Origin of the sequence: Providencia sp. PROV209, from assembly GCF_028479485.1 — a bacterium.
Lineage (GTDB): Bacteria > Pseudomonadota > Gammaproteobacteria > Enterobacterales > Enterobacteriaceae > Providencia > Providencia alcalifaciens.
In genome coordinates this window covers 115,344-230,686 of record NZ_JAMPNR010000012.1, presented here as the reverse complement: position 1 = coordinate 230,686, position 115,343 = coordinate 115,344, and the positions used below count along the sequence as shown (strand labels likewise).

The window sequence follows — 115,343 nt, the reverse complement described above, 5'->3', positions numbered from 1 at the left end:
CGCTTAAGCTCTTTTTATCTCACCGATTTTTTCGTCCACCTAAAATGAAAATTGCCGTGAACACATCCATGTCCACGGCAATACCTGCTTTATTTATACATTTAGTTATATATGTTTGTATTTACTTAAATACTTATTGCGTGTTAACCGCCAATTGTTGGAAAAACGGGTAACCACAAGTAGAACTTGATGACTAACGCATTCACAATATCGATAAAGAATGCACCAACCATTGGTACGACTAAGAATGCTAAGTGAGATGGACCAAATTTATCCGTCACGGCTTGCATGTTAGCGATAGCCGTTGGTGTTGCCCCTAAACCGAAGCCACAATGACCTGCTGCCAAAATCGCAGCATCATAGTTTTTGCCCATGACTCGGAAGGTAACAAAAATCGCATAACACGCCATCACACAAGCTTGAACGCCGAGAATAACTAACATTGGGATCGCCAAAGATGCCAGTTCCCACAGTTTTAAACTCATGAGAGCCATCGCTAAGAATAAGGATAGGCTAACGTTACCCATGACAGACACTGCGCGGTCAAATACTCGATAAAAACCAAGTAAAGACAAACTGTTACTTAAAATAACCCCGACAAACAAGACACATACAAATTTCGGCAGTGCAAATGCCGTACCTGCTAGTAACCCTGCAATCCAACTTCCTGCCAATAAACAGATAGCAATCAACGCAATAGTTTCAATCAGCACCATTGAGTTAATCATACGGTTGGATTGTGGTTTTTCAAATGCGGTAGGAACATCTTTGTCCTCATCCGCAGTACCCGGTGTTGGGATATTACGAATTAAGAAACGTGCAACAGGACCACCAATGAGTCCACCGAGTACTAAACCAAAAGTTGCACAGGCCATCGCAACTTCAGTTGCACTCTTGAAGCCGTAATCTTCCGTAAAGATTTTACCCCATGCAGCACCAGTACCATGACCACCCGATAAAGTGATTGAACCAGCTAATAGTCCCATCAGAGGGTCTAGACCTAATAATTTCGCGAGTGCGATACCGACTGTATTTTGAACCAGTAATAAACCGACGACGACAAAAATGAAGATTAACAATGCCTTACCACCAGCTTTTAAGCTAGCTAAGTTGGCATTCAAACCAATGGTTGCAAAGAATGCAAGCATCATCGGTTCTTGCAGTGATAAGTCGAAAGAAAGGCTCCAGTCAAAAACTTGCTTAACCACTAACAGGCTAAAAGCAACTAATAATCCCCCAGCTACGGGTTCAGGGATGGTGTACTTTTCTAGAAATGAAACCGATTTTACCAGTTTACGTCCGAGTAATAGCACTAGCGTGGCTGCGACCAGTGTGCCGTAGACATCGAGATGATACATTTACGTACCTCGTCTGTTGTTAATATTATTTAAAACTAATTAGACGTTATTTTTTTCCTTAAAACGCCAAAAGCAGGTGCAGGGATTAGAAAAAAAAATCGCGATAAATACAAGTTAAAACATATAAAAATGTGACGCTCTTAATTTAAAACCCAACTTAATTTTTTTGCGCAAACGATTGCTTTTTGTATTATTCTCTTTAAAATGCGCTTTTTGCTAGTGGAACTGGAACAATGAACGCAACGGCATCTGAAGAACAAAATGTTGAAAAAACAGTACAAAATCAAAGTGAACTGATCTACCGCCTTGAAGATAGACCTCCGCTTCCTCAGGCTCTATTTGCTGCAGGGCAACATCTATTAGCGATGTTTGTCGCCGTTATCACCCCTGCAATGCTGATTTGCCAAGCACTTGGGCTACCCGCTCACGATACCCAGCGCATTATTAGCATGTCATTGTTTGCTTCAGGAATTGCTTCATTAATTCAAATCCGTGCTTGGGGTCCTATAGGCTCTGGGTTACTGTCAATTCAAGGCACCAGTTTCAACTTTGTTGCACCATTGATTATGGGTGGTGTTGCACTTAAGCAAGGCGGAGCCGATATTCCGTCAATGATGGCAGCATTATTCGGCACTTTAATGGTCGCAGCGCTGACTGAAGTCATCTTATCTCGCTTTTTACACTTGGCTCGCCGAGTTATCACGCCGCTAGTTTCAGGTGTTGTCGTGATGATCATTGGTTTATCGTTAATTCAAGTCGGTTTAACCTCTATCGGTGGTGGTTACAGCGCACTGAGTAATAATACTTTCGGCTCCCCTGATAACCTGATTCTAGCCGGTATTGTTTTAGCCGTGATTATTTTGCTAACTCGTCAGAAAAATCCGTACCTACGTGTTGCTTCTTTAGTGATTGCGATGGCGGTAGGCTATCTTGCTGCATGGTGGATGGATATGCTGCCAACAGCACAAGCCAGTGATGCCAAGCAATCCCTGATAACGATTCCTGAACCTTTCTATTATGGTCTCTCTTTTGATTGGAACTTGCTGATCCCATTGATCTTGATTTTTATGGTGACTTCTTTAGAAACCATTGGTGATATCACGGCGACCTCTGATGTCTCAGAACAACCAGTGCGTGGTCCGCTGTATATGAAACGCATTAAAGGTGGAGTTTTGGCAAATGGTCTAAACTCCATGGTTTCTGCGGTGTTTAATACCTTTCCTAACTCCTGCTTTGGGCAAAATAATGGTGTGATCCAATTAACTGGGGTGGCTAGCCGTTATGTTGGTTACTTAGTCGCGCTAATGTTAGTGCTGCTGGGTCTATTTCCAGCAGTGGCAGGTTTTGTGCAACAAATTCCTGAGCCTGTTCTAGGTGGGGCTACAATTGTTATGTTCGGTACCATTGCGGCATCGGGTGTACGCATTGTTTCACGTGAGCCGCTTAATCGTCGCGCCATTATGATCATTGCGTTGTCGCTTGCCGTCGGCATGGGTGTTTCCCAGCAACCTTTAATTCTACAATTCGCACCTGATTGGCTGAAAACCCTGTTCTCATCCGGTATTGCTGCCGGTGGCTTAACTGCGATTGTACTGAACCTGATTTTCCCTCACGAAAAATAATCTCCCATACCGCCGCAAATGTTGAACACGTCGGCGGTTCTTCTGTATGCTATCCTTCAGTTGCCGATATATTAAACATATCGGCGATTTCTATTTCTATCTGATTGATAAGGGAGCAGACAAACGTGAAAGGGTTATTGAAGTTTATCGGTTATATTTTTCTGCTTCTTTTCATTGTGTTGCTCGCTGGCTATATTGCCTTACAAACCCGCTGGGGTGCCAGTTATGCAAGCCAGTTCCTGAGTAAATTTACACCTTATGATATTAAGGTCGGCATCATGGGGCACCAATTCTCTGAGCCGGGTAAATTTATTTTCCAAGACATTACCATTGCATCTCACAATAAAGACCTTGATCTTGATGCTCGGCAGATTGTTGTAGATATTAATTGGCGTCATCTTTTTAGTGGTGAAGCCATCCAACGTTTAACGATGACTCAAGGCAACTTATCTGTAAATTTTACCGATAAAACAACGCCACTACCGCTTTCAGCAAAAGTCCTGCAATTTGAAAATAGCCAAATCCAATTAACCCAAGGGACCAATACATTACAAGTCGCGGGTTTTACAGGTGGAATCACGCCATGGAAACCAACCGTTAAAAACCCGTTTGGTTATGGTGATTTTCGTTTTACTACCAACCAAATGATGGTTAATTCACTCCCCTTTAGAAATGTGGCAATAACTGGGAAATTACAGGAAAAAGTGACAGACTTTAGCCAAGTCAGTGGCTATCTCAATAATGGCTCGATAGCGGGCAAAGGCAAATGGTTTTCCGACGGTTCAATCACGATAGATAACCTTTCGATGAATAAAGTTGGCTGGCAAAATGACCTCACATTTGATGCCTTATTTGATGCCATAAACAGTCATCGAACAGTACAAATTAACCAGCTACAGCTCACCAATGTGGATATTCAGGGACGTGACTGGGCGCTTTCTGGATTGAGCAGCGAAATTGATCAAATTAGCCTTGTCAGAGGCAGTTGGAGCAGCCCCAAAAGCCATATTAATTTCAATGTCGAGCAATTGGTTATTCAGGACCAACAGGTTGATACGCTCATCGGTGAGCTGAGCATTGACGGTGATAACCTCAATATTGATAAGCTCTCAGGCTACTACAATAAAGGCATTTTTAATCTAAGTGCGATTTGGCAACGTAATGATAAATCACTGACCATCACTGAGGGAACACTCGCTGGGGTTCTGTATACTTTGCCAGATAATTGGCTCTCGTTCTTTGCTCAACCCGCGCCAGCGTGGTTATCCACATTCGCCATTGATAACTTCACCATCACGCAATCTTTGCTAATGAATATTCAACCCGAGTTTCCTTTTGAGTTTACGGCGCTCAGTGGCAATATTCGTTATGTTGACCTCATCAAGCAAAAACAGTGGGGAATTTGGCGGGGGCAAGCGACATTCAATGCTGATGCAGGGACCATCAATCAAGTGATGATCCGCCGTCCTCTTTTAGAAATAGCAGGAAGTAATGGGCGTACCGCCGCCAGCCTCAGTGGAAGCGTTGACCGTGGTATCGCAAAAATCGGTTTACTGGCACAGCAAGAGCCGAATAAAGTACCTTTTGAATTACGTGCATCAGGCACCAACATTGATTTAGGTAATTTGAATCAATGGGGCTGGTCAGGCTTTTCACCGCAGATGTGGGGGGATTTTGAGGCCTCATTACAAGGGGATTTACTCGCATCGCCCCTTGCATCGAGCTTAAATGGAAAATTAACCGCGGTCCCCCTTCAGGGAAGCCGTATTGTCCGTACTGTCGTTGATGGGTATGTCACCTCTAGCATGGCTTCCCAAGAGCAATCCACAGAGTCTCAAGCTACCCCAGCGGCTAACACCTATCCTGTTGATGGACACGTGCCGACTATTGTGACTCAGTAATCTCAATGAATAGATAATAAAAAAGCAGGTATATCCTATCAGATATCCTGCTTTTTATTTTTACATGGTTAAGTTAGGCGTTTTTATCTGTCTTCGATTCAGGTAATACCATGTATACACCACTAAACACTGCACCCACTTGGTTTTCTGCATTAGTAACATGCACTTCCAATTTGACTCGTGCTTTGCTACCTCGAGCTAAACGGTCAAGGTCGCCACTGAGATGAGAAAGATCCGCGACTGCCGTTGGGCGTCCGCTAACCGGTTTTGCATAGCGAATATTGGCATCCACCAGCACGATTTCTCCGCCTAGCTTATTTTCTTGTAATAATAACCAAATCATTCCCCAACCAGTTAATGTGGCAAGAGAAAACTGGCTACCTGCAAAAATGGTGTTATGAGGGTTTTGATTTCCGGCTTCCGGCATGGTCGTTACAAATCGCTTACCCGTATATTGCTCAATGCGCACGCCCATCTTTTCACTCAAGGGAATGTATTTGTGCCAAGCTTGCTGAAGTTCACCACACCAATCAGGGCGATGAAGAATTTGATCTAAGGTCTCAATTGGCTTAATCATTAAATAATGGCGAACTGGCGTTTTGAGCTCACCCATCGCTTCTCCGCGACTTTCAAAACCCATTTTTGCAAAGAACGGTACCGCCTCTTCTCGCACACTGGAAACAATGCGTTTGACGCCTTCACGCCTTGCAATGGTTTCAAGTGCCATGATAATGAGCTTGCCAAGACCTTTACCTTGCATAACGGGATTCACAGCAAGAAATCGGATAGCACCTTCGTTATCTGCATTAATATACAAGCGACCAATCGCTAAGATACGATTCTTTTCATCGACCACCATTTGGTGGTGAGCGGTTAGGTCATAACCGTCTTTTTCCGAGCCAAGGGGTTGTTTGAACGGCTCTCGCAGCATTGACCAACGAAATTGATAATATGCAGCGAATTCAAGTTCATCTTTCGGTGTCCGTAAATGGTACATCTCTCCCCCTCCCTTAAACGATTTTTCTATACTTGTAACCAGAAGGTGACTGGACCATCATTGGTCAAGTTCACTTGCATATCCGCAGCAAATTCACCGGTTTCAGTCGTGATACCTTGCGTACGGCTTTGCTCAACAAAGTATTGATATAATTGGTCAGCTTTTGTGGGTTCCGCTCCACCAGAGAAACTCGGGCGCATTCCTTTCTTCGTATCTGCTGCTAATGTAAATTGTGAAACTACGAGTAGACTTCCACCAGCTTGCTGAACATTGAGATTCATTTTGCCTTGTTCGTCGCTAAAAATACGATATCCAAGAACTTTCTCGCAAAGGCGTTTTGCTTTCTGCTCGTCATCGTCTTTTTCAACACCCAGCAGAACTAAAAGACCGGGGCCAATTTGTCCCACTGTTTTTTCATCAACAACTACACTCGCGTGAGTGACTCTTTGAATTAATGCAATCATGGGTACTCGATAAAAAAGAAGGAGTAACGTTATCGCTACTCCTTATTAAGAACGGGATTATTCGACTTCTGCACTAAAATCGTAAGTACGGAAATATTCAGGCACCGTATCTTTATTCAGAACATGGACACCTTTGATACCAAGCGCTTCTGCGGCTTTGACGTTTTCTTCAACATCATCAAAGAAAACGGCATCGGCGGCGTCAAATTCCTCAGATTCCAGAACATATTTGAAAATTTCTGGGTCTGGTTTACGCATCCCTAAATCTTGGGATAAATACAGGAAGTCAGAGGAAGCTGCAATTTCTGGGTAGTGTTCTGGCCAATAATCCAAGTGTAGGCGGTTGGTGTTAGATAACACAACAACACGGTGACCTTGCTCACGCAGACGTTCCATAATATCAATGACTTCTGGTCTTAGTGAGATGAAAATTGAGTGCCAGCCTTCTGCAAAATCTTCAAAGCTTAGAGTGATACCCATCTCTTCACAAAGCAGTTCAGCAAATTCGATATCTGAAATTTTGCCACACTCATGGAGCTGGAAGATATTGCCAAAAGTGAATCGCTTTTTGATTTCTGAACTTGGGGTTCCGCTCAGTTCAGACCATTTATCAAATACACGATTGAAGTCGATATCAATAATCACATTACCCATATCGAAGATATACAGCATACATTGCCCTCTTAGTTATTCATTAAATTTACTTTAATCATTATTGGGGCAACTGAACAGCCCTAAATGGTGATTATTAGGGTTATTTTTCAATTTATCGATTAAGCAAATTGGATTACGTTGCTGCTTATCAACGAATTTTATTCCGCAATATTACTGAGGCGCTCTTCTGCACGATTTTTATGCATAAAAAAAGCGCTGTATTTCTACAGCGCCTTTCTATTTAACTCAAAGACTAATGATTAGTCATCTTTAGAACGGCTTGCACGACGGCGATCGTTCTCAGTCAAGTGACGCTTACGCAGACGAATTGACAGTGGAGTTACTTCAACTAATTCATCATCATCGATAAACTCAAGAGCTTGTTCCAGAGTCATTTTGATCGGTGGTGACAGTGTTGTTGCTTCATCGGTACCTGACGCACGCATGTTAGTCAGTTTTTTACCGGTTAAGCAGTTAACAGTCAGGTCATTAGAACGTGAGTGAATACCAATGATTTGGCCTTCATACACTTCAGCTCCGTGACCTAAGAATAACTTACCACGATCTTGCAAGCTGTACAGTGCGTATGCAACTGCTTTACCTTGACCGTTAGAGATCAGAACACCGTTTTGACGACCACCGATTTCGCCTGGGCGAACATCGTCATAATGGCTGAATGTAGAGTACAGTAAGCCAGTACCTGAAGTCATTGTCATAAATTCAGTACGGAAGCCAATCAGGCCACGGCTAGGAATGATGTAGTCTAAACGTACACGACCTTTACCGTCTGGCATCATGTCACGCAGGTCACCTTTACGCTCACCTAACGCTTTCATCACGTCGCCTTGGTTTTGTTCTTCAACATCCAAAGTCACTTGTTCGAATGGCTCTTGTTTACGACCATCAATTTCACGAATGATAACTTTTGGACGAGAAACGGCTAATTCGAAGCCTTCACGACGCATGTTTTCAATCAGAACAGATAAGTGCAGCTCACCACGACCAGAAACGCGGAATGCGTCTGGATCTTGAGTTTCTTCAACACGCAGTGCAACGTTATGAACCAGTTCTTTATTCAGACGGTCAAGAATTTGTCGTGAAGTCACGAACTTACCTTCTTTACCACAGAATGGAGAGGTGTTAACACAATAGAACATGCTAACAGTCGGCTCATCAACCGCCAACGCAGGCAGTGCTTCAACGTTGCCCACTTGGCAGATAGTATCAGAGATGTTCAGTTCACCTAAACCAGTCAGAGCAACAATGTCACCCGCTTCTGCTTGTTGTGAATCAATACGCTCTAAACCTAAGTGAGTCAGAACTTTACCAATTTTACCGTTGCGAGTTTTACCTTCGCTATCGATAACAGTCACTTGTTGGTTAGGTTTAACAATACCGCGTTTGATGCGACCGATACCGATAACACCTAAGTAGCTGTTGTAATCTAACTGAGAAACTTGCATCTGGAATGGACCTTCCAGATCAACTTTTGGTGGCTCAACGTGTTCCACGATAGCTTCGTACAGTGGAGTCATGTCTTCTGCCATATCTGTATGGTCAAGACCTGCGATACCGTTTAATGCAGATGCATAAACGATAGGGAAATCTAATTGCTCATCCGTTGCACCTAAGTTCACGAATAAGTCGAATACTTGGTCAACAACCCAATCAGGACGTGCGCCTGGGCGGTCAACTTTGTTGATAACAACAATTGGACGTAAACCGTGGTCGAACGCTTTTTGCGTTACGAAGCGAGTTTGCGGCATCGGACCGTCCATCGCATCAACAACCAGCAGAACGCAGTCAACCATAGACATAACACGTTCAACTTCACCACCAAAATCGGCGTGACCTGGGGTGTCTACGATATTGATGTGATAACCATTCCATTGGATAGCGGTGTTTTTAGCAAGGATTGTAATACCACGCTCTTTCTCCAAGTCATTGGAGTCCATAACACGCTCATCAACAGTTTCACGTTCACCGAAAGTACCGGACTGTTGCAGTAATTTACCAACCAGTGTTGTCTTGCCATGGTCAACGTGAGCGATGATGGCGATGTTTCTTAAGTTTTGAATTGACAAGGATTTTTACCGTTTCATTGACAGGAAAGGAATATGCTTATTGAGTCGTTATATAGCTCAAAGCATACTTTCTACTTTAATTTGCTGTTATTTTACACGTTTTTCCACACAAGTGGAATAAATGTGAAAGCCATCACTATTAAAAAAGTTTTTAGCTAAAAAACATTCAGTTGCGTCGTCGTGCAAAAATGCTTAAAAAAATAGCAATTATCAGCACTAGGAAATCACAAAGTGGCAGGATAATACGCTAAAAAGGAAATATTAGCAGCCGAAAAAAAGAATAAAAAATAAACTTTCTTCGCCTATCACTATTTTAAATGCATTTTTTATTATTCCGATATATCTAATTTGACAGTTTAGATATATCGGAATAAAGTGAACCTATCAAATAATTTAGATATATCGAAATAATAACAGAGGTTCCTATGAGAATACATCAATGCCGTCATGTTTATTCCTCACATCATGATGAACATCAACGAGGACACGGTGGCTGCTGCCACAATGAAGAGCGCCAAGAACATCATCATGGTCATGACCATAGTGAATGTTGCCATGGTGAAGGTCGTCGCGGTCATGAACGCGGTGAAGGCTGCCATGGTGAAGGTCGTCATGGTCGTGGACGCGGTGAAGGCTGCCATGGTGAAGGTCGTCATGGTCGTGGACGCGGTGAAGGCTGTCATGGTGAAGGTCGTCACAGTCATGGACGCGGTGAAGGCTGCCACGGCGAAGGTCGTCACGGTCGTGGACGCGGTAAAGGCTTACGTCGCCTGTTTGACCACGGGGATCTGCATATTATGGTGCTCTCTTTAGTGGCAAAAAAACCTAGCTATGGCTATGAAATCATTAAAGACATCCAAGAAGCATCCAATGGCTTATATGTACCAAGCCCGGGCGTCATTTATCCAACATTAACGCTATTAGAAGAACAAGGCTTTTTGGAATCACAGATTGTGGAACGTAATCGCAAAAGTTTCTCTATTACACCTGAAGGGGCTGAACATCTCGCTCAGAATAAGGAAACTGAAACGGTTATCGCCCGTAAATTAGCCAAAGCACGTGAACTACAGCAAGGCAGTAATTTATCGGAAGATATCGAAATGGCAGTTAGCCGCTTTAAAGCCTTATTGCGCCACAAAATGGTACTCAAGCAACTAAATGAAGAACAAACTCACCAAATTGCCACTATCATTAATGATGCCGTCAAACAGATTGAAGAAGTTAATGCGATCTTAACTGACAGTAATGACGAGTAGCTCTGAACTTTATATTGTTACCACAATCCGCCGCGTTGTGCCTATTAATGGCGCTGCGCGGTGCGTGTTTTAACACCCACTGCCAAAATGCACCTAATTGGTGCAAAAAATCTTTTACTTGCACCAATGCAGCGCAATGATAGACTATTTTTTAGCCTCAACGTTGCCATCCTTTCGTCATAATCCACTTTTACTATGATTTCAAAAGTTGGCACGCTTTTCGCTTATACCATCCATAGAGAGCTTGCGATGTTGTTAATGAAATAATCATTCATCTTGCGAAGCCAGATAAACCAACCCATGCACATCTTAAACGCTGCGTGGGTTGATTAGACCCGACCAGGAGAGCCGAGAATGTCCGCTAAACATGTTTTATCGTTAATCGAAGAGCACAATGTTAGATTTATTGATCTGCGTTTTACCGATACCAAAGGTAAAGAGCAACACGTCACTATCCCTGCTCATCAAGTTGACGAAGACTTCTTTGAAGAAGGTCAAATGTTTGATGGTTCATCCATCGGTGGCTGGAAAGGCATCAACGAATCTGACATGGTATTAATGCCAGACGCATCTACCGCAGTGTTAGACCCATTCTACGCAGATAACACCTTAATCATCCGTTGCGATATTTTAGAGCCGGGCACTATGCAAGGCTACGATCGCGACCCTCGCTCAATCTCTAAACGCGCTGAAGACTTCCTACGTTCTAGCGGGATTGCAGATGTAGTGTTATTTGGACCAGAACCTGAATTTTTCGTGTTCGATGACATTCGTTTCGGCAATAGCATGCACAGCAGCTACTATCATATCGATGATATCGAAGCGGCATGGAATACAGGTACTAAATACGAAGGCGGTAACAAAGGTCACCGTCCTGGCGTAAAAGGCGGCTACTTCCCAGTACCACCGGTTGATTCATCACAAGATTTACGTTCTGCTATGTGTACAACAATGGAAGATATGGGCTTAGTCGTTGAAGCTCACCACCATGAAGTAGCAACCGCAGGTCAAAACGAAGTTGCAACTCGCTTTAATACGATGACGAAAAAAGCGGATGAGACTCAAATTTACAAATACGTTGTACACAACGTTGCCCATGCATACGGCAAAACCGCTACCTTTATGCCAAAACCATTAGTCGGTGATAACGGCTCCGGTATGCACTGCCACATGTCTTTATCTAAAGATGGTGTGAACCTGTTTGCAGGCGACAAATACGGCGGATTATCTGAGATGGCGCTGTACTACATCGGCGGTATCATCAAACACGCTCGCGCACTGAACGCCTTTACCAACCCGACGACTAACTCCTACAAACGTTTAGTCCCAGGCTTTGAAGCGCCAGTTATGTTAGCTTACTCAGCACGTAACCGCTCCGCATCTATTCGTATTCCAGTCGTTGCTAGCACGAAAGCGCGTCGTATTGAAGTGCGTTTCCCAGACCCGGCGGCTAACCCATACTTAGCGTTTGCTGCACAGTTAATGGCTGGTCTTGATGGCATCATCAACAAGATCCACCCTGGCGATGCAATGGACAAAAACCTGTACGATTTACCGCCAGAAGAAGCGAAAGAAATCCCAACGGTTGCGGGCTCTTTAGAAGAAGCGCTGGCTGAACTGGATAAAAACCGTGAGTTCTTAACTCGTGGTGGTGTATTTACTGACGATGCTATCGACGCTTACATCGAATTACTGCGTGCCGATATCCAACGTGTTCGTATGGCACCACACCCACTCGAATTTGAAATGTACTACAGTGCGTAACACGCCGTTCCACTGATAGTCTTTGTTGCCGTGAAGCACTTGCCCCATCTTTTGATGGGGCCTTTTCTCTGCACTGAGTGATAAACTGCAAATATTGGCTTCGACGTATCGGTTAATCAGTAAATAACGTATAATGCACCAAAATAGTGCAGGAGCAATATTACATGAAAGCCGAGCATTTACCTGTCCCCGAACATCTCCTCGATTCCTTAATCAACAGCGTATTGGTGCTGGATTATGATTTAGTCATTCATTATGCCAATCACGCCGCTTTACAGATTTTGGCGCAAAGCCCACGTAAGTTGTATGGCACCCCACTCCCTTTACTCTTTAATTATTGTTCATTAAATGATGAACAGATGCTTAGCAGCTTAAAAACCGGTCACAGCTTTACAGAAAACGAAGTCACGTTAGTACTAAATAACCATTCTCATATGATGTCTCTGAGTGCCCAGCCGCTATCAGAACAATTTATCCTCGTTGAGCTTTCCCAATTAGATAGCCAGCGACGCCTTAGCCAAGAGTTAGCGCAAAATGCCCAACAACTTGCCGCTCGTGAGTTGATTCGAGGACTTGCCCATGAGATCAAAAACCCACTAGGGGGATTACGTGGTGCAGCACAATTATTGTCTAAGGCGCTGCCCGACCCGCAGCTAAACGAATATACCCAAGTGATCATTGAACAAGCTGACCGCTTACGCGCGTTGGTAGATAGGCTGCTAGGTCCACAATACCCCGGACCTAAAACTGAGCAGAGTATCCATCATAGTGTCGAAAATGTGGTGCGCCTAGTTGCGTTAGAAAAACCCAATAATGTCACCTTAATCCGTGATTATGATCCCAGCCTGCCTGATCTTGAATATTACCCTGACCAAATAGAACAAGTGCTACTCAATATCACCCGCAATGCTTTACAAGCCCTTGGTGAAACAGGTGGTAATATTACCCTGCGCACGCGTACGGCATTTCAGGTCATGCTACAAGGCGAGCGCTATAGACTCGCGGCTCGGATTGATATTGAAGATAATGGACAGGGCATTCCGCTTGCCATCCAAGATACCCTATTTTATCCAATGGTTAGCGGTCGCCCAGATGGCACCGGATTGGGGTTATCTATCGCCCGCAGTTTAGTGGACCAACATGCGGGGAAAATTGAGTTCACCAGTTGGCCGGGTCACACCGAGTTTTCTATTTATCTACCCATCAAAAAATAGGAGATAGCCATGCAAAAGGGAAAAATCTGGGTTGTTGATGATGACAGTTCAATCCGCTGGGTGCTTGAGCGAGCACTGAATAGCGCTGAGCTGGATTGCACCTGTTTTGATAGCGCAAATGCCGTGCTTGATGCCCTCAATAATGATCGCCCTGACGTGTTGCTCTCCGATATTCGTATGCCTGATATGGATGGGCTTGCCTTACTCACTCAGTTGAAGCAGTCACACCCTTTACTGCCCATTATCATTATGACGGCACATTCGGATTTAGATGCCGCGGTTAATGCTTACCAGTCTGGAGCATTCGACTATCTGCCTAAACCCTTTGATATCGATGAAACTGTCGCACTCGTCGAACGCGCACTTAACCATAGCCGTGAACAAAACAATACCGCTGGAGACAAACCACAAGCGGCTATCGTTTCGTCAACAATGATCGGCGAAGCTCCCGCTATGCAGGAAGTCTATCGAATTATTGGTCGTCTTTCGCGCTCGTCCATTAGCGTACTAATTAATGGTGAATCTGGTACAGGTAAAGAACTGGTTGCCCATGCACTTCATCAACATAGCCCACGTGCCAATGAGCCATTTATCGCGTTAAATATGGCTGCGATTCCAAAAGATTTAATCGAATCTGAGCTATTTGGACATGAAAAAGGGGCCTTTACTGGGGCATCCCAAGTTCGCCAAGGACGCTTTGAGCAAGCAAATCGAGGTTCATTATTTCTTGATGAAATCGGTGATATGCCACTTGATGTACAAACGCGCTTATTGCGGGTACTGGCTGAAGGGCAATTTTACCGAATTGGTGGCTATACCCCCGTCAAAGTCGATGTCCGTATTATTGCAGCCACTCACCAGAATTTGGAAAAACGCGTGGAAGAAGGATTATTCCGAGAAGACTTATTCCATCGATTGAATGTCATCCGAGTGCAATTACCGCCATTGCGCGAACGTGTTGAAGATATTCCTCGTCTCGCCCATTATTTTTTACAAAATACCGCCAAAGAATTGGGCGTTGAAAGCAAAGTTCTCCACCCTGACAGCATTAAGCTTTTACAGCGCTATCCTTGGTCCGGTAACGTGCGTCAATTGGAGAATGTCTGTCGGTGGTTAACCGTCATGGCAGCGAGCCAAGAAGTGCTGCCACAAGATTTACCAAGCGATCTGTTTGGTAAACAAGAATCCACCAAAGTGGCTAAAGATCCACATTCATTATCCACTAACGCAGTCGATCCTAATATCACATGGTGTGATCTCTTAGAGAAATGGACCGATCTCGCGTTACACGCTGGTCAGCAAGATCTGTTTAATGATGCCATGCCATTACTAGAAAAAACGATGCTCAATTGCGCCCTTAAATATACCGGTGGACATAAACAAGAAGCAGCGCGTTTATTAGGCTGGGGGAGAAATACCTTAACGAGAAAATTAAAAGAATTAGGTATAGAGAAATAACTTTACTTAATGAAAAAAATAGCAATGATCTAATAATGAACATCGGGTAATAAACAAATTACCCGATATAATAAATAAACTTCAGCATTAGATTGTCTAAATATAATTATCAATAACTCCAAAAGAAAAGAAAAACCAATTAATAAAGGATAATAAAAACAAAAGCAATCATATAAAGAAAAGAAATAGAGATAAATACACATTTATCTTTAAGAACAAAACAATAATAAAGGAAATATCTTAAAAATAATCTAAAATTATAATAGAGCATGAAAAGCTCATCGATTATTTTGGAGATCCCCTATGAATAGAAACACATTCAAATCACTATTTTCCATAATATTATTGTTTTCAAGCCAGTCCGCTGTATCTGTAGATGGTAATATTGAATTCATTGGTGAAATTATAGATCAAGCATGTGAAGTAAAAACCGACTCAAAGAATATACAAGTTCCTTTAGGAAGTATTCCAAAGGCAAATTTACCCAATGTGGGTAGCAAATCAACACCCGTATTGTTTACCATTACACTCATTAATTGTCCTGTTACGGTAACACGAGCATCCGTACTCTTTGATGCAATACCCTATCCTGGTGATAATACAGTTTTAGCACTAAAAGCAGATACTGGCGTTGCAACTGGAGTAGGCATTCAATTAACAGACAAGTCCAATGCTATTATTACATTATTAACGCCTTCGAACAGCTATACATTATTGCCAAATGTTGATAATCCATTGAATTTCATAGCAAATTATATTGCAAAAGCAAGCCCTGTCACCCCCGGCCCAGCAAATGGCGCGGCGACCTTCTTAATTGTTTATAACTAATTTACCTAATCAAAAAATAGCGATTATTATTACGAAAGGATAATAAAATGAGAACAATACTTTCCTGCTTTATATTGTTATTTTTAATCATCGATATAAGTCATGCGGGAGTCATTATCGGAGGTACTCGCGTTATTTACAATGAAGGAATAAAAGATGCCACCATTAACTTGAATAACCCTGATGACATTCCTTATTTAGTACAGTCTTGGGTAGATACTAGTGAAAGTAAGCCACAAGAAATTTTCTCAATAACACCACCTTTATTTAAACTTAATGGCGAGAGCAATAATACATTAAGAATATTTTTAACCGATAATACATTATCGAATAATAAAGAGTCTTTATTCTGGTTAAATATAAAAACAATTCCTGCTGTAAAGCATAAAGAAAACTCTTTACAACTTGCCTTCAGAACGAAAATGAAACTCATCTATCGTCCTACTAAGTTAAAAGAAGCTAATTTTAACGAGTTACAAAAAAAAATTATCTGGTCAAAATCAGGTAGCCAATTGACCGTTAAAAATCCAACTCCTTATTATATTAATTTTCAACAGGTCATATTTAATGACGAACAAGTGAATGATGTCAGCTATGTAGCACCTTTTTCATCCAACTCATTTACCGTCAATTCATCTCCAAACCACGGGATTGTTCAATGGGAATTAATTAATGACTTTGGAGCAACGACAGAACGTACTCAGAAAAAGATATAGCCTTTTATAATGCTGGAGATGCTTATGAAAAGTTATTGGTTTCCAGTGGTATGTCTATTCAATTTGACAAACGCCTATGCCAAAGGAAATGACCAAAGTGAAAAGCCAATGTACCCTTCTGATGAAATGTACTTCGAAACCAGCTTTTTAAATTTGCCCGAGGGTCAATCGATTGACCTTTCACAATTTGACAGCAATGAACAATTAGCAGGGACTTATTTTGTTTATATTTATCTAAATCAACAATTTATAACCGCAAAAAAAGTACAATTTATCCCTAATGCTCAAAATAAGCTAATCCCTTGCCTAACAACGCATGAACTGACAGAGTTCGGCGTTAAAACTGCACAATTTCCAGATTTACAACAGAGTAAAGAAACATGTTCCTATTTATCGGCGATACCCGATGCCCATAGTGAATTTGATTTTAATCATCAGCGCTTATATTTAAGTATTCCTCAAATTGCCTTGGTCGATCATCCTCGAGGCTCAATTGACCTTACAGACATCGATAACGGAATCAATTCTGCACTGCTTAATTACAGCTATAGCAGTTCAAAAAATAACAGCAGAACACACCGCAGTGGAAATACATCAACAAGTTATGCCAATTTACGTCCTGGTATCAATTTAGGTGCGTGGCGGCTACGCAATTATTCAACCTGGATAAATAATGATGATACTCATCAATGGGATACGGTCTACACCTATGCATCTCGAAATATTAACAGTCTCAAAAGTCAACTTATTCTTGGAGACGGTGTTTCTCCTTCCATGGTTTTTGACAGTGTGCCATTCCGTGGTATTCAGCTTTCCACCGATGATGATATGTATCCAGAAAGCTTACGAGGCTATGCGCCGACAGTTCGAGGTATAGCTCGTAGTCATGCGCAGATAACCATTCGCCAAAATGGCTATATTATTTATCAAACCAATGTGGCCGCAGGTCCATTTGAAATCAATGATCTCTACCCAACAGGCAGTAGCGGTGACCTTTATATTACGATTAAAGAATCTGATGGAAGTGAGCAGCATCAAATCGTTCCCTTCGCTTCACTCCCTATTTTACAACGAGAAGGCTACCTATTTTACAGTGTAACTGGCGGGCAATACCGTGCCTATGACTCTCATATTGATAAAACGAAATTTAACCAAATTTCAGCTAGTTATGGGCTGCCTTATGACATGACGCTCTATGGTGGCTTACAACATAGCGCTGACTATCAATCTCAAGCCCTTGGATTGGGTAAAAATTTAGGTGATTTGGGGGCAATTTCTGCAGATATTACGATAGCCAATTCAACACTCAGTGATCATTCTCATCATCAAGGTCAATCTTATCGATTTCGTTATAACAAAAACTTGAATATGACAGGCACCAATATTGCACTGGCAGGATATCGGTACTCAACCAGTCACTATTTCAGTTTATCTGAAGTTTTCGACAACTATCGTAATACCGATTTTATCCCTCAAATTGAACGTCGGCGTAACCGTGCAGAAACAACCATTAGCCAAAACTTATGGCAACACTATGGATCAATTTCAGTTGGTTACGTAAATGAAGATTATTGGAACAGCCAGCGTCGAACACAATCAGCCAATATAAGCTATAACAATAATTGGAATGCGATCAATTACAGCATGAATTACACATTCGATAAAAATACGTTTAAATATCATTCATCTAATGATAGCCAATCAGGTCAAACTAATCATTTATTTGCCTTGTCAGTCAGTATTCCATTTACGTTTTTCGACGATACGGCTTATATCAATATGAACACCACTTCAAATAATCACAATACAAGTTCAAGCACGATTGGTATCTCAGCTTCACAGCTTAATAATCGTTTAAGCTGGAGTGCCCAACAAGAGTTCATCAAACATGGGCGCCAAAATGCTGGAAACATCAATGCAACCTATAAAGGTCAATCCGGTGTCATCACAGGAGGGAGCGGATACAGTCGAGATAATTACACGGTTTATTATGGCATAAATGGCAGTGTCGTCGGGCATGCTGATGGGCTAGTCTTTGGACAACCATTAGGAGAAACGGCAGTGTTAGTCGAGATCCCTCAGGCTTCTAACATCGATATATTAAATAATTCAGGTATTAGCACTAACGCTCAAGGATATGCATTAGTGCCTTATGTTTCCCCCTATCGTAAAAATACGGTAGCCGTTGATGTATCTACGCTACCTGAAAATACAGAGGTCGATCTCACGAGCAAAACAGTCACGCCAAGCCGAGGAGCCTTAGTTAAAGCTGAGTTTCGTGCCAATCTAGGGTATCGCGCTTTCATAACGTTGACTCGACCCAATGGTGAACCCGTACCTTATGGCGCTCAAGTTATTTTTCAAAATGAAAAAATGGTGAACAGCATTGTTGATAACAATGGAAAGGTGTATGTCTCCGGGTTGAGTGAACAAGGCAGTTTTGATATTCAATGGAACAATCAACCACTCTGCCATGTGACCTACAATTTAGCTGGGTTACCAAACTATCTTGGTCTATATAAAACGACCGCTATATGCCAGTAGAGAGGAGCCATATGATCACTTGTACATTACAACAAAGTTTAAGCCGTATTTTACTCTTGTTCTGCTTCATTCCGACAATGCAAGCTGCCTGTCTACAAAATCCACGTTTCGTGAATTTAATATCCTATGTGCCATCGCGGACTTATAACGTGTCATATGATGATCTATCTACACGAGATCTTGAAACTATCACAATACCCTATGGCGGTGGAGGCGCATATTTAGATACGCCTGCCACAGGAGCAAATGATTGTGGAGCGACTTATATGTATGGCCGCTTTTTGAGCCCTTGGGCGCCAAATTCAAATCGCATAGCACCATCTAACCTACCGGGGATCAGCATCTCGGTCCGCACTGCGGCGCCAGTATCAGGCTCAGGTTGGTTTAATGAGACATACTTGCCGCCAGCGGGTGGCATTCCAGGATTTAGAATTTCTCATACCAATTGGGATATTATTATAAAGAAAACAGGTCAAGTGACACAATCCGGTTCGCTCACTGCCGGTAATGTCGCATACCTCTACCAAACGAACACCCGCCCTACCAATTCAACGTGGTATCTAACCACATTAAATATGCCTAGTAACTCCATAAAAATCAATGTACTAAGTTGTTCCTTAAAAAGCTCATCGTATAATATTGATATGGGCGATTGGGACACAACTCAGTTCGGTGGTGTAGGCAGCACTAGCCCTTCGGTGAGCATTCCTATCGTATTGACCTGTAAACCTGGCACTAATATAAAAGCAACAATAACGAGCAATGCAGGTTATCAGGATGAATCAACAGGAAAATTGAAACTGGAAGGTACTGGGCAAGCAACTGGCATTGCGATTCAACTATTAGATAAAAATAATAGCCCTATTCGACTCAATTTCCGCAATAGCCTGCAAAATAATGTCCCTGCTGGAGATTATATTTTTAATTGGAAAGCTCGCTATATTCAAACCGCGACCACCATCACTCCGGGTACAGCTAACTCCAGCGCGATGGTCAATATTCAGTATGAATAGGCAATATGATGAATAGTCTTCAAAAATTATTGATTGGTAGTGCATATGTAGTATGCCACTACGCATATAGCGCCAATAATATTGCGCTCTATTTTAATGGCTCAATTAAAGCGTCACCCTGCCAGATTGAACAAACTGACTATATTATCGATCTAAAAACCATCAATATTGCCAATATAAGAGATAACTTACGATCGCCATGGGTTAACTTTAATGTCAGTTTGAAAAATTGCCCAACCAGCTCCCGTCAATCAATCATGACGCTAACCGGTACGCCAGACCCGACAAATCCAACCTATTTTATTAACCGTGGTACAGCCACTCATGTGGCATTAGATCTCACCACTGGAAATAGCCACACTCAAGTGAAAAATGGAACCCAAATCACTACGCCAATCAACCAACAAACTCACAGCGTACAGATTCCTTTTTCAGCCCGTGTTGCTGGTTTAAACAATGGTATGACAGCCGGTACTTTTCGTAGTCATGTGGAGTTTACCTTCACTTATAACTAGTCCATTTTTTTACATACAGTGTATCCCATAAAAAACGATCACTGTCATTTACATTAATTGAGAGGTGCAAAATGCATGATAAATACCCAATATCCGAAATCATTGGACATAAAATAAAGTTTCTTAGAGAGCGAAAAATATTATCTTTGCAGGAAGTTGCAAATGCAATTGGTATTGATGAAATACAACAAGCTCATTATGAAAAGGGGCAATCTCGAATCCCGATTGATAAATTAAAGCAGTATGCCAACTATTTCGAGATTAACATGGTAACCTTTTTCATTTTTACTGAGAAAGAAAAGAAAACAATCAGGGCGTATGTACAAAAAAAATCAGGCTCATAATCTGATTATTTTTTAAAACAATAAATTCAGAGTTGCCCCGCATTAATAAAACATCTTATTCAGATTATTGAAATGAGATAAACAAACACATCAAGATTTTATTTAAATCATATCGAATAACAATCAAGTATAATTTAGATTATTATTTTACGACACTCCCAGCCACCATTAGAAAAAAAAATGAAACATTAATTCATCCATCCCCCTCATACGGTGTATCTCCTTAATTAACCATTAGCAATATGTAAATAATGAAATTAAATATTTATTTTAAATATTCATTTTAAGTATCATTTAAAAACACCCACATTTATAAATACAAACTATTATAAAATCCAACTCCTACCGTGATTTAAAAGATAAAAATAGAACAAAACAAATTAAACAATCAATTAAATCTAAAAAACCAAAAACTTGTTTAATGTTAAAATAAAAGTCAAAATACCCGTCAATTGGGTAATTCATTATTTTAATGAACCTCAATTCTTCAAATAAAATATCTCTCGGAGAAAATAAATGAAAAAAAATTTACTGGCATCGTTAATTGCTGCGTCTTCTATTTTTGCTGTAAATAGTGCATTAGCCGCAGATGGAACAATTGATTTCACGGGTGAAATCACTGATCAAGCTTGTGAATTAGCCGCTGGCTCTGACGCATTAAAAGTGAACTTAGGTAAAGTATCTAAGAAAGCATTACCAAGTGCTGGAAGCACAGCTGCTGCAACAAAATTTACTATTAAATTAATTAATTGCCCAACAACTGTGACATCAGCATCCGTAAAATTTGATGCAACCTCTTACCCAGGAGATGACTCTGTTATTGAACTTAAAGATGCGGGTCAATCTGGTGTTGCTAAAGGTGTTGGTATTCAAATTACCGATGATGTAAATACCGTTATTCCTCTATTTACTGCATCTAAAGCTTATCCTTTAAAAGATGGTGTTGAAAACAATTTAGATTTTAGAGCTCGTTATATTGCTCAAACCGACAGCGTTGATGTGGGTTTAGCGAATGCAAATGCAACATTTACAATTAACTATAATTAATTAGTGATTAAGGTTTAAATGGAATTAAGCCTTAATATTCTATTCAATGGTGGTAATATGAAATTTATTGTTTACGCTCTTATTTCTTTATTCACGCTTATTAATACCGCTTATGCTGGTGTAATTATTGGTGGGACTCGCGTTATCTATTCCGAAGGGAATAAAGATGTGAGTATTTCGGTTGAAAACCCAGATAAAATCCCCTATTTAATCCAATCTTGGATAGATGGTATTGATGAAAAAAAACAGTCTGATTTCACTATCACACCACCATTATTTAGATTAAATCCAGAAAAGACTAATGCATTACGCATTTTTTTAACTGAAAACAAACTTCCTCAGGATAAAGAATCTTTATTCTGGCTAAATATAAAAACTATTCCGGCAACTGAACGTACAGAAAACTCATTACAAATTGCGTTTAAAACTCAGATGAAGCTAATTTATCGACCTTCAATTTTTAAAAACGTTAACTTTGAAGAAGAGCAAAAAAAATTAACATGGTCTAAATCAGGAAAAATGCTTTCTGTTAATAATCCAACGCCTTATTACATGAATTTCCAGAGCATTACTTTTAATGGGAAAAAAGTTAATGATGTTTCCTATGCCGCACCGCTGACAACAACAACCTTTGAAATTAATGATATGGCAACTAGTGGAACAATTAAGTGGGAAGTTATTAATGACTATGGTGCTGCCGAAAAACCCGCTGAAATAAAAATATAGAAAATATAATAGTAGGTCACAACCCAATGAAAATAAATAAAATATGCTTTGGCCTATTTTTATATCTAGGCTATACGGTTTCACTGTATGCGGAAAATAATACAGATAATAATGTGTATTTCGATCCTGATTTTTTAGAGCTACCCAATAAAGATGCCGTTGATTTAAGTCAGTTTGAAAATAATGAACAATTAGCCGGAAGTTACTATGTCGATATTTACGTTAACACTAACTTAATCGGTGCAAAAAAACTTAATTTTGATAAAAACAGGGATAACCAATTAATCCCCTGTTTATCTCTCGCTGATTTAACAGATTTCGGTGTCAAAACGGCTGAATACCCTGAATTACAAAGTACAGGCACTGACTGTGTGAATTTAGCCGCAATACCTGACGCGAAAAGCCACTTTGAGTTTGACTCACAACGGCTATATTTGAGTATTCCGCAGATTGCCTTAGACAAAAATCCTCGTGGCTATGTCAATTTAGAGAATATTGATAATGGGATTAATGCGTTAATACTGAATTACAGTTATAGCGGCTCCAAAAATTATGACCGTAAAAAAGGCGGCTCTGATACGACTTCAAACTATGTGAATTTAAGACCTGGCTTAAATATCGGGGCTTGGCGTCTGCGTAACTATACCACATGGTCAAGTAGTGATGGTCAATCCAATAAATGGGACACCGTTTACACTTATGCTTCTCGCGGTATTAATCGCATTAAAAGCCAGCTAACACTTGGAGACAGCGTATCGCCATCAATGGTGTTTGATAGCGTACCATTTCGTGGTGCGCAGCTAGCCACCGATGATGATATGTACCCTGAGAGTTTACGCGGCTATGCACCCGTTGTTCGAGGAATCGCGCGTAGTAACGCCCAAATTACTATCCGCCAGAATGGCTACACCATTTACCAAACTGAAGTGGCTGCCGGCCCCTTTGAAATCAATGATCTGTACCCTACTGGTGGCAGTGGCGACCTCCACGTCACTATCAAAGAATCGAATGGTAGCGAGCAATATCAAATTGTGCCATTTGCATCCTTACCTGTATTACAGCGTGAGGGCTATTTCTCTTATAGTGCAACTGGTGGACAATATCGCTCCTATGATAGCCATGTGGATAAAACCCATTTTGGTCAATTTACTGCTATTTATGGTCTCCCTTATGGGATTACCGCCTATGGTGGGAGTCAATTCAGTGAAAAATATCAATCTTATTCCATTGGTGCGGGGCAAAACCTAGGGCAATTAGGCGCAGTGTCTATCGATGTCACCCATGCAAATGCCAAGTTTAGTGATGATAGCAAAGAGCAAGGGCAATCTTACCGCTTCCGTTATAATAAGAATATCAATGATATAGGAACAAACATTGCCTTGGCAGGCTATCGATATTCCACAAAAGGTTACTATAGCTTATCGGAAGTATTTGACACTTTTAGAGACACTCACTATACGCCAGAAATTGAACGACGCCGTAACCGCGGCGAAATTACTCTCAGCCAAAACCTAGGGGAAAATTACGGATCATTATCGATTGGTTACGTAAATGAAGATTATTGGAATAGTGATAAGAAAACCCAATCAGCCACACTAGGATACAGCAATAGCTGGCAAGGCATCAGTTACGGCATTAATTACACCTATAACCGGGATACCAGCACATATGCTTATCAAGGGAAGAGCCAAGGTCAAAGTGAAAACGATCACCAGCTCGCCTTAAACGTCAGTATTCCCATTAATCTATTTGATAGTACTTTTTACTACAACCTCAATACAAACAGCAGTAGCGGCGGTCCAAACTCAGGAAATATGGGACTCTCGGCTAGCCAATTGGATAACCGCCTCAACTGGAGTATTCAACAAGGTTATACCACCCAAGGGCAAGGCGCATCTGGGAATATGAATGCTTCATACAAGGGTCAATACGGTGAAGTCTCTGGGGGAAGTAGTTACAGCAAGGATAATTACAACCTCTATTACGGTGCGAATGGTAGCTTCGTCGCACACTCTACAGGCTTCGTACTTGGGCAACAACTCGGTGAAACCGCAGCGATAGTGGATATCCCAGAAGCTGGCGATGTACCAATCCTGAACCAAGCAGGCGTCGTCACGAATAATCAAGGCTATGCATTAGTGCCGTATATCACGGCATACCGTAAAAACGTGATTGATATTGATACCTCGGCATTACCGGATAATACCGAAATGGAATTAACCAGCCAAACGGTCGCACCAAGTCGCGGAGCACTCGTTAAAGCCAGTTTTGCCGCCAATGTGGGTTATCGAGCCATGATAGAACTTAAATTTACAGATGGAAAGCCCGTACCATTTGGCGCCCAAGCCATCTTTAAAGATAACAATCAATTAAATGGCATGGTGGGTAATGATGGTGAAATTTATTTATCCGGCTTAGCCGAAAGCGGCAGTTTTATTATCCAATATAACGAGAAACAACAATGCCAAGTTAATTATAATTTGGCCGATGCCTCGAATTATTTGGGTTTATATAAAGCAACTGCAATTTGCCAATAATAAGGAAATAGATCATGAGAAGATTAATATATAGACCTATATTAATAATTACATTTCTATATTCAGGATATGTTACAGCAGCATGCACTTTAAACCCTAATTTAAATAATAAAATCGCGAATATTCCTAATAAAGTATATAACATTCAGTATGATGATACCGGAACCCTAAATTTGGAAAGCTTTAATGTGAGTTTCTCTTCCTCTTCCCAGTGGGTTACTAGTGATTCAAGCTCCTGTGCCACATCGTATTTAACGGGTAGTTTTATAAATAGCTGGACCCCAAATTCGAATAAAATTGCCTTATCCAATATCTCTGGTATTGGTATTACAGTTTCAACCGCAGGTATTGGTAATTTTAATGCTGTATGGGATCAGAATAACCAGAACTACAATATATTAACAACACACTGGACGGTCACAATAAAAAAACTAGGTCAAGTGACACAATCAGGAGTATTACGAGCAGGTAATGTCGCTAGGCTAACAGCAACTTACCGTTCTCCAACGAATGTAACTTGGAATTTAACAACATTAAATATGCCAGCAAATGCTATCCGTATAAATGTACTCAGTTGCTCGTTAAAAAACAATCAGTCTGTTTATAATATTGAACTTGGTGATTGGTATGATACCCAATTTTCAAATATGGGTGACACCAGTACCGCCGTAGATATTCCAATTACTTTAACCTGCATGTCTGGTGCCAATATTAAAGCAACGATTACGAGTTCCGCTGGCTATGTGGATGTCAATACTGGGAAATTAGCCTTATCTGGTGCGGATAAAGCCACTGGAGTAGCGATTCAATTACTCGATAAAAATAGTGTCCCCATAAAGCTCAATACTAAAAATAGTTTACAAAATAGCGTACCTGCCGGTGATTATATGTTTAATTGGAAAGCTCGTTATATTAAAACAGCAGATAAAATAACACCCGGAAGTGCGAATTCAACAGCCACTGTGAATATCCGTTATGAATAGGAAAAAATAATGAAAAAGTTAATACTCCCTTTATTCTTAGCGAATAGCCTATTCATCAGCGTAGGTGCTTTTTCTGCAAGTACAGTGACGCTTAATTTTAAAGGCAATATTAAAGCGGCAACTTGCAATATTTCTGGTGGAAATAACATCGATATTGACTTGAAACGAATGCCCGTCGATTTATTTAATCAGCCACAAAGTGGGTCTGATTGGAAAATGTTTAACATCGATATGAATAACTGCTCTTCTTATGTGAATCAAATAGTCCTCACATTTAGTGGAACCGCAGATACAAATAATATCAATGACCTATATAAAAATACGGGCACAGCAAAAAATATTGCAGTGCAACTTGAAAGTGGGGATGGCACAACCCCACTAGGCAATCAAAAAGTGTTACGGGTACTGCTAGGTGGAAAAAATAGCCTCAGCATTCCGTTAAGAACCCGCGCATTTAGTGCGCTTGGTAATGCGAGCGCAGGTTCTGTTTCTGCCAATATTACAGCCACTATCACTTATCTATGAGGAAGAAAACAATGAAAAAAATCATACTTTCATTATTACTCCTAACATCTCCCTTAACGGTCATGGCGCAGGCTGCCAATATTCATGTCCATGGCTATGTCACCGCATTGCCATGTGAGTTAGAAAAAGCTAACTATCTTATTGACCTAAAAAAGGTCAATGTTTGGAATATTCGTGATACTCAAACCTCTCCTTGGGTAGATTTTACGATTAAATTAAAAAATTGCCCTGTAGATACCCAAGAAGCGATGATGGTAATTAACGGAACACCCGATAATGTCGTAACCAATTACTTTATTAATAGTGGCAGTGCCAAAAATGTCGCATTAAATTTAGCTTATGGCGAAAATAAAATAACGGTAAAAAATGGCGAAAAAATTACGGCACCAGTCAATACCCAAACTCGTACCGTTGAAATACCACTATCCGCAAGAATGGCAGGATATGGTACAGGAATGACGGGGGGCTCTTTTAAAAGTCATCTTGACTTCACACTAATTTATAATTAATAAATCTTTAAACGATACTCTTATTTTAATAAGCCAATTAAGATGATGAGTATTCACTAGATAAAAACAATGTTCACTAATTGAAATTCTAATTATGAATCTCCATATAAAATAAATAACTTTAATTGAGGTGATGTAAGTCAAGATATCAATATAAATACCTGATAGATATATATTTAAGGTAATGGTATTCATTTGCCTTCTGTTAATTCATTTAACATATCGCAAATAATAAAAAGAGGTTAAATAATGAAAAATAGCTACCCGGTCTCTGCTGTTATTGGATATAAAATAAGAGAACTACGTAAGGAAAAAGGGTTATCCCTACTTGCTGTAGCTAAAACTATTGGAATTAGTGAGCAACAGCAATTACGTTATGAACGTGGACATAATCGGATATCGATAGATCGGCTCAAACAATATGCTATTTACTTTAATATTAATATTAATGACTTCTTTTTATTTAATGAGCACGAAAAGGAAAAAATAAAAAGGGAACTGAGAAGAAAGCTAGAAATACAGTAATTATACTTAATCCTACTGGTCATTATGATGAAAAAAAATACATCCAAAATTGTCGGTGCCCGAATTAGGACACTGAGGAAAGATCGCAATATGAGTATCCAACAACTGAGTAAGTTGTTGGGTATTAGTCAACAACATCAATCTCGCCATGAACTAGGCGAAATGAGAATTCATGTTGATACACTTTATTCTATTTCAGAAATACTGGAGCTGGATATCCGAGAGTTAATGAGTGATTTTATCGATTCATATAGCTGTACATACACCTCTGATAAAAAGGAAAAAGACAATTTATTAGTCGCCGAATTGCTCTTATCGCCAGAACAAAATTTCTCTTTATATAAATAACCAAATCAATATTGGCAGGAAATAACCTGCCAATACCACTGTCTACATATTCTATTTGCTGTATTTGATACTCTTAATCAGGAGCGAACATGCACTTTAATTTTAAAAAAATATCTTTTTCTTTTTGTCTCTTTGTCTATTCTGGGTTTTCCTTTGCTGCATGTATTCAAAATCCTAGATTAAACAACATTACTGTTAATGTCCCGACCAGGACATATACCATTCAATATGATGATGCTTCATCTAAAGAACTTGGTCGATTTATTGTCACGTTTGCCAATAGCGATATTAATACCTATTCAGGTAAAAATGGACAATGCGGACAAGCTCGGCTCTATGCCAGCTATGTTAATGGTTGGGTGCCTAACGCGAATAAGGTTGCAGCGACCAATGTTGCCGGTATTAGTGTCGAAATTGTAGCCACTGCAATAGGCAGCATTAATGTCTACAGTCGCTATCCTGTTCAAGGACGACTACCTTGGACCATTGTTGCACCTCAATGGACCATGATCATTCGTAAAACCGGCGCGGTACCTCAATCTGGTAGCTTAAAGGCGGGCAGTGTGGCTCGGTTAATCCAAGATAATCCTAATCACGTTAACTGGAATTTATCTACTCTCAACATTCCCGCCAATGCCATTAAAATTAATGTCGCTAAATGTTCTACGAAGTCGAGCAACTACACCATTAACCTTGGCGATCGATACGATACTCAATTTAAAAATATTGGGGATGTCAGCACAAACGTCAATATCCCTATCACCCTTAGCTGTGCGGCAGGCACGAATATTAAAACAACCGTCACGAGCAGCGCAGGCTACGTGGATGCGGCAACTGGAAAGATTAAACTCTCTGGAACAGGCTCTGCCACTGGCATTGGTATACAATTGCTTGATAGAAATAACTCACCAATACCGCTTAATACTAAAAATAGCTTACAAAATAATGTTGCTAACGGAGATTATATTTTCAACTGGAAAGCCCGCTATGTAAAAACAGCCGCAAAAGTGACACCCGGTACGGCAAACTCCACTGCCACCGTGAATATTCGCTATGAATAATCAAATTAATTCTATCTGCTATTAATTTTACTTTAACAGTAGATAGAATTAACACATCAATACGCGACCACTTATAAAAATAGAAAAAGCTTAATAAAAAAACGTTCTCATACTTATTTAGACTATTCATTTAAGAGCATTAAACCCCTTTCATTCTTTTTTAGATAATACATATTTGTACATTAGAAAAATCAAACCATCCTCTTCCAAACTTTAAATTTAAATAATCACCATATGAGAGATGCGTTATAGTTTAAAATTACAAAATAATTATTTTTAGTTTTATATCGTTATTTCACTTTATCCCCCAATCTGATAAACCAGTAAAAAACAATAATTAAAAACGTTTAATCTTAAAAATAACGCATGTTGAGTTTATTTATTAATTAATTACTTAATATTTATAAACTAATTATATTTACCTAAAAACCCACCATCTTGTTTATTTATAAAAATAGTCACAAAATACTCGTGCTTTGTGTAAATAAGCAAATAAATATATTTCCTCAATAAAATTGAATATCGAATTAAGTTTCGGAGAGTTAAAATGAAAAAACACGTTATTGCATCTTTAATTGCAACAAGTACCTTATTAATTTCTGCCAACGGTTTCGCAAAAGATGGCGATATTAATTTCACTGGTGAAATTATCGATAATGCCTGCCAACTCGCAACGGGTTCTGATGCTATCCAAGTGAATTTAGGTAAAGTATCTAAAACAGCATTACCAAGCACAGGCAGTACAGCAGCTGCAACCAAATTTACTATCCAATTGGAAAAGTGCCCTGCTGCAGTCACTAGCGCAACCGTAAAATTCGATGGTGTTGCTTATGATGGTAACAACAACGTTCTACAAGTCACCAATCCAAATACATCAGGTGTTGCAACGGGTGTTGGGATCCAAATTCAAGACGTAAAAGGCGTAACTGTTCCACTGTATAGCATTTCTAATCCATACACATTGCAAGAAACCGTTGTGAATAACTTAGATTTTACTGCGCGTTATATCGCGATGTCTGACACGGTCACTGCGGGTCAAGCGAACTCAACTGCAACCTTCACGATTAACTATAACTAATTATTAATTAAGGTTTATACGGATATAAGCCTTAATTATTCTTACTCAGTGGTGGCAATATGAAAACAATAATTTCTGTCTGTATCATGCTAATTGCGCTCAGCCAGTCGGTCTATGCCGGTGTGATTATCGGGGGAACTCGCGTCATTTATCCAGAAGGAAATAAGGACGTCAGTATTAGCGTCGAAAATCCGGATAAAGTGCCTTATTTAATTCAATCATGGATTGAAAATGCCAATGAAGGCAAGCAAACGGATTTTACTATTACGCCGCCACTTTTTCGTTTAAACCAAGAAAAAACTAATGCACTGCGCATATTTTTAACCCAAAACACCCTGCCTAATGATAAGGAATCTTTATTTTGGCTGAATATTAAAACTATTCCTGCGACTGAAAAGAAAACGGAAAATTCATTAAAAATTGCGTTTAAAACTCAAATGAAGCTCATTTATCGACCGAGTGCAATAAGCAATGTGGATTTTGCGGAAGAACAAAAAAAATTAACGTGGTCGAAAGTGGGTACATCCATCACCGTTAAAAATCCGACGCCTTATTACATGAATTTTCAAAGTATCAGCTTTAATGGCAAAAAAGCGGAAAACATTTCGTACGTCGCCCCATTTTCAACCAAGTCCTTCACTATTCATAGTCCTGAACTGCACGGCACAATTAAATGGGAAGTAATTAATGATTATGGGTCCGCCAATCATCCAGCAGAAATAAAAATATAGCCTTAATGGCAATTAGGTTTATCTATGAAAATAAATAAAATATGCCTTAGCCTATTTATCGCCTTAGGCTATATTGCGACATCTTCAGCAGAACCAGAAACTTATTTTGACCCTGAGTTTCTTGAGCTGCCCAATAAAGAATCGGTAGATTTAGGTCAATTTGAGCGTAATGAGCAGTTGCCTGGTCAATATTATGTCGACATTTACATTAATAAGAGCCTCATTGGTTCAAAAAGTGTCACGTTTTCGACTAATGCTAAAAAAGAGCTAGAACCGTGCCTGACGCTCAGTGACTTAAAAGATGTCGGCGTTAAAGTTGCAGATTATCCGAATTTACACACAGAGGGAAATACCTGTGTCAATCTTACTGCAATTCCAGATGCTAACAGTGAATTTGAATTTGGTTCTCAGCGGCTGTATTTAAGTATTCCGCAAATTGCGTTGAATATGAACCCACGAGGCTACGTCGATCTTGCCGCGATTGATGATGGGGTCAATGCGTTATTACTCAATTATAGTTATAACGGCTCACGTAATACGGATCGTAAAAATAATAAAAATAGCTCTAACTCTAACTATGTAAACCTACGTCCGGGACTCAATGTCGGCCCGTGGCGTCTGCGTAATTACACCACATGGCAAAGTAGTGACGGGCAACGGAATAAATGGGACACGGTATACACCTATTTGAGCCGTAATATCAATGCGATAAAAAGCCAGTTAATTCTCGGGGATAGTACATCGCCTTCGGCTATTTTTGATAGTGTGCCCTTTCGTGGAGCCCAGCTTGCCACCGACGATGATATGAATCCAGAAAGCTTGCGAGGCTATGCGCCAGTAGTACGTGGTATTGCGCGCAGTAATGCGCAGATTACCATTCGTCAAAACGGCTACACCATTTACCAAACAGACGTTGCGGCAGGCCCTTTTGAAATTAACGATCTCTACCCAACAGGGGGAAGTGGAGACTTACACGTTACGATCAAAGAAGCCAACGGCAGCGAGCAGTATCAAATTATTCCGTATGCTTCTTTGCCGGTTTTACAGCGTGAAGGCTATGTCTCTTACAGTGTGACGGGCGGGCAATACCGCAGCTATGATAGCAGTGTGGATAAAAAACCCTTCGCACAATTCACATTGATCTACGGCTTACCGTGGGGGCTGACTGCCTTTGGCGGGAGTCAAGTGAGTGATAAGTATCAAGCTTATTCCGTTGGCGCAGGACAAAACTTAGGGCGATTTGGTGCGTTATCGATTGACGTCACCCACGCGAATTCCACCTTAAATAATGGCACCAGCGAAAGCGGGCAATCTTACCGCTTTCGTTATAACAAAAACCTGAATGACATCGGCACCAACATCGCGCTTGCGGGCTACCGTTATTCAACTCAAGGCTTTTACAGCCTGGCAGAAGTGTTTGACGGTTACCGAAAAAATGGTTTTAGCCCACTGTACGAACGCCGCCGCAACCGCGGGGAAATCACACTAAGCCAGAGCTTAGGAGATCGTTGGGGGTCGTTATCTGTCGGGTTCGTGAGTGAAGATTACTGGAACAGCGATCGCAAAACTCAGTCTACGACTATTGGCTATAACAATAGTTGGAACAATATCAGTTACGGGCTGAACTACAGTTACAACAAAAATACCAACCCGAACCAGAACAGTGGTGGACGTAATAATAAAGAGGATGATCATCAATTTGCCTTTACGGTCAGTGTGCCGTTTAGCGTGTTCGAAGACACCTTCTATTACAACTTTAACAGTACCAGCAGCAGCGCCAATGGCTCATCGGGCAGTATGGGGATTTCAGCCACTCAGCTAAATAACCGTTTGAATTGGAGCGCGCAGCAAAATTTCCCAACCCGAGATTCTGGCGCATCCGGTAACTTGAATGGTAGCTATCGTGGGCAATACGGGGAAATTTCAGGGGGAACGGGCTACAGTACCAATAATTACACTCTGTATTACGGTGCGAGTGGCAGTGTGGTGGCGCATTCCGGAGGGGTCGTATTAGGTCAACAATTGGGTGAAACCGCTGCCTTAGTGGAGATTCCCGATGCCGCTAACATTCCAATATTGAACCAAACTGGCGTACAAACTAACGGGCAAGGCTATGCATTAGTCCCCTATGTCACGGCTTATCGCAGTAATGGGATCCAGATTGATACCAGTAAATTACCAAGTGATACCGAAGTGGAGTTAACGACCCAGAATGTCGCGCCAAGCCGTGGAGCCATTGCCAAAGCCAGCTTTAATGCCAATGTAGGGTATCGCGCTATCATGACCTTACATTTTAAAGATGGTAAACCCGTGCCTTTCGGCGCACAGGCGGTTTTTCCGAACAATAATCAGCTCAATGCTATGGTCGGTAATGACGGGGAAATTTATCTGTCGGGAATGCCAGAGAGTGGTTCATTTACGATTCAATATAACGATAAACAGCAGTGCCAAGTGACGTATAACTTAGCAGGCTTACCGAATTATATTGGCTTATATAAAACCACTGCGGTTTGCCAATAAGGAAAAATAAAATGAAAAAATTCATTATTCAATTCACATGTACTATAGGATGCTTATTTTTATATTCTGGCTACGGTTATTCTGCAGCCTGTGCTAAAAACGCCAATTTGAATAACCGAACTGAATATATTCCTGCTAGAACATATACTATTCAATATGATGATAGTAGCACCAAAGTTTTAGATACTATTACATTAACCTATGGAACTGCACCTTTATCTGTAACTGCGAATCCAAGTGGCTGCTACAATATTGGACTACGATTACTCAACAGCGCACCAATAACAAATACGACGATATCTACATCAATTTCCGGTATTACTTTTACTGCTGAAACCGCGGCATTAAAAGTAAGCCAACCGATTAGTTATTGGTACAGTAGTGGTTCATTAGCCAGTATTAATAGCCCTTCATGGATAATTAAAGTACAAAAGACTGGCTATGTCCGAACAGGCGGAACCTTGGATGCTCGGACGATAGGAACACTACAGGGGCTTGGCAATGAAAATAGTGTCAATACACACTGGATTTGGAATTTAACTACAGCGAAACTTCCCGCAAATACAATGAAAATTATTGTGCTAAGTTGTTCACTAAAAAATAATCAAAACACTTATAATATTAATATGGGTGATTGGTATGATACTCAATTTAAAAATATTAATGATACGCAAGGAACGGTTGACATTCCTATTTCATTAAGTTGCTTATCAGGTACCAATATTAAGGTTACCGTCACATCGGATAATATCGATAATGCAGCAAATGGACGATTAGGCTTAGTTGGTGCTAATAGTGCCAAGGGTATTGCAGTACAATTATTGAATAATGCAGGAAGCCCCATTACATTAAATCAGCAGTTTACCCAACAAGATGGCGTAACCCAAGCAGATTATATTTTCGGGTGGAAAGCTCGCTATATTAAAACGGCCGCAACGGTCACACCAGGGACTGCAAATGCCAATGCCACTGTTAATATTCTTTATGAATAGGAATAGTTTATGAGAAATTTAATTATATTTATAATTAACCTCTGTATCCCATTAATAGCGAATGCAGGTGATACTGTCTATTTAAAGTTTACGGGAAATATAAAAGCAGCTACGTGTAATTTAACTGCTGGAAATAGTGTAGATATTGATCTAAATACATGGCCTGCAGACAGTTTTTACTCTGCTCAAAGTGGTACAGATTGGAAACCATTTACGCTCGAGTTAAAAGATTGCTCCTCGTTTATTAATAGCGTGAGATTAACATTTACAGGGACTGCGGACAGCACGGATATTACAAGCCTATACAAAAATAATGGGACAGCGACCAATATTGCCATCCAATTACAGAGTGGTGACGGCGCGACACCATTGGGGAATAGCAAAGTATTAACCATTCCGACCAACGGGCAGCCTTTGGTGAGCATTCCCCTACGTACACGGGCATTTTCCTCGCTCGGTAATGGTACCTCTGGCACCTTATCCGCCAATATTACTGCCACCATTACCTATTTATAAAGGGCTGACCATGAAAAGAATATTATTCAGTTTACTTGGCTTGTTCGCCCTGCCAGCAATGGCGGAAAGCGTCAATATTTATGTACACGGTAACGTAGTTACCATGCCCTGCAAAGTAGAAAATACCAGTTATAACGTGGAGCTTGGTAAGATAAATCGTTGGAATTATCGTAGCCCCGCTCAAAGCCCGTGGGTAGATTTTTCTATCAAATTAATTGATTGCCCAGTATCAACCAAAAATGCCAAATTCAGTATTAATGGCACAGCCGATGCTACGGACAATAACTATTTTGTGAATACCGGTAGCTCGACTGGCGGTTTACTCCATTTAGCGCAAAAGAGTAATAAAGCCACTATCAAGAATGGCAGTGTGCTAAATCTCGTTATCAACAGCACCACAAAATCTGCTGAAATTCCATTATCTGCAAGGATGATTAGCCTTCAACCGATGTTCATGCCAGGGGACTTTAAAAGTCATTTAGAGTTTTCACTAAGTTATCCATAAAAGGTGATTGTAAATATATCATTCTAATAGCCTCGTGATATTTATATTTTATATCGGTTTTAAGTAAGGAATATCTAATGGCTAATTATATTTCTTGTTGAAAATCAAAATATATTAAAACGCTAGCAATGGTAACATCGGGAATGGAAAATATGAATATCACTGTAAACATTCGTTATAAATAGATAGGAGATGGATTATTTATTACATATTTTATGAAATAGAAATTCTATTAGACAGTGAAAAAAGGAGTAAATGATGCCAGAATACTATCCTATTTCCCGAATTATTGGTAAGAAGATTACGTATTATAGAAAAATGAATGGAATGTCTCTTTGTGACATTTCCAAAATGATTCATGTCAGTGAACAACAGCAATCCCGCTATGAACGCGGTGTTAATCGTATTAATTTAGATAGGCTTCAGCAGTATGCTAGGATATTTAGTATTGACTTAATCGATTTTTTTGATCTCAATGAACATGATACCGATAATATAAAGCAGAATATTGAAAAACAATCTAATAAAGATAATACTAAATAGTAATTTAAGCATAATCACCATTTATTGAGAAAAATTTTCATTTATTGATCTAACACTATAGTTTCTTAGAGTAATTAATGTTAAGTTGATAATCATATTGAGCTCATTATACTTCATTAGATCATCGAACTAAGATTGATTTGTTTTGAATTATTGCTTTATTCACAGGGATACTCAATATGTCTAAAAATTATCTCATATCTAAAATGATTGGTAGTAAGATCATTTATTATCGAAAAATGAATGGAGTCACATTACAGAAGCTTGCTGATACAATTGGCGTGAGTAAACAACAGCAGTCACGTTATGAAAGAGGAGTTAATAGAATTAATTTAGATAGATTAGCTCAATATGCAAACTATTTTGATATTGATCTTAACCGTCTTTTAGACATCAATGATAAATAAGTATTTTAATATCTTCTATTTATTTAATAATCATCGCTAAATAGCTCTCATAATAAATATACCTAGGAGTTAAAGATATGGAGAAAATAGTATCAAAAGCTGTCGGTTTAAAAATAAGAGCCCTTAGAGAGAGCCGCGGCATTAGTGGAAAAAAACTCAGTGAGTTAATGGGAATCAGCCAACAACACTTATCACGCTACGAAAATGGCGATGTGAATATTCATGTGGATACGCTCTACCATTTTTCACTTATTTTCTCAGTCGATCCTGCCTATTTCTTTGCGGAGTTTAATGAAAGAACGGGCAACCGCGAGGAGCAAGACAGTAAAAAAAGTTATTACGCCGCTGAGTCAGTGGTTGTTTAATGACTACTTTTCACAGCTCATTTTATTTTGCAATCGGTGCTTCAGAATTTAAGCACCGATTTATCATCTATAACCCATTCCCGTTATTGGATTCTTCCAGTAACCATTGCTGAAAAATCGCCATTGCTGGTGTCATTGGTTTGGATTTTAATCGACTCAGCCAATAACCGCCTAGAGTCACGGAAATATCAAACGGCTGCACCAAACTCCCTGCACTTAGCTCCTGTTCAAACATACAACTTGGCGCAATCGCGATACCCTCCATCAGTAATGCCGCTTCCACCATTAAACGGGAAGAATCGAAAACAGGACCTTTCACTCGCCACGGCTCTACATTGGCAGCTAAAAACCATTTATCCCATTCATCTTTTCGGTAGGAGCGCATTAATGGAAAGTTTTGCAAATCAATGGGATTCTTAAGTTTACGGGCAATTTTTTCAGCGCAAAGTACCGTATGTGGTGCTGAAAATAATGGGGTATTTTCGACTAATGGCCATAACCCTTCACCAAAGCGAATAGCAAAATCGGCTCCTTCCCCTGCGAGATTCACCACATTATTGTGCGTCATAATACGCAAATCGATATAGGGATAGCGTTCAGAAAAACGCGATAATCGTGGTAGCAGCCAACCGATCGCAAAGGTACCCACCACAGAAACATTCAGAACTTCATGATAATGGCCATCTTCGAATTGCTGCAATAATGATTCGATTTGGTCGAAAGATCGGCTAACCACAGGCAATAATGCCAAACCTTCATCAGTTAGCGCCAGCCCTCTTGGTAAACGAATAAATAGCTCCAAACCCAATTGCTCTTCCAGCGCACGAACTTGCTGGCTTACTGCGGCTTGAGTCACATTTAGCTCCATGCCCGCCCGCGTAAAGCTTAAGTGACGTGCTGATGCCTCAAAAGCTCTGAGTGCATTGAGGGGTAAACGGTAACGAGCGTTCTCAGCCATAAGATTTTCTTTTACCTCATCGAAATTTATATCGTTTTAATTCATGCGAGAAAAGCCGCATACTCCGACTCCAGAATCACTTCACGTTTGGAGTGGTAATATTTTGCTTGCCACTCATCATAAATAAAACTTTTATTTTAATGGATATCTGTATGAAAAATCTTTTTCGTCACGGACGGCTGCTTGTCGCCGTCAGTTTGGCATTAACGTCATTATCTAGCGCGGCATTAACACAGTCTGACGTGGACAGTATTATTAAGCCGTTAATGAAACAGCAGCAAATTCCAGGCATGTCAGTGGCAATTTCCGTTGATGGAAAACACTTTATTTACCATTATGGAATCCAATCCAAGCAGACCAAAGTCCCTGTCACCGATAATACGCTGTATGAAATTGGCTCTTTATCAAAAACATTCACGGCAACGCTAGCTTCCTATGCCCAAGGGCAAGGTAAGCTCGATTTTTCTCAGCCCGTGAGCCACTATTTGCCAGAATTAAAAAATACGGTATTTGATAAAGTGACAGTGATGAATTTAGCCACACACACTTCTGGCTTATCTCTCTTTGTTCCCAACACCGTGACGAATAGTGCTGAGTTAATCCAGTATTATCAACAATGGTCTCCAGAAAAACCGATTGGCGAATATCGTTCTTATTCCAATCTCGGAGTGGGTTTATTGGGAATGGTTACCGCAAAACAACTGGGAACGACATTTTCGCAAGCGACAGATAACATGATGTTACCTGCTTTGGGGATGAAACATACCTATTTGCAGGTTCCTCAAGAGAAGCAACAGAATTATGCTCAAGGTTATAATAAGCAACATCAACCTGTCCGCGTAACCCCAGAGATCTTAGATAATGAAGCCTACGGTTTGAAATCGACAGCTAAGGATTTGATTCATTTTCTCGATATCAATATGCAAGTTGTCGACGTGAAGAAATCTTGGCAGGAAGCGGTTGAAGATACCCATACGGGTGTGTATATGACGGATTCTTTTGTGCAAGACTTAATGTGGGAAAGTTATCCATGGCCTGTCTCATTGGCTCAATTACAACAAGGCAACCGTGATGATATGGCGCTTAAACCACAAAAAGTTGAAGCTATTCAACCACCACTGCCACCAGAGTCTGCTGCGTTCTATAACAAAACAGGCTCCACCAATGGGTTTGCAGCTTATGCTGCCTTTATTCCCGACGAAAAAATTGGCATCGTGCTGCTCTCTAACCAATGGTACCCAATCCCTGAGCGCATCAACGCAGCCTACCAGCTAATCGAAAAAGTGAAGCACTAGCCCTGTGAAATATGCAGAATCTGGAATCTGGAATGTTTTAAATAACTATCTAATAAACATCCAATGTTCTAAATAATTCACGTTGTGGCTAGGCGTCAAACGAGGTTATCTCGGGGAGCATACAAAAGTATGTGACCCGAGTGACCGAGAGCAGACAACAAAGCCACGGCGTGAAGTATGACGAACATTTAGATGACGCGAGAAAATTGGTGTAATCTCATTTGACTTCTAAGGTAAACATCAAAACACATACACACATTACGAATCAGCAGTCGCCCGCGTGGCGTGACTTTTATCCCCGTTTCACTGACTTCCACCAGCCCATCTTCTGCCATTGGTTTGAGTAGTTCTAGGTCTTCTTTGAAATAGGTTTTGAAGTCAATTGGGTAGAGCGCTTCAATTTGCGCAAAGTTCAATTGGAAGTTGCAGATCAATGTTTTGATCACATCGCGGCGCAGGCAGTCGTCATCTGTTAGCACTAATCCACGCCATAGGGCATGTCCTTTTTCTTCCACTTGCGCGTAGTAGTTTTTTAAATCTTTCTGATTTTGGGCGTAGTTATCGCCGAGCATACTGATCGCAGATACCCCCAATCCTAATAAATCGCAATCCCCTTGGGTGGTATAACCTTGGAAATTACGATGTAAAATTCCTTCTCGCTGTGCCACGGCAAGTTCATCTTCTGGGCGAGCAAAGTGATCCATCCCGATAAATTGATAACCGTCGGATGTCAGCGTTGCGATAGTATCTTGCAGAATATCCAGTTTTTGCTCCGCCGTTGGCAGGTCTTCATCTTTGATTTTACGCTGCGCCGCAAATAAATTCGGCAAATGCGCGTAGTTGAAAACGCTTAAACGATCAGGCGCAAGCTCCGCCACTTTTTTCAATGTAAACGCGAAGCTTTCTGGGGTCTGTTTTGGTAAACCGTAAATCAGGTCGATACTGGTTGACGTGAAGCCAGTCTCTTTCGCACGTTTAATTAGCGCAAAAATAAACTCTTCATCTTGCTCGCGGTTAACCAGAACTTGCACTTCTTTATTAAAGTCTTGGACACCCATGCTTAGACGGTTAAAGCCTTCACTGCGCAGATGGTCAATCATGTCGAGTTCGATTTCTCGGGGATCGACTTCAATGGACATCTCCGCATCCGGCGCAAAATGAAAATGTTTTTTCAGCAAGCCCACTAAATGACTGACTTGAGCTTTATCTAAGTAAGTTGGTGTACCGCCGCCCCAGTGCATTTGAGTCACTGTACGATTTTTAAGTAACGCAGCACGCTGGATAATTTCTTTTTCAATGACTTCTAAATACTCATCCGCTTTATGTTTTTGGCGAGTGACTAGCTTATTACAGCCGCAGAAATAGCACAGTTTGTGGCAAAACGGGATATGCACATACAGAGACAAAGGACGGTCAGGATAACGTTGGGTTGCCTCAATAAAAGCCTGTTCATTGTAGTCTTGGTTAAACTCTAAGGCTGTTGGATAAGAGGTATAACGCGGACCTGAATAGTTATATTTTTGGATGAGAGAGAGATCCCAAACAATATTTTGCTCTGACATTGATATTCCTTAATTGACCACACGCTCGAAAGCATCACTATTAATTATATCTCTTTAGATTATTTTTTAGCTATTTATGTAAAGAGTGTATACCGCAAAGATTATAGCGATGTTAGAAAAAACAGATCTGATGCAACATCAAAGAAAAGGAAGATAGGTGAGAAATTGGACAATATTCCTCCCGTAAAGACAGGAGGAATAAACAGAGAGGCGATTATTTACTTTTTAAGATGCGCATAATGTCATCAAATTTCTCTTCTTCCTCTTCATCACCTTCTTCATCAGCATATTCGATACCAAGCATATTCATCAATTCGTCGATGCGATCTAAGCAGGTGTCGACATACTGTTGTTCTTGTGCCGTGACGGTTTCGCCATCTTCCAAGCGTGCCAGAATACTGTCTAAGCGATCATCACTTTCCAGCATTTCCAGCTCTTTTTCTGGCGTCAGTTTTTCTTTCGCCACTGGCTTCTCTTTCACCACTGGACGTGCGGTTGGTTTGTTATCTTCCACGATTAATGGGATCGGTTTTTTGCTGCCGATACGTGGATCAACCTGAGCATTTTGCCCATTTTTTTGACCTGTTGATGATCCGTCTTGGTTACGGCTACCAGACTTATGCCCGCGATGTTTTTTCTCGCGTTTACGCTCACGGCCTTCTGCGTTGAGCTCTTCTTTCGTCTTACGGTATTTTTTCTTCAGTTTTGCGGTCGGTTTTTTCGGTGAATTCATGGTTTGCTACCTTGATAAAATCAGTTTCTGCTGCGGAATCTAGCAGGATCCCTTAAGCAGCGAAAGCACTACTTTGCAATTTAGGTGAATTTTATCTCACTTTGCATTCGCAACAGTACTTTAATGATTATACCTTAAATAATTTGAGTTGCATTCAAGCAACAAAAAGGGAAGCCCGTTAAGGGTCTTGCACTCAGAATAGAGATTTATGTTTTGAGCGATATTCTAGGTAATTCAAGTTGCCTAAGCATTCCAATGCTCTCAATAGCTGTATCACCAGGGGGCAAAAATAGAGAGTCACCTTGAGCAATGCTCTAAATAGTTTGTGCTGTAGCAAGGCGGCAAGAGTTGCTAATCCCTAGGAGCATACACAAGTATGTGACTAGGGTTAGCAATTGAAGCCAACGCCGCTACAGCGCAAAATATGACGAGCATTAATATTAGGCGTCGACGAGGACCATTTTTAGTAAGAACATCGCAGCAACTAAAATCACACACAGGCCTAGGTCACGCCAGCGCCCTGTACCGATTTTCATCGCACAGTACGCAATAAAACCTAGCGCAATACCTTCTGTAATCGAGAAGCTAAATGGCATCATGACCGCAGTAATAAACGCCGGAACGGATTCCGTTAAGTCATCCCATTTCACGCGCGTTAAGCTTGAAGTCATCAGAACGCCAACATAAATCAGCGCGCCTGCCGTTGCATAGGCTGGAACCATACCCGCCAGCGGAGAGATAAACATGGTCAACAGGAATAACACACCGACGACAATCGCGGTTAAACCTGTACGACCGCCCACCGATACCCCTGAAGAGCTTTCGATATACGCTGTTACGGACGAAGTCCCCATTGCAGAACCTGCCACCGAACTTAAGCTATCCACATACAGTGCTTGTTTCATGCGAGGGAAAGTCCCACGCTCGTTGGTAATACCGGCTTTGTCTGTTACCCCAATCATGGTGCCCGAGGAGTCAAACAGGTTTACCAACATAAAGGCAAAGATAACCCCAGAAAGTGCCAGATCCAGTGAGCCAGCAAAGTCCACTTGGCCAACAACACTGGTAATACTTGGCGGCATTGAGAAAATGCCCGTATATTTCACATCGCCCAGCGCCAAACCAATCAGCGTCGTGACGGCAATAGAAACTAACACCGCAGCATGAATATTACGCGCCGCTAAGATAGCGATAATAAAGAAACCAAGAGCCCCCAGCCACACATTGTGATGGGTTAAATTACCAATTGAAACTAAGGTATCTGGGTTTGCAACGATAATACCGGAGTTTTTCAGCCCCATCATGGCGATAAATAGACCGATACCGCTGGTGATCCCCACACGTAAACTCAGGGGAATATTGGCGATGATCCAGTAACGAATACGGAATAACGTCAGAATGAATAAGCCAACCGCCCCCCAGAATACTGCCCCCATAGCCACTTGCCATGAATAGCCCATCGCGCCAACAACCACAAAGGCAAAAAAGGCGTTCAGCCCCATAGCAGGTGCAACTGCAATTGGTAAGTTAGCCAGTAATCCCATCAAAATACTGCCAATCGCTGCGATTAAACAAGTTGTCACGAATACCGCTTTGATATCCATGCCAGCAACGGACAAAATTTGTGGGTTAACGAAAACGATATACACCATCGTCAGGAAGGTAGTGAATCCTGCAACGACCTCTGTTCTTGCGGTGGTACCGTGTTCTTGTAATTTAAACACACGCTGGAACAGACCCTGCTGTTGCGAAGAGCCAGAAGATTGATTAGTCATTAAAATGCGCCTTGTCGAAATGTCATGCCCTAGAGTGCCAATGGCGGCATGGTGGACACGAAAAAAAGTTTTTTTCGACTCATGGTACAACTAAACATCACAAAAGAAAACGATTGCGTTATTTAAAATAAATAGGGTTTCTTAACTGACTGATACTATAAATGAATATCGAGAAAACGATGGCGGCTATCACGCCGCCATTACAACATAGCGCTACGAGGGTGAATTAGGAAAGCGCGATCAATTTTTGGCGTCGCCAAAACAACCAACCGCGTTTTGCGGCTCTACTGCGCGGCGCACGTTTATCATTGAGTTTTTTCGCCACTTGGTTGGCAAGAATTTCCACTGACAGGCACATCACAAAGTAGATAAATGCCACAAACAGGAAGACTTCCAGCGGGTATATCATTTCACGGTTATTCACCTGTGTGGCTAAGAATGACAGCTCTGCCACCCCTACAATATACGCCAGAGAGGTATCTTTAATTAACGCAACCCATTGGTTAATAAAAGAAGGCACCATCATACGTAAGGCTTGAGGTAACACCACATTCCACAGTACTTGCCATCGGTTAAACCCGAGAGAAAGCCCTGCGTTCCATTGCCCTTGACCGATAGCTAAAATTCCCGCTTTCACGCCGTGCGCTAAATAGGCGGAGGTGATCAGCGCTAATGCGCACACCACCGCCGTCACGCCCGGAATTTCGGTTCCGAAAACGATCGGCAATAAGAAGTAGGTCCAAAAAATCAACATAATGACGGGAATGGCACGGAAAAAGCCTAAAACGGCGGCAAATAAATTCATCCAGAAACCACGTAGCATCGCCAGCGCAATACCGCCCAATGTGCCGAGGACAATAGACGCGGCACCAGCTAATACGCTCATAATTAGCGTTAGGGCGGCCCCTTCTAGGGGACCATCAGGGTAAGCCCCAAATAGCAAATATTGCCAGTTATCTGTAATGACTGAAAAATCCATCTTATACCCCCTGAGCCAACTGACGCTGTTGTCGCCACTGACCCCAGCCTTCCATAAACGCAATAATCACAATATAGAGCACAGTCGCTAAACCAAATGCTGCAAATGTTTGAAGTGACTGACTATCCACTTGGCGTGATACGTAAGAAAGCTCCGCGACCCCAATCGCCATTGTCAGCGAAGAGTTTTTTACAACGTTCATGTATTGCCCAAGTAATGGCGGTAACGCAATTTTCACCGCTTGCGGTAAAATGACTAAGCGCATGGACTGCCATGACGTTAAACCCAATGCAAGCGCCGCCTGTTTTTGCCCTTGGCGCACGCCTCGGATCCCAGAACGTACTTCTTCCGCAATAAACGGTACCGTGTATAAGGTTAATCCCACAAAGCCCGCTAAAAACTCAAAAGATGGCCAGCCCAATGTCAGTCCAAAAATGTCGACTTCATGGGGGGTATTAAGCCATTCCATTGCAGCTGCAGGTAAAATTTCTCCTGATGCGAAATACCAAAAAAATAGCTGCACCAGTAGCGGCGTATTACGAAAAATCGAGATATAGACACTCACGAACCAGCGTAAAGGCGCTATTTGGCTATCTCTTGCTGAAGCGACAATGAAACCTAATAGCGTAGCTGCGATGATCGTACAAATTGATATCCAGACCGTCAGCAAAAAGCCATAGCCAAACCACTCAAGATATTGTGGGGCTAAGAGATGCGTAGACCAGAAGTCACCGCTGAAAAATTTGTCGAACATGTTCTGCCTCGCTATAACTGACAACCCCTGCAACATGGCAGGGGCGTTTACTCTCACTAAACGACATAACTAACTTAAGATTTAGGCTGCTCGCTCAGTGGGGCAAATTTGAATTCACCACGTGGTTGTGCCGCTTTGGTGTCTGGACCAAACCAACGGTTATAGATCTCGTTAGCTTTGCCTTCTTTTTCCAGTTTCAGTAATGTGGCATTCACATTTTCGATTAAACGCGTTTCCCCTTTACTAGCCCCTAGCGCTTGATACTCTTTCGTTAAGCTAAACGGTGAAATTTCGAAATCAGCTTTTACTTTTTCTGGCAGATTACCTAATAAACCAACCAGTTTTGCATCATCTTGCGTGATTGCTTGTACGTTACCATTACGCAATGCAGCAAAGGCTTGCGGGGTATCATCGTAAGAAATCACTTTAGTATTCGGGAAGCGTTCACGCAGAGTCACTTCCTGCACAGTACCTTTGTCTGCTCCAATGCGCAGTGGGGCAATATCTTCAGGCGTTTTCAGCACGCCTTTACGAGCGATAAATTTTTGCCCTGTTGCAAAGTCAGGAATGGAGAAATCCACCTGTTTTGCGCGTTCGTCTGTAATTGTGAAGTTGGCACCAATCAGGTCAACTTTGCCGGATGTTAACAGTGGAATGCGGTTAGCCGGGTTGGTTGGACGCAGTTCCAATTTCACCCCAAGATCATCCGCAATCGCTTGAGCAATATCGATATCATAGCCCGCGAGTTTTTTGGTTTGAGGGTCAATAAAACCGAATGGGGGGTTGCTGTCAAAAACTGAAATGCGGATCACTCCCGCTTGTTTAATATCATCTAATTTATCAGCGCTAGCGACATTCGCTGTCAGCGCCAGACCTGCAACTAAAAGTGCGGAAGTAAGAAAACGAGCTTTCATTGAATACCCCTAACGGTAAATTTGTGTAAATCGACCATCACAAGCTATCAACTATTTCTTAGCACTTGAAATAATATTAAATAATATATTTATATCAATTTGGAATATATTGAGACATAAAAAAAGGGGTAAAAATCCATCGGAGCGACCCCTAAAATGTTGCAGATTAAGACTCTTATCGAGCAAGAAGAAAATGAAGAAGATGAACACTGAGGTGCGAACACCTCAGTGGTTTAACAATTACTCTTTGTTGCTGTCTTTCGAGCTAGTCAGCATTTTTTCAAGGCTATCCCCACCCACATGGCGGAAATCTTGCCCTTTCACATAGTAGAAAATAAATTCACAGATGTTCTGGCAACGGTCGCCGATACGTTCAATCGAACGAGCACAGAATAGAGCCGTTAAGACACTTGGAATGGTACGCGGGTCTTCCATCATATAAGTCATTAACTGACGGACAATCCCTTCGTACTCTTGGTCTACTTTTTCATCTTCACGATAGATACGGATAGCTTCTTCCAAGTCCATGCGAGCAAAAGCGTCCAACACATCATGCAGCATTTGTACTGTATGGCGACCTAATGATTCTAGGCTCACTAACAGCGGTTGATGCTGTTGAGAGAATTTTTCCAGTGCGGTTTGGCAGATTTTATCCGCAACGTCACCGATTCTTTCCAGTTCAGCAATCGTTTTTGAGATTGCCATAATCAAACGCAAGTCACTTGCCGTCGGCTGGCGCTTGGCAATGATCTTGACGCACTCTTCGTCGATTGCCACTTCCATCATGTTAACCTTATGGTCGTTGGCAATCACTTCTCGCGCTAGGGCTTCATCCTGATTATGCATTGCAGTGATGGCCTTGGTGAGCTGTTCTTCCACCAGCCCTCCCATTGTCATCAATTCAGTATGGATATGTTCCAGTTCAGCATTGAACTGCCCTGATATATGTTTGTTGTGGTTCAGCGTATCCATCGTCGGCTCCATATCAACCGTAGCGGCCAGTAATATAATCTTCAGTTTGTTTCATTTCAGGGGTGGTGAACATCTTGTCAGTGTTATTAAATTCCACCAACTCACCTAAGTACATAAATGCAGTGTAATCAGAACAACGTGCAGCTTGTTGCATGTTATGGGTGACGATCACCACGGTATATTCTGATTTCAATTCGCTAATCAGTTCTTCAATGCGCCCCGTTGAAATTGGGTCCAACGCAGAACATGGCTCATCAAGTAACAGAACCTCTGGGCGAATAGCAATACCACGTGCAATACACAGACGCTGTTGCTGACCACCAGAGAGGCTATAGCCGCTTTGATGGAGTTTATCTTTAGTTTCATTCCATAACGCCGCTTTCGTCAATGCCCACTGCACACGCTCATCCATTTCTACGCGAGACAGTTTTTCGAACAGACGCACACCAAACGCGATATTGTCATAGATAGACATTGGGAATGGTGTTGGCTTTTGGAACACCATTCCGACTTTGGCACGTAATAACGCGATATCTTGTTTATCAGTCAGAATATTTTGACCATCCAGTAAAATTTCGCCTTCTGCGCGTTGCTCACCATATAACTCGTACATTTTGTTGAAAGTACGTAGCAGTGTGGATTTACCGCAACCAGATGGACCGATAAACGCAGTGACTTTGTTCTTTTCAATATCTAAAGAGATATTTTTCAGCGCATGAAACTTTCCATAGTAGAAGTTAAGGTCACGAACTTTAATTTTACTGTTTGTAATGTCGTTTGCATTAATCATGGTTACTTCTCTCTATCAATTCTTTTATTCGTCTGGGATTAGTGTTTTTTCTGTGCAAACACAACACGGGCAATGATATTAAGTAACAGGACACATAAGGTGATCAGAAGAACCCCTGCCCATGCTAATTCCTGCCATTCAGAGAACGGACTCATTGCAAATTTGAAGATAGTCACTGGTAAGTTAGCTATTGGCTCATTCATGTCAGTGCTCCAGAATTGATTGGACAATGAAGTGAACAGCAGTGGTGCGGTTTCCCCCGCAATACGTGCAATAGCCAGCAAAATACCGGTAATAATCCCAGATACAGATGCTTTTAATGTAATGGATAAAATCATTTTCCATTTTGGCGTGCCCAGTGCGTATGCTGCTTCGCGCAGGCTATCTGGCACTAATTTCAACATATTCTCGGTCGTGCGGATAACAATTGGAATTTGCAGTAATGCTAATGCAATGACCCCTGCCCAACCCGAGAAATGCTGCATTTGAGCAACCACGATGGTGTAAACGAACAGCCCGACCACAATAGAAGGAGCTGATAACAGAATGTCGTTAATAAAACGGGTCACCGAGGCTAACCATGATTTACGACCATATTCCGCTAAGTAGATACCCGCTAAAATCCCTAATGGTGTACCGATGACTGTCGCCCATAGGATTAATAATCCACTTCCCACAATGGCGTTAGCCAAACCACCACCTTCCGTATTGGGTGGCGGTGTCATTTCAGTAAACAGATTGAGGGACATGCCATCAATCCCTTTGGTGACTGTGGAGAATAAGATCCACACTAACCAGAACAAACCAAATGCCATGGTTAACATGGAGACAAATAATGCCATTCTGTTGACTTGACGGCGCCATGCTTGGCGGCGTGCTCGTTCTTTTTGATTAACTACAACAGGTTGAGATATCGACATATTAACGTCCCTCATTCTTAGCAAGACGCATAACCATCAGTTTGGAAATTGCCAGAACGATGAAGGTAATCACAAACAGAATTAAACCAAGTTCCATCAATGCTGCCGTATGTAAACCGCTTTCTGCTTCTGCAAATTCGTTCGCCAGCGCAGAGGTAATACTGTTACCCGGCATAAACAGTGACAAGCTATCAAGTTGGTACGTGTTACCGATGACAAACGTCACCGCCATGGTCTCACCCAGTGCACGACCGAGCCCTAGCATCACCCCACCAATCACCCCATTTCGGGTATAAGGCAAAACGATGTTCCAAATCACCTCCCATGTCGTACAGCCGATTCCGTAGGCTGACTCTTTCATCATCACGGGAGTTTGTTCGAACACATCGCGCATCACGGAAGCGATGTAAGGAATAATCATAATGGCGAGGATAATCCCTGCCGCAAGAATACCAATACCAAAGGCTGGACCTGAAAACAGTTCGCCGACAATTGGAATGCTCGACATCACGTTGCCCACAGGCTCTTGGAAGTATTCTGCAAATAATGGTGCGAAGACAAATAGCCCCCACATACCATAAACAATACTTGGGATTGCAGCGAGAAGCTCAATCGCAATACCTAACGGGCGTTTTAACCAATTAGGTGCTAGCTCTGTTAAAAATAAGGCAATACCGAAGCTAACAGGTACTGCGATAATCAGAGCGATTAATGATGTAACAATGGTGCCGTAAATTGGCACTAATGCACCAAATTGTTCCGCTGGCGCATCCCACTCTTTGTTCCACAAAAACGAAAACCCGAATTTCTGCATACTTGGCCAAGATGCGAAAATCAGGGAAATAATAATACCACCCAGCATGAGGAGAGTGATTAGCGCAGCTATTTTGACTAATGCACTAAAAATCACGTCGCCCGACTTACTAGGGGCTTTAAATGCCGTTATTTTTTCGGCCATGCGCTTTGTTCTCATTCCATGCCTACTTTACAGTAGGACTTACGTTACTACGGTGAATAAGCAGGTGCTATTCCTCAGCACCCGCTTACCATTTTCCAACCCGAGGAAACACTTAGAACAGTGCTTTACCTTGGCTATCTTTCACTTCAGTTTTCCATGCTGTACGTACTGCGGTCACAACTTCTTGAGGTAACACAGCATAGTCCAATGCTTCCGCTTGCTGACCGCCTTTCTCGTAAGCCCAGTTGAAGAAATCAAGAACCGCTTTACCTTTTTCAGCATTCGCTTGTTGCTTGTGAACTAAGATGAATGTGGTTGAGGTAATAGGCCATGCATTAGCACCTTCACGGTTAGTCAGGTCTTGTGCAAATGTTTTAGACCAATCCACTTTTTTCGCTGCTGCGCTGAAGCTGTCACCTGTCGGTGAAACTGGCTGACCATCCGCAGAAATGAGCTTAGTATACGCAAGATTATTTTGTTTTGCGTAAGCATATTCTACATAACCGATAGAGCCTGGCAGACGTTGAACAAAGGCTGCCACGCCATCGTTACCTTTACCACCTACGCTGTTTTTCGGCCAGTTAACCGTTGATCCCGCACCCACTTCATCTTTCCAATTTGCGCTAACTTTTGCTAAGTAGCTAGTGAAGACGAAAGTCGTACCAGAACCATCAGAGCGACGAACTACCGCGATGTTTTGGTCTGGTAATTTTACGTTTGGATTCAGTTTTACGATGGCTGGGTCATTCCATTTTGTAATTTTACCTAAGTAGATATCGCCCAGAGTTTTACCATCAAGAACCAGCTGATTAGATTCGATGCCTTTAACGTTTACCGCTAAAACAACACCACCAATCACGGTTGGGAATTGGAATAAACCGTCTTCTTTGAGTTTGTCATCAGTCAATGGCGCATCTGATGCACCGAAATCAACTGTTTTTGCATTAATTTGTTTCACACCACCAGAAGAACCAATCCCCTGATAGTTAATTTTATTACCTGTTTCTTTCTGATAAGTGTCTGCCCACTTCGCATAAACAGGAGCAGGGAATGTCGCGCCAGCTCCGGTCAGGCTGGTAGCAGCAAAAGAAGACATTGCAGTCAGAGATAAAGTTGCTGCCATTACGCTTGCTAGTGTGGTACGCATCATTTTCATAATCCCTCCGGGGATGTAAGAAATAATCAAGTATTAAATTATTGGGTGTATGTCACGGTAGGGAAAATAGGACAATTGAGTTACGGCAATATGTCAAGTTTATGACAGTTTTATGACATTTGCGGATTTTATCGACAGGAAAAGAATAATAATGAGGGAGTAAAAACAACTAATTTATTATTTTTCAATTAATTAAATAGGATTAGCGAATATGACAGCCTAACGTTTGGAATATGACATTTTGTCATAAATGAAAAAATTTCTTTCTATCTTTCTATCTTTCTATCTTTCTATCTTTCTATCTTTCTATCTTTCTATCTTTCTATCTACACAGTATATCTCTAAGTATTTCAGCTTGTAGGTAGGCGACAAGCAAAGATATCTCAGGGAGCATACATGAGTATGTGGCTAGGGTTAACGAGAGCAGCCAACAACGCTACAACGCGAAATACGACGAGATATCAGTCTTCGCGTTCTTTTAGCGGGAGAAGGGCCCTAATAGCAAACCCACCACGCTCACTTTTATGAATCTCAATATTTCCTTCGTGAGCATCAATAATTCGACGAATTATTGCGAGACCCAGCCCCGTGCCTTTGTTGCTGCGGGCTTTTTCGCCTTGAACAAATGGTTGGAATAGGCGTTGAATATCTTCTTCTTTGATGCCTGCGCCATCATCTTCCACTTGGAACCAAACGTAATCTTCATTCTTACCACTGCTGACTTTTATCCAGCCATTTCCGTAACGGTAAGCGTTCACTATCATGTTGGTAATCGCGCGCTTGATTGCTAGGTGGTTACCATTAAACATCACAGGACCTGGTACGAAATTGGTTTCAATTTCACCGATCACGTTAGTTTCAGCGACTACCGCCTCATTCAGAATGGCGTTAAGATCGCAGAATTCCATATCCATCTCTTGCCCTGTTTTCAGGTAAGACATGAACTGCCCGATAATGGCGTCACACTCTTCAATATCTTTATTAATAGATTCAGCGAGGTAACTGTCTTCCGGTCCCATCATTTCAGTGGCGAGACGAATTCGTGTAAGCGGTGTGCGAAGATCGTGGCTAACCCCCGCCATTAATACCGTTCGGTCATTTTCGAGTGATTTTATTCCCGCCGCCATATGGTTGAATGAGCGGATCGCCGCACGAACCTCTGTCGCACCTTTTTCTTGCATTGGCGGCATCACATGCCCCTTTCCTACCTCACCGGCATGATATTCCAGCTCCAATAATGGCTTATTTTGGTAGCGAATATAGAGCCAAACCCCTGCAAAGATGGTAAGGAAAACAGTCAGTGTATAACGGAAAACTTGAGAAAACTGATTTTGACCAATTTCGGTCAGTGGAACACGCACCCAGATATCTGGGGCTAGATAGGATGTTAGCCATAATATCGGATACTCACGGCCTAGCTCTAAATGTACACTCGCCTTGCCACCTAAGTATTCCGACATATTTTCACTTAGAAAATCATACTCTTTCGCCCAATTTAGTCCTTCTTCCATCGCCGCTGAATGGGCGTAAAAGGTAATTCCAAGCTCATTGTAGATTTTCTTACGTAATGCGGGTGAAACTCGCACTGAGGTTCCATCTTGTAGAACCATTTTCTCTGTCATTAATGTCCGCACTTCATAAGCAAGCACTTTATTGAATTGCTGTAGACTTGGCATCACAACAAAATTCAATACCACCATATAGCTGGTCACAAGGCTTGCGAACAAGAGCGCAACAAATAAAAATAACGAGCGAGAAAATGTACTACGTCGAGAGAACCTCAGTCGCTTCATGCTTTACTTCCATCTGGAACGAATACGTACCCCAAGCCCCAAACAGTTTGAATGTAACGTGGGTGCGCAGGATCTTCTTCAATCATACGACGTAAACGTGAAATTTGAACGTCGATAGAACGCTCCATCGCACTGTATTCACGACCCCGAGCTAAACTCATCAGTTTGTCACGAGATAACGGTTCGCGAGGGTAAGACACTAATACTTTCAGTACCGCGAATTCACCACTGGTTAATGGCATGTTTTCTTCGCCTTGGAACATTTCACGCGTTCCGAGGTTCAGTTTGAATTTACCAAAAGTAATGACGGCATCATCTTGAGATGGCGCACCCGGTAATTCGTTCGCTTGGCGACGCAATACCGCGCGAATACGCGCTAGTAGTTCACGAGGATTAAATGGTTTAGGGATATAGTCATCCGCACCAATTTCTAAGCCCACAATACGGTCAACTTCTTCACCTTTCGCCGTCACCATAATGATTGGGATTGGGTTGTTTTGACTACGTAAACGACGACAAATTGATAAGCCATCTTCCCCAGGAAGCATTAAGTCCAATACGATTAAATGAATCGATTCCCGAGTGAGGAGCCTGTCCATTTGTTCAGCATTTGCTGCACTTCTTACCTGAAAACCCTGCTCGGTGAGGTAACGTTCAAGCAGAGCACGTAAACGCATATCATCATCGACGACGAGAACTTTATAACTTTCCTGCATTTATAGCCCCCAAAGTGTGGAATTTTAGAATTATTCTGCTGATGAACGTAACAAAAATAATATTCATACTACTAATTTACCATTAACATTCAGTTTAATGAATCATTTTACTCTTTAACTGATTATTGGTTTATAGCTAATTTCTAGAATAAAATAGGTAACTTTTCCGCCTGGAGTCGTGACCACCACTTCATCCTCAACCTGCTTGCCAATTAACGCACGGGCAACGGGAGAATCGATGGAAATCCACTGCTTAGCAGGGTCAAATTCATCAGCACCCACAATACGGAAAATTCTGATATTTTCGTTATCATCTTCAAGCTTAACCCAAGCGCCAAAAAAAACACGCCCCTCTTGGCGAGGGTCAGGTTCAACAATTCTAAGCTGATCCAATCTTTTGGATAAAAAACGAATACGCCGGTCTATTTCCCGTAGACGTTTTTTACCATAAATATATTCTGCATTTTCGGAGCGATCGCCTTGCGATGCAGCTTCAGAGACGGATTGAGTTACAAGAGGGCGCTCTTCTTTCCAAAGATATTTCAATTCTTTGTCTAAGGCATCCCACCCTTCACGGGTAATTAACAGGCTCTTATTCATCACATTAAAGGTATATAAATCGGATAATTATAATATTTTATAAAATATAATCTGCGACTTGCCTACCACTAGACAAAAATTCTGTCTGGCAATTCTGTCTACCAGCAAGTATAACTGTGCAGTCTATTTTTCACTGTTCTTTGAGTAGGTATTTAAACACGACATGAATGAAACTCTAAGCCAAATTATTGCGGCCGAACTGCAAGCCCAACCAAAACAGGTGTTTTCAGCCATTACATTATTGGATGAAGGTAATACTGTCCCATTTATCGCCCGCTACCGTAAAGAGGTCACGGGGGGATTGGATGATACTCAGCTACGTCAGCTAGAGAGCCGTTTAGGGTATTTGAGAGAGTTAAACGACCGTAAGCAAACCATTCTAAAATCTATTGATGAACAAGGTAAACTTACCCCAGAACTCGCTTCTGCCATCAATACCACGCTGAATAAAACCGAACTCGAAGATCTCTACCTTCCTTACAAGCCAAAACGCCGCACTCGTGGACAAATCGCAATCGAAGCTGGCTTAGAACCACTAGCTGATACGCTATGGCACGATCCAAGCCAGTCACCTGACGAACTTGCCCAGAACTATGTGGATGCTGAGAAAGGCGTGGCTGACACCAAAGCTGCTCTCGATGGCGCTCGTTATATTTTAATGGAGCGTTTCGCCGAAGATGCCATCCTATTAGCGAAAGTTAGGGATTATATTTGGAAGAATGCCCACATCGTTTCTGTTGTGGCTGATGGGAAACAAACCGAAGGTGTGAAGTTTAGTGACTATTTTGATCACCATGAGCCTGTTGCTCACGTCCCTTCACACCGCGCATTAGCGATGTTCCGAGGACGCAATGAAGGTGTCTTACAGCTGTCTCTTAACTGTGATCCCCAGTTTGAAGAGCCGCCAAAAGAGAGCTACTGCGAAGAAATTATTACTCGTCATCTTGATGTGCGTTTAAACAATGCACCCGCTGACCAATGGCGTAAAGCCGTCATCAGCTGGACTTGGCGAGTCAAAGTGCTTCTGCACTTAGAAACCGAAATCATGAGTACTCTGCGTGAGAAAGCAGAAGAAGAAGCAATTAACGTATTTGCTCGTAACCTCAGTGACTTACTGATGGCAGCTCCCGCAGGTATGCGCGCCACTATGGGTCTCGATCCAGGTTTACGTACTGGCGTCAAAGTTGCCGTGGTTGATGCAACAGGTAAAGTCATGGCAACTGACACCATTTACCCGCATACAGGTCAAGCAGCCAAAGCCGCCACTATCGTTGCAGCATTGTGCCAGAAATACCAAGTCGAACTCGTGGCAATTGGTAATGGCACCGCCTCACGAGAAACTGAGCGTTTCTTCGCTGAGGTGCAAAAACAATACCCAGAAGTCACTGCGCAAAAAGTTATTGTCAGTGAAGCTGGCGCATCCGTTTATTCTGCTTCTGAGCTAGCAGCATTAGAGTTTCCTGACTTAGACGTATCCTTACGAGGCGCGGTTTCTATCGCTCGTCGCTTGCAAGACCCATTGGCTGAACTCGTGAAAATCGATCCGAAATCTATCGGTGTGGGTCAGTATCAACATGACGTGAGCCAAACACAGTTAGCACGCAAATTAGATGCCGTGGTTGAAGATTGTGTAAACTCTGTCGGCGTAGACCTTAATACGGCATCCGTCGCGCTCCTCACTCGCGTGGCTGGCTTGAGTAAAATGATTGCCCAAAATGTCGTCGATTGGCGTGATGCGAATGGTCAATTCAATGACAGAAAACAGTTACTCAAAGTCGCTCGTTTAGGTCCTAAAGCCTTTGAACAGTGTGCAGGGTTCTTGCGTATCACCAATGGTGATAACCCTCTGGATGCATCAACTGTTCACCCTGAAGCCTACCCAATTGTCGAAAAAATCCTTGAAGTCGTTCGCCAACCATTGAAAGAGATCATGGGCAATTCCCAAGTATTAAATAGCCTAAGCCCTCGAGAATTTACGACTGAGCAATTTGGGGTTCCTACCGTTACTGACATTATTAAAGAACTCGAAAAACCAGGTCGCGATCCGCGCCCTGAGTTTAAAACAGCGACCTTTGCTGAAGGCGTTGAAACCATGAATGACCTAACACCGGGTATGATCCTAGAAGGCGCAGTGACTAATGTCACTAACTTCGGTGCATTCGTCGATATTGGTGTTCATCAGGATGGGCTAGTCCATATTTCATCCCTATCCAACAGCTATGTTGAAGATCCTCACAAGGTGGTTAAAACAGGGGATATAGTGAAAGTGAAAGTGCTGGATGTGGATATTGCACGTAAGCGCATTGCGCTCACTATGCGCTTAGATGAGCAAGCTGGTGACGGTAATAGCGCGCCTCGTAGCGCTGCACCTGCACAGGATAGAAATACCCGTAAAGCGCCAGCACCAAGAGGCAATGCTCGCGGCAACAGCTCAAACGCGGGTAACAGTGCGATGGGTGATGCACTGGCTGCGGCTTTTGGTAAAAAGCGTTAACCCCTTCATGCCCTTACTATTTAGGTAAGGGCATTTATCACAACCTATTCAGTCAATAACGGAATACTTCTTCCAAATCTATTCTATTTATTAACTAAAAATAAATTAATTCAATTTATTATCTGTATTCCGTCTTATTTAATGATGTTAATTAACAACATTAACACCTTTTTTTATTTTAAAAAAACTGCCAACTAAATCCCTTTTTGATCCATATCATTTAATCTTGCGGGAAAAAGAGGCTAAATATAACAAATGGTAGATGATTATGATTCTCATTGTTAATTAGATTTAATTTTATCTTCCATACTATTTCTTTTAAAGACGCACAAATTTATAATAATAATTATCAATATTATTCTTAATAACACCATCTATGATTTAACAGTTAAATCATAGAATAAACAGTAATTGGAAGGTACCATGTCCATACTTCCCCAATGCAGTTATAAAATACTTGGCTTTTCACCAGAGATAAGTCCAGCCTATCGCCAAAAATTACTCTCCCTTGGTCTACTTCCAGGCTCAGTATTTAAAGTGGTACGTTTAGCGCCGTTTGGTGACCCCGTACAAATAGAAACTCACCGCGTCAGCTTGGTATTACGCAAAAAAGATTTGGCATTGATTAACTTAGATGAAGTGCATACAAATTAATTATTCTTTGCATTTATTCCAATAAAGATTTTCATTTTTCACGACTGGCATACAACACTATGAAACCATTAACTATCGGCCTTATTGGTAACCCTAACGCAGGTAAAACAACCTTGTTTAACCAGTTAACAGGATCACGCCAGCGTGTCGGTAACTGGGCTGGCGTTACCGTTGAGCGTAAAGTTGGACGTTTCCAAACGCCTGAACACAAGATTGAACTTGTTGATTTACCGGGTACTTACTCACTCACAACCATTTCAGAGCAAACTTCACTTGATGAACAAATCGCCTGCTACTTTATTTTAAGTGGTGAAGCCGACATGTTGATCAACGTTGTCGATGCCTCAAACCTCGAGCGTAACTTATACCTAACATTACAGCTGGTCGAGCTCGGCGTTCCCTGCATCGTTGCGCTGAATATGCTGGATATCGCCGAAAGCCAACATATTGATATTGATGTTAAACAACTGGAAAAACAGCTGGGCTGCCCTGTTATCCCAATGGTTTCCACACGGGCTACGGGTCTCGAAAAACTCAAACAAGCTATTGATAGCCATCCACAAAATAGCCAACAAGCTCTAGTTCAATACCCGCCACAACTTTTACAAACCGTCGATACACTTTCTGAGCAAATCTCTGCTCAGCAATTTAGCCAACAACAGCGCCGTTGGTTAGCATTACAGATCTTGGAAGGCGATATTTATAGTCGTCAACGCGCTAACATCTCTGAGCAAGTGCTCGCTGAAACGCGCACCAAACTCAAAGAGACGTTACAAGAAGAACCAGAGTTATTAATTGCTGATGCGCGTTATCAATCTATCGCCACGATCTGTCATGCTGCGATTAATAACAGTGAAGCTGAACCGAATAAACTCACGCAGACCCTAGATAAATTTATCTTGAACCGCTGGCTGGGCGTACCTATCTTTTTATTTGTGATGTATCTGATGTTCGTCCTTGCTATCAATATTGGTGGTGCTTTGCAGCCGTTCTTTGAAGGGGCGTCAGAAGCTATTTTTATTCATGGTATCCAATGGATTGGTGCAACAGCAAACTTCCCAGAATGGTTGACTGTTTTCTTAGCTCAAGGCGTCGGTGGCGGTATCAACACCGTCCTGCCTCTCGTACCACAAATCGGTATGATGTACCTGTTTTTATCTATCTTAGAAGACTCCGGCTATATGGCTCGTGCGGCTTTTGTCATGGATAGATTAATGCAAGCCCTTGGTTTACCTGGCAAGTCTTTCGTTCCGCTGATTGTCGGATTCGGTTGTAACGTTCCTTCTATCATGGGTGCTAGAACGTTAGATGCACCTCGTGAACGCCTTATTACCGTCCTGATGGCGCCATTTATGTCCTGTGGTGCTCGCTTAGCCATCTTTGCTGTATTCGCAGCGGCTTTCTTTGGCAAAAATGGCGCGAGTGTCGTGTTCTCTCTGTACCTTCTTGGTATTGTCGTCGCAATCCTGACAGGCTTATTGCTCAAACACACCCTAATGCGTGGAGAAGCCTCACCCTTTGTGATGGAACTACCGGTCTACCACGTCCCTCATACCAAAACGTTACTCATTCAAACTTGGCAGCGTTTAAAGGGCTTTGTGGTTCGTGCAGGTAAGGTGATTGTCGTAGCAAGTATTTTTATCGGGGCACTTAACAGTTTCTCCTTATCTGGTAAGCCTGTTGATAATATTAATGACTCTGCGCTTGCTTCTGTCAGTAAAGTCATCACGCCAGTATTACAGCCAATCGGTGTACACAGTGACAACTGGCAGGCTACCGTTGGATTGATTACAGGTGCAATGGCAAAAGAAGTGGTCGTCGGTACATTAAATACGCTGTACACCGCGGAAGCGATCACCAGTGAGCCTTTTGATGCAGCATCTTTTGATCTACTCGATGAGTTAGAATCTGCTGTTGCAGATACTTGGGATAGCTTGAAAGAGACTTTCTCCATTAGTGCGCTCTCCAACCCTATCGAAGCAAGTATGGGGGATGCAGAAATGGCGACGGGCTCAATGGGCACCATGGCAGCGAAATTCGGTTCTGATATCGCGGCATACAGTTATCTGATTTTCGTGCTGCTATACGTACCTTGCGTGTCAGTGATGGGAGCTATCGCTCGAGAAACCAACAAAAGCTGGATGACTTTCTCGATTCTTTGGGGACTGAACGTTGCTTATAGCTTAGCTGCCTTGTTCTACCAAACCGCGACATTTAACGAGCATCCGCAAAGTAGTTTGATAACGATAAGTGCCGTTATCATATTTAATATTGTGTTGATTACGGTTCTACGTCGTGTGCGAAGTCGCGTTACCTTCAATATTAAATCAAAAACAGCACAGCAGTGTTCTGGTTGCTCTAACAATAGTTGTCACTAAGGAAAATACGATGGTCAGCTTGTTGCAAGTCCGAGATTTAATCGCTCTCTATGGGCAAGCTGACATCGCACTGCTCAGTTCTCAATTGAATGCACCTACCGCACTGGTCAATGCCATGGCGGAAAAACTGGTCAGTATGGGAAAAATTGAAAAAGTCGATATCAGTGCCTGTTTAACCGGGACCAGCTGTAAAGGATGCCCTGAGAGTAATGATTGCTCTCATTTTGTGTATAAAATTAAATAATACGTTTATTTTATGTCATATTTAAAAAGCTCTGACGAATTTTGATATCTTCCATAAAATTCCTAATCCTTTTTTTATTCCATCCTTTTTTAAAAGTATTTTTACTTTCACTATTTAGAATAAAGATTGCTCTTCATTCATCATTCTATTTAGAAAAGGATATATATGAGAAACCAATCTCTATCAGTTTTTAGCAATCCATTTGTTAACCCTTTTAAATCAAAGCAAGCTACACATTCTGTTTCACCTCAAGCGTCAACTCAGAAACATATTGAAGAACGTTGTCTCTCGCGTAGTTTAACCAACATCTTTTTAATTAATGAAGCCAAAAATTTACCCATCAATTTTGTTGCTGAAAACCAAAGCTTATCGAGTTTACCCTCATATGATGAGGCCTGCTCTAGCCCATTACCGGGGTTGCCAACGTATAATGATTCGACCTATTTACCCACTTACCTAGAGCTAGAGTCCAATCCAATAGGCTCCGCTTACGACAAAACAAATAATTTATTACCTTCATACGATGAAACGCTTAATCAATTCTCTTCGTTAAAAAAAGAATCTCCTGCGTTCTTACAGACGATCACTAAAATCAAGGATCACTACTTATCGATTAAACATAACCAATATTTCTTTAAGATTAGCAAACCTGTAAAAGCTTATGGAAAAGAAGATGCAATAAAGTTGATCAATAAGCATCGTCTTTCAGAAGAAAAAAATAAACACATTCCTAACGACCAAAATGTTCCTTTTAAAAAATATAATAAACAGGTTCATGACCTTGCTATTAAATATTTTAAATATTTGAGTGATATAAACTATAAACAGACATTTAAAGATCAAGAAATTAATCAGTATCCTGCTTTGCAGAATTTATCTGCTGAATTTGCGGGTAAATTGCAAGCAACCCATAAAATTAGTCAAAAAACCACGAACCACCTACTGCAAGCGGCCCATGAAACTATCATCAATCAGGGGTATAAAGACCTTGCGCAACAAATGAAGCGTCACGGTTTAGTGACTGAAACACAGCAAGAAGAGATTTACCTACCTCAAATTGAGACGTTAAATAACCTGAAATCGACTCTTCAGCAACGTATTGCCAATGATAACTCTGCTATTTTCATGCAATTCATCCTGGGGCAAGAGTCCCGTGCGGCTAGCATTCAATCTGCTGCCGGCATGGATCAAAAGATATACAGGCTCGTCAATGGTGATCATAGCATTTCACAATTTAATACATTTGAACAATTTTTCAGTGCCCTAGAAAACATCATCTACACCAACAACATAAATAATGGTTTGTCGCCGGATCGCGTTGTATTCCAGCAATATCGCCAGCAAGGTGGGGCTGTCAATATTCTTGATTCTTGATTCTGTCTCGATAATAGGTTGTGTTGTTTAAGCAACCTATTCATCTCTATCCTTATCCACAAATTCAAAGTTTCTCCTATTTATCATTCCCACAATATTTTTAAGACTCACTTTGCTCAACAATTCATCATAATGCCCCCTTACTTCACCTGAATATTCGCGCTAATCGTAAGGAGCATCTCTATGTTAATGTCCTCAATACCATTCCAACAAAATACATTAATACATGATACGAATAGTCAAAAAGTTATAAAAAATTATTATTCTAATAATCAGAAGCTTATTGAGTCTGCAACCCATTCACTCTCGAGAGGATTAACCAGCGTTTTTTTAATCAATGAAGTCAAGAATGCAGGGGCTACCTTTATGAATTTACTAATGAAAGCCCAGACTCTCTCTCATGTAACCCAGCAAGCAAATGCTCAGTTATCACAAGATGAATATACTGATAATAAAATTTTTATTAAGAAGGTTTTCCGTGAATGCCTTACTGAAGTGCTTCAATTCCAAGATTTTTATACTCCGCTAAAGTTTTATAAACAGTATGCTGAATTGAGTAGTGACATTGACTTACAAGGAAGTAAAAATGTGCTCAAAAAAATCTCTGAACACCAGCAACAAGAAGAGAAAAATCCTCGTATAAGTACACATAACACTTATCATTTTAAGCATTACAATCAACAAGTTCATGAACTAGCAAAACATTACTACCAAGGGATTAGTGATGGCATATATAAATACACAAATGAAAGTGATAAATTCCGCAACGATAATGAATTTAAAGCCTTAGAAAATGATTTTACTGATCATACCAAACTTAAAGCACTCGTCGAGCAGCCAACTAACGAGCTAGTAAACCGCTTTCTTACCGCTGCGCACGCTGAAAAGTGTAACCAAGAATTTGGTAATTTTGATCATTTATTAGGGATGCAAGGTTTAATTCCGAATCCTACTGAAAATAGCACCCATTTACCTCAGCAAAAAACACTCCCTCAGCTGAAAGCTGATTTGCAGCAATATAGTACTCCCGCAGAAGCATCCTCTACTTATTTACAGTTGCTATTTTCAGATGACACATTAGCCGTCAGCATTCAGCCGAATTCTTCAGGTTCACGCATGAGTTATAAGATTTTCGATCCCAATAAAAACCTTCAGCAATTCGATGACTTCGCTGGATTCATGCAAGAATTAGCCACTAAAATTGCACAATATAACCATAAAAATAACCAGCCCAGTGGCTTGGTCTATGTGAAAAAATTTCACCCGCAAGTCAATGATGACACCTTAGTGGGGTCTTATCTATCTGTGTAAATTACACTGTCTTTTTCATCCAGAAAACAATTAGATAAGTGATTTATTACTTATCTAATTGTGTGAAAAACTCGATTAAGTATTCTGAAAATTCATCGGGATGAGAAACAAATGGTGCATGAGCACAATGGCGCATCACAATGGATGATGAATGGGGATAAAGCGCATCTAATTTAGAGACAATTTTACGCGGAACTAAACCGTCTAAATAACCGTAAATACGTAGGAAAGGAACGGTTAAATGAGTCAGCTCTTCACGTAAATCCTCGGTACGCAAAGATTCTAATCCCATATTTAATACTTCAACCGTTGGCATCGGTAACGCTAGCACAACCGATTTAAGCGTACGAGCATCTTCGCGGGCGCTTTCTGTCCCTAATGTCTGTAGTGCTAAAAAACGCTCAACGGTACGTTGAAAATTCTCAGAAAGCATCTTCTCAAAATTAAGTAATACCTCAGGCTTAATACCCTGCCATTCCTCATGAGCCCCAAAACAAGGTGATGACGCCACGGTAATTAGCGCTTTTACTTCATCAGAGTGATCAAGCGCAATACGACTTGCCACTAATCCGCCCAAAGACCACCCTAGCCAAATTGCATTTTTAGGCGCTTGCTCCCATAAAATATCTGCCATTGACTGAACTGACATTGGCGAAAAATCTCGACTACGACCATAACCAGGCAAATCAACTAAATGGATGCGAAATTGCGAAGCGACTCGCGGAATAATGGTTTGCCAAACCTCTGCGTTCAATCCCCATCCGTGCAGTAACACAATATCTTGTTTTCCTTCACCAACCGTCTGCCAATATAGCGTCGCCATGATTACACTCTCTTTCCTGTCAATTTCATTATCATTTTTCATCTAGGATCTGCCTATGCTAGCAATGGAAGGGGTCTGTTGGCTATGCCAGCAGGAATTAAAAGTTCCTCGGCAAGGAATATGCAGTTTTTGTACGAAAAACTTACCGCCAATGCCACGAGTTTGCCCACAATGTGCTCTAACCAGTGAATATATTGACGCTTCTTGTGGACGCTGTTTGCTTCAACCGCCACCTTGGCAAAAGCTGATCACCGTCTCACCGTATCGCGCCCCATTACGCCAGCTTATCCATCAATACAAATTCCACCGTCAGCCTCAACTCGCTGTAGCACTGACCCGCCTATTCCTCATCCACTGGTTAAATGGGTATCGCCAACAAAAATGGAAAAAACCAGATAGGTTGATAACCATTCCCCCCCATCCACGGCGCTGCTGGCGTAGAGGGTTTGACCACATGGCACTAATGGGTAGTAATTTAGCCACATGGTTAAATATTGCCTATTCGCAAAATTCATTGCGCCGCTCTCGTGATACACTGGCGCAAGTTTCATTAACACGTAAACAGCGCCGCAATAATCTTAAAAAAGCGTTTGCCCTTGAAACTTCGGTTTCAGGTCTACACATAGCTATTATTGATGATGTGATTACAACTGGCGCCACCATGCATGCTGCTGCTCAATTGTTGATTTGTGCGGGAGCGCATACTGTTGACGCGTGGTCACTCTGTCGCACCTTGTAGGAAGGGTGTAAATGGGCGTATTATAACCAACTAAAGCAGTCAACTATTATTGAGCAAGAGATTATGATTAATATTACTGAAGCAGCACAGACTCACTTCGCCAAGTTATTGGAAAGCCAAGAGTCAGGAACCCAAATTCGAGTATTTGTCATTAACCCAGGTACACCAACCGCAGAGTGTGGTGTTTCTTATTGCCCTCCAGGTGCCGTAGAAGCAACTGATAAAGAGCTGAAGTTTGAAAAGCTCTCTGCTTATGTTGATGAAATTAGTGCACCGTTCCTAGAAGATGCAGAGATTGATTTCGTTACTGATCAACTAGGTTCGCAATTAACCTTAAAAGCACCTAACGCAAAAATGCGTAAAGTGTCTGATGATGCACCACTCATTGAACGTGTTGAATACGTTTTACAGTCACAGATTAACCCACAGTTAGCCAGCCATGGTGGTCGTGTATCATTAATGGAAATCACCGAAGAAGGTTTTGCTATCCTACAATTCGGTGGCGGCTGTAACGGTTGTTCTATGGTTGACGTAACACTGAAAGAAGGTATTGAAAAAGAGCTGCTGAAAATGTTCGAAGGTGAATTAAAAGGTGTTAAAGACCTGACTGAGCACCAACGCGGCGAGCACTCTTTCTACTAAGACTTTCGACTTATTTTCAGGGCATCCACGGTATATCCGTGGGTGCTTTTTCATGATATTCCCCCTAATTTTCCGGTATTTTATGGACCATTTTGAGACACTAACACCTGAACAAGCTTACCAACACTGGTTAGATGGCACCGCCATTCTTGTCGATGTTCGCGATCCCCAAAGTTTTCGTGCTGGTCATGCAACAGGTGCTTACCACTTAACCAACGAATCGCTTCACCCATTCTTAGAAAAAACAGATTACGAACAGACCATTATGGTAATGTGCTACCACGGTCACAGCAGCCAAGGCGCTGCACAATATTTAATTAATCTCGGTTTTGAATCTGTATACAGTATTAATGGCGGATTTGAAGCATGGTCACGGGAATACCCCCAAGCCATTACGGCGCTCTAAACGAGACAACGTATTTATGATCCACATTATCTCTTTTGAAAATCCACGGATGGCTCAAGCGTTTGTTGACTATATGGCAGGACAAAATATCCAACTACAAGTCCATCCTTCCAACGACCAACAACATTATGAATTATGGCTCAACGACGAGCAGCATACTGAACAGGTACGCCAAGAACTCGAAGCCTTTTTACGCAATCCAAATGATCCTCGTTATCTTGAAGCAAGCTGGCAAACGGGGCGTACTGATGCTCAATTTCAGTATCGAAACTACCTGACATTTGGCTATTTAAAACAGCAATCGGGTCCTTTAACCATTGCCGTTATTTTGCTCTCCATAGCCGTTTATTTGTGGGTCACCCTGACAGATCCCCGTGAAGTTCTATACTATTTAGGTTGGCCTATTGGCGATCAGCAAAGTGAACTATGGCGCTGGATCAGCCCCGCTTTTGTTCATTTTTCTATTTCGCATATTGGTTTCAACCTTGCGCTCTGGTGGTTTCTTGCTGGGCAAGTTGAGAAAAAAATGGGAACAGGAAAACTGTTCACTATTTTATTAGTCTCCGCATTATTCAGTAACTGGGGTCAATCCCTCTTCAGTGAGAATAACTTTGGTGGTTTATCGGGTGTCGTTTATGCGCTGGTTAGCTATGTTTGGGTGACTGGCGAACGCCGCCCAGAAATCGGTATCGGCATCCCTCGTGGGCTCATGATATTCTCGATTATCTGGCTATTCTTCGGTTACTTTGACCTCTTAGGTATGGACATTGCTAATGCCGCACATACTTCAGGGTTAATTATCGGATTATTGATGGGAATATGGGATAATAGGCTTAGTTTTAAACACCAAGGTTCCAAATAGAACATTTTATAATTAGAGGCTAATGCTGTGAAACAAACCCAGAGACATGATGCAATTGTTGAGCTTGTGCGTCTTCAGGGATATGTCAGTACTGAAGAACTTGTCGAGCAGTTTGAGGTTAGCCCTCAAACTATCCGCCGAGACCTCAATGAGCTTGCTGAACAGAATAAGATCCTACGACACCATGGTGGCGCAGCCTTGCCTTCAAGTTCCGTCAATACCGCCTATAATGACCGCAAAACGATGTGGTCTGAAGAAAAAGCGCGTATTGCCCAGCGCGTGGCAAGCCAAATTCCTGACGGCGCCACCTTGTTTATTGATATCGGTACCACCCCTGAAGCCGTCGCCCACGCATTGGTTAACCATAAAAACCTACGCGTCGTCACGAATAACCTAAACGTGGCAACCTTACTGATGGCAAAAGAGGACTTTCGTTTGATCTTAGCAGGGGGAGAAGTGCGCTCCCGTGATGGCGGTATTGTCGGCGAAGCAACCCTCGATTTTATCTCTCAGTTCAGACTGGACTACGGTATTCTAGGGATCAGCGGGATTGATATGGACGGCTCACTGCTGGAGTTTGATTATCATGAAGTGCGCACCAAACGCGCAATTATTGAAAACTCCCGTCATGTTATGTTGGTCACCGATCATTCTAAGTTTGGTCGTAATGCGATGGTAAATTTAGGTAACATGAACTTAATCAATACGTTATTTACCACTCAATCTCCTCCAGCTAGCATTCTGAAAGTTATCGAACAACATAACGTTCAATTAGAACTCTGCTAAAGCACGATTTGTGACTTCCAATGATGGTAGCCAGCCTGCCATCATCTCTTCTTTTTTCCTTTCTTTTCATCCTCTTGTCATCACCTTGTCATATTACCAACTTATTAAACAGATTAAATTTATACACAAAATGTTATTAGCATCACGCGGTTGTTATTTTTATGGATTACAGGTTGGCATACGTACAAAATTTGATTACAATCAAATGAGCGAAAACGAACATTATAGAAAATGGTTCGAACATCTCAGGGGGATGCATGGAAACGAAAGACTTGATTGTAATTGGCGGCGGAATCAACGGCGCTGGTATTGCGGCAGATGCCGCGGGGCGTGGATTATCTGTACTGCTGCTTGAATCTCAAGACTTAGCGAGTGCAACTTCATCTGCAAGTTCGAAACTGATCCACGGTGGATTACGTTACCTCGAACATTATGAGTTTAGACTCGTTAGTGAAGCGCTTGCTGAGCGTGAAGTCTTGTTACGACTGGCGCCACACATCGCATTCCCAATGCGCTTCCGTCTACCTCACCAACCACATTTACGCCCAGCTTGGATGATCCGTATTGGTCTGTTCCTATATGATCATTTAGGCAAACGCGTTAGCTTACCAAGTAGCAAAAGTTTAAAGTTCAACCAAAATTCTGTGCTTAAACCAGAATTAACCAAAGGTTTCGAATACTCAGATTGCTGGGTTGATGATGCGCGTTTGGTGGTATTGAACGCTCAAGAAGTGGTACGTAAAAACGGTGAAGTTCGCACTCGCACCAAAGTGACCCGCGCATATCGCGAAAATGGTCTATGGATTGTTGAAGCGCAAGACTTACGTACTGGCGAAACGCATACTTGGAAAGCCAAAGGACTGGTCAACGCAACGGGTCCTTGGGTAAAAGAGTTCTTCGATGACGGCTTAAAACTGAAATCCCCTTATGGTATTCGTCTGATCAAAGGCAGCCATATTGTGGTTCCACGCGCCCACGATGAACCGCAAGCGTACATTTTACAAAACGAAGATAACCGAATTGTCTTCGTGATCCCTTGGATGGATGAGTTCTCCATTATCGGTACCACCGATGTTGAGTACAAAGGGGATCCAAAAGATGTAAAAATTGACGAAAACGAAGTCAATTATCTGCTGAAAGTGTATAACGACCACTTCAAAAAACAGCTGACCAAACAAGATATTGTGTGGGATTACTCCGGTGTTCGCCCTCTGTGTGATGACGAATCAGATTCTCCACAAGCAATCACTCGTGACTACACTTTAGATATTCACGATGAAGATGGTAAAGCCCCATTACTGTCAGTATTTGGTGGTAAATTAACCACTTATCGTAAACTGGCTGAAGCCGCTGTGGGTAAATTAGCGACATATTATCCACATGCGACAGGTCCTTGGACCAAAAATGGTCAATTACCCGGTGGTGACATCGAAGGTTGTGACCGTGATGGTTATGCACGCGTATTAACTCAACATTACCCTTGGCTTCCGGAAGGTCTAGCACTGCGTTACGCAAGAACATACGGCAGCAACAGTAAGCTGATTTTAGCAGGCGCAAACTCACTGTCAGATTTAGGCGAAGCTTTCGGTGCAAACGTCTATGAAGCTGAATTACGTTACTTAGTCGAAAATGAGTGGGTTGTAGAATTAGACGATGCGATTTGGCGTCGTACCAAATTGGGCATGTGGCTGAACGACGCTGAAAAACAGCGCATTGCACAATGGCTGGCAGAGCACACTAAAGTGGCTGTGACCGCATAATCTCGCAAGAGATACGCAGTAAGATAGAATCGTAAAAAACTCGTTGTTGTACCAAAAGCGCCTATCTGTGCCCACAGACTGGCGCTTTTACCTTCTGCTCTCCTGCAACTTATTCGCCTTGCTTCCGTCTCATAATTCTGTTTATAATTCATTCGCAATTTTGCCCCTTTCTAAAGTGAGTCTTTCCGACGATGAACTAAGTCCTGCCAGAAAATATCTACGATGCCTTATTGAAGGTCATTATTTTCTGTTCTTGGCAGACACAAGTTCTCATTTTTTCCTTTGCGAAAGATAACATTCCGTTGTCTGCCCTCTCTATTTGGAGGTCTCTATGACAATGCCCAACGCAACACTCGCTTGTCACTTTTCGCAATTAACCATTGAATTTCACCAGTCGGCTCTCTTTCCACCGCTAACCGGTAGCTTGTTTCGTCAAAAAAATGCGCTAATCGGTCCCAATGGTCGGGGAAAATCTGTGTTGATGCGGTTACTTGTCTCACAGTTAACACCAACTCATGGAAAAATTGATTGGCATATGCCAATTATCCATGTGGATCAACTCAACCGCTTAACAGGCGATACCATTGCTCAATCGCTCGGAATTGATGCACTTTGGCAAGCCTTTTCGCGCATTGAACAGGGAAATGGCACAGCCATGGATTTTGATCTGACGGAAGATAACTGGCACCTTCCTACCACATGGAAAATGTTATTAGAATCTGCGCAGTTAATGACATCCATGGATACCCCTATCGAGCAACTAAGCGGCGGAGAAAGGACACGGTTGGCTCTGTGCCGTGCCTTTTTACATCCTGACCACTTCCTTCTATTGGATGAACCTGATAACCATCTAGACCAAGAAGGACGTCGATGGCTAAGCGATAAACTTGACCAACATAAAGCGGGCTGCTTAGTCATCAGTCATAACCGTCAGTTGCTCGAAGAGATGGACGCTATGTTTGAACTGACCGATAAAGGTTTAGTGGGATACGGTGGAAATTACACACTCTATGACGCACAAAAAACTTTTGCTATCAATGCCATCGAGGCAGAAGGTGAACAACTGGATAAACAAATCCGCCAAGAGAAAAAGCAACAACAAGCGACGTTACAAAAAGCGGCACAGCGGCGAAAACAGGGCGAAAATATCCGCTATGGTGGCTCACAATCACTATTATTACTCGATATGCAAAAAAATCGCGCAGAGAAAAGACAATCCAACGTCGCAGAGCGCCATCAGCGGGTATTAGGAGAATTGCAACATCAGCGGCAGCAAAATCAAGATAAAGTGACTCATATTCAGCCTCAGAAAATGGTGCTAAATTACCAAAGTGAAAGTGGAAAAATACGTATTTTTGTTTCTCAACTAAAGCTCCCTTATGGGCATACTTCGCCTCTCTCTTTTACCGCATACAGCGGCGAGCATTGGCATATCCAAGGGCGTAACGGCTCAGGAAAATCAACGTTATTGAAAGTGTTAGCCGCTAAACAGCAGGCTCTATCGGGGGAGTATCGTATTAGTGGTGCCACCTGCTATTTAGACCAGCATTTGAATCTTTTGAATAAATTCTTACCCGTTGCCGAAGCGCTTTATCAGTATCAACCCGCAATTTCCATCGAACAGTGGCGCACACAGTTAGGTATGTTACGTATTCGTGGGGATAAATCTTTGCAGCCATTGAATCAATTAAGTGGCGGAGAGCAACTCAAAGCAACGATTCTTGCCCTCACTCATAGCCCTCATCCGCCCGCGGTTTTACTACTGGATGAGCCAGACAATCACTTAGATTTAGATTCAAAACAACTATTAGAAGCGTTATTGCGGGATTATCAAGGGACATTATTACTGGTTTCCCATGATGACGCTTTCGTCGCACAGTGCAATATTACCCATTGCCTACAACTCGATCATTAACGGTACGGGCTGTTTTCCACAGCCCAACGCTTAGCGTATGAAGGTATTTTTAACGCGGACTGACACCAAGAAATAGGGGATCCAAATCAAGCAATAGAAACTACCATTAAAGAGGCTCGTAATGTAGCTAAAGTCAATTTCAAGACCGAACGCAACCGGAAAAACAATCCGCGTGATGCCTAGAACGACCACATACAATATCATCGTAATGATAAATAACCACTTCGCCATCAATTTCCGTTTAAAGGCGGCGAACAATGAACCCATCATAAGCGCGATAATCACCACAAAACTGAGCTGTACGGTATAAAATGTTGAAGCAAACCCAGCCATATAAAAATCGGATGTTGGAGTGGTTGCCAATGACCAAGCGCCCTGAACTTGAATAACATCATTCACCATTATCTTGATCAGATTACCCAGCATATACAACTGACCAAGCAGAGGTAAAATCAGCCAACCCCCTATCCCTTGGCGATCTTTTTTATGTTCATTTTGCGCCTGTGCTGGCACTTGAGGCACCAATACTGGCTGGGTCGATGATGCATTCACATCCATAGTGACAACCTTTTTATTCTTTAAGTTCTTTGAGTTTTTCTTCAAGAAATTCTTTCAGTACCATGGCCTGATTATGTTGCGTATCTTTGGCGCTATATAACAGTGTGATATTGCCTTGTTGCGCTTTCTCTAGCAGATTATGCCATTCATCATTTTGCCGAAGCTCTTGCTGATATTGCGTTACAAACTGCGCAAACTGATCAGTATGTTGATGAAACCATTTGCGCAATTCATTGGAAGGTGCGACGGTTTTATCCCATTCATCACACTGTAAATCAACTTTTTTAATGCCGCGGGGCCACAGCCTATCCACTAAGATGCGATAACCGTCTTGGGGGCTACAAGGATCATAAACTCGTTTACAGTAAATCATCAGCATGCTCCATTTATTTGCAGTTCACTCACTAATTAACAAACGTATTGCGAACGCGCACAGAAACAAAGAAGTAAGGTACCCAGACTAAACAACCAAATACGCCTCTTAGGACTTCCCGTATATCAGAACTGTCCATTTCGAGATCTAAAAATTGATTGGCGAGCACTAAATCAGCAATAATCACTGCCAATGAAAAAATTTGGAAAAAGGCATACACCTTAATAATCAATTTTTTCTTCGTAAAAAAGAGATAACAAAGATACAGCACTGTGCCATAAATAATGGCATTACCAACGACTTCAAAGTACATCAATTCTTTAAATAACGGCACAAAGTTAGCAGACTCAGGTAACGTTAATTCACTCCAGTATTCAATCACATCTAGATTATGATTCCAGAGGATAAAGGGCATAAACAGTGCCGAAAAAATCACCCCAATAAACGGGAGGATCAGCCACCCACCTATCCCTTTTAGTTCAGGTTCAGATTTAGGCTTTGGCGTCGATACCTCATTATGATCATCTGCTTGCATCTTCACATCCTTGATTTAATTTTTGCAGTTAATCTGCCTGAGCAATAATTTGCTGAATTTTTATGGGCAGGCTAAATTAGCTCATGATTATCTGAATCGCTATTTTGCTAAGCTAACATACTATAACGGTTAAAAATGTAGCGACTGACGTTTTTTGTCAAAATTTAACCAAAAATGGGCATAAATCAGAAGAAGACGACTATGGTTCCAGCGCAACCCGTGACTATTTCACTGCCACCTTATTACCGTATTGATGATTTTTTTGCCTTTCATTTACGGGATCCGCAAAATATTGCCGAGATTGTTGAAAAAAACACCTTACGCAAAGGAATTATTTGGCAGGGACACGCGGCGCAAATTCGCCTGTCTATTGACGATAAGCAAGCCACATTACAGCTTGATGTCGATAGCGCAGAAACGCCTCCCACCCCAAACGAACTGCATCATTTAGCCATTCACCTACTGGGATTGAATCAACCCATTGAACAGTTTGAAGAGCAATACCTTACCCATCCAATACTTGGCAAGCTGATAGCGCCACAACGGGGCGTACGCGTGTATCAATCAGCGACTACGTTTGAAGCCTTAGTCTGGGCGATTATCGGTCAACAAATCAGCGTCCTTGCTGCGATTGCGATTCGCCGACGTTTTATTCAAGCTGTGGGTCAACAACATTCATCGGGTATTTGGTGCTTTCCTACCGCTGAATCCGTCATGAATGTTGACGATGAAATGTTACGACAATCTGGATTTTCTCTTGGCAAAATCATCGCATTACGTGGTCTGTGTGACGCCATTCAAGCAGGAAAACTAGATTTAGAGAGTGCCGTCACACCGGATAACGTCAATGACGTGACGGCACAGTTACTGGCAATTAAAGGTATTGGACCTTGGACTGTGAGCTATGGGCTACTTCGCGGATTTAATTATCTTGATGGCTCACTGCATGGTGATGTTGCCGTTCGCCGCAATTTACAAACATTGTTAGCTCAAGATACACAACCTTCAGCAAAAGAGACCCAAGAATGGTTAACTCAATTTACCCCATGGCGAGCACTCGTCGCCGCACATCTTTGGCGTAGCCAATCTGCTGCGGGTTATTAAACAAAAACCCCAATCCGGCACTCCGGATTGGGGTTCTGAGATAAAGCGATTCAATTAGCTCACAACAATGATTAACGTAACCAGTTAGTTTTCACTAATTGCACAACTTCATCACCACGCCCACTCATGATCGCCTTCAGCATATACAGACTAAAGCCTTTAGCTTCTTGCGCTTCAATTTCTGGCGGCATAGACAGTTCTTGCTTCGCGGTCAATACATCCACGACTACCGGACCGTCATGGGCGAAAGCCTCTTTTAATGCGCTATCCAAATCTTCACTTTTCTCAACACGAATACCTTTAATACCTGCTGCATTAGCAATCGCAGCAAAGTTTGGATTCTGTAAATCGGTGCCTGCCGTCATAAAGCCAGCCACTTTCATCTCCATCGCAACAAAGCCCAAGACTCCGTTGTTATGAATAATAATTTTCACTGGCAATTTCATTTGTGATAGTGAAATAAAATCCCCCATCAGCATACTGAAACCACCATCACCACACATAGCAACAACTTGGCGATTTTTATCAACCGCTTGCGCACCTATTGCTTGTGGCATCGCGTTTGCCATCGAACCGTGGTTAAACGAACCAATCAAGCGACGTTTACCGTTCATCTTCAGGTAACGAGCAGCCCACACGGTTGGCGTTCCTACATCACACGTAAAGATAGCATCATCGTTTGCCAGCTCACTTAGCTTCGTTGCTAAGTATTGCGGGTGGATTAGCCCTTCATGACCAGGTTTTGCTAAATCATCTAACCCTTTACGTGCTTCCGCATAATGTTTCAACGCGCCATCTAAATGCTTACGATTCTGTTTTGCCGTCAAATGCGGCTGTAATGCGGTTAATGTTGCTTTAATGTCTCCGATTAACCCCATATCAATATGGCAATGGGAGCCCAAACTTCCTGCATTCAGGTCAATTTGAATGATTTTTGCATCAGTTGGGTAAAATGGGCGGTATGGAAATTGGGTACCCAGTAGCACAACCGTATCTGCATTCATCATCGCATGATAACCCGATGAGAATCCAATTAAACCAGTCATTCCCACGCTGTTTGGGTTGTCCCACTCAATGTGCTCTTTTCCACGTAAGGCGTGCACCACAGGTGCATTTAATGTTTCAGCCAGTTTCACGACTTCATCATGAGCGCCCGCACAGCCATTACCGCAGAATAAGGTAATATTTTCAGATTGATTCAGTGCTTCTGCGAGTTTTTCAATTTCAGAGCGCTGAGGCATGATCAAAGGAGCTTGTGGCTGATACCACTCTTCTTTTGCCGATTCTGGTGCATCTTTCAGGGCGATATCCCCCGGAATAACAACAACGGAAACGCCTTTATTCAGGATCGCTTTACGCATTGCAATACCCAGAACTTGTTGAATTTGTTCAGGGTTAGTCACCATTTCACAATAATGGCTGCATTCACGGAACAGCTCAGTTGGGTGAGTTTCTTGGAAATAATTACTGCCAATTTCACTAGAAGGAATATGAGCCGCAATCGCTAAAACTGGTACACGGTTACGATGACAATCATACAATCCATTGATTAAATGCATGTTTCCTGGTCCACAAGAACCTGCGCATACCGCTAAGTTACCCGTTAGCTGCGCTTCTGCACCCGCTGCGAATGCCGCCACTTCTTCATGACGGGTCCCTAACCACTCAATTGCCCCTTGTTTACGCAAGCTATCCGTTAAACCGTTTAATGAGTCCCCTGTCACTCCCCAGATGCGCTTAACACCTGCGTTATCCAGTACTTTCGCAATATATGATGCAATACTCTGTTTTTTCATAATGGCACTCTTTTTAAGTCGGATTAAATTCAGTTTATTCTTGTTAACCACGACATATTTAACAAGCGATGCTGCTCTTAAAATACTTCCCGTAATATTCTTTCGATTCTAACTAAATCAATTCACCATTCCTACCGATGCGATGCATTCAAAAACAGAACAAGATATTCCTCCGCGAATATCGAAAGAAGAATGAGATAACAGGACAAATTTAAGGTCGTAAAAAGAGGGTTAGTTTCAGTTATGAACACCCCACCAAAATCCCATTTATTTTGCGCGCATCGAAAATCATAAATCCCTTTATATTTTCCAAAGAACGATTCCGAATTGATAACCTGCACCTAACGTCCAAAATAAGACAATATCTTCATCACGGAGTAAATTCTTTTTCTGGTGGCAATAATAAGCAATGAATGGACTGGTTGCCCCCGTATAACCATATTCATCCGCAATATACTCTATTTTTTCATTAGGAATATTTAATGTTTCTGCCAATTTTTCAATATTGCTTTTCATTACCTGAGAAAAGAAAAAACAACTTATATCATCAATAGTTAATCCATTATTTTTTAATAATTTGTCAATATGATGAATAACATGAGGCAAGCACTCTTTTGTTGTAAATTTACCCCAGTAAATTTTCTCATCTTGCATATTTTGGCTTTGTGAAAAACCATTCTTAGGAAAGCGGGTCTCCCGGCAAAAATTCGAATCCGTATAATAAAAGCTATCCATCAAACCAGAGTTTGTCTCGTTTTGTACTTTTTCTAATGTCATCGCAACTGCTGCATCTCCAAAGAGAATCGATGGAAATAGCTCATTTTGATTACACAGATTTGAAAGATGATCCGAGGCAACAATAAGGGCTTTTTTAGCTGTTTTTTTCATCTTTAGCATGATTGCCGCCTGCTCTAACGCCATTAGCATTCCGAGGCAATTACCGTTAATATCAATACATACACACTCATTTTTTAAGGCTAAATGATGATGTAAATAGAGGGCATTAAGTGGTGACAAATATTCCATCGTCGTTGAGGCAAATATCAAAATATCGATATCTTTATCACTCATAGGGGCTAATGCATTAATTGACATCGTCAGCACATTTTCATCAGGCTGGCTCGTGATATATCGCTGCCTCTGCCCAAAATCATTCAATAATTCCGGTAAATTTTTTACATTTGGATACTTATCAAAATAATATTGGTTGTTCCTAATATTTTCAGGATGGTAGATATGAATAGATGAAATTTTTATTGCCTCATTCATTGCATTTCCCTTATCTGTATTAGTTTACCCCATGGTATAACCCACCGATTAATAAAAAACAATCAACACAAACCACCGCATTTTACATTTTGTCGATATTATTGTATTATTGAATGATATTTGACTATCTAAAGGTGATATTTTTGCTTTATTTTAAAAACACAATAACTCAATATTTCCCTATCAATACACTTCGTTATAAAAATTTGATATAGCTTACTCAACAAGCTTATTAATCAATAAATTTCCATTCAATTAGTTTAGATACTGCATTTAATTATCCATACTAATTTTTATTATTTGCAGACTGTCCGAGCAAATCGGATCGGGAAACCCACATCTTACAATTCAAATAAGAGGATGGTTCCATGAAGATCAGAAAGAAAAAAGAAAAACCATTAAATATCAACGATATTACGATCATTGATGACGGGAAATTGAAAAAAGCAATCACAGCGGCTTCGCTGGGTAATGCGATGGAATGGTTCGACTTCGGTGTGTACGGCTTCTTAGCCTATGTACTGGGTCAAGTCTTCTTTCCGGACGCATCACCGAGCGTTCAGATGATTGCGGCATTAGCCACCTTTTCCGTACCTTTCTTAGTTAGACCCCTTGGTGGCGTTGTTTTCGGTATTCTCGGGGATAAATACGGTCGACAAAAAGTATTGTCCATGACCATTATTATTATGGCAATCAGTACCTTCTGTATCGGTCTGATCCCCTCATATGAGAAAATTGGTATCTGGGCGCCTATCTTATTACTGCTCGCTAAACTGGCTCAAGGTTTCTCCGTTGGGGGTGAATATTCGGGTGCAGCCATCTTTGTTGCTGAATACTCCCCTGACCGCAAACGTGGCTTTATGGGCAGCTGGTTAGACTTCGGTTCCATTGCTGGTTTTGTGATGGGTGCGGGTGTCGTGGTGTTAATTTCAAGCCTTGTTGGTGAAGCTAACTTCCACGATTGGGGTTGGAGAATCCCATTCTTCTTAGCGTTACCACTGGGTATTATCGGTCTCTATTTACGTCATTCATTGGAAGAAACCCCTGCGTTCCAACAGCACATTGAAAGTTTAGAACAGCAAGACAAGGCCAATATCCAAAATCCACCGAAAGTTTCTTTCCGTGAGGTTGCATCTAAGTATTGGAAAAGTTTGATGATTTGTGTCGGTTTAGTGATCGCCACCAACGTGACGTACTATATGCTGCTCACCTATATGCCAAGCTACTTGTCCCATAACCTGAATTACTCAACCGATCACGGCGTGTTGATTATTATTGCGATTATGATTGGCATGTTATTTGTTCAGCCAATCATTGGATTAACCAGCGATAAAATCGGTCGTCGACCTTTTGTTATCATCGGTAGCGTAGGGCTGATTGTATTCGCTTATCCCGCATTTATGCTGATTAACAGCGGCTCCGTTGGCTTAATCTTTGTGGGTTTATTAGTGCTTGCTGTATTACTCAACTGTTTTACTGGGGTGATGGCTTCGATTTTACCGGCAATTTTCCCTACTCATATTCGTTATAGTGCATTGGCCATCGCCTTTAATATTTCGGTCTTAATCGCAGGTGCAACACCGACTGCCGCCGCATGGCTAGTTGAAGCGACTAATGACTTGTATATGCCAGCCTATTATCTGATAGTGATCGCATTAATTGGTCTATATACCGGTATTAGAATGCCAGAAACCGCGAATAAACCATTACGTGGTGCCACACCTGCCGCTTCAGACAGAGCGGAAGCCAAAGAAATTTTAAGCGAGCATTTTGACAATATCGAACAGAAAGTTGAAGATATCGAACAACAAATTGCCGAGCTGGAAAAACAGCGTCAATCGTTAATCAACCAGCACCCAAAATTAGATTAATCCTTAAAAAACAGCGAGGAAAGCGATGTCGGTTTGTCACTTAGTTTGGTTTCGCAACGATCTACGAGTCACCGACAATAAAGCGCTTACCTTCGCTTGTGAGGATCCTACTGCCACTGTGATCGGCGTCTATATTGCGACGCCAGAACAGTGGGCAGCTCATAATGTATCACCAAGGCAAATTGCCTTTTTGCATCAAAACCTTGTCGAGCTACAACACACTTTAGCAAAACGAGGTATTCCCCTGATTTGCCATACCACAGCGACCTTTGCGGATTCCGTGAAATGGTTGCTGAATTTTGCCCAACAGCAAAATGCCACAGGATTATATTTCAATCACCAATACGAGTTAAATGAGCGTTTGCGGGATGAACAGTTACGCCAGCAAGCGCAGCATCTGAATATTTTCACCTATGATGATGCCCTATTACTTCCGCCGGGTTCAGTGACGACGCAAAAAGGGGATATGTATCAAGTCTATACCCCATTTCGCCGCGCCTTTTTGAGCCAATTGATGATGAGTGATTTCTGCTCATTTCCCGCCCCTAAACCACGGGGAGCGGCATTAGCCGTTGAAAATACACATCCACTTTTTGTTCACCAATCTGTTGAAATTTCACCGCAATTTACCGCTGGAGAACACGCTGCATTAGCGAAATTACGACAATTTTGCAGCGAGCGCGTACAAGATTACCAACGCGACCGAGATATTCCCGCCATTGATGGTACTAGCCAATTATCCCCCTATTTAGCGCTTGGGGTGCTTTCGCCTCGCCAATGTGTGAATCGCTTATTAGCAGAGAACCCACAGGTTTTTGACTCACAAGAAAGTGGTGGTTTTAGCTGGCTGAATGAATTAATTTGGCGAGAATTTTACAGCCATCTATTGGTCGCATTTCCGCGTCTTTGTCGCCATCAACCGTTTATTGAATGGACGCAGCATATTCAATGGAATCCCGATGAAACAGCCTTAACCGCATGGAAAAACGGGCAAACGGGCTACCCCATTGTGGATGCCGCCATGCGCCAACTCAACCAAACGGGCTGGATGCATAATCGACTACGGATGATTGTAGCGAGTTTTTTAGTCAAAGATTTGCTGGTCGACTGGCGCAAAGGCGAACACTACTTTATGAGCCAGTTAATCGATGGCACTTTGGCGGCGAACAATGGCGGCTGGCAGTGGTCAGCTTCAACGGGTGTTGATGCCTCGCCGTGGTTCCGTATTTTTAATCCAACCACCCAAGGGAAAAAATTCGACCCACAAGGGACGTTTATCCGCGAGTGGCTGCCCGAACTTCGCGATGTCCCCGAGAAATTTATTCACGACCCCCATACATGGGCAGAATCTCACCAAGTCTCTCTGAATTATCCAACCCCGATTGTTGACCATAAACAGGCACGATTGATGACGTTGGAAGCATTTGAGGCAGGGAAGCGAAAGAGCATAAAAAAATGAGTTCATCATTTACTAAAATGCCATTCACTCCTACATCTTAATGTGGTTAATTAAAAACCTTAATACGCGTTCGAACGAAGTTTAAATGACTGTAAAACCCGATCCCAAATTTCAACCATTTGATCATCCGCATAATGAACAACCTTACTGGTCGAATGCATCAATATACTCACAGAAGGGTGTAAATAACCGATGTTTTTTTCATTCGCATAATATTGAAAATAATAAAATTTATCGGATTGATTATCATAACGAGGGTCTCGACCTAAAGTTAACCACTCTTCACCCGCCACGTTATTAAACTGTACGTTTCCTTTTCGTAACGTTTTACCCCCATATTGAGAGAGAACAGATTTAATTTCATCCGCCCTATCCAACATACTTTCCTTTTCACTTTCTATCGTATTATCCATATCGACAGCCCAATAGAATTGCGGGTTTTCAAAAACCATCGAAATTTCTTCTTGGTGCGATTTTCCATCATCCTGAATAAAACCATAAGGAATACAGATCCCTTTATCCGTCGGAATTTCATTCTTTGGACGACCATGTAAACGAGAGATTAATGATTGCATGGCTGCTAGTTTTTGAGGCTTATCGGTAAATGGTTTATTTTCTTCCTTATATTCTAATTGTTCATCTACATATTTTGATTTGGAAACATCTTCAAATTTTGAAGTTATAATAAAAGCAACATTATCAATGTATACGTTAGCCTCTAAAACACGAAGTACATCTGGATATTGGTACGCCTCATTCCTTTCAAAAATAACGCCATTATCCAATCTAATAATATCTTTCAAAAACGGTCCATCAGAATCATCACTTACGCGATGTTTTTTCAACTCTTCTTCACGCAGATCAACACGTTGTTTAAACGAAGGGGGATAAATAAACTGACTTTCAATCGTCATATCATCAATTTTAATAATGGAAGAAAGATTTTGTGTTAAAGATTTAGGATAATTAAAGGTATAACGCCCTAAACAATAGGTCGGTGCATCATCAAATAGAGTATTAATCACAGCAGAATCCTTTTCATTAAGTGAAGTTGAATACGTTTTATTCGGCACAGAGCACGCCGCTAAACTCGCCAATAAGACCAAACCGGAAATACTCACCAATCCTTTTTTCATTAGGGTTTCACCTCATCCGTTTGCAAGATACGACACAGGGAACGCAAGGTAAATTTAATGGCAGGGGAAACATCCCCTGTTTTTTCATACGAATCAAACTCCGCATCCCCTTTTAGAGGTGCAAACTGATAAGCGTTTTGATGGTCAACATTCATTTCTAAAATTTCTTTAAACAGGTCTTTTCTATCTAAATTGATGGAATATCTAGGCACAGTGCCATCACCGGCACCTCCCTCATAATCCAATGAGTGCGTCTTTTTCCACTTATCGCTGGATTTGAGTAACGTATATTCACGCTTATTCCCATAAATATCAGTAGAACGGCTATCATCAGACACCCATAACCAAGAAGTTTTATCGCGTAATTTCCACGTCACCGTTTCATCTGAACGACGACCATCTTTCGGGTCATTCACATCAAAATACGCCCCGTAAAATTGGTAAGTATTCGCATGATATTGCCCGTCCATTTCTTTAATAAATTTACGAACTGTATATCTCATTATTTTTTTGTATTTATCAAAATTTGTTTTTATATCATCATCTTTTTTATCCAAAATATCGGGCTCGTACATTTGCCACCAAACCTTACCCTTAAGATAGATCTCTTTAAATGGGTCTCCATTTTGCGGTAATAACAAATCAGTCACGCCATCAGAACTACCTTTTTCAATTCGCAGCCACGGTTTCCCATGATTATATTTCGGAGAAGGTAAGAGTTGCAGAGGTGCTGGAGATTGCGCTAATACCGACATGAGACGCGTTGCACTCATTCCCAGCACTAACCCCATCGGCATGGAGTGCTCCCCAATTTTCATCATTTTGTAGGCAGTTGGCGAACCTAAGTCCGGCATCACACCATGCACAATCCCCAGTATTTTATCTTTGTAGGGCGTTTCTAATAATTCGGAAGCGTAACGGGATACCAAGCCCCCCATCGAATGGGTCACTAGAATGACTTTTTCATGCCCTTCTTCAAAGGCGAGTCCATGCCCAATTCCTCCATTCTGTTTAGGGCGGTATAAATTTAAGACCTCATCAATGTATTTGCCGAGCTCTTGTGCAGACTGAGCGTTGTCTTGTAGCCAGTTATAACCAAAAGCATGAAGTGGAAGCAGCAAATTACGGTATTTTCCCGCTTCACGAAATGAAAGGGGGTTGGTATCCACTGGCGTGAGGGGTCGATCTAAAATGAACTTGAACGTTGATTCTTGAGAAAAATAGGCCTCGGCTTCATCTGCCGTCGCGCATCCCTGACCTTTCGCTTTATTGTAATACTGTTCCCAAACCAGTAATTCTTTCTGTAACTTGTCGAGTGGGTCTGCATACGAAAACTGCAATACACTTCCCCATCCTCTTTTCTGTCTTGAATTGACAAAGTAAGTAGACTCGTTGTCATTTTTATCAACATCCTGAGTAGGGTCAGTTTCAGTTGTTTCAGGATCGAGTAATTTTTTCCTTTTATTTCCAGAGGTAAAAAGCCAACCGAGCGCATCCCAAGCCATACCACCTGTACTTTTTCGAATACGCCAGATTGATTTTTTATCTTTTTTACTTCGTAAGTTAGATCCCATAATGCCAGGTAAAAAAATAACCGGAACCACTTTAGTTGAAGGGAGATAACAATGCGCTTTGGCATTTTCAGATTGGTGTTTTAGCTGTAAGTCTTTCCAAACAGCACATTTGTTGTCATCAAATTCAGCGAAACAATGCTGAATATTTTCGCTTTGTTCATCCTGACTCATAAGACATCCTTAAAATTTAGGTTATGTAACGGAGCATAACTCAAATAATAAGGAACAACATTAGGAAAATGGGACAAATGCCTCGATTAACGTAATGAAACAAAGTTCATTCCCCCCAACCCCCAATTTGATCAATCCTAAATAAAAATTACTGGTTATGATAACCAGACAACAACAATAGGAGGCAATAATAATGCAGGTGATTTTACAGGTTGATTTCCCATACCAAGGTCCATGGGGTGACGAGATGGCGGCGGCAATGGAAGGATTAGCGCAATCCATTAACCAAGAACCGGGGTTCATTTGGAAGATTTGGACTGAAAACCAACAGACCCAACGGGCGGGGGGCATTTACTTATTTGCTAACCAAGCCGATGCACAAGCGTATCTCGAAATGCACAGCGCACGACTCAAATCCTTTGGTGTACCTGAAGTAAGCGGGCAAATTTTTAGTGTGAATACCGCACTCAGCCAGCTGAACCAAGCGCAATTTATTCAAAAATAGTTTCAATAGAGAGGGCATTTTTGCCCTCTCTTATCCCGTTAAAATTTACTCAGCAAAATCGAATCCATCGACATCCACAGATTGATGAATAACGCGGGCAATAAAAATAAATGGGGTTTGGGGCATGTAATAAATGGAATGTTTTTTAAACTCAAATCGCCTCATCCCTTCACATACCCAATGGCACTCTTTGCCTATCCATGGTGAGTTTGCCAGTAACTCAAACGTTTTTTTTAATTCATTGTGGTATTTTTTCGCCTGATTAACACCAAACTGCCGTATTGTGTAACGAGCAATTTGATAAATATCCTCTTCCGCAACTTGGGAAAGTTTATACATTTAAATCCTTTTCTGCTCTGGCAAAAATGTCATCCATACTGCTTTCACTCTCAGGTGAATTCAGTCCATCCAATACCATTTTTCTTACATATTCAAGCCGTTGCTCTCTCTCTTCCATCATACGTAATGCGTCCCTTATCACTTCTGATGTATTGCCATAGCGACCAGACTGGATCATATCACCAATAAAACGGTTGAAGTGCTCCCCCAATGTCACACTTGTCACTCTCGCCATAAATTCACCTACCATCGAATGGTATTATTCAGTCATACAACTATAGCAATGAATTTCTGTTGCTTCCAGCCAGTGAAAACTGAGAGGGCATTTTTGCCCTCTCTTATGACTCAGCCCTCTCCCACAGCATCAAAAATCCCCGTGGCGGCGCTCCACCAGCGTTAAAATACTGTATAGCGCCACGATATCATTATGCTGATTAAACACTTGGACATCCCACTCGATAACCCCATTAGGCTTATCTTCGGCTTTTTTCTGGGCTTTTTTGATCTTTTTCTTGCATGTTAAGCGCACTTGGATGGTATCGCCAATTTTTACTGGCTCGATAAAACGCAAGTTTTCCATCCCGTAGTTAGCGATAACAGGACCTACTCCTGCATCCACAAACAGCCCCGCCGCCGCTGATACCACAAAATAGCCGTGAGCAATGCGCTCGCCAAACATCGACTGCTCAGCGCCGAGTTTATCCACATGCACATAGAAATTATCCCCACTGAGACAAGCAAAATTCACAATATCCGCCTCAGTCACCGTGCGTCTCGCGGTCAGTAGCGTATCGCCAATCACTAACTCTTCGAAATATTTACGGAACGGATGCACCACATCGGCAATAGCTTCAGCGCCGCGCATCCACTGCTTGCTAATCGCGGTCAACATAGATGGGCTGCCTTGAATCGCAGTGCGTTGCATATAATGTTTTACTGCTCGTAAACCACCCAGCTCTTCACCTCCCCCAGCCCGACCAGGTCCACCGTGAACCAACATAGGCAAAGGCGAGCCATGCCCCGTAGACTCCGTTGATGCCGCCTCATTCAAAATCAGCATACGACCATGTACACGCGCTGCTGCACGGATCACCGTCTGTGCCACTTGGCTATCTGCCGTAATCAATGAGCCCACTAAGCTCCCACCACCGAGCGCTGCCAATTGCACCGCTTGCTCTAACTCGTCATAGCTCATTAATGTCGCCACGGGACCAAACGCCTCGGTTTCGTGTACTGCTTGATGCACAAATGGCTCAGCACAATACAGCAATGTCGGTGGGAAAAACGCCCCTTTCTCGCTATCGCCCCCCACCACCTGCATATTAGCAAAGCTACCACCGCACAGTCGTTCACAGCCATTGGCGAGCAGATAATTGACTTTGTCCTGTACATCTTGGCGCTGTTCAAGGTTAATCAATGCCCCCATTCGAACCCCTTCAGCAGCAGGGTCACCCACCGCGACATTCGAGATGCGTTTTAGGAGGGCATTTTTCACATTTTCCAACTGAGTTTTAGGGACGATAATTCGGCGAATTGCAGTACATTTTTGCCCTGCCTTTGTCGTCATTTCATTAACCACTTCTTTGATAAACAGTGCAAATTCAGGTTGTTCAGGCTGAACGTCTGAACCTAAAATGGCACAGTTTAGTGAATCCGCTTCCATGGTAAAAGACACTGACTTTTGGTTGATTCGTGGGTGAGATTTGAGTTTCTGCCCAGTACTCGCCGACCCCGTAAAAGTCACCACATCTTCGAAATCTAAGTGGTTAAACATATCCCCAACGCCGCCACAAATTAATTGAATCGCCCCTTCAGGAACCAATCCACTCTCAAGTATCAATGCCACCATTGCTTGAGTCACTTGTGCAGAAGCGGTGGCAGGTTTGATGATGGCAGGCATCCCCGCTAACCACGTTGGCGCCAATTTTTCTAACATACCCCAGCACGGAAAGTTGAACGCATTGATGTGCAAAGCCACGCCACGGCGCGACGTTAAAATATGGCGTGCGACAAACTGCCCTTGCTTGGACAGCGGAATCATCTCATCTTCCGACCACACCGTATCATCTGGCAGTTCGCGGCTCGCCAGCCCTGCATAGGAAAATAGCGTGCCAATCCCCCCTTCAATATCCACCCAACTGTCTGATTTTGTTGCGCCTGTCTGAGCAGAGATAGCATATAACTCATTTTTATGAGCAAGTAAGTATCTGGCAACGGCTTTCAGCATCTCTCCACGCTGTTGGAATGTCAGATTCGCAAGCGCCTTCCCCCCCACGTCACGCCCATATTGTAGGCTTTGCGCTAAAGGTAATTCCTCAGTTGTCACTGCATAGAGGGCTTCATTGGTTAACGCATGAAAAATCTTACGCCCTTCCCCAGCGCCAGTTGCCCACTTCCCCATGATGTAACTTGTTAAATGTTGCATATTCCATCTCCAGAAAACGACAATAAACCATATCAATATGTTAAATATGTATCATATAAACAATCATAGATGCCAATTTAAATTTAACAAATAAAACACAAATAGACTTAATCCTAGGTATTATCAGCGTAATCAAGGAAAAACATATCATTTTATCAAGTTGATTTAATTGAATATAATTTAATTACTTGTGAGGTCACTCGCAAAAACCCTACAAACATCATTGATCTTATTGTTAACTATTCCTAGCATTAATGTTAAATAAATGTGTTCCATATTTTTTAATTAAAAATATTTTTGCGAATCACTTTAATGGTGGATAACAATGAGCAAGCAAAATCAAATCCTCTTCGATGCCAAAATCGAAGCCGATATCGCCATCGAGCCCAAAGATTGGATGCCCGATGCATACAGACAAAACCTCATTCGCCAGATTGGACAGCACGCCCACTCGGAAGTCATTGGCATGCTACCGGAAGCCAACTGGCTCACTCGCGCGCCAACCTTGCGTCGTAAGACCGTTCTACTGGCAAAAATTCAAGATGAAGCGGGACATGGTTTATACCTCTACAGTGCCGCAGAAACCTTAGGATGCTCCCGCCAAGACATCTACCAAAAGATGCTGGATGAAAAAATGAAATACTCCTCCATTTTCAACTATCCCACCCTTAGCTGGGCTGATATCGGAGTGATTGGTTGGTTAGTTGATGGTGCAGCAATCGTCAACCAAGTGGCACTCTGCCGAGCCTCTTATGGACCTTATGCCCGTGCGATGGTGAAGATTTGCAAAGAAGAGAGTTTTCACCAACGCCAAGGTTATGAAGCTGTCATGGCACTAGCAGAAGGTACTCACGAGCAAAAAGTCATGCTGCAAGATGCAATCAACCGATTTTGGTGGCCCGTATTAATGATGTTTGGTCCCAACGATTCAGATTCCACTCATAGTGCGCAAAGCATGGCATGGAAAATCAAACGCTTTAGTAACGATGAGCTCCGCCAAAAATTTGTGGATAACACCGTGCCACAGGTGGAAGCCCTCGGCATGACCATCCCTGACCCTGATTTGCATTGGGATGACGCACTCGGTCACTACCGGTTTGGTGAGATTGACTGGGAAGAGTTCTACCAAGTGCTGAAAGGCCAAGGGATCTGTAACCAAGAACGCCTTGATGCTAAGCGCAAAGGTTGGGAAGACGGAGCATGGGTACGAGAAGGTGCGATGGCACACAGCCAAAAGCAGACAGCTATCAAATCCGCCGCCTAGCCGCTAAAAGGAAAACACCATGAATAATCAAGATTGGCCACTGTATGAAGTATTTGTACGCAGCAAACAAGGTCTCGCTCATCGTCATGTCGGTAGCCTACACGCTACAGACGATCAAATGGCGCTAGAGAATGCCCGTGATGTTTACACCCGCCGCAGTGAAGGTTGCTCCATTTGGGTCGTCAAAGCTGCCCATTTGGTCGCATCTCAACCGGATGAAAAAGATCAATTTTTTGACCCTGCGGATAGCAAGGTTTACCGCCACCCGACCTTTTACACCATCCCTGATGGCATCAAAAACATGTAAGGAGCTTGAAATGACCGAAAAACAGCAGCTCCACCATTATGTTTTACGCCTCGGAGACACTCCACTGATTCTGGCACAGCGCCTGTGCGAGTGGTGCGGTCACGCCCCTGAAATCGAAATTGACCTTGCGCTGTCCAACATCGGCTTAGATTTACTGGGGCAAGCGCGCAATTTCCTCAGCTATGCCGCGGAACTCAAAGGTGCTGGTAATAACGAAGATACGCTTGCCTATCTACGCGATGAACGTGAATTCAGTAACTTGCTGTTAGTTGAACAACCTAACGACGGTTTCAATGATACCCTCGTGCGCCAATTTTTTATCGATGCTTATCATGTGCCTCTGTATCGCGCACTCACCCAAAGTAGCGATCCACAGCTGGCCGCTATTGCTGAAAAATCACTCAAAGAAGCGTTGTACCACTTGCGCTTTAGCCGCGGCTGGATGATTCGTTTAGGGGATGGCACCCCATTGAGCCAACAAAAAATCCAGCAATCCGTCGATCGCTTGTGGCGCTTTACGGGCGAGTTGTTTCATGCCGATGACATTGAAATCACCTTAAGTGATGCTGGTATCGCCGTCGACCCCCGTGCACTGCAAGACATTTGGCTAAATACCGTAAATGAAACCTTTGAAACCGCCACTCTCAGCCTACCTGAGCAAGCTGCTTATCGATTAGGTGGCAAACAAGGCAGCCACACTGAGCACCTCGGTTTAATTCTCACGCAGCTGCAATTTGTCCAACGTGCCTACCCTCATAGCCAGTGGTGACAATCATGGAACAGAGAATGCAACTTCAATCTCCCGATATTCATCAGATCTGGCAGCAGCTTCAGCAGATCCCTGATCCTGAATTGCCTGCTCTGTCTATTACTGATCTTGGCATGGTTCGCCATGTGATACCCACCGAGCAAGGCTGGCAAGTCGGGTTTACCCCAACCTACTCTGGCTGCCCTGCTACCGAATTTTTAATCAATGAAATCAAAGAGGTTCTTGATAACGCAGGTTTCCAGCATGTGAATGTTGACGTGATTTTAACACCAGCATGGACCACGGACTGGATGAGTCAAGATGCGAAAAGGCGCTTACGCGAATTTGGGATTGCTCCTCCGCAAGGTGTTGCTTGTGAACACCCTGAGCATACCGACACGATTTGCTGCCCTCGTTGCAACAGCGAACAGACAGAAAAGATTAGCGAGTTCGGCTCCACCGCTTGCAAAGCACTGTATCGCTGCAATGAATGCTTAGAACCGTTTGATTACTTTAAATGTATTTAAGGGCACACTCATGACTGTCTTTCACCGTTTAAGTATTGCCGCTATTGACCGTGACACGCCAGATACCGTGGCGGTCACTTTTCATATTCCTGAACTATTGCGGGAGCAATACCGTTATCGCCCTGGTCAGCATTTAACGTTAAAAGCCGCGATTAATGGTGAGAACCTCCGCCGCTGTTATTCTATTTGCAGTGCACCTGATGAAAATGAACTCAAAATTGGTGTTAAAGCTATCTATGAAGGCCGGTTTTCTAACTTTATCAACCAACAACTGAATGTTGGCGATAGCTTAGAGGTGATGGTTCCTCAAGGGCAATTCGGGTATCAACCAGATAGCCAGCAAAATGGGGACTATTTAGCGGTTGCCGCTGGCTCTGGTATTACTCCGCTGTTATCGATTATCAAAGCCACTTTACAAACCGAGACAGACAGCCACTTTGTGCTGATTTACGGTAATCGCACTAGCCGCTCGGTCATGTTTAAAGAAGCCATAGCGGATTTAAAAAACCGCTTTGCCACCCGCTTTCAAGTGCTGTACCTATTCAGCCAAGAGCCACAAGAAAGCGCATTGCTCAGTGGGCGTATTGATGCTCAGCAGCTCACTGCATTGGGAAAATCCCTACTCAACTTTAACCAATTCAACCGCGCTTTTATTTGTGGTCCTGAATCCATGATGGATGAAGTACAAACCACGCTCGTTCACCACGGTATGGCGCAAGAACGTGTACATACCGAACGTTTTAACACCACAGGGGCAAAATTTAAGCCCAGCGTCGTCACCAGCGAAAGCCGCCAAGTTACCCTCCAGTTAGATGGACGTATCTTAAACATCGATATGGATGGGCAAGATGACAGCATCCTTGATGCCGCATTACGCCAAGGTGCCGACCTACCTTATGCCTGCAAAGGCGGTGTTTGCGCAACCTGTAAATGCAAACTGCGCTCAGGTGAGGTGGAAATGGGTGTGAATTACAGCCTCGAACCCGACCAAATTGCCGCAGGTTATATCCTCAGTTGCCAGTCATGGCCTAAGGGGGATGGTGTGGTTTTGGACTTTGATGTGTAAGGGCGCACCATGGAAAATAATTGGATTTTATCGCAACAACATCACCGCGTTTTGACACTGACGATTAATCGCCCCGATGTGCGCAATGCATTGAGTACACCGTGCCTTGAGTTACTGGTTAAACATCTTGAACATGCGCAAATCGATGACAATATCGGCGCTATCGTCATCACGGGCAACCCGCGTTTCTTTGCAGCAGGGGCTGATCTTAAAGAACTTCAGCAGCAAACCGTTGCCAGCGCTATCACGGATAAACGCCCACAAGTTTGGCGTCGTTTTGCGCAAATTACGAAGCCTATCATTTGTGCCGCCAACGGCTACGCGTTAGGCGCGGGGTTCGAATTGCTGCTTGCCAGCGACATCATTATTGCGGGGGAATCCGCACGTTTTGGTCTGCCTGAAATTACCCTTGGGCTGATCCCCGGAGCCGGCGGAACCCAGCGTCTTATCCGCGCAGTGGGTAAGTCCCTCGCCATGCAAATGGTACTGACGGGAGAAACCATTAGTGCTCAACAAGCGCAACAAGCCGGACTCATCAGCGAAGTGTGTGTGGACGCTCTCACTCTCGAACGTGCTCAAACCATCGCCAAACGCATTGCAGGGCATGCGCCTTTAGCCGTAAACGCCGCCAAAGCTGCGCTAGTGAGCGCCCAAGAATCTCACCTGACCGAAGGCTTAAAACTGGAGCGCCAATACTTTGTCAGCCTTGCGGGTACTGACGATCGCCAAGAGGGGATCGCCGCCTTTTTCGAAAAACGATCCCCGCAATTTACAGGACGCTAATCATGATAAATGACACCACTCTCACCGAAGAGATGATCCTTACCTCACTGCAAGATGGCGTATTAACGATTACGTTGAATCGCCCTGAGCGCCTCAATAGCTTTAACGACGAGATGCATCGACAATTGAGCGCAGCGATTAAAATCGCCGAACAAGACGAAAGCGTCCGTTGCTTAGTGATCACCGGAGCGGGTCGCGGTTTCTGCGCGGGGCAAGATCTTAACGATCGCAATGTCGCCGTCGGATCCGAAGCCCCTGATCTGGGCTTTTCCGTCGAAACTTACTACAACCCGCTGATCCGCCGTTTAACATCATTACCGAAACCCATTATTTGTGCTGTTAACGGTGTTGCTGCGGGTGCAGGTGCCGCCATTGCCCTTGCAGGGGATATTGTCATCGCCGCAAAAAATGCCAGTTTTATTCAATCATTCTGCCGGCTTGGGTTAGTGCCAGACTCGGGTGGAAGCTGGTTCTTGCCGCAACTTGTGGGTCGTGCTCGTGCCATGGGAATGGCAATGCTGGGAGACAAAATTAGCGCCGAACAAGCACTACAATGGGGCATGATTTGGCAAGTCACTGACCATGATCAGCTTGCTGCTACCGTCAATAATCTCGCCAAACACCTTGCAATTCAGCCAACTTATGGATTGGGGTTAATCAAGAAAGCCATTCATAGCGCAGCCACCAATACCCTCGATCAGCAACTGGATTTAGAGCGTGATTTACAGCGTTTAGGTGGTCGTAGCCACGATTACCGTGAGGGCGTAGATGCATTCTTAAACAAACGCGAACCGACGTTCCAAGGGAAATAGCCATGACGGTACCTTCAAGTTTATCCCTACAAAACGTTGCCGTTATTGGTGCAGGCACCATGGGGATTGGCATTGCGCAAGTTGCCGCAAATGCGGGTCTACACGTGCAACTTTTCGATGTGAATGCTCAGGTATTGCAGCAATCTGTTACCGCACTCACGGTGCGCTTACGCAAACGGGTTGAACAAGGAAAAGCGGATGCAAAAAGCACAGAAGAAACCTTGAGCCGCCTCCATGTGGTCAACAATCTTGCTGCGCTAACATCTGCTGACTTAGTGATTGAAGCCGTGGCAGAAAAATTGTCAGTCAAGCAGGCTATCTTTAGTGAACTTGAAGGCATTTGCCGCGAAAACACTATTTTTGCAAGCAATACATCATCTTTATCGATTACCGCCATCGCCAGTGTACTTAAGCGCCCTGAGCGCATGGCTGGCTTGCATTTTTTTAACCCTGCGCCTGTGATGAAACTGGTTGAAGTGATCAGAGGGTTAGATACTGCCGAAAATGTCATTGAATGCCTAAAAAAGCTGACGCTTGCGTTTAATAAGATCCCCGTTATTTGTCGCTCAACACCGGGGTTTATTGTGAATCGTGTGGCAAGACCCTTCTATGCGGAAACATTGCGAGCGTTGGAGGAGCAAGTCGGTACACCCGCTACATTAGACAGTGTTATTCGTGATGCAGGGGGCTTTTCAATGGGACCTTTGCAACTGACGGATTTAATCGGGCATGACGTCAATTATGCGGTGACAGAATCCGTGTTTCAGGCATTTGGCTATGACCCGCGCTTTCAGACTTCCTTTGCGCAATTAGCACTGGTACAAGCGGGTTATTTAGGGCGTAAATCGGGTCGCGGGTTTTACCCTTATTCTTCCGATAATCATGATGATCATAATAAATCGTCATCTGAGATTGAAGTGGCTCCTACTGTCGTACTGTCACACCCGCTTAACGTGAAAGCCTTCGGAAATTGGCAAATATTTCCTGAACTTAAGCAACTTTTGCAGCAAAACGGGATCAGCATCGAAGAAGCTGAACAAAAAACACGCCAACCTCCATCACTGGTTGTTAATGACGTTATTATTATGTTAACAAATGGTGAACTTACATCCACACTTGCGCAAAAGCTTAAGCAACCCGTCGTGCAATTTGACTTATCCGCCAACTATGTTGCGGCAACCACGATAGTTATCAGTTGCGCGACACAAAATAGCCACCAGCAAAACCAAGATGCCATTGCCTTTTTTCAATCCATTGGTAAGCGCGTCATTGTGCTGCCAGATTACCCAGCACTCTTAACCTTACGCACCGTTGCAATGCTCTGCAATGAAGCGCTGGATGTGGTGAACAAAGGGATCGCTAGCGCCCAAGATAGTGATTTGGCGATGCGCTTTGGGGTTAACTACCCAAAAGGTCCTTTAGCATGGGGAGCACAAATTGGTTGGGCGCATATTTTGCAAACGCTTGAGCATTTAGCCCATTTCTATGGCGATGGGCGCTATCGCCCTAATCCATTACTGCGCCAGCTCGCTGCCGGTTTTCAGTCATTATCATTGGAGGCATTACCATGAATTCACTGCCTAACATCACCCTCGCTCAGCAAGCTGCTCATGCTATGTACCGTGATGACACGTGTGCTAAAGCGATGGGAATGGTGATTGAAGAAGTCGCCAATGGCTATGCGCAACTCACCATGGTAGTCACGCACAATATGCTCAACGGACATAAAACCTGCCATGGCGGACAGTTATTCAGTCTAGCGGATACGGCTTTTGCTTACGCGTGTAATAGTCAAGGTTATGCCGCCGTTGCCTCTATGTGTTCCATCGATTTTTTACGTCCCGGTTTTGAAGGGGACACCCTCACCGCTATCGCCAAAATGCAACACCAAGGCAAACGTAGCGGACTATATGAAGTGGAGATCATCAATCAAGATGGCAAACCACTTGCGCTGTTTCAAGGTCGTTCCCACCGTCTAGGTCATCGTTTAGTTGGAGAAGCATCATGAATGACGCCTACATTTGCGATGGTATTCGCACCCCGATTGGTCGCTATGGTGGCGCTTTATCTTCTTTGCGTCCCGATGACCTCTCCGCCATTACGCTCAAAGCACTGATGGTACGTAACCCACAATTGGACTGGAGCCTAACCGATGACATTATCCTCGGATGCGCCAACCAAGCGGGTGAAGATAATCGCAATATTGCACGAATGGCAGGTTTACTTTCCGGCTTACCCATTTCTGTTTCAGGCACCACGATCAACCGTCTATGCGGTTCAGGCTTAGATGCCATCGCCCTTGCCGCACGTAGCATCAAAGCAGGTGAATCTGGCTTGATGATCGCAGGCGGTGTGGAGTCGATGAGCCGCGCCCCATTTGTCATGGGAAAACAAGACGCGGCGTTTTCTCGCCAAGCCCAAATGTTTGATACCACAATTGGCTGGCGGTTTATCAATCCGCTGATGGAGCAACAATTCTCCACCGACTCGATGCCTGAAACTGCTGAAAACGTCGCGCAGACCTACAATATCAGCCGAGAAGACCAAGATGCATTTGCGCTGCGCAGTCAGCAACGTACCGAAGTCGCGCGTCTCAACGGTGTGTTTGCCGAAGAAATTGTGCCAGTCACCGTGAAGCAGCGCAAAGCCGAGCAACAGGTTACGGAAGACGAACATCCACGCCCTGAAACCACGCCCGAGCAGCTACAAAAACTGAAAACACCCTTTCGTGAAAATGGCAGTGTCACCGCAGGTAACGCCTCTGGTGTCAATGATGGCGCAGCTGCGCTGATCATCGCCTCAGAAAATGTCGCTAAGCAGCAAGGATTAACACCACGCGCACGCGTGATAGCAACCGCAACCTGTGGTGTCGAACCGCGTTTAATGGGGATTGGTCCCCTACCTGCCACCCAAAAAGTATTGAAAATGGCAGGACTGACTATCGAACAAATGGATGTGATTGAGCTAAACGAAGCCTTTGCCGCTCAAGCACTCGCTGTTTTACGGGGTTTAGGTCTTCCTGATGATGCACCGCAGGTAAACCCTAATGGGGGCGCTATCTCCTTGGGTCATCCACTCGGTATGAGTGGGTCTCGCTTGGTGATTTCCGCCATGAATGAGCTGCACCGTAAGCAAGGTCGCTACGGGTTATGCACGATGTGCATCGGTGTGGGTCAAGGCATTGCAATGATTATTGAACGTGTCTGAATAACAAGAAAACCGCCGAGTTACCCTACACCTGCTCAGGCGGATAACAGACCTTTTGAACGGCATTTGTCACCTAAGTGCAGATAGCAATAATAATAAGGATTGGCAATTATGAGCATGACACAACATAACCGTCTTGATACAACAAAAAGTCTCGATCCAAGAGAAAATATCGACCCGATCGAGTTTGCTTCTCGCGATGAGATCGAGGCACTGCAATTCTCGCGAATGAAGTGGACACTCACTCACGCATACGAAAATGTGCCAATGTACCGCAAAAAATTCGATGCCGCGGGCGTACACCCTGACGATTTTAAACAGCTTAGTGATATCGAAAAATTTCCCTATACCACTAAGCAAGATTTACGTGAAAACTACCCATTCGACACCTTTGCTGTGCCAATGGACCAAATTACCCGCATTCACGCCTCTTCCGGGACGACGGGGCGCCCAACCGTAGTGGGTTATACCCAGCAAGATATTGATAATTGGGCAGACTTAATTGCACGTAGCCTACGATCTGCTGGCGCTACCCGAGGTGACAAAGTCCACGTTGCTTATGGCTATGGATTATTCACAGGCGGATTAGGGGCGCACTATGGCGCAGAACGCCTTGGTGCGGCGGTTATTCCGATGTCTGGTGGTCAAACCGAGAAACAAGCACAATTAATTGTCGATTTTAAACCTGACATCATCATGGTTACCCCATCTTACTGCCTCAGTATCATTGATGAACTTGAGAAAATCATGGGTGGAGATGCTAGTAAGTGCTCACTAAGGATCGGGGTCTTTGGTGCGGAACCTTGGACCGAATCACTGAGAGCCGAAATTGAAACGCGCTTAGGAATCAAAGCGTTAGATATTTATGGTTTATCTGAAGTCATGGGACCTGGCGTTGCCATGGAATGCGCAGACTCAAGTGAAAGCGGTCCTACCATCTGGGAAGACCATTTTTACCCTGAAATTATCTGCCCTAATACCCTAAAAACCCTCGGTGATGGAGAGCATGGTGAGTTAGTGTTCACTACCCTGACAAAAGAAGCCATGCCAGTGATCCGCTACCGAACCCGCGACCTTACCCACCTAAAAGCAGGGGAAAATCGCCAGATGCGCAGCATCGGTAAAATCACAGGTCGCTCCGATGACATGATGATTATCCGGGGCGTTAACGTATTCCCTTCACAAATTGAAGAGCAAATCATGCAATTCAAAGAGTTATCGCCACACTACCAATTGGAAATAGGTCGCAAAGGCAATATGGATAACCTCTCTGTTCGCGTCGAGTTAAAACACCCTGATCAACTCACATTCGACGAACGTTGTAATATCTGCCATAACCTCAAACACCGCATCAAATCCATGGTAGGGATCAGTACCCGTGTCAGTATCGTCAATTGTGGTGATATTCCCCGCTCGCAGGGCAAAGCTCAACGAGTGATTGATACACGAATTGCCATTTAATTTTAAAGGATTAGGCATATTCATCAAGAATGCGCCTAATCCCTGGTTTCCCTACTGTACTCACACTCTTTAGCGTGAAAACAAGACAACCCTCTCGTTTTTGTCTAAGATTTGCAAAGTATCTGATACATAAATTTTAGGGATAAGCCCATAATGGAAACCAAACTCACCCAGTTTATACAGCATGCTATCGGCAACCAATCGATCAGCGGAACCTCGCTGATCAGCTCTTTATATGGTGACGCCCTACACCATCGGGGTGGCGAAGTCTGGCTCGGCAGCTTAACCAAATTGCTTGAACCTATGGGTTTTTCTGACCGCTTTGTTCGTACTTCGGTCTTCCGTTTGCAAAAGGAAGGCTGGCTAGATGTTGAAAAAATGGGACGTCGCAGCTACTACCGCATATCAGAGCGTGGGCAAAACCGCTTCCGTCGAGCTGAGAACAAAATCTACCTCAGCGAACAACCTGAGTGGGATGGAAAATGGGATTTACTGTTGTTGGATAGTGCCGATAAAGACGAAAAAATCCGTCTTAAAAAAGAATTTAGCTGGTTAGGCTTTGGGCAATTTAACAGTGGATTAATGGCTGCACCGAGTCGAACACAAAGCGATATTCCTGCCTTATTGGGAGAACTGAACGCCGCTGAACACGTGATTTACTTCCGAGCAGATTATCCGTTTAACCGCTCAGAAAAGAACTTAAAAGGGTTGGTTTTTAATGCGTGGTCACTCCCCGATATTTCAGAGCATTATCACCAATTTATCGACTTGTTCCGCCCAGTGGCACTCTTGCTAAAAGAGCATGCTGAACACGTTATTTCCCCAGAATTATGTTTCCAACTACGCTTATTACTGATCCATTTTTATCGACGCGTCGTATTGAAAGACCCATTGCTCCCAGATGAGTTACTACCAACTCAGTGGGAAGGGCACATTGCGCGCCACTTATGTACCAATATCTACCAACGTATCGACCAAGGTGCTACTCAATACGTCACCGAGATGTGTGAAACCACCGTGGGCGAGCTGCCACAACCGTCTAGCGCCTATTACCGCCGTTTTGGCGGTATTATTCGGGATCTGGTCGCCGCATAATCACTTTGCTAGAGGAGCCACAATGCCATTTTATCAAATTGATGGAATTACCCCTGTTGTCAGTCCAGAAAGCTTTGTCCATCCCACCGCTGTAATCATCGGTGATGTGATCATTGGTAAACGAGTTTATATTGGACCCAATGCCAGTCTGCGTGGGGATTTTGGACGCTTGATCATTAAAGATGGAGCGAATGTGCAGGATAACTGTGTGATGCATGGTTTTCCGCAATTCGATACCATCATCGAAGAAGATGGGCACATTGGTCACGGTGCTATTTTGCATGGCTGCCATATCAAACGTAATGCGCTCGTCGGCATGAACAGTGTCATCATGGATGGTGCAGTTGTTGGCGAAAATTCGATTGTTGGGGCTTGCGCATTTATCAAAGCCGATGCGCAATTTCCTGATAACAGTTTAATTGTGGGTACACCAGCCAAAGTGCTGCGCAATCTTTCAGAGCAAGAAATTGAATGGAAAAGTAAAGGCACACTGGATTACCAAGCGTTAGTTACCCGCTGCCTAAATACTTTCCAAGAAGTGACACCACTTGCGGAAGAAGAGCCGAACCGTCCAAAACTGGTATTTGACGATATCATTCCAAAATCCAGATTGTAAAACTATTCCGTAAAAGATAGGGCGCGTGCCAACAACTCGCGCGCCCTATCCTGTTAGTGTTTATTCGCTTTGCTGCCAAAAGGCGGCTTAGCAAACCACACCGTCACAATCAGTGCGATAAACACCCAGCCACATAGCCAAAAAATTTCGTTCGCGGCAATAATCAGCCCTTGGCTGGTGATCTGCTGGGCAATAAAACCAGATGTTTGCTCCGTCGTCATACCATGAGCCGCCATGCTTTGGTACATATCAAGAGACTCTGGATTATAATCCGTAATAAATTCAGTTAATTGGCTATGATGTACGGATTCTCGATCGCTCCACATTGTGGTGGTAATTGATGTGCCGATAGAGCCTGCCAAGGTACGGAAAAAGTTTGCCAAACTGGACGCCGATGCTAATTTTTCTGGAGGCAGCCCTGACAAGGTCAACGTGGTGAGCGGCATAAAGAAACAGGCGACTGCCATGCCCTGCACTAATTGCGGCCATACGACTGCGGTAAAATCCATGGCGGGTTCAAAGGTATACGCTCGCCAGAAGAAACAAATGGCATAGAACACAAAACTGAAGGTAACTATCCACCGAATGTCTAAAAAGTCAGATAGTTTTGCCACAGGCGCCGAGAATAAAACAGGTAAAAGACCAATTGGAGCCAGTGCTAACCCAGCCCACGTCGCTGTATAGCCATACACTTCCTGCAATAACTGAGGTAATAAGACAATCGCCCCAAAATACGCCATATACGCCAAACTGACTGAAATCGTGCCGATAGTAAAATTACGAGATTTAAACAGTGCTAATTCAACAATCGGGTTCTTGTCCGTTAGCTCCCAAATGACTAAGAAAATTAAGGCAATCGCAGAAATTACCGCCAAAATGATAATTTCATTGGATGCGAACCAACCCAGCTCTTTTCCTTTATCCAGAAGCACTTGCAAACAACCTACACCAACGGATAACAGTGCCAAACCAATCACATTAAATGGCACTTTGATCACCTTGGACTCCATTCCTTTAAGAACGATCGCACCCACAATGATCACGAAGATCCCTAGCGGGATATTCATAAAGAAGATCCAACTCCAATGGAAATTATCACTAATATATCCACCGAAAATAGGACCAAAAACAGGCGCTAAGATAATCGTCATCGACCAAAATGCCAGTGCCATATTTTGCATTTTAGGTGGGTAGCAGCGCATGATTAAGCTCTGCGAGAGTGGAATAACCGGTCCCGCCACCGCGCCCTGTAAGACGCGATATAAAATCAGCATACCAAGGCTGTCAGAGAAACCACACAACAAAGAAAAGAGCGTGAACAGTGCCGTCGCCCATAGGAAGACTCTTATCTCACCAAACCGTTTAGCAAGAAAACCCGAAATCGCGATAGAAATCGCATTCGACACCCCAAATGAGGTGATCACCCAGGTTCCTTGAGAGACCGACACTCCCAAGTTTCCTGCAATGGTTGGAATGGCGACGTTTGCAATCGTCGAATCGAGCACTTGCATAAATGTCGCCAGAGATAGGGCAATCGTCGCCCAGACTAATTTGGCGCCTTTTAGCGGTTGAATATCGGCCATGGGGCTAATCCGCGTTATCGCTAATAATGGTGTTGATGACTTGGTCTACGTCATTCAACTTCAGTACAAGCACATCGCTTTCAAACGCTGGCGTGGTACGTTGAACTTCTGACAACACAGGACCATTTTGGTCTTTAATATCAATGGTCACATTCATTGATAAACCAATACGTAGTGGATACTTCGCCACTTGCTCAGGGTCAAGTTCGACACGCACGGGCAAACGTTGCACCACTTTAATCCAGTTTCCTGTCGCATTTTGCGCTGGTAGCAATGAAAACGCACTTCCCGTTCCCATATCCAACCCGACCACCGTACCTTTATAGCTCACATTGCTACCATAAAAATCACTGTTGATGGTAACAGGCTGACCGATACGCACATTTTCGAGCTGAGTCTCTTTAAAGTTGGCATCGACCCACACTGGCTGAACAGGCACAATTGCCATTAACGAACTTTGCGAACTAACTTGTGAACCCACCTGTACATTGCGGCGAGAAACATATCCCGTCATGGGGCTTTTTATTTCTGTCCGCTGCAAGTTGATCCATGCGCTACGCACACTGTCTGCGGCTTGTTGTACTGCTGGCTGATTTTTCAATGCGGTGTTACGCAACAACGCGCGGTTTGCATTATATTGTTGAATTGAAATATCCAATGCGGCTTGCGCCAATTGCACCGCTTCTTGCGAATGCTGCAAATCTTCTTTTGAAATGGTACCACTGCGCCCTAATGCAGCACGGCGTTGATAATCTTTTTGCGCTTGCGCAAGCGAGACACGATTTTGTTGGATCTGGGCTTGGTATTGGTCGCCATTAATATACAACTCCTTGGTTTTGCGCACCGTTGAAGCTAAGTCATGTTTCGCCTGCTCATATGCCAGTTGTGCATTGGTTTTATCCAACACCACCAACACATCACCCGCTTTTACCAAATCGGTATTTTCAAAGTTTACCTGTGTGACATTTCCCGTGGTTTGCGCAACGATAGGAATTTGTAAGCCCGACACATAAGCATCGTCGGTATATTCTTGGAAACGCAGTACCAAGAACCAATAGACACCATAAGCAACAAATAATAGAACGATGATAATCGTAGCAATGATCATCCATAGCGTTCTTTTATTTTCTTTATTCGTTTTCTGATGCTCTTCAATTGAATTTGTCGGTTGTTCCATAATAACTCTCAAGGAAAATAAACTTAATTTTAGCAATAATCCTATCTTTACGAAGTCACCGTAATAATGCAATAGCCAACGGTTTTATATTAACTAAATATCGATTTTAATTTTTAATTTCTGTTTTAAATCAATCTTTAATTGATTCTTTAATTCGAAAAATCAATGCCAGTCAAAAAAAGAAGTAATTATTAAATCATTATTGGAGCAATACTCTAAATAAGATAATCAATGTTGATTAAATAATTGCTGATATTTGTCCATGACATGAACGATTGATAGCGCATCACTTTTATAACTCTATTTTCGCCCCTTCGCACCGCGTTTCACCACCATCCCTTCGTGCACAAAAATGTTAACCGCGATCAAACTTTGCCCAAAAATTAGCACGCTAATTATTTATTTTCGATCCATATCGGTGATAGTATTCGCAATCATTATGATTATCATTATCATTTGGTTTCGCTAGGGAAAAATATGAAAAAGCACTATCACTACTCTTTACTTGCTGCTGGTGTTTGCGCAGCAATTGCTTCATTTAGCGCCACAGCAGAAGAAAATTCAGACAAAATGATTGTCACGGCATCGGGTTATTCCCAGCAATTGCGTGATGCCCCTGCCAGTGTGACCGTCATTACCGCCGAACAGTTACAAAACAAACCCGTCCGCGACTTAGCCGATGCAGTCAAAGATGTGGAAGGTGTGAGTGTGGTCGGCAGCGCCAACAAACAAGACATTAATATTCGCGGGTTATCCGGTGAATACACCCTGATTCTGGTGGATGGTCGCCGCCAAAATAGCCGCGAATCTCGCCCAAATGGGAGCGGTGGTTTTGAAGCGGGCTTTATGCCACCGGTTGAAGCTATCGAGCGTATCGAAGTGATCCGTGGACCTATGTCCTCACTGTATGGATCTGATGCCATGGGTGGCGTCATTAATATCATCACCAAAAAAGTGACGAATGAGTGGCACGGCAGTGTCACTACAGGGGCAATTATTCAGGAAAACAGCGAAAGCGGTGATTCCATGGATGGTAACTTCTATCTTTCTGGTCCGCTGATTAAAGATAAATTAGGTCTACAACTGTATGGCGGTGGCGATTACCGCAAAGAAGATCACATCATTGATGGTCATAACAAAAAAGACAATAAAAGTCTGACAGCAAAGCTAACCTTTACGCCGATTGAAAATCAAACATTCTTACTTGAAGCAGGTAGAACTACCCAAGAAAGAACGGAAACTCCAGGAGAATCTATCGGTGAATATGCAAACAGAGCTGGACTACAAAAAAATAATAAAGATGAAACGCACAATAACCGCAATCACATGGCATTAACCTATAAAGGTGATTGGGATATTGTACAAACTGAAATGAGCGTTTATCAGGAGCAAACTAAACGATCAATTAAATCGCAAAGTAGAAATAAAATAACAGGCAGTTGGGAAGGTGGTTATGAAGCCAGAACTCCAGAAATCACTAACACAGTGGTAGATGGTAAGGCTACTGCTTTTCTACCTGATAATATTTTGACAGCGGGTACCCAATATCAACACGCGAAATTAAAAGATACTTCAGCAACTGGCTCAAAAAGCACTGAAAGTACCTCTCTCTCTGCAGATCAATACGCCCTATTCTTAGAAGATGAATTTACTGCCACTGAAAACCTGATTTTAACTGGAGGTATTCGTTTAGATCACCATGAATTCTATGGCGACCATTGGAACCCACGCGGCTACGCGATTTACCATTTAACCGATGAAATCACCATCAAAGGTGGGGTATCACAGGCTTTCCGTGCACCAACACTACGAGAAATTAGTCGTGGATATGGTACATCTACGCAGGGTGGCAAAGGTATTATTTATGGTAATCCTGATCTGAAACCAGAAAAAAGCTTTAACCAAGAGATCGGAATTGCTTATGACCATGAATCTGGTTTTAACGCGAGCTTAATGTTCTTTAATACCGACTTTAAAAATAAACTCACCAGCTATGACACAGGTAAAGAAGATCCAATCACCAAACTAAAACTGTATACCTATGACAACGTTGGCGAAGCCAACATTAAAGGGGTAGAAATCGCGGCGGGTATTCCATTTGCCGAAGATTGGAACCTGAGCTTGAACTACACTTACACCGATTCAGAGCGTAAAAGTAATGATGAAAAATTAAAAAATGGAACATCTCTCAAAGGCTACCCATTGGATAAAACGCCGAAACACTTAGCAAATGCTAAGTTAGATTGGCAATATAGCCCAGACCTCAACTTATACACCCGTGCGCATTACGAAGGTGAACAAGTTTGGGCGGCACAACGTAATGGTTCTTCCGTTCCTCGTTATCGTAAAGGCTACACCACGATGGACATAGGCGCGACATATCAGCTGCTGAAAAATACCAAGCTGAACTTTGCTGTCTTAAACATCGCTAACGAGAAAGGCTCTAAAATTGATGCCGAAAATGGTGGAAACTGGGATGTTGAAGACGGTCGCCGTTACTGGGCGAATGTCAACGTAACATTCTAATCCCTGAGAGCGGGTATGACGCAAATAGCCGATTACCCGCCGATTCTTTTTCGTTCGATGGCAATCCCAATGATAAAAAAACTGTTTATGGCGAGCCTATTGATGTGTATCGCAAACAATACTTGGGCACGTCCCAGCCCCAATATTCCCGAATTTGATGCGCGCGTGGCTGAGGTTTATACCGTACAGCACCATGATATGCGCAATGGTCAGCGTGAATTACGTATCTATAGTGCCGTTCCTAAAGACGTTTCTGGAAAACGTCCTGTGCTATTTATGCTTGATGGTAATGGGCTCTACCCATTAGCGGTAAACCAAGCGGCTCAACAATTTGCCCGCGATAAATTGCCGATTATTATTGGTATTGGCTACCCCAGCCCTGAAGCGTTCCCGAAAAAAGAGCGGACATACGACTACACGCCAAAAGTCGCTGGAGAAGCCTTTCAAGATGGTGGTGGTGCAGAATCGCTTTATCAGTTTCTCACCTTCACTGTTCGCCCATGGGCTGAACAACAGTTTCCGATTGATACCCAACGAGAAACCCTATTTGGACACTCATTTGGCGGTCTCTTTACGTTAATGGTTTACCAAAATCACCCAACCGATTTTCAGCATTTTGTTTCTGCTAGCCCATCATTATGGTGGGGAGAGGGAGAAATGGTGGATTTGGACAAATTGACGCGTTCATCAACAGCATCACCCATTGCCATCACGCTTGGAGAGCTAGAAGAAACACCGGATTTAAGCCGTTTAACCGATGAACAAAAACAGAATTATCAAACCCGTAAAAGTTGGATTTCCCCTCGGGAAGTGTGTGAGGCAATCAGCAGCCATCAGCGATCTTGCGAGTTTACTTTATTTGCCGGAAAAACCCATGGCAGCGTCATTCCCGATGCCATCCATAAAGCTTTAGACCTTACAGTGGCTCAACCATAAAAAATAGGTTTCCTGCATGATGTGCAAGAAACCTATTGGCAATATAAAAAACCATCTCAAGCGGTGGCGTTAATAAGATAATCAACAATATCTTGTAAACGCCGCCATTTCATCCACACTTCATCCCGTAATGGCTGCTCAGTATACTCTTCGATAGCGGCTATCAATTCCAATAGCTCTAAAGAATCGATATGTACATCGCGAATGAGCTCATCGTCCATTGAGTACGTTTGGTTAATACCGGAATATTCACGTATCTTCTTGAGATGAGTTTCTAACCAGTGCTGTGCTGTGTCCTGCGTTGTCATTGCGTTACCTTACGAGAAGTGTTTTCCATTGTCGTCATACTTCTCTTTGGCGACTTGGTCACGGGTTAGCGCCCCCATTTCCGTTAAAGTCACAGGTTTGCTGGTTTTTGCGTCCGCTAATTGCCATGTTTTTTTACGCTGTCCAGTGAGCTCATCTGTCACTTCAACAGCTTCAAATCGATTAGCAAACACCGTATTTTGAGTCAAACTGTCTGTCTCTGTTGTCTGTTGATAGCGCTCTTGCGCCGATTGATCTCGTGTTAATGCCCCACGCTCGCTTAACGTCACTGAGCTTGTCCCTGCATTTTCTGAAAGCCAAGAACTCCGTGTATTTCCTGTCACAGAGTCCACCGCTAAAACGCGTGAATATTTATTGGGTGATACCTCTGTGTGAAGTTTTTCAGCCATCAACACAGGCTGGCTTGTGAGCTCATTTTCATCCACTAGCTTCCAAGAACTACGCGTATTTCCCGTTACAGGATCGATATCTAATACTTTCGTATACCGATTCGCAAAAGATCCCATTGGCAGCTTTTCGGTCTCGACAGGCTGGCGGCTCAAGGTCGCTTTTTCATCAATCCTTGGTTGCTCAATTTTAGGCTCATCAACCGTTCGTTGTGGATAATCAACTGTAGGAATTTCCGGTTGTTTTGCGGTATAACCTGATTTTTCTACTCCCGTTGGTGGCATTAACTTCACGTTCATCACAGATTTAAGTGACGTAGGTAATAACGGTGTTTCCTCTTTATTATCATTGTTCGACTGAACAGAATTGATGTGGGTGTTTTCTGCCGGTGATGTATAGTAATTGTTTGTAATATAAGTATTATACATGTTTTCATTATGGCTAGTATTACTTGGCAATAATGGTGCAGTCGGCGTTAATAGCTCGGGTGAGGATGGTGCAAAACGCGGTTTAACTCCATCAACCTCATCATCGGTAACCGGCGTTTTTTCCGGAGACAAAGCAGGTAAGGAAGCTAAGTCCATGTGAACAGTCAACGGTCGGATTATTTCAATTTTCTCTTCTAACGCTAAAAACAAGTTATGAATTTGACACGCTTTATCTACAAACGATTTACGTGTATGTTTCTGATACTCTTGAATAGCAGCATTCGCCCTCATATCACAGCCATGGCTGAGGGAGCTCACTAGAAAATCGCTGACAGGATGGAGAGCAACCTCATCCTTGCTAAAATAATGACCAAGCGTTTCCTTAATTGCGGGGTCGACATACCTTTGTTGGTAACGCTGCCCCAATATTTGCAACTGATCTTTTCCTAACGTCGAAATAGCAGATTCAATTAACTTATCAAACAGTTTTTCTTCATGGCTTAATAAATGTTTTGCTTGCGTATTTTTTTCACCCATTTTATTCAATTTCTGAATCAAATTAGCCGCTGCATCCAGCAAGCCAGTTTCTTGGCTCAATTCTTCGGGTTTTAAAAGTGCTAAGATAATTAAATGATTCTCTGGTCGATAATTAATTTCTTGCTGGGCTAAATTTCCACTCGCCCCTGCGCATAATACAGAGTTAATCATCTCTTTCGTAATCTCAGGGTGAGACTGCGTTAATATCTGATGAATATCTTCAGATTGCTGAATATGATTACGCTGATGTAATGTATTACGATTTCCAGAGATGGAAATTTGATTATTTATTTCTTGATTCACAGGTGAAATACTTTCGCTACCAGCAGAGTGTACCGATGCAATTTGTGAGGCAATTGAATCAGTTTTGGTCGTCTGCATGGGCGTTAATTGCGCATTTGAAAAACGCCGATTTTCAGCTACAGGGCTTCCATTAATAGGCATAACAACTCCTCATAATTACTTATGATAAAATTTATAATTTTTATTCGCTTAAATCAGATATTGATTAGGCTCATATTGTTTTGATTTAAGTCTTTTATTAATTGAATTAATAACTGAACTAACGTTTCGAAATGGCTATTATCTTGACGGAATGTTTCTAATAATCGCGATACACTGCTATTCACTGTATTTTTCTGTGCATCCATCGCTGTTTGTAAGCTTTGGAATGATTGAGACACCATATCGCTTCCGTCCCAGTCAACCGGTGCATTTCTGATACTTAAGTAAATTTCCCTGATTGCTTTGAAGTCTGGATAAACATGTATTTCTTTTCCAATTTTTTTAACCACAAAACCTTGCCCAGATAATTTTTTATTCCAAAAATTAAATTCAGTATCGATGTCTGAACCAGCTTTAATTGTATATAACTGTGGGGTTCTCTTTCCATATTCGCTGGAATCTAGAGTACTAAGATACTCCCTCATACTCCCTTTACTGCTGGTATTGTTATCCGTTGTATTTTTCTTGCCGAGATCTTGCCCCCACATTTCACAATATTCAGCTAATAATTCACTTTCAGAATATGAAGATGTCTCGTAAAAAGAGTAATAGTCACCATATGACATCCCTGAATATTTTGATACGACTTTGTCAAAATCCATCAGAAACGCTTTGGGTTTGAATTTTATTTTTCCGTCACTACCAGAGCTAATATTCGCGCTCAACTTACTTAATGCAGTATTGATGTCTTGCATATATTGTGTCGAGGCTTTAACTATTTCACCGTATTTTTTCTGATAATCTTCGTGAATTTCGCCAATTAAATCTTTCGTTGCCGCAATATGACTTCGACCATCCTCAAAAGGTTGGGAAGCTCGCTTATACCCATCAGATGAGTATTTCATCGCCATCATTACTGAGCGGTATTGCTCTTTAATTTTATCAAGATTATCCGAAATAGACTCTTCACGAAATGGAACATCAGTGGCTGGCGCCCCCAATTGTAATGCGAGCTGAGCACCTTTTTGATAAACATCTAAAGATGAATCCAATGCCAAACTTTCCCCCATAATGGGCAAATGATTCTGAACATTTGTGCTTTCTGTTACTGGCACTTTTACTGAAACAACCTGATTTGAATGTACATATGGGGTAATATTCATCGAAAGTTAGCCTCTCACCACACTTTGGAAAGTGCGTAATTGGCTCTCACGGATTTCACGCAAAGATTCATTCATCTGTTTCACATAATCTTTGAGCTGATCAATCAGCTTATCTTTGTCCCCAACGATCATTCTTGCCGTGTCCGCGACAGATTGCTGCGTCATTTTATTCGCTTCTTCTGATTTTACATTCACCTGATTCGCTGACGTCACCATTTGACCTGCATTATCTGACATGCGGGAACCTTGTTCAGCTATTCCTATCTGAGTACGCGTTTTATTCATAATGCGCTCATGCTCATCGCGCTCTGCTAATCCTAATTTATTGGTGCGCTGAGCCGCTTCAGCACCACGCTGATTTGCCAACGCTTGCTGTGCAGGCGTTGCTTGGTCGGCCAACTCCACTTTTACGCCGTTTTTAGTCTTTAACTCAAGTGAATGATTTTTCGGGGATGACAGTGAATTCGTATTAAGTTCATTTAAACGATCCGCCGCCGAGCCATTTTGGTTGGCTTTGACTAAATTGTTTTTAATTGACTGAGTCTGTTTATGCAGTCCTCGCGCTTGAAAAGCCGTTCCTGCCGCGGTAATCGCTAAAGAGGTGAAAAAGCCCGTCAGCGCGCCATTGAACATCTCCTTACCTTCTTTAATCGTCGAGTCTGCAGCTGCTTCAATCATCTTAGCGTTCAGCATCAAGAACTCTGCACTAATTCTACGCTCTGAAATGTTCAGCTCAGCAACCACTTTACGAACAATCTTAAGTAATTCCAGCATGATATCACTGCTGATAATACCAACAAATTGCTGTTCTTTTGCCCCTTCTACTGATTTAGCTGATTTCTTATCAGTCTGAATCATGCCTGAATTTTGTGGCACTCTATCAAAGAAGCTACTGCCTATCATGACTTGAATGGCAAGAGCAATTTGTTTGTAATCACCTTCATCAAGTTGCTGATTATTTGATAACACTTGATTAAGTGTTTTACTTTCTGCCGCAAAGACTTTCTCTACAGCTTGTTGCGTTTGTTCCGGTGTTACTCGAATAAAACCATATAAGTCATTTAATAGCGTATTTTTTTCCACAGACCCCAATTCGGATAATGCAACTTGCATTTGCGTTGCAGACATCATGGATGTAGGAACAGATAATGCAGGCTTTTCAATAGAATTTTCAGCGAAATTAGCGGAAATATCATGTAATTTAACGTCCTGACGTACTCCATTTGTTGTAGAAGAAGGCGTTTTAGATATCAGCGCAAACTCACTGCCATTCGGTTGAATCTGTGCAGGTAAATTTAATGATTGAGTGATAGTCGTCATATAAAAATTCTCCAAAATTTAAGCGAAGCGCGCCGTTTTCAGCATATCGACTTTATTGTTATTTGATTGATGAAGTGAAGTCATCATGCCATTGAACATGTCATCCAACTGGTGATAACTTTTTGACAAGGATTTGATTAACTCCTCAAGTAATGCCGTTAGGGCTTGAATAGTCTCATCATTCAACATCATGCCCGCCAACATCTCTTTCATATCACGCATCTGAGCTGCAGCTTCTAGGCGTAAGCCTCCGGAAGTTGCCGCATTTGCAACAGAAAGACCCGCGCCAGTTCCTTTCATCCCGACTTCTAAACGTGCCATTCTTACGCTTTGCGCTTTTCCTGAAAAAGCCGCTTTTTCTACTGTCTTACCAATGTCTTTGACATCATCAAGCTTGTCAGCAACCTTAGCGACTTTGGCAGAATCACCAACCTTCACCATTTGCCCACCCAAAGACACATAATCAGAGGATTTAGCGACATTTTGAACATCGTCGAATTTATCAGCTAATTTAGAGAATTTGGTCAGTTTCACCATTTCATCACTACTATCTGCCACAGAATGACCCGCTTTTGAGCCTTTCGTTGCTATATTCCCCAATGCATTTGTTAAACTTTTTGGCATCGCTTTAATCGCGCTTTTCAACAATGCCCCAGCATTTTTTACAAGAATTTTCGCGACGTTTTTAACGGTATTGGCGATATTTTTGACAAAAGAGGACATAGAAAGCAAAGAGATAGCTAAAAAAGCAACAGCGGCTAGTACCATCCCCACGATGCTACCAATTTTCTTCGCTTCTGCTTCCGGCACACCAAAAGTGATCAACATGTCAGTGACTGCGTTAGAGATTTCAGTTGCTAACATTTGCATCAAGCTTCCCTGACCGGTCTCTTCCAGTACAATGTCGGCAATAGACATCGCAATACCAATCGCTGCAACCGCAAGCGTCAGAGGCGCAGCAGCACCGAATGTTGCTACCGTCGCGATTACCGATACCGCAAGCATCACATAACTAAAAATTTTACTGGCACAAGAGGCAGCCTTGTTAGCATCTGCCGCTTTACGCTCAGCCTCTGCAGCTTCTTTCGCCTTTTTATCTGAATCTTTACGAGAGGCTTCATTGATTTTCATCATCACCTCTTCTTGCTCTTTCATATTGCGAAGCGAATCTTCATTCATCGCTTTTTTTAATTGAGCCGTTAACATCGTCAAGAGCGATAATGTGTTTTCCCACTTATCACCTTCAACTTCGAGAGAGCGAGGGGCAGAATCAATAAATTGATTAAGTTTTTGACGATCAGCATCTGCGGCCGCTGTAATATCAGAAGCTTGATCTAGTAATGTCTCTAATGAGTTTTGTAGCTGATTCACTTCCAACTGCAATGCATCACCTTGATGAATCAGAGTATTTTCACCTGCAACTAACTCATGCTGTTGCTGAGTTAACACATCTATTTGCATCGCTAAATGGGTAATATTCGCTTCTAACGTGGCAACTTGCTGATGTACAGCTTCTGTGTGAGGTTTTGGTTGTGCATCAACTTGAGCCAACAACATTTTTTCAGTTGATAGTTGCTTTTCTAAATGCGTCAATTGCCCATGATTAGCCTGTAATTTTATTTTTTGATTCTGGTGCTGGGCTGCAACTGTCGATAATTGGGATTTCGCCGAGGATAAATTATCTTTACTGATATTCACTTGATGAGTGAATTCACTTAATTGTTTAGTTGAAGAGGAAAACGTATCGAGTAACGTCTTCCCTTGTTCACGCAAAGCTTCGGTCTCAAAATTAAGAAACTGAATACGATTACTCAATTCATTCAAGTTACCTTCATGCAACAATTGACGTAATGATGCAAAAGATTCAATCAGTAATGCATTACCATTAAAGCCTTTCATTTGTGCAGTTTCTGGTGATGATTTCATTGCCATCATTTTGGGTTTTAACAACTTTGGAAGGCTTTCACTGCGTTGATTCTTTAGTTGTTCATTAGATGCTAGCTCACCACATGCCGCTTCTAATGCCAGCACGGCTTTAACACTTTCATCCGCCAAGCCAAGGGGGTTTGCCCCCTGTAAAAACTTGTGAATATTATTAATTCGCTCACTGGTCGATGTACTAGAAGCATTTGACGTTACAACTTGACTCATGTTGTTTCCTTTATTCAGTATTTGAGTCTGCAGAAGCAGGCTCAACTTGCTCAAGGTTTTTCTTTAAGGCTGTTAAATACGCTTCCGATTTTTTCTGTAAATCGATATCGGTGCTATTTTCAACCACACTTTCAAAACAATGGATGGCAGCACTGCTTTTTTTCAGCATCAAATTACATTGCCCTGCATGGAACAAGGGACGGTAATCATTTTTCGCCAATACAAATGCAAGCGCGTATAATTCTGTTGCTTTCTCATAACGTTTCGTTAGTTGGTATACGGCGGCCAGACCCATCACGTAGTCTGTATTGTAGAAATCGTAAATACTTAAGAATCGAAAGAATGTTTCCGCTTCATCTAATTTTCCTTGCTGATAAAATTCATAGGCATAAGCATAAATACCATCCATAGTTGCCTGTGGAATACCATGAATATCTTTATATGTTGCACCATCCATAAGCGCTGTTGTAATTCCGTCTAGTAATGTTTCCATTTCAATTTGTGTATTTTCTGTTTCAGTATGATTCATATTTTCACCTCGTTTATCATGCGTGACATATGATGCAGACCGCTACCTTGCATCATAATTAATCAAATCATTCATTTCTTATAAAAAACGATTTAATATGCAAATAATTAATTTACAGTATAATAATTCTATGAATGAGAGTGGGATGGAATAAGCTTTTCCAATACTTCATCCACATCAATTCCTAATTTTTCTAATTCAATACGGATTAACCACGTCACTATTTGCATTACGTCCTGTAATCCTTGTTCATCAATAAAACTATCCTTTTTATAATTCCGCCATATTTGGCGGGCTAATATAATATCTCTCACTACAGGTATATTTTGTTCTTCCGCATATTTAATTACTGCTTTCGCTTGTAACCCCCGAGTCTTAAACATTAAGAACGGTAATGGTGAAATATTCGCATCGTAATAAATCAACATGGCAATATGTGTCGGATTCGCCATCACAAATGTTGAATTTTGAATACTTGACTTAACTTCTTCTGACAAAATTTCTTGGTGCAAACCTTTGCGAGCACTTTTAAGATGCGGATCCCCTTCATTATCCTTATGCTCTTTCTTGACCTCTTGTTTTTCCATTTTTAGGTTTTTAATAAACAAGAAAAATTCAGCTATCGCATCCACTAATACAATAATGACAGCAACAGCCAAAAAAACAAAAACAAATATAATACAAAGGGTTACCCATTGCGTTGTCATACCATTAATTGTCGTTCGATATAACATAAAAATTTCGTGTCGCCATACAATAAAAAACGTTGTAGCTGAGACACTAAATACCAATAAATACAGAATGGCTTTAATTAATCCCTTTAAAGAATTCAATGAGAATATTTTTTTAAATCCTGCGATTGGGTTTAACTTTGTAAAATCTAACTTTACTGCTTCCGTTGCCAATCTAAATCGACTTTGTAATAAAGAAATAATGGTACCAGACAAAAAACAAGCGATTAAAATCGGTAAAACAATGCTCATAAATATTTTTAAAAATTGCCACAGCAAGTCATCAATATAAATATCATTGGGGTTTAATAATATCTTCTTCATTAAACCGCCAAGGTTATACAAGCTGGACATACCATCAACAACAAATGCACCAGTGACTAATACAATTGCTGCAATCGAGTCTTTACTTTTATAACTTTGTCCTTTTTTAGCGGAATCTTTTATTTTTTTGTCGGTAGGCTTTTCTGTTTTTTCAGCCATGCAAACCCCTACCTTAATTAAGGAGAAAGAAATATTTCATGTAACGGTGATAACGAAATCATATTAACCAAGATATCTGGAACTTCATTTTGAAAATAAAGTAAAAATACAATAAACGCGATAATCGATTTAATCGCTAGCGATAATGAAAACGCATTCAATTGTGGACAAAATCGAGAATATAATCCCAATGCAACTTCAGAAATAAATAGAGTGACAATAATGGGTGCTGTTAAAATCACACCGTTAACAATCGCTTTATTTAACCACTCACCTAAAGGCAAACTCTTGAATGACGTAAATCCATGGGCAAATGGCAATAGCTGGTAACTTTGAGCAAATACATTTGCCAGTTGATACATGCCACCTTGTGCAAGGAAAACCATACAAACAATATAGCTAATAAAAACGGCTAATTCCGAGGCTTCGCTACCACTTGCTGGGTCCACAATACTACTAATTGTTTCCCCTCGTTGAGTATCAATCAATTCACCAATAACATTAGCAATCATAAAAGGCAGACCTAAAATGAATGCTAATACCAACCCAATGCATACCTCATACAGAAAGACCTCACTGATGTTCATTTCACCCCAATTAATTTCATTGGTCGAAAGATAAGGCCACATTCCTAATGCTAAATACGCCACGACACAGTTCTTAATAATCCCGCCATTGAGCAACTTATTGCTCAGGAAAGGTAAGAAAAACATCACCGGAGCGATTCGCAACCAAGCAAATGCAATTTTAATTAACCCCTGCTGGAACGTGAAATACATGGAGGACACTAATCCAAGCATCTCCTGGTTCATCCAAATAATCCTATTGCAGGTAATGCTGTAGCCATCACTTCAAGGGTGTAATTCATCACTTTATCGGCAAGCCAGCCTGAAATCATAAATAGAGAGCCAAATACCGCTAACAATTTGATTCCAAATGGCAAAGTTTGTTCTTGAAGCTGAGTCACTGTCTGTAAAAGCCCCACTAATAACCCAACGACCGTCGCGACGGTGACAGGAATAGCCGACAGTATCACGATCAACAGCATCGCTTTGTTACTGACATAAATGATTGAATCCATCTTCTATTCCTCTAGGTCAATGCTGCGCAAGTTCGAAATACTGCATCACTAATCCTTTAGAAATCAGCGACCAACCATCAATTGCTACAAACAAAATCAATTTCACAGGAACGGAAATAGTCACAGGGCTCATCATCATCATACCGAGTGCCAGTAAGATACTCGAAATGACTAAATCGATAACCACAAAAGGCAAATAGATATAAAAACCGATTTCAAAAGCCGATTTAATTTCACTTAATGCATAAGCAGGTAACAATGAAAATAGCGTAGGCTCAGCCTGTTCTTCTTGAACTTCTATTTCCGTTTTACCTTGCTGGACGGACTCAAAAAAGGTGACCAACTGAGGGTCTGAATATTTCATTAAGTAACTTTTATACCGCCCTAAACCGTTATCTACAAAGTTATCAACCGATTCAACATTGCTAAAATCAACACTTTCATGACGCATATACTGATTCACGTCTTGCAAGACAGGCATCATCACAAAGATAGACAGTAACAAAGCGATGCCATTCAGTGCCATTGTAGAAGGTACTTGCTGCACCCCCATCGCATTACGCACCATAATCAATACAATCGATATTTTTAAGTAACAGGTTCCTGCTGCAATAATAAACGGCAGTAATGTCGATAATGCGATAATAGCTAATAAAGGGATTTCATTTGGAACCGTTGGCATGCTTATAACCTTTTATCCCCTAAGCTCACCAATCTTTTGATTTCTAAGCCCAATTCATCGCTATCGCCAATATAAGTTAGCTCACCTTCAGCAATCAGCTGCTTATTCGCATACACCTTAACTTCACGCTCTTTATTTTCCCCAATGGAATAGACTGTCCCTGGTTGAAGCGTATCGAGTTCACCCACTGTGATATCTGAATGACCCAGTACAAACGTTAATTTCACAGTAAGACCATGCAAATGAAACGGACGAACCGTCTCATCAACAAACTCCTCTTCCATTGCAGAGTCTATTTGCTCATCTTCTGCTACCACTAACTGTTCAATCATAAAAATGCCTTCTTGTTGTTTCTTAAAATGAGCAACCAAACACCCCGCTACAGACATATGAAGCTGTAAATTTTGAATTCGCAGTACGTCTCGTAATGCGATAGATTGCAATGTTTTTCCACTGATGTGGCTATAACCTAGGATCCAATCCGCTTGTAATTTGAGCGTATCAGATAGGCCATTAATCGGTTTTATTTCCTTCAATCCACTTATCGGCTCCGCTAATAGCACAATGCCAAGCGCTTTTTCTTTGACCGTTAGCCATGGTTGTTGAGGCTGTTCATCATCAATAATTTCGACATGGTGACAACGGAATTGCTCGGAGAAAAACGCATTTCCTGTATTTTCATAAGTAAAAACTTTGCATAAGCTCTTGGCATCTAACAGATCCCAAGCATAATGAGCCAACTTAGGCCAACGGTGACGACACCAATCCTCCGCGTTCACCAACACTTGAATTTGCTGCTTTTCGCTATTCAACGTAATTTGGAAATAGCGCTCTCCCACTTGAGGGATATGGGGAGCTAAATCCTGTTGGAAACGTTGCTGCCACTCGCCAATTTGTTTTTCACGATGGCTAATACGACGAATATTCAGCATTAAAACTCCTCGTCTTGTTGTTTATTCTGCTGTTGCTGTTGACGATGCTGACCTTCACGCTCTTCACGCTTAATCACCATTTTCTGCTCACCAGTAAACAAATGTCGATTGTCTTCCAAAGCCTGTTGAACTTCATGACTATAGGTAGAAGCAACCATGTTTTCATGACTTGCGTGAGCTAAAGAAAACGAGACTGATGGCATATTTTGCCATTGGCTAAAGGTGTAACTTAGTGTGCGTTCAGGTGCCACGTTCAATGTTTCACTTGCCATCATTGTTGCTACAAGCTCTGCTGTCAGCTTTGGCGATGTCTGAGGAGACGGCACTTGCGAACTTACCGCAGATCTTACAACCGATTCTGATTTCATTTGCGCTAGGATACTTTTAGTTATATCCATCTCATCAGATTGAACTAATTCCGATTTTTCAATATTAAAATTTTGTACATCAGAAAATTTTTGCATTTCCAGAGATTCATTTGATGCTAGCTCTAGCTTTCCTGTATTTATTTCTCGTGTGTTCTTATTTGCCTGTACATCCTTATAGGGGCCAGCAGCACTCTGCGTTTGCGTAATTACCTCAGATTCTGTTGAGACCTTTGCCTCAGAGGATAAATTTAATGCACTATCGTGTTGAGATGATTTCAATGTTGTCATCTCCGTCAATTCAGCCGACTGCACTAATGAAATCTCCTTCCATTGAGATTGGTGGTCACTCATCGAATGGTTTGACAAAAAGCGAACAATTTTCTGTTCCATTGTTTTCGTGTTAAATACGGGTGCCACGGATACAGCTGCAACATGGGTAGGTACATTTCCCAGAGGTATATTCTCTTCTTGTACCTTTTGCCCATTAATCAGTTCACCCGCCGTCTGATTCGCCGAATGACTTTTTACCTCAGCCACAATTCCAGAGGATAAGAACGCCACTTTTGTATCAACGTAAACATTTTGAACTTGCGCTGAAACATTCAGCAAAACAGGAATAGCTAGCTCCTCAGCCGGTTTTTTTT

General features: G+C 42.3%; 109 protein-coding genes (2 of these 109 cut by a window edge). 64 read left to right on the top strand and 45 right to left on the bottom strand.

From position 1 onward, the window contains the following. Positions 1 to 7 carry the final stretch of an ATP-dependent DNA helicase RecG gene (gene recG / locus PR795_RS09460; protein WP_006663063.1) on the top strand. 2,075 nt of this gene lie to the left of the window's left edge, so only the last 7 of its 2,082 coding nucleotides appear in the window; its start codon lies beyond the left edge, outside the window; the stop codon is at positions 5 to 7. Positions 8 to 143: 136 nt separating this feature from the next. Here recG and gltS read toward each other — a convergent pair whose 3' ends face one another. Then, positions 144 to 1,358, bottom strand: a complete 1,215-nt coding sequence (gene gltS / locus PR795_RS09455) for a sodium/glutamate symporter (RefSeq protein ID WP_006659602.1) — start codon at positions 1,356 to 1,358, stop codon at positions 144 to 146. 233 nt (positions 1,359 to 1,591) lie between these two features. Between gltS and PR795_RS09450 the strand changes: the two genes are divergently transcribed. Together PR795_RS09450 and PR795_RS09445 are read left to right on the top strand one after the other, a co-directional pair. After that, entirely contained in the window at positions 1,592 to 2,980 is a 1,389-nt protein-coding gene (locus tag PR795_RS09450) for a uracil-xanthine permease family protein (protein WP_006659603.1), read from the top strand. 125 nt (positions 2,981 to 3,105) lie between these two features. Continuing rightward, positions 3,106 to 4,881, top strand: a complete 1,776-nt coding sequence (locus PR795_RS09445) for an AsmA family protein (protein WP_272516818.1) — start codon at positions 3,106 to 3,108, stop codon at positions 4,879 to 4,881. A 73-nt stretch (positions 4,882 to 4,954) separates the two neighbouring features. On the opposite strand, the gene fabY is transcribed toward PR795_RS09445, so the two are convergent. The 4 genes from fabY to typA form a co-directional block, all read right to left on the bottom strand. Further along, on the bottom strand, positions 4,955 to 5,878 hold the full coding sequence (fabY, locus tag PR795_RS09440; RefSeq protein WP_006663066.1) for a fatty acid biosynthesis protein FabY: 924 nt from the start codon (positions 5,876 to 5,878) through the stop codon (positions 4,955 to 4,957). 26 nt (positions 5,879 to 5,904) lie between these two features. Continuing rightward, a complete protein-coding gene (gene dtd, locus PR795_RS09435; RefSeq protein ID WP_006659606.1) occupies positions 5,905 to 6,342 on the bottom strand; it encodes a D-aminoacyl-tRNA deacylase in 438 nt (145 codons plus the stop codon). A 57-nt stretch (positions 6,343 to 6,399) separates the two neighbouring features. Then, the gene (gene yihX, locus PR795_RS09430; RefSeq protein ID WP_006659607.1) at positions 6,400 to 7,014 is read right to left on the bottom strand and encodes a glucose-1-phosphatase; all 615 of its coding nucleotides are present in this window, start codon (positions 7,012 to 7,014) and stop codon (positions 6,400 to 6,402) included. Between the two features lie 242 nt (positions 7,015 to 7,256). Then, positions 7,257 to 9,080, bottom strand: coding sequence for a ribosome-dependent GTPase TypA (gene typA / locus PR795_RS09425; RefSeq protein WP_181480493.1), 1,824 nt, complete (start codon positions 9,078 to 9,080; stop codon positions 7,257 to 7,259). 425 nt (positions 9,081 to 9,505) lie between these two features. On the opposite strand from typA, the gene PR795_RS09420 reads away from it, so the two are divergent. From PR795_RS09420 to PR795_RS09285, 28 genes are all read left to right on the top strand, one after another. After that, complete coding sequence (locus PR795_RS09420) at positions 9,506 to 10,336, top strand: helix-turn-helix transcriptional regulator (RefSeq protein ID WP_230082135.1); 831 nt, start codon at positions 9,506 to 9,508, stop codon at positions 10,334 to 10,336. 354 nt (positions 10,337 to 10,690) lie between these two features. After that, positions 10,691 to 12,100: a glutamate--ammonia ligase gene (glnA, locus tag PR795_RS09415; protein WP_006659612.1), complete on the top strand. Its 1,410-nt coding sequence runs from the start codon at positions 10,691 to 10,693 to the stop codon at positions 12,098 to 12,100. A gap of 164 nt (positions 12,101 to 12,264) precedes the next feature. After that, entirely contained in the window at positions 12,265 to 13,314 is a 1,050-nt protein-coding gene (gene glnL, locus PR795_RS09410) for a nitrogen regulation protein NR(II) (RefSeq protein ID WP_006659613.1), read from the top strand. A 9-nt stretch (positions 13,315 to 13,323) separates the two neighbouring features. Then, complete coding sequence (gene glnG / locus PR795_RS09405) at positions 13,324 to 14,772, top strand: nitrogen regulation protein NR(I) (protein WP_181480492.1); 1,449 nt, start codon at positions 13,324 to 13,326, stop codon at positions 14,770 to 14,772. Positions 14,773 to 15,075: 303 nt separating this feature from the next. Further along, positions 15,076 to 15,600, top strand: a complete 525-nt coding sequence (locus tag PR795_RS09400) for a fimbrial protein (protein WP_272516817.1) — start codon at positions 15,076 to 15,078, stop codon at positions 15,598 to 15,600. 47 nt (positions 15,601 to 15,647) lie between these two features. Beyond that, positions 15,648 to 16,316: a fimbrial biogenesis chaperone gene (locus tag PR795_RS09395; RefSeq protein WP_036977865.1), complete on the top strand. Its 669-nt coding sequence runs from the start codon at positions 15,648 to 15,650 to the stop codon at positions 16,314 to 16,316. A 108-nt stretch (positions 16,317 to 16,424) separates the two neighbouring features. Further along, positions 16,425 to 18,860: a fimbria/pilus outer membrane usher protein gene (locus tag PR795_RS09390; RefSeq protein WP_228075561.1), complete on the top strand. Its 2,436-nt coding sequence runs from the start codon at positions 16,425 to 16,427 to the stop codon at positions 18,858 to 18,860. 11 nt (positions 18,861 to 18,871) lie between these two features. Next, positions 18,872 to 19,873 carry a fimbrial protein gene (locus PR795_RS09385; protein ID WP_036959653.1) on the top strand — a complete coding sequence of 334 codons (1,002 nt, stop codon included), beginning with the start codon at positions 18,872 to 18,874 and terminating at the stop codon, positions 19,871 to 19,873. Between the two features lie 5 nt (positions 19,874 to 19,878). Then, complete coding sequence (locus tag PR795_RS09380; protein WP_006659620.1) at positions 19,879 to 20,388, top strand: fimbrial protein; 510 nt, start codon at positions 19,879 to 19,881, stop codon at positions 20,386 to 20,388. A gap of 71 nt (positions 20,389 to 20,459) precedes the next feature. After that, positions 20,460 to 20,732 carry a helix-turn-helix domain-containing protein gene (locus tag PR795_RS09375; RefSeq protein WP_006659621.1) on the top strand — a complete coding sequence of 91 codons (273 nt, stop codon included), beginning with the start codon at positions 20,460 to 20,462 and terminating at the stop codon, positions 20,730 to 20,732. A gap of 516 nt (positions 20,733 to 21,248) precedes the next feature. Then, positions 21,249 to 21,779 carry a fimbrial protein gene (locus PR795_RS09370; RefSeq protein ID WP_006659623.1) on the top strand — a complete coding sequence of 177 codons (531 nt, stop codon included), beginning with the start codon at positions 21,249 to 21,251 and terminating at the stop codon, positions 21,777 to 21,779. Between the two features lie 57 nt (positions 21,780 to 21,836). Next, entirely contained in the window at positions 21,837 to 22,505 is a 669-nt protein-coding gene (locus PR795_RS09365; protein WP_036959740.1) for a fimbrial biogenesis chaperone, read from the top strand. Between the two features lie 26 nt (positions 22,506 to 22,531). Next, entirely contained in the window at positions 22,532 to 25,042 is a 2,511-nt protein-coding gene (locus PR795_RS09360) for a fimbria/pilus outer membrane usher protein (RefSeq protein ID WP_036959650.1), read from the top strand. Between the two features lie 14 nt (positions 25,043 to 25,056). Then, positions 25,057 to 26,025, top strand: a complete 969-nt coding sequence (locus PR795_RS09355; protein WP_006663075.1) for a fimbrial protein — start codon at positions 25,057 to 25,059, stop codon at positions 26,023 to 26,025. Positions 26,026 to 26,034: 9 nt separating this feature from the next. Beyond that, positions 26,035 to 26,550: a fimbrial protein gene (locus PR795_RS09350; protein WP_006663076.1), complete on the top strand. Its 516-nt coding sequence runs from the start codon at positions 26,035 to 26,037 to the stop codon at positions 26,548 to 26,550. 11 nt (positions 26,551 to 26,561) lie between these two features. Next, complete coding sequence (locus PR795_RS09345; protein ID WP_006663077.1) at positions 26,562 to 27,059, top strand: fimbrial protein; 498 nt, start codon at positions 26,562 to 26,564, stop codon at positions 27,057 to 27,059. 249 nt (positions 27,060 to 27,308) lie between these two features. Next, positions 27,309 to 27,584, top strand: coding sequence for a helix-turn-helix domain-containing protein (locus PR795_RS09340; RefSeq protein ID WP_006659629.1), 276 nt, complete (start codon positions 27,309 to 27,311; stop codon positions 27,582 to 27,584). 24 nt (positions 27,585 to 27,608) lie between these two features. Beyond that, positions 27,609 to 27,932, top strand: coding sequence for a helix-turn-helix domain-containing protein (locus PR795_RS09335; protein ID WP_336297982.1), 324 nt, complete (start codon positions 27,609 to 27,611; stop codon positions 27,930 to 27,932). An 89-nt stretch (positions 27,933 to 28,021) separates the two neighbouring features. Beyond that, positions 28,022 to 28,993 (top strand): fimbrial protein, encoded by a 972-nt coding sequence (locus PR795_RS09330; RefSeq protein WP_272516816.1) that lies wholly within the window; start codon positions 28,022 to 28,024, stop codon positions 28,991 to 28,993. Positions 28,994 to 29,540: 547 nt separating this feature from the next. Next, positions 29,541 to 30,071, top strand: coding sequence for a fimbrial protein (locus PR795_RS09325; protein ID WP_006659632.1), 531 nt, complete (start codon positions 29,541 to 29,543; stop codon positions 30,069 to 30,071). 59 nt (positions 30,072 to 30,130) lie between these two features. Next, positions 30,131 to 30,802, top strand: a complete 672-nt coding sequence (locus tag PR795_RS09320; RefSeq protein WP_036959641.1) for a fimbrial biogenesis chaperone — start codon at positions 30,131 to 30,133, stop codon at positions 30,800 to 30,802. A gap of 24 nt (positions 30,803 to 30,826) precedes the next feature. Further along, positions 30,827 to 33,322, top strand: coding sequence for a fimbria/pilus outer membrane usher protein (locus PR795_RS09315; RefSeq protein ID WP_036959639.1), 2,496 nt, complete (start codon positions 30,827 to 30,829; stop codon positions 33,320 to 33,322). 11 nt (positions 33,323 to 33,333) lie between these two features. After that, positions 33,334 to 34,314: a fimbrial protein gene (locus PR795_RS09310; protein WP_181480487.1), complete on the top strand. Its 981-nt coding sequence runs from the start codon at positions 33,334 to 33,336 to the stop codon at positions 34,312 to 34,314. Positions 34,315 to 34,323: 9 nt separating this feature from the next. Then, entirely contained in the window at positions 34,324 to 34,830 is a 507-nt protein-coding gene (locus PR795_RS09305) for a fimbrial protein (protein ID WP_006663083.1), read from the top strand. A 10-nt stretch (positions 34,831 to 34,840) separates the two neighbouring features. Continuing rightward, entirely contained in the window at positions 34,841 to 35,335 is a 495-nt protein-coding gene (locus tag PR795_RS09300) for a fimbrial protein (protein ID WP_181480486.1), read from the top strand. A 258-nt stretch (positions 35,336 to 35,593) separates the two neighbouring features. Further along, positions 35,594 to 35,878, top strand: a complete 285-nt coding sequence (locus tag PR795_RS09295) for a helix-turn-helix domain-containing protein (RefSeq protein ID WP_036959634.1) — start codon at positions 35,594 to 35,596, stop codon at positions 35,876 to 35,878. Positions 35,879 to 36,057: 179 nt separating this feature from the next. Further along, positions 36,058 to 36,285, top strand: a complete 228-nt coding sequence (locus PR795_RS09290; RefSeq protein WP_006659639.1) for a helix-turn-helix domain-containing protein — start codon at positions 36,058 to 36,060, stop codon at positions 36,283 to 36,285. A 77-nt stretch (positions 36,286 to 36,362) separates the two neighbouring features. Further along, positions 36,363 to 36,650, top strand: a complete 288-nt coding sequence (locus tag PR795_RS09285) for a helix-turn-helix domain-containing protein (protein WP_006659640.1) — start codon at positions 36,363 to 36,365, stop codon at positions 36,648 to 36,650. Positions 36,651 to 36,717: 67 nt separating this feature from the next. Here PR795_RS09285 and PR795_RS09280 read toward each other — a convergent pair whose 3' ends face one another. Further along, positions 36,718 to 37,608, bottom strand: a complete 891-nt coding sequence (locus PR795_RS09280) for a LysR family transcriptional regulator (protein ID WP_181480485.1) — start codon at positions 37,606 to 37,608, stop codon at positions 36,718 to 36,720. 152 nt (positions 37,609 to 37,760) lie between these two features. On the opposite strand from PR795_RS09280, the gene ampC reads away from it, so the two are divergent. Then, on the top strand, positions 37,761 to 38,903 hold the full coding sequence (gene ampC, locus PR795_RS09275) for a class C beta-lactamase (protein WP_036974156.1): 1,143 nt from the start codon (positions 37,761 to 37,763) through the stop codon (positions 38,901 to 38,903). 188 nt (positions 38,904 to 39,091) lie between these two features. Here ampC and hemN read toward each other — a convergent pair whose 3' ends face one another. The 14 genes from hemN to greB form a co-directional block, all read right to left on the bottom strand. Continuing rightward, a complete protein-coding gene (gene hemN / locus PR795_RS09270) occupies positions 39,092 to 40,465 on the bottom strand; it encodes an oxygen-independent coproporphyrinogen III oxidase (RefSeq protein WP_272516815.1) in 1,374 nt (457 codons plus the stop codon). Positions 40,466 to 40,679: 214 nt separating this feature from the next. Further along, positions 40,680 to 41,198: a Der GTPase-activating protein YihI gene (gene yihI, locus PR795_RS09265; RefSeq protein WP_006663090.1), complete on the bottom strand. Its 519-nt coding sequence runs from the start codon at positions 41,196 to 41,198 to the stop codon at positions 40,680 to 40,682. 440 nt (positions 41,199 to 41,638) lie between these two features. Next, complete coding sequence (locus PR795_RS09260) at positions 41,639 to 42,973, bottom strand: NCS2 family permease (protein ID WP_036966450.1); 1,335 nt, start codon at positions 42,971 to 42,973, stop codon at positions 41,639 to 41,641. Positions 42,974 to 43,199: 226 nt separating this feature from the next. Beyond that, positions 43,200 to 43,952, bottom strand: a complete 753-nt coding sequence (locus PR795_RS09255) for an amino acid ABC transporter permease (protein WP_181480483.1) — start codon at positions 43,950 to 43,952, stop codon at positions 43,200 to 43,202. 1 nt (position 43,953) lies between these two features. Further along, the gene (locus PR795_RS09250; protein ID WP_006663091.1) at positions 43,954 to 44,706 is read right to left on the bottom strand and encodes an amino acid ABC transporter permease; all 753 of its coding nucleotides are present in this window, start codon (positions 44,704 to 44,706) and stop codon (positions 43,954 to 43,956) included. A gap of 74 nt (positions 44,707 to 44,780) precedes the next feature. Beyond that, the gene (locus PR795_RS09245; protein ID WP_006663092.1) at positions 44,781 to 45,620 is read right to left on the bottom strand and encodes an ABC transporter substrate-binding protein; all 840 of its coding nucleotides are present in this window, start codon (positions 45,618 to 45,620) and stop codon (positions 44,781 to 44,783) included. A 240-nt stretch (positions 45,621 to 45,860) separates the two neighbouring features. After that, a complete protein-coding gene (gene phoU / locus PR795_RS09240) occupies positions 45,861 to 46,592 on the bottom strand; it encodes a phosphate signaling complex protein PhoU (RefSeq protein ID WP_006663093.1) in 732 nt (243 codons plus the stop codon). Between the two features lie 13 nt (positions 46,593 to 46,605). Then, positions 46,606 to 47,382 (bottom strand): phosphate ABC transporter ATP-binding protein PstB, encoded by a 777-nt coding sequence (pstB, locus tag PR795_RS09235; protein ID WP_006659650.1) that lies wholly within the window; start codon positions 47,380 to 47,382, stop codon positions 46,606 to 46,608. Positions 47,383 to 47,420: 38 nt separating this feature from the next. Beyond that, on the bottom strand, positions 47,421 to 48,302 hold the full coding sequence (gene pstA / locus PR795_RS09230) for a phosphate ABC transporter permease PstA (RefSeq protein ID WP_006663094.1): 882 nt from the start codon (positions 48,300 to 48,302) through the stop codon (positions 47,421 to 47,423). 1 nt (position 48,303) lies between these two features. Further along, entirely contained in the window at positions 48,304 to 49,260 is a 957-nt protein-coding gene (gene pstC / locus PR795_RS09225; protein ID WP_006663095.1) for a phosphate ABC transporter permease PstC, read from the bottom strand. Between the two features lie 112 nt (positions 49,261 to 49,372). Beyond that, on the bottom strand, positions 49,373 to 50,416 hold the full coding sequence (gene pstS / locus PR795_RS09220) for a phosphate ABC transporter substrate-binding protein PstS (protein WP_036977844.1): 1,044 nt from the start codon (positions 50,414 to 50,416) through the stop codon (positions 49,373 to 49,375). A gap of 461 nt (positions 50,417 to 50,877) precedes the next feature. Next, the gene (envZ, locus tag PR795_RS09215; protein ID WP_006663097.1) at positions 50,878 to 52,209 is read right to left on the bottom strand and encodes a two-component system sensor histidine kinase EnvZ; all 1,332 of its coding nucleotides are present in this window, start codon (positions 52,207 to 52,209) and stop codon (positions 50,878 to 50,880) included. Then, a complete protein-coding gene (ompR, locus tag PR795_RS09210; protein ID WP_006659655.1) occupies positions 52,206 to 52,925 on the bottom strand; it encodes an osmolarity response regulator transcription factor OmpR in 720 nt (239 codons plus the stop codon). Before ompR ends, envZ begins: the two co-directional genes overlap by 4 nt. 114 nt (positions 52,926 to 53,039) lie before the next feature. Next, positions 53,040 to 53,525 carry a transcription elongation factor GreB gene (gene greB, locus PR795_RS09205; protein ID WP_272516814.1) on the bottom strand — a complete coding sequence of 162 codons (486 nt, stop codon included), beginning with the start codon at positions 53,523 to 53,525 and terminating at the stop codon, positions 53,040 to 53,042. A gap of 163 nt (positions 53,526 to 53,688) precedes the next feature. On the opposite strand from greB, the gene PR795_RS09200 reads away from it, so the two are divergent. The 6 genes from PR795_RS09200 to PR795_RS09175 all read left to right on the top strand — a co-directional run bounded on the left by PR795_RS09200 (position 53,689) and on the right by PR795_RS09175 (position 61,980). After that, positions 53,689 to 56,019: a Tex family protein gene (locus PR795_RS09200; RefSeq protein ID WP_006663099.1), complete on the top strand. Its 2,331-nt coding sequence runs from the start codon at positions 53,689 to 53,691 to the stop codon at positions 56,017 to 56,019. A 423-nt stretch (positions 56,020 to 56,442) separates the two neighbouring features. Continuing rightward, positions 56,443 to 56,673, top strand: coding sequence for a ferrous iron transporter A (feoA, locus tag PR795_RS09195; protein ID WP_006663100.1), 231 nt, complete (start codon positions 56,443 to 56,445; stop codon positions 56,671 to 56,673). Positions 56,674 to 56,732: 59 nt separating this feature from the next. Further along, positions 56,733 to 59,051: a Fe(2+) transporter permease subunit FeoB gene (gene feoB, locus PR795_RS09190; RefSeq protein ID WP_112860466.1), complete on the top strand. Its 2,319-nt coding sequence runs from the start codon at positions 56,733 to 56,735 to the stop codon at positions 59,049 to 59,051. A gap of 10 nt (positions 59,052 to 59,061) precedes the next feature. Next, positions 59,062 to 59,295 (top strand): FeoC-like transcriptional regulator, encoded by a 234-nt coding sequence (locus PR795_RS09185; RefSeq protein ID WP_006659659.1) that lies wholly within the window; start codon positions 59,062 to 59,064, stop codon positions 59,293 to 59,295. 165 nt (positions 59,296 to 59,460) lie between these two features. Further along, the gene (locus PR795_RS09180; RefSeq protein WP_272516813.1) at positions 59,461 to 60,669 is read left to right on the top strand and encodes a hypothetical protein; all 1,209 of its coding nucleotides are present in this window, start codon (positions 59,461 to 59,463) and stop codon (positions 60,667 to 60,669) included. A gap of 183 nt (positions 60,670 to 60,852) precedes the next feature. Then, positions 60,853 to 61,980: a hypothetical protein gene (locus PR795_RS09175; protein WP_036966444.1), complete on the top strand. Its 1,128-nt coding sequence runs from the start codon at positions 60,853 to 60,855 to the stop codon at positions 61,978 to 61,980. 46 nt (positions 61,981 to 62,026) lie between these two features. On the opposite strand, the gene bioH is transcribed toward PR795_RS09175, so the two are convergent. Beyond that, a complete protein-coding gene (gene bioH / locus PR795_RS09170) occupies positions 62,027 to 62,803 on the bottom strand; it encodes a pimeloyl-ACP methyl ester esterase BioH (RefSeq protein ID WP_006663104.1) in 777 nt (258 codons plus the stop codon). 55 nt (positions 62,804 to 62,858) lie between these two features. On the opposite strand from bioH, the gene PR795_RS09165 reads away from it, so the two are divergent. The 7 genes from PR795_RS09165 (at position 62,859) to PR795_RS09135 (ending at position 69,913) form a co-directional block, all read left to right on the top strand. Then, positions 62,859 to 63,542: a phosphoribosyltransferase family protein gene (locus tag PR795_RS09165; RefSeq protein WP_006659663.1), complete on the top strand. Its 684-nt coding sequence runs from the start codon at positions 62,859 to 62,861 to the stop codon at positions 63,540 to 63,542. 63 nt (positions 63,543 to 63,605) lie between these two features. Then, a complete protein-coding gene (nfuA, locus tag PR795_RS09160; RefSeq protein WP_006659664.1) occupies positions 63,606 to 64,184 on the top strand; it encodes a Fe-S biogenesis protein NfuA in 579 nt (192 codons plus the stop codon). A gap of 82 nt (positions 64,185 to 64,266) precedes the next feature. After that, positions 64,267 to 64,590: a thiosulfate sulfurtransferase GlpE gene (gene glpE, locus PR795_RS09155; protein WP_006663106.1), complete on the top strand. Its 324-nt coding sequence runs from the start codon at positions 64,267 to 64,269 to the stop codon at positions 64,588 to 64,590. Positions 64,591 to 64,606: 16 nt separating this feature from the next. Then, positions 64,607 to 65,452 carry a rhomboid family intramembrane serine protease GlpG gene (gene glpG, locus PR795_RS09150; RefSeq protein ID WP_006659666.1) on the top strand — a complete coding sequence of 282 codons (846 nt, stop codon included), beginning with the start codon at positions 64,607 to 64,609 and terminating at the stop codon, positions 65,450 to 65,452. Positions 65,453 to 65,479: 27 nt separating this feature from the next. Further along, on the top strand, positions 65,480 to 66,238 hold the full coding sequence (locus PR795_RS09145; protein WP_006659667.1) for a DeoR/GlpR family transcriptional regulator: 759 nt from the start codon (positions 65,480 to 65,482) through the stop codon (positions 66,236 to 66,238). A 257-nt stretch (positions 66,239 to 66,495) separates the two neighbouring features. Then, complete coding sequence (gene glpD / locus PR795_RS09140) at positions 66,496 to 67,998, top strand: glycerol-3-phosphate dehydrogenase (RefSeq protein ID WP_036959615.1); 1,503 nt, start codon at positions 66,496 to 66,498, stop codon at positions 67,996 to 67,998. Between the two features lie 331 nt (positions 67,999 to 68,329). Further along, positions 68,330 to 69,913 carry an ATP-binding cassette domain-containing protein gene (locus PR795_RS09135; RefSeq protein ID WP_006663108.1) on the top strand — a complete coding sequence of 528 codons (1,584 nt, stop codon included), beginning with the start codon at positions 68,330 to 68,332 and terminating at the stop codon, positions 69,911 to 69,913. 30 nt (positions 69,914 to 69,943) lie between these two features. Here the strand turns inward: PR795_RS09135 and PR795_RS09130 are convergent, their stop codons facing one another. The 3 genes from PR795_RS09130 to PR795_RS09120 are packed head-to-tail and all read right to left on the bottom strand — an operon-like array spanning position 69,944 to position 71,379. After that, complete coding sequence (locus PR795_RS09130; RefSeq protein ID WP_036974162.1) at positions 69,944 to 70,471, bottom strand: DUF2569 family protein; 528 nt, start codon at positions 70,469 to 70,471, stop codon at positions 69,944 to 69,946. A gap of 13 nt (positions 70,472 to 70,484) precedes the next feature. Then, positions 70,485 to 70,844, bottom strand: a complete 360-nt coding sequence (locus PR795_RS09125; RefSeq protein ID WP_006663110.1) for a DUF488 domain-containing protein — start codon at positions 70,842 to 70,844, stop codon at positions 70,485 to 70,487. A 31-nt stretch (positions 70,845 to 70,875) separates the two neighbouring features. After that, positions 70,876 to 71,379 carry a DUF2569 domain-containing protein gene (locus PR795_RS09120; protein ID WP_006659672.1) on the bottom strand — a complete coding sequence of 168 codons (504 nt, stop codon included), beginning with the start codon at positions 71,377 to 71,379 and terminating at the stop codon, positions 70,876 to 70,878. 201 nt (positions 71,380 to 71,580) lie between these two features. Between PR795_RS09120 and PR795_RS09115 the strand changes: the two genes are divergently transcribed. Next, complete coding sequence (locus PR795_RS09115; protein WP_272516812.1) at positions 71,581 to 72,483, top strand: DNA-3-methyladenine glycosylase family protein; 903 nt, start codon at positions 71,581 to 71,583, stop codon at positions 72,481 to 72,483. A gap of 71 nt (positions 72,484 to 72,554) precedes the next feature. Here PR795_RS09115 and poxB read toward each other — a convergent pair whose 3' ends face one another. Both poxB and PR795_RS09105 read right to left on the bottom strand, forming a co-directional pair. Further along, positions 72,555 to 74,279, bottom strand: coding sequence for a ubiquinone-dependent pyruvate dehydrogenase (poxB, locus tag PR795_RS09110; RefSeq protein ID WP_036959612.1), 1,725 nt, complete (start codon positions 74,277 to 74,279; stop codon positions 72,555 to 72,557). A gap of 300 nt (positions 74,280 to 74,579) precedes the next feature. Next, positions 74,580 to 75,548 carry a 3-oxoacyl-ACP synthase III family protein gene (locus PR795_RS09105; RefSeq protein WP_006663113.1) on the bottom strand — a complete coding sequence of 323 codons (969 nt, stop codon included), beginning with the start codon at positions 75,546 to 75,548 and terminating at the stop codon, positions 74,580 to 74,582. 368 nt (positions 75,549 to 75,916) lie between these two features. Between PR795_RS09105 and proP the strand changes: the two genes are divergently transcribed. Both proP and phrB read left to right on the top strand, forming a co-directional pair. Next, positions 75,917 to 77,419 (top strand): glycine betaine/L-proline transporter ProP, encoded by a 1,503-nt coding sequence (gene proP / locus PR795_RS09100; RefSeq protein ID WP_006659676.1) that lies wholly within the window; start codon positions 75,917 to 75,919, stop codon positions 77,417 to 77,419. Positions 77,420 to 77,444: 25 nt separating this feature from the next. After that, positions 77,445 to 78,878, top strand: a complete 1,434-nt coding sequence (phrB, locus tag PR795_RS09095; RefSeq protein ID WP_181480480.1) for a deoxyribodipyrimidine photo-lyase — start codon at positions 77,445 to 77,447, stop codon at positions 78,876 to 78,878. Positions 78,879 to 78,937: 59 nt separating this feature from the next. Here the strand turns inward: phrB and PR795_RS09090 are convergent, their stop codons facing one another. Together PR795_RS09090 and PR795_RS09085 are read right to left on the bottom strand one after the other, a co-directional pair. Further along, on the bottom strand, positions 78,938 to 80,014 hold the full coding sequence (locus PR795_RS09090; RefSeq protein ID WP_036974171.1) for a T6SS immunity protein Tli4 family protein: 1,077 nt from the start codon (positions 80,012 to 80,014) through the stop codon (positions 78,938 to 78,940). Next, positions 80,014 to 81,759, bottom strand: a complete 1,746-nt coding sequence (locus PR795_RS09085; protein ID WP_006663116.1) for a lipase family alpha/beta hydrolase — start codon at positions 81,757 to 81,759, stop codon at positions 80,014 to 80,016. The genes PR795_RS09090 and PR795_RS09085 overlap by 1 nt, the downstream gene beginning before the upstream one ends. A 193-nt stretch (positions 81,760 to 81,952) precedes the next feature. On the opposite strand from PR795_RS09085, the gene PR795_RS09080 reads away from it, so the two are divergent. Then, positions 81,953 to 82,264, top strand: coding sequence for a monooxygenase (locus PR795_RS09080; RefSeq protein WP_036966425.1), 312 nt, complete (start codon positions 81,953 to 81,955; stop codon positions 82,262 to 82,264). Between the two features lie 45 nt (positions 82,265 to 82,309). Here the strand turns inward: PR795_RS09080 and PR795_RS09075 are convergent, their stop codons facing one another. The 3 genes from PR795_RS09075 to paaZ all read right to left on the bottom strand — a co-directional run bounded on the left by PR795_RS09075 (position 82,310) and on the right by paaZ (position 85,028). Beyond that, positions 82,310 to 82,603 (bottom strand): type II toxin-antitoxin system RelE/ParE family toxin, encoded by a 294-nt coding sequence (locus PR795_RS09075; protein ID WP_006659681.1) that lies wholly within the window; start codon positions 82,601 to 82,603, stop codon positions 82,310 to 82,312. Continuing rightward, positions 82,596 to 82,838, bottom strand: coding sequence for a type II toxin-antitoxin system ParD family antitoxin (locus PR795_RS09070; RefSeq protein ID WP_006663118.1), 243 nt, complete (start codon positions 82,836 to 82,838; stop codon positions 82,596 to 82,598). Before PR795_RS09070 ends, PR795_RS09075 begins: the two co-directional genes overlap by 8 nt. 129 nt (positions 82,839 to 82,967) lie before the next feature. After that, positions 82,968 to 85,028: a phenylacetic acid degradation bifunctional protein PaaZ gene (gene paaZ, locus PR795_RS09065; protein ID WP_181480479.1), complete on the bottom strand. Its 2,061-nt coding sequence runs from the start codon at positions 85,026 to 85,028 to the stop codon at positions 82,968 to 82,970. Between the two features lie 325 nt (positions 85,029 to 85,353). Here paaZ and paaA point away from each other — a divergent pair, with 325 nt between their 5' ends. The 13 genes from paaA to paaY all read left to right on the top strand — a co-directional run bounded on the left by paaA (position 85,354) and on the right by paaY (position 96,914). After that, a complete protein-coding gene (paaA, locus tag PR795_RS09060; RefSeq protein WP_006663120.1) occupies positions 85,354 to 86,292 on the top strand; it encodes a 1,2-phenylacetyl-CoA epoxidase subunit PaaA in 939 nt (312 codons plus the stop codon). Between the two features lie 19 nt (positions 86,293 to 86,311). Beyond that, positions 86,312 to 86,599 (top strand): 1,2-phenylacetyl-CoA epoxidase subunit PaaB, encoded by a 288-nt coding sequence (gene paaB, locus PR795_RS09055; RefSeq protein ID WP_006659685.1) that lies wholly within the window; start codon positions 86,312 to 86,314, stop codon positions 86,597 to 86,599. A 10-nt stretch (positions 86,600 to 86,609) separates the two neighbouring features. After that, complete coding sequence (gene paaC / locus PR795_RS09050; protein ID WP_232373752.1) at positions 86,610 to 87,368, top strand: 1,2-phenylacetyl-CoA epoxidase subunit PaaC; 759 nt, start codon at positions 86,610 to 86,612, stop codon at positions 87,366 to 87,368. A gap of 5 nt (positions 87,369 to 87,373) precedes the next feature. Continuing rightward, entirely contained in the window at positions 87,374 to 87,874 is a 501-nt protein-coding gene (gene paaD, locus PR795_RS09045) for a 1,2-phenylacetyl-CoA epoxidase subunit PaaD (RefSeq protein WP_006659687.1), read from the top strand. A 10-nt stretch (positions 87,875 to 87,884) separates the two neighbouring features. Beyond that, positions 87,885 to 88,940 (top strand): 1,2-phenylacetyl-CoA epoxidase subunit PaaE, encoded by a 1,056-nt coding sequence (gene paaE / locus PR795_RS09040; RefSeq protein WP_006663124.1) that lies wholly within the window; start codon positions 87,885 to 87,887, stop codon positions 88,938 to 88,940. Positions 88,941 to 88,949: 9 nt separating this feature from the next. Then, positions 88,950 to 89,723 (top strand): 2,3-dehydroadipyl-CoA hydratase PaaF, encoded by a 774-nt coding sequence (gene paaF / locus PR795_RS09035; RefSeq protein WP_181480476.1) that lies wholly within the window; start codon positions 88,950 to 88,952, stop codon positions 89,721 to 89,723. Positions 89,724 to 89,725: 2 nt separating this feature from the next. After that, positions 89,726 to 90,535: a 2-(1,2-epoxy-1,2-dihydrophenyl)acetyl-CoA isomerase PaaG gene (gene paaG, locus PR795_RS09030; protein WP_154601631.1), complete on the top strand. Its 810-nt coding sequence runs from the start codon at positions 89,726 to 89,728 to the stop codon at positions 90,533 to 90,535. 2 nt (positions 90,536 to 90,537) lie between these two features. Next, positions 90,538 to 92,106, top strand: coding sequence for a 3-hydroxyacyl-CoA dehydrogenase (locus PR795_RS09025; protein WP_181480475.1), 1,569 nt, complete (start codon positions 90,538 to 90,540; stop codon positions 92,104 to 92,106). Continuing rightward, positions 92,103 to 92,543 carry a hydroxyphenylacetyl-CoA thioesterase PaaI gene (gene paaI / locus PR795_RS09020; protein WP_006663128.1) on the top strand — a complete coding sequence of 147 codons (441 nt, stop codon included), beginning with the start codon at positions 92,103 to 92,105 and terminating at the stop codon, positions 92,541 to 92,543. Before PR795_RS09025 ends, paaI begins: the two co-directional genes overlap by 4 nt. Continuing rightward, positions 92,540 to 93,742: a 3-oxoadipyl-CoA thiolase gene (gene pcaF / locus PR795_RS09015; protein ID WP_006663129.1), complete on the top strand. Its 1,203-nt coding sequence runs from the start codon at positions 92,540 to 92,542 to the stop codon at positions 93,740 to 93,742. Before paaI ends, pcaF begins: the two co-directional genes overlap by 4 nt. A gap of 111 nt (positions 93,743 to 93,853) precedes the next feature. After that, positions 93,854 to 95,203 carry a phenylacetate--CoA ligase PaaK gene (paaK, locus tag PR795_RS09010; RefSeq protein WP_006659694.1) on the top strand — a complete coding sequence of 450 codons (1,350 nt, stop codon included), beginning with the start codon at positions 93,854 to 93,856 and terminating at the stop codon, positions 95,201 to 95,203. A gap of 153 nt (positions 95,204 to 95,356) precedes the next feature. After that, the gene (gene paaX, locus PR795_RS09005) at positions 95,357 to 96,298 is read left to right on the top strand and encodes a phenylacetic acid degradation operon negative regulatory protein PaaX (protein ID WP_006663130.1); all 942 of its coding nucleotides are present in this window, start codon (positions 95,357 to 95,359) and stop codon (positions 96,296 to 96,298) included. A gap of 22 nt (positions 96,299 to 96,320) precedes the next feature. Further along, complete coding sequence (paaY, locus tag PR795_RS09000) at positions 96,321 to 96,914, top strand: phenylacetic acid degradation protein PaaY (protein ID WP_006659697.1); 594 nt, start codon at positions 96,321 to 96,323, stop codon at positions 96,912 to 96,914. Positions 96,915 to 96,967: 53 nt separating this feature from the next. Here paaY and PR795_RS08995 read toward each other — a convergent pair whose 3' ends face one another. Together PR795_RS08995 and emrA are read right to left on the bottom strand one after the other, a co-directional pair. After that, positions 96,968 to 98,497 (bottom strand): DHA2 family efflux MFS transporter permease subunit, encoded by a 1,530-nt coding sequence (locus PR795_RS08995; RefSeq protein WP_272516811.1) that lies wholly within the window; start codon positions 98,495 to 98,497, stop codon positions 96,968 to 96,970. A 4-nt stretch (positions 98,498 to 98,501) separates the two neighbouring features. Further along, positions 98,502 to 99,674, bottom strand: a complete 1,173-nt coding sequence (gene emrA / locus PR795_RS08990) for a multidrug efflux MFS transporter periplasmic adaptor subunit EmrA (protein WP_006659699.1) — start codon at positions 99,672 to 99,674, stop codon at positions 98,502 to 98,504. Between the two features lie 477 nt (positions 99,675 to 100,151). Here emrA and PR795_RS08985 point away from each other — a divergent pair, with 477 nt between their 5' ends. Both PR795_RS08985 and PR795_RS08980 read left to right on the top strand, forming a co-directional pair. After that, positions 100,152 to 102,200, top strand: coding sequence for a TonB-dependent receptor domain-containing protein (locus tag PR795_RS08985; RefSeq protein ID WP_272516810.1), 2,049 nt, complete (start codon positions 100,152 to 100,154; stop codon positions 102,198 to 102,200). A 15-nt stretch (positions 102,201 to 102,215) separates the two neighbouring features. After that, the gene (locus tag PR795_RS08980) at positions 102,216 to 103,136 is read left to right on the top strand and encodes an alpha/beta hydrolase (RefSeq protein WP_006663132.1); all 921 of its coding nucleotides are present in this window, start codon (positions 102,216 to 102,218) and stop codon (positions 103,134 to 103,136) included. Between the two features lie 56 nt (positions 103,137 to 103,192). Here PR795_RS08980 and PR795_RS08975 read toward each other — a convergent pair whose 3' ends face one another. The 12 genes from PR795_RS08975 to PR795_RS08920 all read right to left on the bottom strand — a co-directional run. Then, positions 103,193 to 103,444: an acyl carrier protein gene (locus PR795_RS08975; protein WP_006663133.1), complete on the bottom strand. Its 252-nt coding sequence runs from the start codon at positions 103,442 to 103,444 to the stop codon at positions 103,193 to 103,195. Between the two features lie 9 nt (positions 103,445 to 103,453). Next, on the bottom strand, positions 103,454 to 105,259 hold the full coding sequence (locus tag PR795_RS08970) for a hypothetical protein (RefSeq protein WP_272516809.1): 1,806 nt from the start codon (positions 105,257 to 105,259) through the stop codon (positions 103,454 to 103,456). A gap of 53 nt (positions 105,260 to 105,312) precedes the next feature. Continuing rightward, positions 105,313 to 106,422, bottom strand: a complete 1,110-nt coding sequence (locus tag PR795_RS08965) for an IpaD/SipD/SspD family type III secretion system needle tip protein (protein WP_051459632.1) — start codon at positions 106,420 to 106,422, stop codon at positions 105,313 to 105,315. A gap of 6 nt (positions 106,423 to 106,428) precedes the next feature. Beyond that, on the bottom strand, positions 106,429 to 107,742 hold the full coding sequence (locus PR795_RS08960) for a type III secretion target, IpaC/SipC family protein (RefSeq protein ID WP_272516808.1): 1,314 nt from the start codon (positions 107,740 to 107,742) through the stop codon (positions 106,429 to 106,431). An 18-nt stretch (positions 107,743 to 107,760) separates the two neighbouring features. After that, positions 107,761 to 109,893: a type III secretion system translocon subunit SctE gene (gene sctE, locus PR795_RS08955; RefSeq protein WP_272516807.1), complete on the bottom strand. Its 2,133-nt coding sequence runs from the start codon at positions 109,891 to 109,893 to the stop codon at positions 107,761 to 107,763. 10 nt (positions 109,894 to 109,903) lie between these two features. After that, positions 109,904 to 110,422: a type III secretion system translocator chaperone SicA gene (sicA, locus tag PR795_RS08950; RefSeq protein WP_036977798.1), complete on the bottom strand. Its 519-nt coding sequence runs from the start codon at positions 110,420 to 110,422 to the stop codon at positions 109,904 to 109,906. Positions 110,423 to 110,550: 128 nt separating this feature from the next. Beyond that, on the bottom strand, positions 110,551 to 111,636 hold the full coding sequence (locus PR795_RS08945) for an EscU/YscU/HrcU family type III secretion system export apparatus switch protein (RefSeq protein WP_272516806.1): 1,086 nt from the start codon (positions 111,634 to 111,636) through the stop codon (positions 110,551 to 110,553). 17 nt (positions 111,637 to 111,653) lie between these two features. Next, a complete protein-coding gene (sctT, locus tag PR795_RS08940; protein WP_006659709.1) occupies positions 111,654 to 112,448 on the bottom strand; it encodes a type III secretion system export apparatus subunit SctT in 795 nt (264 codons plus the stop codon). After that, positions 112,445 to 112,717 carry a type III secretion system export apparatus subunit SctS gene (sctS, locus tag PR795_RS08935; protein ID WP_006663136.1) on the bottom strand — a complete coding sequence of 91 codons (273 nt, stop codon included), beginning with the start codon at positions 112,715 to 112,717 and terminating at the stop codon, positions 112,445 to 112,447. The genes sctT and sctS overlap by 4 nt, the downstream gene beginning before the upstream one ends. Positions 112,718 to 112,733: 16 nt before the next feature. After that, positions 112,734 to 113,399 carry an EscR/YscR/HrcR family type III secretion system export apparatus protein gene (locus tag PR795_RS08930; protein ID WP_006659711.1) on the bottom strand — a complete coding sequence of 222 codons (666 nt, stop codon included), beginning with the start codon at positions 113,397 to 113,399 and terminating at the stop codon, positions 112,734 to 112,736. A 2-nt stretch (positions 113,400 to 113,401) separates the two neighbouring features. Next, positions 113,402 to 114,331: a FliM/FliN family flagellar motor switch protein gene (locus PR795_RS08925; protein WP_036974199.1), complete on the bottom strand. Its 930-nt coding sequence runs from the start codon at positions 114,329 to 114,331 to the stop codon at positions 113,402 to 113,404. Then, positions 114,331 to 115,343: the 3' portion of a SpaN/EivJ family type III secretion system needle length determinant gene (locus PR795_RS08920; protein WP_272516805.1), read on the bottom strand. The gene runs 175 nt beyond the window's last position; only the last 1,013 of its 1,188 coding nucleotides appear in the window; the start codon falls outside the window, past its right edge — the gene reads right to left on this strand; it ends in the stop codon at positions 114,331 to 114,333. Before PR795_RS08920 ends, PR795_RS08925 begins: the two co-directional genes overlap by 1 nt.

Bases quoted from the DNA above. Each gene is read 5' to 3' on its own strand.
- PR795_RS09370 (WP_006659623.1), top strand. From the start codon at position 21,249: ATGAAAAAAAATTTACTGGCATCGTTAATTGCTGCGTCTTCTATTTTT.
- PR795_RS09310 (WP_181480487.1), top strand. From the start codon at position 33,334: ATGAAAAAATTCATTATTCAATTCACATGTACTATAGGATGCTTATTT.
- hemN (WP_272516815.1), bottom strand. From the start codon at position 40,465: ATGTCAGAGCAAAATATTGTTTGGGATCTCTCTCTCATCCAAAAATAT.
- glnG (WP_181480492.1), top strand. From the start codon at position 13,324: ATGCAAAAGGGAAAAATCTGGGTTGTTGATGATGACAGTTCAATCCGC.
- PR795_RS09335 (WP_336297982.1), top strand. From the start codon at position 27,609: ATGATGAAAAAAAATACATCCAAAATTGTCGGTGCCCGAATTAGGACA.
- paaE (WP_006663124.1), top strand. From the start codon at position 87,885: ATGACTGTCTTTCACCGTTTAAGTATTGCCGCTATTGACCGTGACACG.
- PR795_RS08970 (WP_272516809.1), bottom strand. From the start codon at position 105,259: ATGCCTATTAATGGAAGCCCTGTAGCTGAAAATCGGCGTTTTTCAAAT.
- PR795_RS08975 (WP_006663133.1), bottom strand. From the start codon at position 103,444: ATGACAACGCAGGACACAGCACAGCACTGGTTAGAAACTCATCTCAAG.
- pstB (WP_006659650.1), bottom strand. From the start codon at position 47,382: ATGATTAATGCAAACGACATTACAAACAGTAAAATTAAAGTTCGTGAC.
- PR795_RS09390 (WP_228075561.1), top strand. From the start codon at position 16,425: ATGTACCCTTCTGATGAAATGTACTTCGAAACCAGCTTTTTAAATTTG.
- pstS (WP_036977844.1), bottom strand. From the start codon at position 50,416: ATGAAAATGATGCGTACCACACTAGCAAGCGTAATGGCAGCAACTTTA.
- PR795_RS09295 (WP_036959634.1), top strand. From the start codon at position 35,594: ATGCCAGAATACTATCCTATTTCCCGAATTATTGGTAAGAAGATTACG.
- phoU (WP_006663093.1), bottom strand. From the start codon at position 46,592: ATGGATACGCTGAACCACAACAAACATATATCAGGGCAGTTCAATGCT.
- PR795_RS09260 (WP_036966450.1), bottom strand. From the start codon at position 42,973: ATGACTAATCAATCTTCTGGCTCTTCGCAACAGCAGGGTCTGTTCCAG.
- paaA (WP_006663120.1), top strand. From the start codon at position 85,354: ATGAGCAAGCAAAATCAAATCCTCTTCGATGCCAAAATCGAAGCCGAT.
- PR795_RS09350 (WP_006663076.1), top strand. From the start codon at position 26,035: ATGAAAAAGTTAATACTCCCTTTATTCTTAGCGAATAGCCTATTCATC.
- PR795_RS09305 (WP_006663083.1), top strand. From the start codon at position 34,324: ATGAGAAATTTAATTATATTTATAATTAACCTCTGTATCCCATTAATA.
- paaZ (WP_181480479.1), bottom strand. From the start codon at position 85,028: ATGCAACATTTAACAAGTTACATCATGGGGAAGTGGGCAACTGGCGCT.
- PR795_RS09355 (WP_006663075.1), top strand. From the start codon at position 25,057: ATGAGAAGATTAATATATAGACCTATATTAATAATTACATTTCTATAT.
- paaG (WP_154601631.1), top strand. From the start codon at position 89,726: ATGATAAATGACACCACTCTCACCGAAGAGATGATCCTTACCTCACTG.
- PR795_RS09450 (WP_006659603.1), top strand. From the start codon at position 1,592: ATGAACGCAACGGCATCTGAAGAACAAAATGTTGAAAAAACAGTACAA.
- PR795_RS09025 (WP_181480475.1), top strand. From the start codon at position 90,538: ATGACGGTACCTTCAAGTTTATCCCTACAAAACGTTGCCGTTATTGGT.
- yihX (WP_006659607.1), bottom strand. From the start codon at position 7,014: ATGCTGTATATCTTCGATATGGGTAATGTGATTATTGATATCGACTTC.
- PR795_RS09420 (WP_230082135.1), top strand. From the start codon at position 9,506: ATGAGAATACATCAATGCCGTCATGTTTATTCCTCACATCATGATGAA.
- paaX (WP_006663130.1), top strand. From the start codon at position 95,357: ATGGAAACCAAACTCACCCAGTTTATACAGCATGCTATCGGCAACCAA.
- ampC (WP_036974156.1), top strand. From the start codon at position 37,761: ATGAAAAATCTTTTTCGTCACGGACGGCTGCTTGTCGCCGTCAGTTTG.
- PR795_RS08960 (WP_272516808.1), bottom strand. From the start codon at position 107,742: ATGACGACTATCACTCAATCATTAAATTTACCTGCACAGATTCAACCG.
- PR795_RS09395 (WP_036977865.1), top strand. From the start codon at position 15,648: ATGAGAACAATACTTTCCTGCTTTATATTGTTATTTTTAATCATCGAT.
- paaD (WP_006659687.1), top strand. From the start codon at position 87,374: ATGGAACAGAGAATGCAACTTCAATCTCCCGATATTCATCAGATCTGG.
- PR795_RS08985 (WP_272516810.1), top strand. From the start codon at position 100,152: ATGAAAAAGCACTATCACTACTCTTTACTTGCTGCTGGTGTTTGCGCA.
- pstA (WP_006663094.1), bottom strand. From the start codon at position 48,302: ATGTCGATATCTCAACCTGTTGTAGTTAATCAAAAAGAACGAGCACGC.
- PR795_RS09165 (WP_006659663.1), top strand. From the start codon at position 62,859: ATGCTAGCAATGGAAGGGGTCTGTTGGCTATGCCAGCAGGAATTAAAA.
- PR795_RS09280 (WP_181480485.1), bottom strand. From the start codon at position 37,608: ATGGCTGAGAACGCTCGTTACCGTTTACCCCTCAATGCACTCAGAGCT.
- pstC (WP_006663095.1), bottom strand. From the start codon at position 49,260: ATGGCCGAAAAAATAACGGCATTTAAAGCCCCTAGTAAGTCGGGCGAC.
- PR795_RS09255 (WP_181480483.1), bottom strand. From the start codon at position 43,952: ATGGATTTTTCAGTCATTACAGATAACTGGCAATATTTGCTATTTGGG.
- gltS (WP_006659602.1), bottom strand. From the start codon at position 1,358: ATGTATCATCTCGATGTCTACGGCACACTGGTCGCAGCCACGCTAGTG.
- PR795_RS09080 (WP_036966425.1), top strand. From the start codon at position 81,953: ATGCAGGTGATTTTACAGGTTGATTTCCCATACCAAGGTCCATGGGGT.
- phrB (WP_181480480.1), top strand. From the start codon at position 77,445: ATGTCGGTTTGTCACTTAGTTTGGTTTCGCAACGATCTACGAGTCACC.
- PR795_RS08945 (WP_272516806.1), bottom strand. From the start codon at position 111,636: ATGGCTGAAAAAACAGAAAAGCCTACCGACAAAAAAATAAAAGATTCC.
- PR795_RS08925 (WP_036974199.1), bottom strand. From the start codon at position 114,331: ATGCTGAATATTCGTCGTATTAGCCATCGTGAAAAACAAATTGGCGAG.
- PR795_RS09185 (WP_006659659.1), top strand. From the start codon at position 59,062: ATGGTCAGCTTGTTGCAAGTCCGAGATTTAATCGCTCTCTATGGGCAA.
- dtd (WP_006659606.1), bottom strand. From the start codon at position 6,342: ATGATTGCATTAATTCAAAGAGTCACTCACGCGAGTGTAGTTGTTGAT.
- PR795_RS09380 (WP_006659620.1), top strand. From the start codon at position 19,879: ATGATGAATAGTCTTCAAAAATTATTGATTGGTAGTGCATATGTAGTA.
- emrA (WP_006659699.1), bottom strand. From the start codon at position 99,674: ATGGAACAACCGACAAATTCAATTGAAGAGCATCAGAAAACGAATAAA.
- poxB (WP_036959612.1), bottom strand. From the start codon at position 74,279: ATGAAAAAACAGAGTATTGCATCATATATTGCGAAAGTACTGGATAAC.
- sctS (WP_006663136.1), bottom strand. From the start codon at position 112,717: ATGGATTCAATCATTTATGTCAGTAACAAAGCGATGCTGTTGATCGTG.
- PR795_RS09250 (WP_006663091.1), bottom strand. From the start codon at position 44,706: ATGTTCGACAAATTTTTCAGCGGTGACTTCTGGTCTACGCATCTCTTA.
- PR795_RS08995 (WP_272516811.1), bottom strand. From the start codon at position 98,497: ATGGCCGATATTCAACCGCTAAAAGGCGCCAAATTAGTCTGGGCGACG.
- PR795_RS09200 (WP_006663099.1), top strand. From the start codon at position 53,689: ATGAATGAAACTCTAAGCCAAATTATTGCGGCCGAACTGCAAGCCCAA.
- PR795_RS09285 (WP_006659640.1), top strand. From the start codon at position 36,363: ATGGAGAAAATAGTATCAAAAGCTGTCGGTTTAAAAATAAGAGCCCTT.
- PR795_RS09075 (WP_006659681.1), bottom strand. From the start codon at position 82,603: ATGTATAAACTTTCCCAAGTTGCGGAAGAGGATATTTATCAAATTGCT.
- ompR (WP_006659655.1), bottom strand. From the start codon at position 52,925: ATGCAGGAAAGTTATAAAGTTCTCGTCGTCGATGATGATATGCGTTTA.
- PR795_RS09360 (WP_036959650.1), top strand. From the start codon at position 22,532: ATGAAAATAAATAAAATATGCTTTGGCCTATTTTTATATCTAGGCTAT.
- PR795_RS09320 (WP_036959641.1), top strand. From the start codon at position 30,131: ATGAAAACAATAATTTCTGTCTGTATCATGCTAATTGCGCTCAGCCAG.
- paaI (WP_006663128.1), top strand. From the start codon at position 92,103: ATGAATTCACTGCCTAACATCACCCTCGCTCAGCAAGCTGCTCATGCT.
- proP (WP_006659676.1), top strand. From the start codon at position 75,917: ATGAAGATCAGAAAGAAAAAAGAAAAACCATTAAATATCAACGATATT.
- glnA (WP_006659612.1), top strand. From the start codon at position 10,691: ATGTCCGCTAAACATGTTTTATCGTTAATCGAAGAGCACAATGTTAGA.
- glpD (WP_036959615.1), top strand. From the start codon at position 66,496: ATGGAAACGAAAGACTTGATTGTAATTGGCGGCGGAATCAACGGCGCT.
- PR795_RS08965 (WP_051459632.1), bottom strand. From the start codon at position 106,422: ATGAATATTACCCCATATGTACATTCAAATCAGGTTGTTTCAGTAAAA.
- bioH (WP_006663104.1), bottom strand. From the start codon at position 62,803: ATGGCGACGCTATATTGGCAGACGGTTGGTGAAGGAAAACAAGATATT.
- feoB (WP_112860466.1), top strand. From the start codon at position 56,733: ATGAAACCATTAACTATCGGCCTTATTGGTAACCCTAACGCAGGTAAA.
- PR795_RS09400 (WP_272516817.1), top strand. From the start codon at position 15,076: ATGAATAGAAACACATTCAAATCACTATTTTCCATAATATTATTGTTT.
- paaF (WP_181480476.1), top strand. From the start codon at position 88,950: ATGGAAAATAATTGGATTTTATCGCAACAACATCACCGCGTTTTGACA.
- PR795_RS09135 (WP_006663108.1), top strand. From the start codon at position 68,330: ATGACAATGCCCAACGCAACACTCGCTTGTCACTTTTCGCAATTAACC.
- PR795_RS09130 (WP_036974162.1), bottom strand. From the start codon at position 70,471: ATGGATGTGAATGCATCATCGACCCAGCCAGTATTGGTGCCTCAAGTG.
- PR795_RS09290 (WP_006659639.1), top strand. From the start codon at position 36,058: ATGTCTAAAAATTATCTCATATCTAAAATGATTGGTAGTAAGATCATT.
- PR795_RS09245 (WP_006663092.1), bottom strand. From the start codon at position 45,620: ATGAAAGCTCGTTTTCTTACTTCCGCACTTTTAGTTGCAGGTCTGGCG.
- pcaF (WP_006663129.1), top strand. From the start codon at position 92,540: ATGAATGACGCCTACATTTGCGATGGTATTCGCACCCCGATTGGTCGC.
- paaY (WP_006659697.1), top strand. From the start codon at position 96,321: ATGCCATTTTATCAAATTGATGGAATTACCCCTGTTGTCAGTCCAGAA.
- PR795_RS09125 (WP_006663110.1), bottom strand. From the start codon at position 70,844: ATGATTTACTGTAAACGAGTTTATGATCCTTGTAGCCCCCAAGACGGT.
- paaB (WP_006659685.1), top strand. From the start codon at position 86,312: ATGAATAATCAAGATTGGCCACTGTATGAAGTATTTGTACGCAGCAAA.
- paaC (WP_232373752.1), top strand. From the start codon at position 86,610: ATGACCGAAAAACAGCAGCTCCACCATTATGTTTTACGCCTCGGAGAC.
- glpE (WP_006663106.1), top strand. From the start codon at position 64,267: ATGGACCATTTTGAGACACTAACACCTGAACAAGCTTACCAACACTGG.
- PR795_RS09345 (WP_006663077.1), top strand. From the start codon at position 26,562: ATGAAAAAAATCATACTTTCATTATTACTCCTAACATCTCCCTTAACG.
- envZ (WP_006663097.1), bottom strand. From the start codon at position 52,209: ATGAAGCGACTGAGGTTCTCTCGACGTAGTACATTTTCTCGCTCGTTA.
- fabY (WP_006663066.1), bottom strand. From the start codon at position 5,878: ATGTACCATTTACGGACACCGAAAGATGAACTTGAATTCGCTGCATAT.
- glpG (WP_006659666.1), top strand. From the start codon at position 64,607: ATGATCCACATTATCTCTTTTGAAAATCCACGGATGGCTCAAGCGTTT.
- PR795_RS09365 (WP_036959740.1), top strand. From the start codon at position 21,837: ATGAAATTTATTGTTTACGCTCTTATTTCTTTATTCACGCTTATTAAT.
- sctE (WP_272516807.1), bottom strand. From the start codon at position 109,893: ATGAGTCAAGTTGTAACGTCAAATGCTTCTAGTACATCGACCAGTGAG.
- PR795_RS09340 (WP_006659629.1), top strand. From the start codon at position 27,309: ATGAAAAATAGCTACCCGGTCTCTGCTGTTATTGGATATAAAATAAGA.
- paaK (WP_006659694.1), top strand. From the start codon at position 93,854: ATGAGCATGACACAACATAACCGTCTTGATACAACAAAAAGTCTCGAT.
- glnL (WP_006659613.1), top strand. From the start codon at position 12,265: ATGAAAGCCGAGCATTTACCTGTCCCCGAACATCTCCTCGATTCCTTA.
- yihI (WP_006663090.1), bottom strand. From the start codon at position 41,198: ATGAATTCACCGAAAAAACCGACCGCAAAACTGAAGAAAAAATACCGT.
- feoA (WP_006663100.1), top strand. From the start codon at position 56,443: ATGTCCATACTTCCCCAATGCAGTTATAAAATACTTGGCTTTTCACCA.
- sicA (WP_036977798.1), bottom strand. From the start codon at position 110,422: ATGAATCATACTGAAACAGAAAATACACAAATTGAAATGGAAACATTA.
- PR795_RS09120 (WP_006659672.1), bottom strand. From the start codon at position 71,379: ATGCAAGCAGATGATCATAATGAGGTATCGACGCCAAAGCCTAAATCT.
- PR795_RS09175 (WP_036966444.1), top strand. From the start codon at position 60,853: ATGTTAATGTCCTCAATACCATTCCAACAAAATACATTAATACATGAT.
- PR795_RS08980 (WP_006663132.1), top strand. From the start codon at position 102,216: ATGACGCAAATAGCCGATTACCCGCCGATTCTTTTTCGTTCGATGGCA.
- PR795_RS09105 (WP_006663113.1), bottom strand. From the start codon at position 75,548: ATGAATGAGGCAATAAAAATTTCATCTATTCATATCTACCATCCTGAA.
- PR795_RS09085 (WP_006663116.1), bottom strand. From the start codon at position 81,759: ATGAGTCAGGATGAACAAAGCGAAAATATTCAGCATTGTTTCGCTGAA.
- PR795_RS09180 (WP_272516813.1), top strand. From the start codon at position 59,461: ATGAGAAACCAATCTCTATCAGTTTTTAGCAATCCATTTGTTAACCCT.
- PR795_RS09115 (WP_272516812.1), top strand. From the start codon at position 71,581: ATGGTTCCAGCGCAACCCGTGACTATTTCACTGCCACCTTATTACCGT.
- PR795_RS08930 (WP_006659711.1), bottom strand. From the start codon at position 113,399: ATGCCAACGGTTCCAAATGAAATCCCTTTATTAGCTATTATCGCATTA.
- PR795_RS09375 (WP_006659621.1), top strand. From the start codon at position 20,460: ATGCATGATAAATACCCAATATCCGAAATCATTGGACATAAAATAAAG.
- PR795_RS09300 (WP_181480486.1), top strand. From the start codon at position 34,841: ATGAAAAGAATATTATTCAGTTTACTTGGCTTGTTCGCCCTGCCAGCA.
- PR795_RS09325 (WP_006659632.1), top strand. From the start codon at position 29,541: ATGAAAAAACACGTTATTGCATCTTTAATTGCAACAAGTACCTTATTA.
- PR795_RS09330 (WP_272516816.1), top strand. From the start codon at position 28,022: ATGCACTTTAATTTTAAAAAAATATCTTTTTCTTTTTGTCTCTTTGTC.
- PR795_RS09385 (WP_036959653.1), top strand. From the start codon at position 18,872: ATGATCACTTGTACATTACAACAAAGTTTAAGCCGTATTTTACTCTTG.
- PR795_RS09090 (WP_036974171.1), bottom strand. From the start codon at position 80,014: ATGAAAAAAGGATTGGTGAGTATTTCCGGTTTGGTCTTATTGGCGAGT.
- PR795_RS09315 (WP_036959639.1), top strand. From the start codon at position 30,827: ATGAAAATAAATAAAATATGCCTTAGCCTATTTATCGCCTTAGGCTAT.
- sctT (WP_006659709.1), bottom strand. From the start codon at position 112,448: ATGAACCAGGAGATGCTTGGATTAGTGTCCTCCATGTATTTCACGTTC.
- greB (WP_272516814.1), bottom strand. From the start codon at position 53,525: ATGAATAAGAGCCTGTTAATTACCCGTGAAGGGTGGGATGCCTTAGAC.
- nfuA (WP_006659664.1), top strand. From the start codon at position 63,606: ATGATTAATATTACTGAAGCAGCACAGACTCACTTCGCCAAGTTATTG.
- PR795_RS09070 (WP_006663118.1), bottom strand. From the start codon at position 82,838: ATGGCGAGAGTGACAAGTGTGACATTGGGGGAGCACTTCAACCGTTTT.